The 87,094-nt window shown below is 38.9% G+C and carries 56 protein-coding genes (1 of these 56 running past the window's edge); 26 read left to right on the forward strand and 30 right to left on the reverse strand.

The window, feature by feature from the left end; translation table 11 throughout:
* Together C3K47_RS15955 and C3K47_RS15960 are read left to right on the forward strand one after the other, a co-directional pair.
* On the forward strand, nucleotides 1-48 hold the end of the coding sequence (locus C3K47_RS15955; protein WP_103790161.1) for a TonB-dependent receptor. 2,343 nt of this gene lie to the left of the window's left edge; only the last 48 of its 2,391 coding nucleotides appear in the window; the start codon falls outside the window, past its left edge; it ends in the stop codon at nucleotides 46-48.
* A 9-nt stretch (nucleotides 49-57) separates the two neighbouring features.
* Nucleotides 58-1,215 carry a PepSY-associated TM helix domain-containing protein gene (locus C3K47_RS15960; protein ID WP_103790162.1) on the forward strand — a complete coding sequence of 386 codons (1,158 nt, stop codon included), beginning with the start codon at nucleotides 58-60 and terminating at the stop codon, nucleotides 1,213-1,215.
* A gap of 80 nt (nucleotides 1,216-1,295) precedes the next feature.
* Here the strand turns inward: C3K47_RS15960 and lat are convergent, their stop codons facing one another.
* From lat to C3K47_RS15975, 3 genes are all read right to left on the reverse strand, one after another.
* Entirely contained in the window at nucleotides 1,296-2,627 is a 1,332-nt protein-coding gene (lat, locus tag C3K47_RS15965; RefSeq protein WP_103790163.1) for an L-lysine 6-transaminase, read from the reverse strand.
* Between the two features lie 236 nt (nucleotides 2,628-2,863).
* Nucleotides 2,864-3,760 (reverse strand): 1-aminocyclopropane-1-carboxylate deaminase/D-cysteine desulfhydrase, encoded by an 897-nt coding sequence (locus C3K47_RS15970; RefSeq protein WP_103790164.1) that lies wholly within the window; start codon nucleotides 3,758-3,760, stop codon nucleotides 2,864-2,866.
* Between the two features lie 151 nt (nucleotides 3,761-3,911).
* On the reverse strand, nucleotides 3,912-4,994 hold the full coding sequence (locus C3K47_RS15975) for a DUF6588 family protein (protein WP_103790165.1): 1,083 nt from the start codon (nucleotides 4,992-4,994) through the stop codon (nucleotides 3,912-3,914).
* Nucleotides 4,995-5,181: 187 nt separating this feature from the next.
* Between C3K47_RS15975 and C3K47_RS15980 the strand changes: the two genes are divergently transcribed.
* The 3 genes from C3K47_RS15980 (at nucleotide 5,182) to C3K47_RS15990 (ending at nucleotide 7,910) form a co-directional block, all read left to right on the forward strand.
* A complete protein-coding gene (locus C3K47_RS15980) occupies nucleotides 5,182-5,790 on the forward strand; it encodes a hypothetical protein (protein ID WP_103790166.1) in 609 nt (202 codons plus the stop codon).
* Nucleotides 5,791-5,871: 81 nt separating this feature from the next.
* The gene (locus C3K47_RS15985; protein WP_103790167.1) at nucleotides 5,872-6,924 is read left to right on the forward strand and encodes an RluA family pseudouridine synthase; all 1,053 of its coding nucleotides are present in this window, start codon (nucleotides 5,872-5,874) and stop codon (nucleotides 6,922-6,924) included.
* Nucleotides 6,925-7,073: 149 nt separating this feature from the next.
* Nucleotides 7,074-7,910: an aminotransferase class IV gene (locus C3K47_RS15990; protein WP_103790168.1), complete on the forward strand. Its 837-nt coding sequence runs from the start codon at nucleotides 7,074-7,076 to the stop codon at nucleotides 7,908-7,910.
* A 6-nt stretch (nucleotides 7,911-7,916) separates the two neighbouring features.
* Here the strand turns inward: C3K47_RS15990 and C3K47_RS15995 are convergent, their stop codons facing one another.
* Nucleotides 7,917-8,471, reverse strand: a complete 555-nt coding sequence (locus C3K47_RS15995; protein ID WP_133159401.1) for a hypothetical protein — start codon at nucleotides 8,469-8,471, stop codon at nucleotides 7,917-7,919.
* An 85-nt stretch (nucleotides 8,472-8,556) separates the two neighbouring features.
* Between C3K47_RS15995 and C3K47_RS16000 the strand changes: the two genes are divergently transcribed.
* Nucleotides 8,557-10,131, forward strand: a complete 1,575-nt coding sequence (locus C3K47_RS16000; protein ID WP_103790170.1) for a glycosyltransferase family 39 protein — start codon at nucleotides 8,557-8,559, stop codon at nucleotides 10,129-10,131.
* Between the two features lie 147 nt (nucleotides 10,132-10,278).
* Here the strand turns inward: C3K47_RS16000 and fmt are convergent, their stop codons facing one another.
* The 3 genes from fmt to C3K47_RS16015 form a co-directional block, all read right to left on the reverse strand.
* Nucleotides 10,279-11,211 (reverse strand): methionyl-tRNA formyltransferase, encoded by a 933-nt coding sequence (gene fmt, locus C3K47_RS16005; protein WP_103790171.1) that lies wholly within the window; start codon nucleotides 11,209-11,211, stop codon nucleotides 10,279-10,281.
* A 137-nt stretch (nucleotides 11,212-11,348) separates the two neighbouring features.
* A complete protein-coding gene (gloA2, locus tag C3K47_RS16010) occupies nucleotides 11,349-11,738 on the reverse strand; it encodes an SMU1112c/YaeR family gloxylase I-like metalloprotein (protein ID WP_103790172.1) in 390 nt (129 codons plus the stop codon).
* Nucleotides 11,738-12,940 carry an exo-beta-N-acetylmuramidase NamZ family protein gene (locus C3K47_RS16015; RefSeq protein WP_103790173.1) on the reverse strand — a complete coding sequence of 401 codons (1,203 nt, stop codon included), beginning with the start codon at nucleotides 12,938-12,940 and terminating at the stop codon, nucleotides 11,738-11,740. The genes gloA2 and C3K47_RS16015 overlap by 1 nt, the downstream gene beginning before the upstream one ends.
* Nucleotides 12,941-13,052: 112 nt before the next feature.
* Between C3K47_RS16015 and C3K47_RS16020 the strand changes: the two genes are divergently transcribed.
* Both C3K47_RS16020 and C3K47_RS16025 read left to right on the forward strand, forming a co-directional pair.
* Nucleotides 13,053-14,270, forward strand: a complete 1,218-nt coding sequence (locus tag C3K47_RS16020) for an ABC transporter permease (protein WP_103790174.1) — start codon at nucleotides 13,053-13,055, stop codon at nucleotides 14,268-14,270.
* Between the two features lie 90 nt (nucleotides 14,271-14,360).
* Nucleotides 14,361-15,509: a hypothetical protein gene (locus C3K47_RS16025; protein WP_103790175.1), complete on the forward strand. Its 1,149-nt coding sequence runs from the start codon at nucleotides 14,361-14,363 to the stop codon at nucleotides 15,507-15,509.
* Nucleotides 15,510-15,548: 39 nt separating this feature from the next.
* Here C3K47_RS16025 and C3K47_RS16030 read toward each other — a convergent pair whose 3' ends face one another.
* The 9 genes from C3K47_RS16030 to C3K47_RS19600 all read right to left on the reverse strand — a co-directional run bounded on the left by C3K47_RS16030 (nucleotide 15,549) and on the right by C3K47_RS19600 (nucleotide 23,991).
* Nucleotides 15,549-17,618 (reverse strand): S9 family peptidase, encoded by a 2,070-nt coding sequence (locus tag C3K47_RS16030; protein WP_103790176.1) that lies wholly within the window; start codon nucleotides 17,616-17,618, stop codon nucleotides 15,549-15,551.
* Between the two features lie 137 nt (nucleotides 17,619-17,755).
* Complete coding sequence (locus C3K47_RS16035) at nucleotides 17,756-18,268, reverse strand: hypothetical protein (RefSeq protein WP_103790177.1); 513 nt, start codon at nucleotides 18,266-18,268, stop codon at nucleotides 17,756-17,758.
* A 103-nt stretch (nucleotides 18,269-18,371) separates the two neighbouring features.
* Nucleotides 18,372-19,091, reverse strand: coding sequence for a dioxygenase family protein (locus C3K47_RS16040; protein ID WP_103790178.1), 720 nt, complete (start codon nucleotides 19,089-19,091; stop codon nucleotides 18,372-18,374).
* A gap of 103 nt (nucleotides 19,092-19,194) precedes the next feature.
* A complete protein-coding gene (locus tag C3K47_RS16045) occupies nucleotides 19,195-19,887 on the reverse strand; it encodes a LytR/AlgR family response regulator transcription factor (RefSeq protein ID WP_103790179.1) in 693 nt (230 codons plus the stop codon).
* The gene (locus tag C3K47_RS16050) at nucleotides 19,884-20,879 is read right to left on the reverse strand and encodes a sensor histidine kinase (RefSeq protein WP_133159402.1); all 996 of its coding nucleotides are present in this window, start codon (nucleotides 20,877-20,879) and stop codon (nucleotides 19,884-19,886) included. The genes C3K47_RS16045 and C3K47_RS16050 overlap by 4 nt, the downstream gene beginning before the upstream one ends.
* 194 nt (nucleotides 20,880-21,073) lie before the next feature.
* Complete coding sequence (locus C3K47_RS16055) at nucleotides 21,074-21,661, reverse strand: DUF4202 domain-containing protein (protein ID WP_103790181.1); 588 nt, start codon at nucleotides 21,659-21,661, stop codon at nucleotides 21,074-21,076.
* A 77-nt stretch (nucleotides 21,662-21,738) separates the two neighbouring features.
* Nucleotides 21,739-22,578 (reverse strand): OmpA family protein, encoded by an 840-nt coding sequence (locus C3K47_RS16060; protein ID WP_103790182.1) that lies wholly within the window; start codon nucleotides 22,576-22,578, stop codon nucleotides 21,739-21,741.
* A 102-nt stretch (nucleotides 22,579-22,680) separates the two neighbouring features.
* On the reverse strand, nucleotides 22,681-23,478 hold the full coding sequence (gene mazG, locus C3K47_RS16065; protein ID WP_103790183.1) for a nucleoside triphosphate pyrophosphohydrolase: 798 nt from the start codon (nucleotides 23,476-23,478) through the stop codon (nucleotides 22,681-22,683).
* 351 nt (nucleotides 23,479-23,829) lie between these two features.
* Complete coding sequence (locus tag C3K47_RS19600; RefSeq protein ID WP_165784718.1) at nucleotides 23,830-23,991, reverse strand: hypothetical protein; 162 nt, start codon at nucleotides 23,989-23,991, stop codon at nucleotides 23,830-23,832.
* Nucleotides 23,992-24,208: 217 nt separating this feature from the next.
* Here C3K47_RS19600 and C3K47_RS16070 point away from each other — a divergent pair, with 217 nt between their 5' ends.
* Nucleotides 24,209-24,820 (forward strand): N-acetyltransferase, encoded by a 612-nt coding sequence (locus C3K47_RS16070; protein WP_103790184.1) that lies wholly within the window; start codon nucleotides 24,209-24,211, stop codon nucleotides 24,818-24,820.
* Between the two features lie 32 nt (nucleotides 24,821-24,852).
* Here C3K47_RS16070 and C3K47_RS16075 read toward each other — a convergent pair whose 3' ends face one another.
* The gene (locus tag C3K47_RS16075; RefSeq protein ID WP_103790185.1) at nucleotides 24,853-25,212 is read right to left on the reverse strand and encodes a four helix bundle protein; all 360 of its coding nucleotides are present in this window, start codon (nucleotides 25,210-25,212) and stop codon (nucleotides 24,853-24,855) included.
* Nucleotides 25,213-25,278: 66 nt separating this feature from the next.
* Nucleotides 25,279-25,965: a tRNA (5-methylaminomethyl-2-thiouridine)(34)-methyltransferase MnmD gene (gene mnmD, locus C3K47_RS16080; protein ID WP_103790186.1), complete on the reverse strand. Its 687-nt coding sequence runs from the start codon at nucleotides 25,963-25,965 to the stop codon at nucleotides 25,279-25,281.
* A 179-nt stretch (nucleotides 25,966-26,144) separates the two neighbouring features.
* Here mnmD and C3K47_RS16085 point away from each other — a divergent pair, with 179 nt between their 5' ends.
* Nucleotides 26,145-26,492, forward strand: coding sequence for a TfoX/Sxy family protein (locus C3K47_RS16085; protein ID WP_103790187.1), 348 nt, complete (start codon nucleotides 26,145-26,147; stop codon nucleotides 26,490-26,492).
* A gap of 130 nt (nucleotides 26,493-26,622) precedes the next feature.
* On the forward strand, nucleotides 26,623-29,244 hold the full coding sequence (locus tag C3K47_RS16090; protein ID WP_103790188.1) for a valine--tRNA ligase: 2,622 nt from the start codon (nucleotides 26,623-26,625) through the stop codon (nucleotides 29,242-29,244).
* Nucleotides 29,245-29,376: 132 nt separating this feature from the next.
* Here C3K47_RS16090 and C3K47_RS16095 read toward each other — a convergent pair whose 3' ends face one another.
* Nucleotides 29,377-29,892, reverse strand: a complete 516-nt coding sequence (locus C3K47_RS16095) for a hypothetical protein (protein ID WP_133159403.1) — start codon at nucleotides 29,890-29,892, stop codon at nucleotides 29,377-29,379.
* A 375-nt stretch (nucleotides 29,893-30,267) separates the two neighbouring features.
* Between C3K47_RS16095 and C3K47_RS16100 the strand changes: the two genes are divergently transcribed.
* Nucleotides 30,268-30,753, forward strand: a complete 486-nt coding sequence (locus C3K47_RS16100) for a copper resistance protein NlpE (RefSeq protein WP_103790190.1) — start codon at nucleotides 30,268-30,270, stop codon at nucleotides 30,751-30,753.
* Between the two features lie 89 nt (nucleotides 30,754-30,842).
* Here C3K47_RS16100 and C3K47_RS16105 read toward each other — a convergent pair whose 3' ends face one another.
* The gene (locus C3K47_RS16105) at nucleotides 30,843-31,265 is read right to left on the reverse strand and encodes a hypothetical protein (protein ID WP_103790191.1); all 423 of its coding nucleotides are present in this window, start codon (nucleotides 31,263-31,265) and stop codon (nucleotides 30,843-30,845) included.
* 268 nt (nucleotides 31,266-31,533) lie between these two features.
* On the opposite strand from C3K47_RS16105, the gene C3K47_RS16110 reads away from it, so the two are divergent.
* Together C3K47_RS16110 and holA are read left to right on the forward strand one after the other, a co-directional pair.
* Complete coding sequence (locus C3K47_RS16110; protein WP_103790192.1) at nucleotides 31,534-31,995, forward strand: type I restriction enzyme HsdR N-terminal domain-containing protein; 462 nt, start codon at nucleotides 31,534-31,536, stop codon at nucleotides 31,993-31,995.
* Between the two features lie 96 nt (nucleotides 31,996-32,091).
* Nucleotides 32,092-33,117 carry a DNA polymerase III subunit delta gene (gene holA, locus C3K47_RS16115; RefSeq protein WP_103790193.1) on the forward strand — a complete coding sequence of 342 codons (1,026 nt, stop codon included), beginning with the start codon at nucleotides 32,092-32,094 and terminating at the stop codon, nucleotides 33,115-33,117.
* A 143-nt stretch (nucleotides 33,118-33,260) separates the two neighbouring features.
* Here the strand turns inward: holA and C3K47_RS16120 are convergent, their stop codons facing one another.
* Nucleotides 33,261-34,448 (reverse strand): hypothetical protein, encoded by a 1,188-nt coding sequence (locus C3K47_RS16120; protein ID WP_103790194.1) that lies wholly within the window; start codon nucleotides 34,446-34,448, stop codon nucleotides 33,261-33,263.
* Nucleotides 34,432-35,418: a DUF2157 domain-containing protein gene (locus tag C3K47_RS16125; protein ID WP_103790195.1), complete on the reverse strand. Its 987-nt coding sequence runs from the start codon at nucleotides 35,416-35,418 to the stop codon at nucleotides 34,432-34,434. The genes C3K47_RS16120 and C3K47_RS16125 overlap by 17 nt, the downstream gene beginning before the upstream one ends.
* A 133-nt stretch (nucleotides 35,419-35,551) precedes the next feature.
* On the opposite strand from C3K47_RS16125, the gene C3K47_RS16130 reads away from it, so the two are divergent.
* Nucleotides 35,552-36,127, forward strand: a complete 576-nt coding sequence (locus tag C3K47_RS16130) for an HD domain-containing protein (RefSeq protein WP_103790196.1) — start codon at nucleotides 35,552-35,554, stop codon at nucleotides 36,125-36,127.
* Here the strand turns inward: C3K47_RS16130 and C3K47_RS16135 are convergent.
* Nucleotides 36,096-38,048, reverse strand: a complete 1,953-nt coding sequence (locus tag C3K47_RS16135) for an adenylate/guanylate cyclase domain-containing protein (protein WP_165784719.1) — start codon at nucleotides 38,046-38,048, stop codon at nucleotides 36,096-36,098. The genes C3K47_RS16130 and C3K47_RS16135 overlap by 32 nt on opposite strands.
* A gap of 33 nt (nucleotides 38,049-38,081) precedes the next feature.
* The gene (locus C3K47_RS16140; RefSeq protein WP_103790198.1) at nucleotides 38,082-45,047 is read right to left on the reverse strand and encodes an MBG domain-containing protein; all 6,966 of its coding nucleotides are present in this window, start codon (nucleotides 45,045-45,047) and stop codon (nucleotides 38,082-38,084) included.
* A gap of 504 nt (nucleotides 45,048-45,551) precedes the next feature.
* On the opposite strand from C3K47_RS16140, the gene C3K47_RS16145 reads away from it, so the two are divergent.
* Nucleotides 45,552-48,293 carry an Npt1/Npt2 family nucleotide transporter gene (locus C3K47_RS16145; protein WP_103790199.1) on the forward strand — a complete coding sequence of 914 codons (2,742 nt, stop codon included), beginning with the start codon at nucleotides 45,552-45,554 and terminating at the stop codon, nucleotides 48,291-48,293.
* A 5-nt stretch (nucleotides 48,294-48,298) separates the two neighbouring features.
* Nucleotides 48,299-48,742, forward strand: a complete 444-nt coding sequence (locus C3K47_RS16150; RefSeq protein ID WP_103790200.1) for a cyclic nucleotide-binding domain-containing protein — start codon at nucleotides 48,299-48,301, stop codon at nucleotides 48,740-48,742.
* Here the strand turns inward: C3K47_RS16150 and C3K47_RS16155 are convergent.
* The 5 genes from C3K47_RS16155 to C3K47_RS16175 form a co-directional block, all read right to left on the reverse strand.
* Nucleotides 48,739-49,725: an NAD(P)H-quinone oxidoreductase gene (locus tag C3K47_RS16155; RefSeq protein WP_103790201.1), complete on the reverse strand. Its 987-nt coding sequence runs from the start codon at nucleotides 49,723-49,725 to the stop codon at nucleotides 48,739-48,741. The two genes, C3K47_RS16150 and C3K47_RS16155, sit on opposite strands and share 4 nt — an antisense overlap.
* Before the next feature lie 3 nt (nucleotides 49,726-49,728).
* Entirely contained in the window at nucleotides 49,729-50,481 is a 753-nt protein-coding gene (locus C3K47_RS16160) for a hypothetical protein (RefSeq protein WP_103790202.1), read from the reverse strand.
* 7 nt (nucleotides 50,482-50,488) lie between these two features.
* Nucleotides 50,489-51,676 (reverse strand): PQQ-binding-like beta-propeller repeat protein, encoded by a 1,188-nt coding sequence (locus C3K47_RS16165; protein ID WP_103790203.1) that lies wholly within the window; start codon nucleotides 51,674-51,676, stop codon nucleotides 50,489-50,491.
* 129 nt (nucleotides 51,677-51,805) lie between these two features.
* Nucleotides 51,806-52,417 (reverse strand): alpha-ketoglutarate-dependent dioxygenase AlkB family protein, encoded by a 612-nt coding sequence (locus C3K47_RS16170; protein WP_103790204.1) that lies wholly within the window; start codon nucleotides 52,415-52,417, stop codon nucleotides 51,806-51,808.
* Nucleotides 52,418-52,441: 24 nt separating this feature from the next.
* On the reverse strand, nucleotides 52,442-53,305 hold the full coding sequence (locus C3K47_RS16175) for a bifunctional helix-turn-helix domain-containing protein/methylated-DNA--[protein]-cysteine S-methyltransferase (protein WP_103790205.1): 864 nt from the start codon (nucleotides 53,303-53,305) through the stop codon (nucleotides 52,442-52,444).
* A gap of 184 nt (nucleotides 53,306-53,489) precedes the next feature.
* Here C3K47_RS16175 and C3K47_RS16180 point away from each other — a divergent pair, with 184 nt between their 5' ends.
* A complete protein-coding gene (locus C3K47_RS16180) occupies nucleotides 53,490-53,897 on the forward strand; it encodes an EVE domain-containing protein (protein WP_103790206.1) in 408 nt (135 codons plus the stop codon).
* Between the two features lie 200 nt (nucleotides 53,898-54,097).
* Here the strand turns inward: C3K47_RS16180 and C3K47_RS16185 are convergent, their stop codons facing one another.
* Entirely contained in the window at nucleotides 54,098-54,616 is a 519-nt protein-coding gene (locus C3K47_RS16185) for an acyl-CoA thioesterase (protein ID WP_103790207.1), read from the reverse strand.
* Nucleotides 54,617-55,078: 462 nt separating this feature from the next.
* Between C3K47_RS16185 and C3K47_RS16190 the strand changes: the two genes are divergently transcribed.
* The 8 genes from C3K47_RS16190 to C3K47_RS16225 form a co-directional block, all read left to right on the forward strand.
* Nucleotides 55,079-56,638 (forward strand): T9SS type B sorting domain-containing protein, encoded by a 1,560-nt coding sequence (locus C3K47_RS16190; RefSeq protein ID WP_103790208.1) that lies wholly within the window; start codon nucleotides 55,079-55,081, stop codon nucleotides 56,636-56,638.
* Between the two features lie 499 nt (nucleotides 56,639-57,137).
* Nucleotides 57,138-58,112 (forward strand): PorP/SprF family type IX secretion system membrane protein, encoded by a 975-nt coding sequence (locus C3K47_RS16195; RefSeq protein ID WP_103790209.1) that lies wholly within the window; start codon nucleotides 57,138-57,140, stop codon nucleotides 58,110-58,112.
* Between the two features lie 39 nt (nucleotides 58,113-58,151).
* On the forward strand, nucleotides 58,152-60,140 hold the full coding sequence (locus tag C3K47_RS16200) for an OmpA family protein (protein ID WP_103790210.1): 1,989 nt from the start codon (nucleotides 58,152-58,154) through the stop codon (nucleotides 60,138-60,140).
* A gap of 204 nt (nucleotides 60,141-60,344) precedes the next feature.
* Nucleotides 60,345-63,209: a Calx-beta domain-containing protein gene (locus C3K47_RS16205; RefSeq protein WP_103790211.1), complete on the forward strand. Its 2,865-nt coding sequence runs from the start codon at nucleotides 60,345-60,347 to the stop codon at nucleotides 63,207-63,209.
* A gap of 23 nt (nucleotides 63,210-63,232) precedes the next feature.
* Nucleotides 63,233-66,751: a Calx-beta domain-containing protein gene (locus C3K47_RS16210; RefSeq protein WP_103790212.1), complete on the forward strand. Its 3,519-nt coding sequence runs from the start codon at nucleotides 63,233-63,235 to the stop codon at nucleotides 66,749-66,751.
* A 23-nt stretch (nucleotides 66,752-66,774) separates the two neighbouring features.
* Entirely contained in the window at nucleotides 66,775-70,689 is a 3,915-nt protein-coding gene (locus C3K47_RS16215) for a Calx-beta domain-containing protein (protein ID WP_103790213.1), read from the forward strand.
* A gap of 316 nt (nucleotides 70,690-71,005) precedes the next feature.
* The gene (locus tag C3K47_RS16220) at nucleotides 71,006-78,298 is read left to right on the forward strand and encodes a Calx-beta domain-containing protein (protein ID WP_103790214.1); all 7,293 of its coding nucleotides are present in this window, start codon (nucleotides 71,006-71,008) and stop codon (nucleotides 78,296-78,298) included.
* 378 nt (nucleotides 78,299-78,676) lie between these two features.
* On the forward strand, nucleotides 78,677-87,094 hold an 8,418-nt coding region (locus tag C3K47_RS16225), incomplete at its 3' end, for a Calx-beta domain-containing protein (protein WP_103790215.1).

Below are 87,094 nucleotides of genomic sequence, written 5' to 3' on the forward strand. Positions count from 1 at the left end.
TCAGAACCAGGCACAAACTTTCGTTTAGGTGTAGCTTACAAATTTTAACAGCCACTAATGACATTTAAAAAACTGATTGGAAAACTTCACTTATGGCTCGGTTTAACATCCGGGCTGTTAGTGTTATTTCTTGGTGTCACTGGATGTATTTTAGCTTTTCAGCGTGAAATTGAAAATACTGTTCAATCTTACCGTTATGTTGCAGCTGAAAACAAACCCATGCTGCCTCCATCTGCCATTCAAGTAATTGCAGAGAAGGCATTGCCGGGAAAGCATCCTCACAGTGTAACTTACCAAAGCAAAGCTGATGCGGTTCAGGTGGCGTTTTATAATGCTGATCCCGAGTATTATTATATCGCTTATATCAATCCTTATTCAGGTGAAGTGTTGAAGGTAAAGGATATGAATAGCGATTTTTTCAGGATCGTTATTATGGGGCATTATTATCTGTGGTTGCCACCGGCAATAGGTCAACCGATAGTAGCTTCTGCAACATTGGTTTTCCTGATCATGATGATCAGCGGATTGATTTTGTGGTGGCCCAAAAGCAAAGCAGCAAGCAAGCAACGATTCTCTATAAAATGGAATGCGAAATGGCGGAGGGTTAATTATGACCTTCATAATGTTTTGGGTTTTTATATGACCTGGGTTACTATTTTTATTGCCATAACCGGATTAGTTTGGGGATTCCAATGGTTTGCTAAAGGGCTTTACTGGACAACCTCCGGAGGTAAGAGCATGGTTGATTTTTATGAGCCATTATCAACCAAAGAAAAACAAGCGCTATTCGAAGGTCCTGCCGTTGATAAATTATGGAATAAAATGAATACAGAACATCCAAATGCAGCAGTGATGGATGTGCATTTTCCAAGTAGTGATTCTACGGCTATAGAGGTGGCGATAAATCCCGAAAGAGATACCTATTGGAAGGCTGATTATCGTTATTTCGATCAATATACCTTGCAAGAGGTTTCTGTTAAACATCTTTATGGTCGTTTTCAGGAAACTTCGGTGGCTGATAAGATTGCCAGAATGAATTACGATGTGCACGTGGGGGCCATTTTGGGATTGGCCGGTAAGATTATGGCATTTTGTGGCTCCTTGATAGCGGCAAGCTTGCCGGTTACAGGTTTCATGATTTGGCGTGGCAGAAGAAAGAAAGAATCAATGGTGAACAGAAAGGAAGGACGCTTTTCGAGTGAGGTTGAGTTCTAGGAAAAGAGTTTAAATTAAGTGATATCTTCAATAAAAATCCCGTCGAGGTTAAACACAAGACGGGATTTTGTATTTTGCTGTTAAAGGTCCTTAAGAATGGTTCTTACGGTTTCCATTCCCTCGTCAATATGTTTATGTTCCATCATTAAGGCCGGGCGGAAGCGTATTGTTTTTTCGCCGCATCCTAAGAACATTGTATTATATTCCATTCCTTTTTTAATGAACTTATCCCGCATTTCTTTAGTAGGGAAATCGAAAGCGTTCATCAAACCACGCCCCCTAACATTGCTAACTTTATCAGAATGCTCAGCGATGTTAAATAAATTTTCATGTAGATAATTACCCACCACTACTGAGTTTTCGAGCAGATGATCTTCTTCAATAATTTGTAAAACCTTGGTTGAACGAACCATGTCGGCTAAACTGCCACCCCAGGTAGAGTTAATGCGCGATGGGACCTTGAATACATTCGTTTCAATTTCATCCACTTTGCCTCCGGCTAAAATACCGCAAACCTGCATTTTCTTACCAAAAGCTAAAACATCGGGTCGCGCATCTTCTCCGAAATGTTCGTGGGCCCAAAACTTTCCGGTTAAACCAACTCCTGTTTGAACTTCATCATAAATTAATAAAGCGTCGTTCTCATTGCATAGTTCCCTCAGCTGTACTAAAAATTCGGTACGGAAATGATTATCACCACCTTCGGATTGGATTGGCTCTATAATTATGGCGCAAATGTCATCAGGATTATCAATAAATGCCTGTTTAATTTGATTAACCGCCAGCGTTTCTTTTTCAATTACCAGGTCATGTTTATCGTCACTGAAAGGGAAACTCAATTTAGGGTTAACAATACGCGGCCAGTTAAATTGAGCAAACCATTTGGTTTTATCGGGCAAAGTATTGGTTAAACTTAAGGTATAGCCCGAGCGCCCGTGGAACGATTGTTCAAAATGAATTACTTTAAAACCCTTTTCAACACGGTGTCCTTTTATAAAGTTTTTCTGAACTTTCCAGTCCATGGCGGTTTTTATAGCGTTTTCAACTGCTAAAGTGCCACCTGAAATGAAGAAAGCATGAGGCAGGTAAGAAGGAATTCCTACTCTTCCAAACGTTTCCACGAATTCGGCATATTGCTGTGTATAAACATCGGAGTTAGAAGGATTGATGAGAGCGGTCATCAGGAGATTCTTTTTAAACTCTTCGTCGTTCACCATCTTAGGATGATTGTATCCTAAAGGTACAGAGGCGAAACAGGTAAAGAAATCAAGAAAGGTGCGGTTATACCGCGAATCGTAGATGTAACATCCCTGGCTTTTCTCCAGATCAAAAATCATATCGAACCCATCGGCCAAGATGTGCTTGCCTAAGGTTTCATGAACGTCGGTAGGGGCGATCTTTAAGTTATACATAAGTAATTGGATGATTGGTATTTAACCAAATCTAAAAAACAAAAAGAAAACCCCCAAATATTGTTTTTTTAAAGGTTTTTGAACCGAAATAAAAATCGGTTTAAAATGTTTAAAGTATGTTTTTGAACCAAAATGAATTGTAGTCCAACAAAAAATTGTGGGTAGAATGGAAAGAAAGAGTCATGAATCAGGAGAAAAGAATCATGATTGTAAGCAATTTGACTTGCTGCCGAAGGTTACAACTGTTCGGTGGCGGACTGTTCATTGAGTCCCAGTAAGCCTGTTAAACCACCGGTATGTATGGTTAAAATATTAGATCCGGGTTTGAAATAATCTTTTTTTATCAGATCGAATAATGCGTACATCATTTTACCGGTATAAACATGATCGAGCAGTAAACCGGTTTTATTAAACTTAAAGAGCCAGTTCAGATAATCCATATTTGTTTTGGCATAACCACCCTGATGATAATCGAGATGCAATTTGTAATGATGCTCTGTACCGATTAAGTTTTGAATATCGGTATGTAAAAATCCGGCACCCTTTAAAACGGCTATTCCTTCAATCTGAGTAGATAAATTTCGATGGCTGGCACCCATAGCAATTCCTGCCAGTGTTGTTCCGGTTCCACAGGCCAAAAAAAGATGATCATAATGGTCGGTCAGTTCGTCCAATAATTCGGCACATCCCGGCAATGCAAGGTTTCCGGCTCCGCCTTCATCAATAAAATACGCATCTGAATCAGTACCAAAATACTGATCATATAACAACTCCTTATCTCGGTAAGCATCCCTGGAAACAAAAATGAAATTCATACCAAACTGGCTGCAGAGAAAAAGCTGATGATTAAGCTTTCGGGGTTCGTCACCGCGTACAATTCCGGAGGTTTTAAATCCGAACATTGCTCCTGCACAAGCCAATGCTAACAAATGGTTAGAGTAGGGGCCGCCAAAGCTTATTAAATGCCTTTTGTTAGTCGTATGGGCATCTGCTATTACATATTTCAGTTTACGCCATTTATTGCCCGAAATAAAAGGATGGATGAGGTCGTCGCGTTTAATGAATACCTTAAGCTGTTTCTTTTTAAACAATTCATTTTGGATCTCTTCAACCGGACTATAAATGGGCAGCATGAATATAAAGTTGGAAGTACGAAGGTAGAAGTCCAAAGTTAGAAGTGCGAATTTAGATTTGGGATTTTAGAATAAAAAAGAAGTACAATTGAGTAAACTCCCAATTGTACTTCCTAAATCTAAACTCTAAAATTTAAATTCTAACTTATCTTTATTTCCAGTCTAGGTTTAAACCGAAACCTGCATTGGCAGTTGGGTATTTAGCCAAGGTTCCACTGGCATGAACAGTAAACACCGCAAACTTTAAACGGAATCCGCCTGTTAAATTGGCTCCATTACTGTCGTTATTGCTAAAACCTATTGGGTTAACCAAAATTTCGTAGGTTGGTGTTCCTGCAGCGTTCACAGCTGTGGTAACCGGGTATTTGCCATACATTCCTACTTCTGATTTTGTACTTTGATAACCAACAGCTCCGAATACGGTTAATACAGAGATCTTTTTAGAGATGATCGCATTTGCCATAAAGCCTTTACTGGTAAATTCAATGCGTTGGTCAGCTGATGAGGCATCAAAGCTTTGTGATTTTGGCAATGCTCCTGCATCAGGGTTAAGTTCTAACTCTTTTTTGTATTTCAAGTTGGTAAATCCAGCCATTACGCTTAAGTCGAACGGAAGCATTTTAATAACCGGTATCCATTGCTTAATGTCATGTTTAAGTCCGAAACCTATTAAATTCACCGTACCGGCATTACCCATGTTAACAGTTGGTATAAATCGTACAGCTACCTCGGTTCCCTTTATTAAACCTACTGATACCTGAGCCATTGGGGCTGGGGCAAAGCTAATACCTGCTCCTTGTGGTAAATTGAATTGTGATAAAACTACATCGTTTCCTGAAACAGGGTGCTTACCCATTAGAGAAACCATTGGGCCTTCATTGCTTTTGCCCATTGCGGTTGGCGAAGTACTGTTCTCTGGACTAAATTTAATATTGGGAGATAAGCCGAGTTCATTAAGATTGAACGAACGACCGCTTGAAGGAACGAAACTAACACTTGGTGTAATGGTGATGTCAAACCTTCCTAAACCATGAGTTTTGGCAGTTTGAAACCAACCGCTATTTAAGCCGGTTCCAAAGCCTTTTAAGAAAGGATTCAGATATGCTTGCGCAAGTTTCCCAGCATCATCCTTAGCCTTAATAATATTTACCACATCATCTTGGGCAAAGGCATTTAAACCGAAGAAAAGGATAGTTAGGATTGCGGAAAAATGTTTTGTAAAGGTTTTATACATACTACTTTTTGTTTTGGTTTGCTATTTATTGGTCCTCAAAACTAAACTTTTAGGCTTTGGTTTAAAGAAGAATTAATTAACAATTGGGTAAAATATTTTCTTGAATAAGTATAATAATTATTAAAAGTTATCTTTGGATCTAATTTTTTAACCATTATAACTTTAAATTAAATTTCTGTTTATTAACATGAAAAAAATTACATTAATCATCTGCACAATTTGCTGTGCAGTGTTAGCTGCTAGTGCTCAAAAAATTAAATTACAATCTGGGGACATTAAAACATTAAAGGGAACAACCGAATTTAATGTTAAATACATTTATGAAAATATTACCGTTGGTAAGCTTACGGAGCAGGCTTATATTGAGAAGAAAGTATCGGAATATAACAAAGATCAGCAGGGAAGAGGTGATTCATGGAAGAAATCATGGATCGCAGATCGTCCGGCAAGATATGAGCCTAAGTTTGAAGAGCTGATGAATAAAAGACTTAGCGCGCAGGGTATCCGTTTATCAGAAAATTCAAATTCAAAATATACACTGGTCTTTAAAACAATTTTCATTGAACCTGGATTTAATGTGGGTGTTTGGCGTGAAAATGCTTCTATTAATGCGATAATTGATATTGTAGAAACAGCTAATCCATCTAACATTATTGCAACCATTACACTTGATAAGGCACCAGGAAAAGTGTTTGGTGGTTACGATTATGATACAGGTCTTCGCATTCAAGAGGCCTATGCTAAAGCAGGAAAAGAATTAGCCGAATTTTTAATTGATGAAGGACTTAAAAAATAGTTCTTCTTTTTAATGATAAATGAGGGCCCGTGTTTAATCTGCACGGGCTTTCTTTTTTCTATTTTAATTTATCTTTGCCCCATGTTGGAAAACGAAGAGTACAACGAGGAAGAATTTAATGAGCCGGAGGGTGCCGGCGATCTTTATGAGCATTTCAGGATAGTGGTTGACAAAGGTCAGTCACTGTTGCGTATTGATAAGTTTTTGATGTTTCGAATGGAAAATGCATCACGAAACCGTATTCAAAATGCAATAGATGTGGGAAATGTACTGGTGAATGATAAAGTGATCAAAGCCAGTTATAAGGTTAAACCACTGGATGTGATCTCCATCGTGATGCCTCACCCACCACGAGATACTGAAGTTTATCCGGAAGATCTACCAATTGAAATTGTTTACGAAGATGGTGACCTTTTGGTGGTGAATAAGGCTGCCGGCATGGTGGTTCACCCCGGTTATGGAAATTACAATGGAACATTGGTAAATGCCTTAGTATTTCATTTTCAACAGCTGCCAACTTTACCAGGAAATGATGGGCGTCCGGGACTGGTTCACCGTATCGATAAGGATACTTCTGGCTTACTATTAATCTCAAAAAACGAACGTTCCATGACTTATTTGGCTCGCCAGTTTTTTGATCATTCCATTACCCGTAAATATTTAGCCCTTGTTTGGGGAGATTTGGCAGAAGATGGTACGGTTACCGGTTATATTGGTCGCAGTGTTAAGGATCGTCGTGTACAAGATGTTTTTGATTCAGAAGAGAAAGGGAAATGGAGTGTTACTCATTACCGGGTTTTGGAACGATTGAATTATGTAACATTGATCGAATGTGAACTCGAAACAGGAAGAACACACCAGATACGTGCTCATATGAAAAGCATCGGTCATCCCTTATTTAACGATGAAACCTATGGTGGCGATAAAATATTAAAAGGAACCGTGTTTGGTAAATACAAGCAGTTTGTAGAGAATTGTTTTGAGCTGCTGCCACGTCAGGCTTTACATGCCAAAACCTTGGGTTTTATTCATCCTACCACTAAAGAATACATTCATTTTGAAACGGAGCTGCCCGATGACTTTAAAGCCGCTTTAGATAAATGGAAGAAATACTCAGCACAACGAGAAGAATAGTTTTATAGTCCATGGTCAGTAGTCCATAGTCTATAGAGAAAATGTGTAGTTGCTATTAACCATGGACTATGGTCTGTTTTTATAATATAAATAAGATGAAAGATGCGACTCGGTAAATCCGAAATCGTCACTCAAAAATCTACAATTCAATGGCTCAATTCATAAATTTTAATGGGGATATTTTACCCGCTCAGCAACCACTATTTACCACTAGTAACAGAGCTTTCAGGTATGGCGATGGCCTTTTTGAAAGTGTTAGGATGATCAAAGGAGAACTTAAGTTCTTACCTTTTCATGCAGAACGTTTGCAGCAGGGGATGAAGCTTTTAATGTTCTCGAATTATAAAACATTTACCGCAGATTTTTTAAACGAACAGGTGCATCAGCTGGCCAAAAGCAACAAGATATTTGATAACGCACGTATTCGTATAGCCATTTTCAGAGAAGGTGAAGGTCTTTACACACCCGAAACTAATAAAGGTTCATTTGTAATTGAAATGCAAAAGATGGATGAATCGGCTTATGAAACCAATAAAAAAGGGGTGATCATTGATTTATTCAATGGTGTACGCAAAAATTACAATCAACTTTCGGGAATAAAAACCAGTAACTGCCTGCCTTATGTTTTGGCTGCTATTCAAAAGCAACAAACCGGTGTTGATGATGTGATTTTGTTAAACGATGAGGGCTATCTGGTTGAAGGGATAAGCTCTAATTTGTTTTTGGTAAAGAATGGGGAGTTTTACACTCCGGCTTTAACAGAAGGCTGTGTTGCCGGTGTAATGCGCAGGGTAATGCTTGAAATGGCACTTCAAACCGGTTTAAAAATGCATGAGGTGAAAATTAAGCCCCAGGCTTTACGGGATGCAGATGAAATATTCTTAACCAATGCAACACAAGGTATTCGTTGGGTGGTTGGCTACCAGGAAAAACGCTTTTTTAACAGCTACTCTAAAATGCTTACCGATATGCTAAACCGGTTTTAGAACTTTTTAGTCCTGCCACATTACTTTTCGTTTTTTTTTACTTAAGCTATTGAAGGCAAGATAGGTGATACTGATTATTAAGGCAGTAAGCGCTAACGCAAACTTTGCAAGTATTAAGTAATGAACCACTTCATATGCTTTTTCGTTGATAGGAAAACCGGTGATCCATTTTTCAAGGTAAATATTTTCAATTACATCAATTATCCATGCCGCTGCCGGAAATACGATAAGCAGTAAAAAAACGCTTCTCAAAAATAATCCGGCTTTTACCGAGGCGGCATAGCACACAAGCATAATATATCCATAACAAAACGGCATAAAAAAATAATCAATTCGCAGGCTCTTAACTACACTATCTAGGGCCAGTGGTGTCATGCAATCTTTTAATTTGATGAAATCGGATGGACTTTCAGCGGTTTCAACCTGCATTATTGAAAAAATATTAAAGGGAGAGTTTACAGAGCACCGGTCATGCAGTTTGAAATTTTGGGATAATTGATGCATAAGAAAAAATGTTGTAAAAAAACCTATAAGAGAGAGTAGTAAAAGGTATTTTTTCATGATGCCAATGTTTCTTTAAGTTACCCATTTATTGGTTCTAACTAAAAGAAAAGTAATATCTTTCGGAAACTATCAACCTTAAGCAATGACTGAGAACAAACAATTGTGGGTTCGTCAAAACGCCATTATCATCTTCTTCTTCCTGGTGAAATTTGTACAGCTTTTTTTTACTTCTTCTAATTATGAGCTTCATCGGGATGAATACCTGTACATCGCTGAAGGTGATCATCTCGCCTGGGGGTATCTGGAAGTTCCTCCATTGGTCCCTTTTTTAGCATTTATTACAAAGAGCGTATTTGGCGGATCTGTTACAGCTATAAGATTGTTTCCGGCATTATTTGGGGCCAGTATGGTGGCCTTTGGCGGTTTAATAGCTCGCGAAATGGGTGGCAGGAAATATGCAGAAATTTTGGGTTGCTGTGCCATATTGTTTTCATCGGCATTTGTGCGGACAAGTATTTTGTTTCAGCCGGTAATTGCTGAGCTTTTCTTCTGGACGCTTTACTCTTATTTAATGGTCCGTTATTTAAATGAGCGGTCCACTAAAGTTTTAATTTTTTTGGGGATTGCTTTTGGTTTGGGAATGATGACAAAATACTCATCAGCGTTCTTCATTGTTTCCCTTTTATTGAGCCTTGCCATAACAACAGAGCGTAAAGTGTTTGTTAATAAGTGGTTTTGGTGGGCGGTAGCAATTGCTGTTATCATCTTTCTTCCGAACCTAATTTGGCAGTACAGCTATCATTTTCCGGTGGTGCATCATATGAAAGAGTTACGCGACACACAGCTGGTTAATGTTAACTGGGGAGATTTTTTAAAAGATCAGCTGATAATGAACCTTACAGTACTACCTGTCTGGATCATTGGTTTAGTTAGCTTATTGTTCTCTAAAGCACTGGCTAAATACCGAGTAATTGGCCTAACGGCCTTTTTTGTAGTTTTAATTCTGATGGTTTCGAGTGGTAAAAGCTATTATACATTAGGCGTTTATCCGGTGTTATTGGCTGCCGGTGCCGTGCAGCTCGAACGTTGGTTAGATGGAAGGGTGGCTTATTGGTTCAGGCCAGCGTTTGTCGTTGTTCCGGCTTTGCTGCTTTATTTAATTCTCCCAATTTGTGTTCCTTATTTGCCTACCAACAAAATGATTGATTTCGGAAAGAAAATGGTTGCCAAAGGTATTGATGGTCCTTGGCGTTGGGAAGATGGAAAAATTCATGATCTGCCTCAGGATTATGCTGATATGTTTGGATGGAAAGAGATCGCCGTTAAAGTGGCTCAAACCTATCATTCACTTTCGCCAGATGAGCAAAAGGAAACGATAATATTTTGTGACAATTATGGATTTGCCGGTGCGGTGCACTATTACAATCAACAGTTAAAATTGAATTTACCTGAACCGCAAAGCTTAAATGCAAGTTTTATACTTTGGACACCCGCTGAACTTAAATTTAAAACCATGATTTATGTTGATTGGGTACAAAATAACCAGGCGGGAGCTTTCAAACTATTTCACTCGGTTAAACAAACCGGGGCAATGACCAATATCCACTCTCGCGAAAGAGGAACAGGAGTGTATCTGTTACAAAAACCGGTGGATAATATTGATGAGCTGATTAAAGGTGCTGTTAAGGAAGAAAAGGCATTCTTTGCTGAAAATTAAATTTAACCACCGTGTTCAGAGTTTCACAATCTGCCTTCAGCTCCGTGAAACTCCCTGTCCTCTGTGGTTCTCATTCCTGTAAAAGTAGATTGGGAAGTGTGAGATGACTGGCTCATTCAATCATTCTTTCATTCCCTCCTTCAATCATTAAATTTTATAGCCTCTCAAAAATTCCTCAACGTTCATTCTTTTTTTACCCTGCAACTGGAGCTCTAAAACATTGATATAACCATCTGTTGTGGTAAACTTAAGGTGTTTTTTTCCATCCGAAATCACTGCACCCGGAGTTTTATCATGATGTTCCAATTGCTTTTCAACCTTGAAAAGTTTTAGTCCTAATCCGTTTAATTCAGAGAATGCGGTAGGGTATGGACTTAAGCCTCTTATAAGGTTAAATATCTTTTCTGTGGGCTGATCCCAGTCAATTTTACAATCGTCTTTAAATATTTTAGGGGCATGGTTTAAGTCCGAAATTTGTAAACCCAGTTCAGCAATTACCTCGTCCTGTGTTTTTGCTACCGCTTCATTGTTTTCAACGGCTTTCACGGTTTTTAAAACCAGCTCAGCGCCAATATGCATTAAACGGTCGTGAACCGAACCTGCATTATCCTCGTCGGAGATAGGCGTCTTTGCATTGAAAATGATATTGCCTGTATCGATCTGATGCTGTAAAAAGAAGGTAGTTACGCCAGTTTCTTTCTCACCATTAATAACCGCCCAATTTATTGGAGCGGCACCACGGTATTGAGGCAATAATGATCCGTGTAAATTGAACGTTCCTTTTGACGGCATGCTCCAAACCAATTCTGGTAACATACGGAATGCCACCACAATAAATAGATCAGCATTTAATGCTTTTAGTTCATCTATAAATTCAGGACTGCGAAGTTTTTCGGGTTGTAAAACTTTTAGCCCTTTTTCAATTGCGTATTTTTTTACCGCCGATTCTGATAATTGTTGTCCACGGCCGGCAGGTTTGTCGGGCACGGTAACAACCGCAGCTATATCATAATTATTTCTGACTAAAATATCTAAAGAGGCCACCGCAAACTCAGGTGTACCCATAAAAACGATCTTCATACTTTGCTAAATGAACTGCAAAGGTAAAGTTTCATAGCAGACTTATTATATGCAGCCACCAAAGGTTGGGTTTTTACAATCAAAAACGGAGCTTAAAGTTTAAGCTCCGTTTTTATTTCTGATTTCTTCGGAATAGATCATCTTTCGTAAAACTCCAACGGCAAACCATCCGGATCGGCAAAAAAAGCAAACTGCTTTCCGGTCAATGTGTCCACTCTGATTTCCTGAACTTCAATTCCTTTTTGCTCCAATTCAGCTTTTGCCGCTTTTACATCATCCACCTCAAAGGCCAGATGACGCAAACCACAAGCCTCCGGAAAAGAGGGGCGAGGCGGTGGATCGGGGAAAGAGAATATCTCAATAACATAATTTTCACCCAAAGCGAGGTCCAGTTTATACGATTGCCGCTCTTCTCTGAACGTTTCTCTCACAATTTTTAAACCTAATATGGCGGTATAAAAATGTTTACTGCGTTCATAATCCGAACAGAGAATGGCAATATGATGAACAGAATTTAGTTTCAGCATTATTTGTAGATCAAATATTTTTTACGCATTTGCTTGTATTTTGATAAGGCAGGCTCCCAGCTTTTGCGAATTTCTGTCTCGGTTTTGCCGGCAATAATTTGATTGCGCAATTGGTCGGTTCCGGCTAACTTATCAAAAAATAAGGTTTTTAAGAAAAAATTACTTTTATCAGGGTAGGCCTGATACATATCCAATAACCATTTAAGGTTTAAGCGTTTTGTTTTGGCAAACACCGTACAATCGAAATTGCGAAGATCAACACCATTACACACCTTATTTTCATGTGGCGGATTTTTGCTCATGCCTTGTATGCTTTTTGGAGTGAATGAAAAAGGTTGGTTACTAAGCTCGGGCGCGCCAAATGCCTGAAAAGGAAACATCGTTCCCCGGGCAAGGCTAATTTCAGTGCCTTCAAAAAAGCAAATGCTTGGGTAAAGGTAGATCGCCTGATTGTTTGGAAGGTTAGGTGAAGGCTTTACAGGCAGTTTATACGGTTTTTCGTGATCCCAATTTTCCATCGAAATCACTTTTAATTTACATTGAATACCTTCTTTAAGCCATTTTTCCCCATTAATCATTTTGGCATATTCTCCAACGGTCATTCCATGCACAACCGGAACCGGGTGCATGCCCACAAATGATTTGAATTTTGGATCCAACACCGGGCCATCAACATAAAAACCATTTGGGTTTGGCCGGTCAAGCACCATCAATTCCACACCGTTTTCAGCACAGGCTTCCATCACATAATGCAAGGTTGAAATGTAGGTGTAAAAACGAGCTCCTACATCCTGAATGTCAAAAATAACCAGGTCAACACCTTGCAGATCTTCCGGATAGGGTTTATAATGCTTGCCATAAAGCGATACAATGCTTAATCCGGTCTTTTTGTCAACGGTATTGTCTACTTTTTCACCTGCATCAGCGTCGCCTCTAATGCCATGCTCAGGAGCAAAGACAACCTTTATTTTGGTGCCCAATCGTTGCAAACTGTCAACCAGGTGAGTGGTACCAATTGTGGAGGTTTGGTTTACAACCAGTGCAATGGTTTTATTCTTCAGATAGGGAACATAACTGGTTGTTCTTTCCGCTCCGGTTATAATTTTTCCCTGTTTCTTTGATAAAGGAATAATGAACTGAGCATAACTGGTTATAGAGCAGGCAAAAAGGATAAAAAAAAGAAAGAAAAAAACTCTTTTCATAAAAGGTAACTCTGACAGATTGATTTGTTTGGTTTAAAATTGTTTACACAGGTCATTCTATTTTTCGAAAATTCCTACACCTTTGTAAACAGTCTAAAAATGCATAAAAATATTGAACACTGAACTGTTTATCGCAAAACGAATTTCATCATCTTCACAACGTACTTTTTCAAGAGTAATTGTGCAGGTAGCTATAACAGGTATAGCATTGGGTTTAGCCGTAATGATTGCCTCATTTGCAATTGTAACAGGATTTAAAGCCGAAATTCGCGATAAGATCATCGGCTTTGCAGGTGCCATTCAGTTGGTTAAGTATGATTTAAGTACATCGCTCGAAAACAATGCGATCAAATTAAATGATAATGCTCGCCAGGCCATTCGTTACACCCCCGAAATTACCCATGTCCAGTCGTTTGCCACCAAAACAGGCATTATTTCGGCCAACAGTGAAATTGAAGGCGTAGTATTAAAGGGTATTGGAACCGATTTTAACTGGAAGTTTTATGCCGATAAAATGGTAGATGGCTCAGTTTTAAAATTGAATAACGATAGTATCACCAACGAGGTTATGTTATCGAAGTTTACAGCCGATCGACTTAAAATAAAAACAGGCGACAATATATTGATGTATTTTGTTCAGGAGCCATTGCGTCGGAGGAAATTTAAGGTTGTGGGAATTTTTGACCTGGGTATTGAGGAACTTGATAAAATGTACGTACTCGGGGATATTAAAGTAGTGCAGCGCTTAAATAATTGGGACAATGGCCAGGTAGGAGGGTATGAGCTTGCCGTAAATGATTATCGTAAGATCGACACTGTATCAAAATACATTTTTGAAAATGCCGGAGAGGACCTGGCTGCTTATTCGGCGCAGGAACGGTTTCCCGCTATATTCGATTGGCTGGCTTTGTTGGATGTAAACGCCATTGTTATTTTGGCATTAATGCTTTTGGTTGCCGGGATAAATATGATCTCAACCTTGCTGATACTTATTTTGGAACGAACCAATATGATCGGTTTGCTGAAAGCACTTGGTTACACCAGCTGGAACATTCGTAAAATATTCCTTTACAAAGCATCTTACTTGATAGTAAGAGGCATGATAATCGGTAATATTATCGGCGTTGGTTTCTGTCTAATACAACAACATTTCCGCATTATTTCGCTCGATCAGCAATCGTACTACATGAAATTTGTGCCGGTTGAAATAAACTGGATAACCGTTCTTTTACTGAATGTGGGGACGCTGGTAGTTTGTGTGCTTATGCTATTGATCCCTTCATTGCTGGTTACCCGTATTACCCCTGTTAAAGCGCTGCGATTTAAATAATTTTCGGGTAGTTGATATTCAAAAAGTTGCACATTTTGTGGAACCTTTACTACAGTTCTGTCGTAAGAAGAAGTTAAGCTTTGGACGATTATGCGTAGGACTGTATTTCTTGTTTTTCTTCTGGTTTTTTCATTTAAAGCTTTCGGTCAGCAAAATGTAGTTATCTCCGGAAAGTTTGAGAACATTAAGCCTGGTGCCTTTTTGATTCTTAACCGAGTAGGTTATTTGGGGCTGGAAGGAATAGTTGATAGTATTTGCATACATGACGATGGATCATTTTTAGATACCGTACGCAATGTAAAAGAAGGTCGTATGACCCTGCTTAGCATTAGTAATGAAACCGGTTGGCAAAACAATCAAATTAAAGGCTTTCTTTTTCCCTACTATAGTTTGTACATGACAGGCGATGTGCAAAAAGGTCTTGTCAACACCCTTAAGTATTATGATTGCGGATCGATTGTTAATAATTTTATCATCGATCGCGAACGTAAGTTTCCCTTTGATGATAAAGATTTTACCATTATAAAGCCTTTGGAAAATCGTCAGCGGGATTATGCTTCGCTAAATAAGAATATCAATAAGTACAGTCAGAATTTTACCCAGGCCATTCTTTTATTTGAAGCTGAATATACCGATACCGTTACAGCCTATTTCGAGAGGAAACGAAAATTTGCTCAGGACACTTTTAGAGGTGGTTTAGATCTGGACGGTGATTTTTCAGTTCGATATTTCGAAGCATTGGATGCTGTGAACAACCAATATTTGGAGGCCTTGTCGCTCCTAAAATATCCTTCACAAAATGTACTCATAACACATCAGCTGGGTTTGCCCTGGTCGGATGTGAATGTTCATTTTTATCGCCAGTTCGAGCCTATTTCTTCAAATCAGTTTGATGTTTATTTGATTGTGGACAACTACCGACGATTTTTCAGGGAATATGTTAATTTGTTGGCCGGCGATTTTGATGAGATATTAAATACTAATCCTCAATTATCAAGCTATACAAAACTTTTTGGTATTGCTCAAAAGCAGTATAATAGGGTTCTCAGGGATCATGTATTGGCAACGATCATTGTTGAAAAGATCGATGATTATCTTAAAACCGGTGAAAATCCCGCAGAACTGGATGACTTGATGGTTAAGTTTAAAGAGCTCAATCCTAATAATAGAATATTAACCCAGGTAGAAGCCTATTATCAAACTACCAAAGAGAAAAAAGTTAGTGCGATAAATAAATAATAAAATAGGCTCCGATACTCGGAGCCTATTTTATTAGGGTTAATTCAAATAGGTTTTCAACCAATCTTGCAGTTGCTGGTAAAAGAACTTACTATTTTCGCCTTTTAATATCCAATGGTTCTCTTCCGGAAATACGATCAGTTTCGAAGGTACTTTCATACGTTGCAATACCGACCAGTTTTCTAAAGAATTATTCAAGGGAACGCGGAAATCTTGCTCTCCTACAGTAACCAGAATAGGTGTTTTAAAGTTTGAGGCATAACGAATTGGGTTTTGGCTTTTCCAGGTTTCATTTTGCGACCATGGAGGGCCACCGGCTCCAATTTCACGATGGTAAATGGCATCACTAGTTCCCCATTGCGATTCAGAATTCACCAATCCTGCATGGCTGATCAAGCATTTGTAATGCGAAGTAGTTGCCTCCAGCCAATTAGCCAAATGGCCGCCATAACTGGCTCCGCCTGCAGCCTGCCTGCTTCCGTCAATAAAAGGATAATTTCTAACAGCAAAAGCCGCCGCTTCGTTGACCTCTTCGCCCGGGCCTTTAAACGGATCGCCGTCAATCTCTTGTCCAAACTTTTCGCCAAAACCGGTGGAGCCGGTGTAATTAGTCAGCAAAAGCACATACCCGGGTTGTGCAAGCAAATGATAGTTCCAACGGTAACCAAAGTTATCCATCCATGCGCTTGCGGGGCCACCATGTATAACTACAAACAAAGGATATTTCTTACTGGCATCAAATCCGGCTGGTAACACCATCAGGCTATGGATCTTTTTACCACGACTGCTGGTGATCCATAAGCTTTTAATTTCAGGCATATCCAAGGAAGCTGCTTTAGCTGTATTGAAAAAGCTTAGTTGCTGATGTTGAGTTCCTTTTAAAGGCACTTTAATAATTTCTGCAGGCATGGATGCATTTTCATATGAAGCTACCACCACGGTTTCTTTTCCTTGTGATGAAATGCTTAAACCGTTATAACAACCTCTTGCATTATCAATTAATAAGTTTGCTTTTCCGCCGTTAGATGAAACCGTGAATAATTTCTGTTGCCCCTGGTCTTCGGCATTCAGGTAAACGGTTTTGCCATCGGCAGAAATATCGAACGAACTAACCGGACGGTCCAGTTCTGAAGTGATTAATTTAAAGCCTTGCATCGTAGGCCAATCGTAGCGCGCAATTCGCGGTAAATTGTAAACCTTGCCACTGGTAGTAATGGAATTGGTATAAATGCAATACAGGTATTTTCCATCAGGACTGAACTTTGGATTGTCAACATCATCTTTTGATGTGGTCAATTGATTAGGTTCACCGCCAGAAAGATTAACCTTATAAAAGTTCGAATAAACATCTTCATAAGCAGCGCCGTTTCGATTAGTTGTAGCAGCGAAAACAATTGAGTTGCCATCAGGAGTCCATTCTGCTGAACCACCGAAATTGAATCCAACGTTTTTAATGAACTGCGTACCGGCTAACAAATCTTTCGCTTTTGCATCCGGATCTGTTGATTGGATAAATAAATGGGTTTGTTTTTCATCCACCCATTGGTCCCAGTTTCTTACGGGGAACGACGTATATACACGAGCTTTATATTTTAACTTTTTCTTGTCTTCTGCAATTTTCTTGTTTGCTGAATCGGTTAAGGATTCGGCATAAACTTTACTGGTAAACAGCAATTGTTTGCCATCAGGGCTCCATTTTGGTGCTGATGCGCCGGATGATAAATTTGTAAAACGAAGTGCTTCTCCGCCTTCTTTTAAATTGATGATATAGATTTGCGCAAGCTCGTCGGCATCACGTTTGGCTGTGAAAGCAATCTTGCTTCCGTCGGGGCTCCAAACATAGCCTGATTCGCCTCCTTTGCTGGAGGTGAGTTTTCGTGGTTTTAAGCCACCATCAGAAGGAACGATCCATAAATCGGATGATTGGTCTTTTTCATCATAAGCGGCATCGGTAACATTAAACACCACCCATTTCCCATCGGGGCTAACTTCGGGCATTCCCACCCGTTTCATCAGCCATAGGTCTTCGTGGGTTATTGCTTTTTTAGTTTGAGCATAGCCAAAACTCGCCGAAACCAGTAATGCGATAACTAGTAATCTTTTCTTCATAAACAATAAAATAGGACCGCAAAATAGCTAAGAGATCTTTTCCTTTAAACTACTTCTTGTAACATATTTAATGTTTAAGAAAATGGAGATTTAAGTCACTTGGAAATGAGGAAAGCTAAAATGAGTAGTTGAGAATGCTAAATAGCAGGTTCATAACTCACAACCGATAGGCCGGGCTGCATTTTGATTACAATTGTATCAGTTGATGTACCTGCTGTTGAAGCTGTGTTTGTTGACAATACTAAATATTCTCCAAATGAGGTTAATAAAGTAAAAGTAGCTGTCAGGTAAGTGATCGATACTTTGTGTTTTTGCCTGTTCTCAAAATGAGAGTCAATAATTTCGAATTTATAGTTTGCGAAAGGAATATTGGCTTGGTCCAGATTATCTGTAAGCCCCGGGATAACATTAGTCAATTCTTTGACATATAACCCTATTGAAAAGGCCGTTTTATAAGGAACATTTTGAGCTGCTTTAGGCACAGCGGTGGTTAGTTCGGCCCAATTGTTAAATAATTTCTGCGGATTATAAACCTGAACCTGCATTAAAAGTTCAGCGTAGGTATCATTAAAAACAGCTTGTTCAAAAGGTGTTACCGAGCCGGAATGGATAACTTGTTTATAAGCCAGTTTGATGAAGGCTTTGCTCATCGTTTGAGAGTTAAAAAAGCGTTAGCCAGGAACGAAATATTTTGGAGAACCGAACCCGGCGTAACGCCATCTACATGTAATTTATTATTGGAAAGCAAATCTCTTATGCCGAAATATAAATGGTATGCTCAAGGTCATAACCTCCTGTTTCGGCATTGGCTACAACTTTGGCTAGCTCATTATCTAGTGAGTCACCGATAATGCCGTCATTGGCATTTTTTGTCGTGTTTTGCCCATGGGCCGAGTACAGTTCAGATTTATATACCACTGTGTTGATATCTTCCGGAAAGGCAATCTGACTGGTTAATTTCAACGAATTGTTTACATAGATCTGCACGTGAATATGGGTGGGTCTTCCTTGATACCAACCTGGATAAACAGTTAAAAACTTTGCTTGTCCGGCCTCGTCGGTATATTGCAAGCCCCGGCAGAAAACCGCATTGCTATTATCCTGTGTGCCTAAATAACTGGTGTTGGTATATCCTGAGTAGTAACCATCTTTATCGCAATGCCAAATATCTACGCGGGCATTGTTTACCACCTCGCAGTTTGTTTTCACGTTTCTAACCGTAATGGTCATGTTTAACGGAACTCCTTGCTTGCCATCGGTAATATCTAATCGCTGAATGGCTGAACCTCTGCTTTTATAAAGTGGGTAGGGGCCGTCCGTTTCCGTGTCGGTAACGGAGCAATTTCCGTTAGGAGAACTTTCTGAATCTAAATCTGATGAATTTCCATTTTTGCATGCTCCTAAAATGGGCGCAATTGCCGAAATGCCGATAATACCGCTAATGCTGTTCTTCAAGAAGTCTTTTCTTTCCATGAGAGTAACGATTTTCTGATGATCAAATATGATCTTAAAATCGAAGGGCCTGAAAAAAATGAGGTGAATGTAAAGTTTGTTGAGGTAGAGCGAAAATAGAAGACTATTGGTTCAGTAATTTGCTCAGATTTTCTTCATAGCTACTACCAACAGGAATTTCAGCATCCTTAATATGGATGGTTTTATTCCTGATGCTTTCTATTTTATCTTTTGAAACCACAAAAGAACGATGAACACGCGCGAAACCTGTGGCCGGTAATTTTTCTAATAGGCTCTTAAAGGTCATGCGGGCAACCAATGGCTTACCGGATACTTGGTGAATTTTGAGGTAATCGTCTAATCCTTCAATATAAAGAATATCATTGATGGCTATTTTTATCAGGCTATAATCGGCTCTGATAAACAGAAACTGGTTGGCATTGGCCGACCGTTGGTGCTGATAGTTGTAAAAATCATGGGCCTTATTTACAGCCAGTTCAAATCGCTCAAAAGTAAAGGGTTTCAACAGGTAATCAACTGCGCTTAAATTAAAGCCTTCAACGGCATATTCACTATAGGCGGTTGTAAAAATGGCCATTGTGTTTTGCTGCACCGATTTATAAAAATCGATGCCGTTTAATGATGGCATATTTATATCGAGGAACACCAGGTCTACAGGGAACTTTTTGATGTATTTTAAAGCTTCTGTGGGTTTATTGAAAGTTTTCTGCAAGTCAATAAAATCTACCTTATCGCAAAAGAATTCAATCACTTTTAAAGCCGGCAATTCATCATCAATGGCAATGGCGCTGATCATACAAGATTCAATGTTAATGAAACGGAAAAACTGTTTGGCGTATCAGTGATTACCAAATTATGCTTTGCCGGATACAATAAATGTAAGCGATTTTTAGTGTTCTCAATTCCTAATCCACCCGATTCTTCGGCTCTGTCAACAGTGACTTTATTGTTGAAGACCAAAAACTGTAGCTGATCATTTTCAATCGAAATATCAATTTTAATCAACGAACTTTCTTCAGCGTTTATTCCATGTTTAAAAGCATTTTCAATAAACGCGATCAGAATTAACGGAGCAATTTGCCAGCCTGTAATATCACCTGTTACGTTGAAAGTTATTGTCACCGAATCATCGAAACGAAGTCGTTGCAGATCAATAAAATCTTTTATATAGTTAATTTCCTTTTCCAAGGAAACAAATTGATGATCGGCTTCACTGATCACATAACGCATCATTCCAGAAAGTTTGACCACGGCGGTAGGGGTGAGGTCCGATTTGATGATGGCCAGGGAATAAATGCTGTTTAAGGTATTGAATAAAAAATGAGGGTTTATTTGAGCCTTTAAATACGACAATTCGGCATTGAGCCGTAGCTGTTCCGTTTGTCGCAAACGGTTATTGATTCGGATGGCCAGCGATAAAAATAAAGCCGATAAGAACAAGAATAAATTTTGGCTCAGCTGAAACGAAAAATGACTGGGTCGTGGACCTTGCATAGGGCCGGGATCGTTTTTAAAATCAAAATCAGGTTCAGGTTTCCCAGACCTTGGTTCCCGAAACTCAGCTGGCGCTGGTGGTTTATGATCAACCTCCGGCCGTTTATGTATCAAAGAGTCGGGTAGGAGAACAACGATCAGAAAACAAAAGATGATGCTACTAAAATAGGTTATATACTGTTTTTTGAAGTAGTAATTGGGAATCAGGTAAAGGAAATTGAGATAGAAGAAAGTAAGGACAAACAGCTTCCCCAATAAATATTTTTGTCCCTCAGGATTCTGAAAAATAGCCATAGGCTCTTTCCTTTCCGGAGAAAGAATCAATAGGGAAACAATAAAAATAATGCAGCAAATTAGGTGTATTAAAATTTGCCCCGATCTACTTTTCAACGATAATAGTTTTAATCCGTAAATATCCGAGGTTTTACGAGCTGTGGAAATAAAAGAGGTGATCAACCCAATTTTGTCGGTCGAAACTTTGTTCCCAATTAATTGGCTGCTTTCATGATCAGCTCTCTGACTTTAGTAGTCATAGGAATTTGTAAAGTGGCTTGTACTGCTTTAGGTGTCATTTTACGGATAGTTTTCTGCAAAATATCCACAATTTTTTCGTCCTCATGTTCTGCGGCAAAATGATCAAGGTAATAATGCACAAAAACCAAGCAGATGACATCTTCAAGAAGCTGTGTATCCGGGTTTTGGGCAAGCTGTTTTTTCTGAAGCAGGAATTTTACCTTTTCAATTGTTTGAATATCAAATCCGCATTCAGTTAAGATCTTTTCTGCAATGCTTGCATGATGCGAATACAGCTGAGTGCGCCACATCAGATAACCCTTACGGTCCATCGGAAAACTACTCCTTGGGCTTTCCCAACGGCCAATATGCTGACTGCGGGCTGCTAGTTGAACATAATCGGGAGCATTAGGTTCATATTTATTCAATTGCTCCGTCATTCTAACGGCATAAAGAACTTCTTTGGGGTATTCTTTTCCTTCAAAAGTTTCTTTATTCGGATCGTTTGCGTTGTAAGCGTCAAAAGCAGCAAAAGCCTGGATGAGTTTTTCAGATAAGGACATGGTTATGATAGAATCAGTATTTCTGCAATTTGCAAAAAAATCGCTTACTAAATACGCTTATCATTCCATTAGACTAACTAAAGCTTCACAATTTCCACTCTTCGGTTTTTGGCTTTGCCTTCATCGGTGGTATTATCGTCAATTGGTTTTGTTTGGCCCCAACCTTTAGCGGTTAATCGGGTTTTGTCGATGTTTTTGGCGGTCAGCGCATTTAATACAGATGTGGCCCTGTTTTCTGATAAGGTTTGGTTGGAGGCTGCATTACCAACATTATCTGTGTGGCCTTCAATGCTTACTTTTAACGCAGGGTTATTGCTCAGCATGGCAGCGATCTCATCAATTATTTTTTGAGACTCGGGTTTGATGGTCGATTTTCCGGTTTCAAAATTTATATACAAAGCAATATGCCCATCATTGTTCAATGCTGTGAGAATATCGTCTGCAGTAACCTCCTGTTTCATTTGCTCAAGTTGTACAATGGTCAGGATATAAAAATCGGTATTGTCATTCCCCCCGCCTTCTACCTTGATCCAGGCTGTTACTTGTCCGTTCTTAACGATCTTGTATGTAGCGATGCCTTGAATGCCGTTTTGCAGCACGGTAACACCTCCAATGCTTTTTGAAGCATTCTCGTAATTTTTTAAGATCTGTAAGGCGCTGGGTTTTTGTTGATTGGATTCTGGATTGAAGTCGTAACGGATCAATGTCATCGTTCCTTCTTTAACTTCCGGATCGCTAAAATCAGGTTTAATGTAAAATTCTGCGGCATCAAAGTTTGATTTACATTCCGAAATGAAATAATTAGGCATTCTTTTTGGAAACAAAGGGCTGTCTTTACAGCCTTCAGCATCTTGCTGCGCAAATGCGGCGGTCACACCAAAGAGAATGAAGAGTAGGGAGAAGATAATCCGTTTCATTGTAGTGTTTTGTATATCTACTAAATATATAAAAATGATTGATTAAGTGTTAATACTTTGCATATTAACTACTTATATCATTTTGATATAATGAATATAGCTTTACAACTTCTTCGCTTCATTCCAATAAACATCCATTTCGGCTAGGGTCATGTCTTTCAGATTTTGCCCATTTTCCTTTGCCTTACTTTCGAGGTACTGGAAGCGTTTGATGAATTTCTTATTGGTTTTTTCCAAGGCGTCTTCGGCATTGATATCTAAAAAACGTGCATAGTTAATTAATGAAAACAGTAGGTCTCCAAATTCAGCTTCTGCTTTTTCTTTATCAATAGGTTTATCTTCGTTGAACTCTGCCCTGAACTCTGCCATTTCTTCTTCTACCTTTTCCCAAACCTGGTGTTTTTCTTCCCAGTCGAAACCAACTCCGCGTGCCTTTTCCTGAATGCGCGATGCTTTTACCAAAGCCGGCAATGAAACAGGCACTCCTTCTAAAACCGATTTGTTGCCTTCTTTTAATTTCAATTGCTCCCAGTTGCGTTTTACTTCCTCCTCGTCCTTTACGGTAACATCGCCATAAATATGGGGGTGACGAGAAATGATCTTGTCGCAAATGCCATTTAAAACGTCGGTAATAGTAAAGTCATTGGTTTCAGAAGCGATCTTTGCATAAAAAACCAGGTGAAGCATGATATCGCCCAGCTCTTTCTTAACCTCTTCCATATCCTTATCTAAAATGGCGTCGGCCAATTCATAAACCTCTTCGATGGTTAAATGACGCAAACTTTCATGCGTTTGTTTCATATCCCATGGGCAACCTGCGCGAAGGTCATCCATAATGGTTAATAATCGCTGAAAAGCTTCCTGAGGGTTATAGGTGGTGATTTTACGATCGTCGAGCATGGAATAAAGTTAAAAGTTAGAAGGACAAAGGTAGAAGTTAGAAGAAGAATTTTAGAATTGGGATTTTGGATTTTAGAAGAAAGAAGGTAGAAAACTGTGAAACTCCGTGTTACTCTGTGGTTAATTAAAGTACAAAGTAAGAAGTACAAAATACAAGTTTAGAATGGGTGATTTTAGATTTTAGAAGAAGGCTGGGAGAATAACTGTGACACTCCGTGTAACTCTGTGGTTAAATAAAGTACAAAGTAAGAAGTACAATTTTAGAATGAAGATTTTGGATTTTAGAAATAGTAGTTCTGTAGTGAGTTTTTTTATACTTCTACAATCGTAAGTCTAAAATCTAACTTCAATCTATTCTTCCGGATCAACTAAATGATAACTGCCGTTTTCACGAGGAATATCTCTAACATCATCAAAGCAAAAATATTGACCCTGAAAATAGAACATCGGTAATTGAAGTAACAATTGATGAAAAAAACGGCTGTTTTCAATTTCAAATTGTGGCTTTTCCATGTGAGTTTTTGCGATTTGATTTAATAATACAAATATAAATAGTTTGAAATTTTTTCAAAATAATATTTCATATTTTTTTAAAAATGCAAATTATTGTTTTTTATTATAACATAATTGCAAACTATTGGAATGTTTTAACTCTTAGGTGTATAAGTCTAATTTTACAATTTGTTTAAAAAAATTTTAGCTAACCAGTAATTATAACCCTCTTAAAATTATGCTTTCATTTTATGAACTAACTGATACGGAAGGCCTTGATTTTGAAAAGGCAATGGAGATTTATACAGAAGCCTTTCCGGCGCATGAGCGTCCTTCAATTGCTATTATCAAAAACCGGATAAGATCAGGAGCAGAGCAGTTGATAATTGGTAAGCAGGGCGATGATGTAGGCCTAATGGCCTTGCTATGGAAACTTCAGGGTACACGTTTTATTTTGCTTGATTTTTTGGCAACTGCTGCTACCTACCGAGGCACAGGTATTGGCGGCAAGTTCATGGAATTTATTAAGGATTGGATAATACACCAAAATGAAAACTTGCTGTTTGAAGTAGAACATCCTGATTTCGGCGAAAACACGGAGCAGCGAATAAAGCGAATAAGGTTTTATGACAAGTACGGAGCCTATACTATCAAGGAGGTGATTTATTACTTACCGGATATGGAAGGAGGAGAGCCTAAAGAAATGCTTATCATGACCATTCCTGCCATTGATTTAGACCGTAATGAGTTAAAGCAGGTAGTAAAAGCCATCTACGAACAACTATACGGACTTAATGAGGAGGATGAACCGTTTAAAAGGTTTTTAAGGAATTTAGATCTTAGATTTTAGAGTTACGAACTGGTCGGTATTTAGAAGATGTTTCAATCATTTAGATTCCGTTTTGCTGAGTTTATAGAAGAAACAAAGATTGCCGTAAGTTCATTGGCTTCTTTCTTTAGTTCAGCCAGCTGAATTGGTTTTAAAATATTGGCTTCCTCCAATAATTCTAGCCAAAAAAGACATTCATCACTTTCTTCTTCAACAGTTTTGAGCTTATTAATGAAATCTTTGGATGATTTTGCTCTACAAGCAGATCGATAATTTGCTCCAACTGAGGTTCCTGATCTTAATAGTTGATTTCCTAAAACATTTGCAACCTGAGTATTGGGCAAGTGGTTTACCAAATTAATAATTCTTAGTCCAAAATGCTTGGTTCTGTTTTTCAATTCAATGGTGTTCATAGATTGTTAGGTAGAACACTAAAGTAAAAATTCCCAAGCGATAATCTAAAATCGTAAATCTAAATTCTACAATTTCTTGGCTCTCAGCATTTCCCGTTTTCCGGCTGCTCCTTTAGGTTTTTCGATGGTAAAGCCCAATGCTTTTAAGATCCTTTTAAGATTGCCGGTGATGCTGTAGGTGACAAATAATCCGCCAGGTTTTAAGAACGAGCAAACATGTTCAATGGTTTCTTTTGACCACATTTCGGGTTGAATAAGAGGGGCAAAAGCATCGTAATAAATAATATCGAAAATTGGCTCAAGGTGGGCTTCCATAACAGGTTTTTGCTCCATTTGAAGACGAGTCAATTCGCTGAGCTCAATGGGTTGTCCTTCAATTAAATCAGGGTACCTTGTCGAGTATCGTTGCCATATTGCTTTGTTCGAGATAAATGGCTCAAAATCTATCTCATTGATCACATCGGGTTTCACCGGAAAGGCCTCTATGCCAACATAGTTCAGTTTTAATTTTTCTTTCTCGCAATAATCCGCAGTAACCAAAAAGTTAAGACCTGTTCCAAAACCAACCTCCAGAATGGTTATTTCTTCAAAATTGCTGATCGTTCTGAAATACATCAGTCCGGTTTCCAAAAAAACATGTTTAGCCTCTTGCAGTGCACCGTTTACCGAATGGTAAGTTTGCATCAGGTCCTGCTGTAAAAGGGTAAAACTTCCGTCGGCGGTTTTTAATAACTGAACGTTGCTGAATTGCATGGGAACTAATTGAATTATCCTGCGAAATTAAGGCAAAAAAAGTTGACTGTCTATTGAACAATGTTTTTAGCTTATGGACAATGCAAAGTTTTCAGTACGAAAGATTTGAAAAAGGATGATATGAATGGTTTACCCGAGCATAAATCTTTAATTTTAAACGAATAGTCAATAAATGAACCATGGCTTACAATGAACTTTTGGCTAACCGGGTACGGGAAGCGCTGATTGATTTCCCTGACGTTGAAGAAAAGAAAATGTTCAAAGGCATCACTTTTATGGTGGACGGTAAAATGTGCGTCAGCGTTTCGGGCGATGAGTTAATGTGTCGTGTTGACCCTATGCTTACAGATGAGATTTTAGAGCGAAACGGCTGCCGGGCCATGATCCATAGCGGTAAAATAATGAAAGGATTTGTGTATGTAGATCAATCGGTGTTGAAGAACACTGCTGAGTTTGACTATTTTATCAACCTTTGCAAAGCATATAATAAAGTTGCAAAAGCTGCTAAGTCAAAGAAAAAAGCCTGAATTCGAACACTTTTTCTTCGCTAAATCTTTGTAAGCGTATCAATCATCTGTAGCTAATTTCCTATTTTTGCAGACTTTTGATTACACCCATTATCAGTGTAATCGTAAATTAAATCGGTTTAATCCTATTATGTCAATATCAAAAACATACAATCCACGCGAAACGGAAGATAAGTGGTACAGCTACTGGTTAGAGAAGAAGTTTTTTAAATCTGTTCCAGATGAGCGTGAGCCTTATACCATTGTAATCCCTCCACCAAACGTTACCGGAGTGTTGCACATGGGCCACATGCTGAACAATACCATTCAGGATGTTTTAGTGCGCAGAGCTCGTATGCAAAATAAAAATGCCTGCTGGGTTCCGGGTACCGACCATGCTTCTATTGCAACGGAGGCAAAAGTGGTTGCTATGTTAAAAGAACAAGGCATTAATAAAAAAGATCTTTCGCGCGAGGAGTTTTTGACATATGCCTGGGAATGGAAAGAAAAATACGGGGGAATTATTCTCGATCAGTTGAAGAAACTGGGTGCTTCATGTGATTGGGACCGTACCAGTTTCACCATGGATGCTCCGTTATCGGAAGCAGTTATTGATACGTTCATTCATTTATATAAAAAAGGATGGATATACCGTGGCGTGCGTATGGTCAATTGGGATCCGCAAGGTAAAACCGCGGTATCTGATGAAGAAGTGATCCGCAAAGAAGTAAATCAGAAATTATACTATATCAAATACAAAGTTTCGGGTGAAGATGGTTATGTTATGATCGCCACTACTCGTCCGGAAACCATTATGGCCGATACGGCTGTTTGTATCAATCCTAACGATGAGCGCTTTACCCATTTACATGGTAAAAAAGTGTTTGTACCGTTGATCAACCGTGAGATTCCAATCATTTTAGATGAATACGTTGATATGGAGTTTGGTACAGGCTGCTTGAAAGTAACGCCAGCACACGATTTGAACGATTATGAGCTGGGGGTAAAACACAAACTTCCTGTTATCGATATTTTAAATGACGACGGAACCCTAAATGAAAAAGCCGAGATTTTAGTAGGAGAGGACCGTTTCATTGCACGTAAGAAAATTTCCAAACAGCTCGAAGAAGCTGGTCAGTTAGAGAAAGTGGAAGATTACAAAAGTCAGGTTGGTTTTTCGGAACGAACTGATGCGGTAATTGAGCCAAAGCTTTCATTACAGTGGTTCTGTAAAATGAGTGAACTTTCACAGCCTGCTTTAGAAGTGGTGTTAATCGGAGAAGTTCAACTGATCCCTGATAAGTTCATCAACACCTACCGTCACTGGATGGAGAATGTGAAAGACTGGTGTATTTCTCGCCAGTTATGGTGGGGGCAGCGTATTCCGGCTTGGTATAATGAGAATGGGGAATTTGTAGTTGCTAAAACACTTGATGTAGCGGTTGAGGAATTCAAAAAAGCAAACCAATCAGCTAGTGGTATTGCTCAGGATGAAGATGTGGTGGATACCTGGTTCTCATCTTGGTTATGGCCAATTTCAGTATTTGACCCTACTGTTTTCGGTAACCCAGAAAGTGCCGGCAATGCTGATCTTCAATATTATTATCCAACTAATGATCTGGTAACGGCTCCTGAAATCCTTTTCTTCTGGGTTGCACGTATGATCATGGCGGGGAAAGAGTTTAAAGGAGAAGTGCCTTTTAAAAATGTGTATCTAACAGGTATTGTACGTGATAAACTGGGACGTAAAATGTCTAAGTCGTTGGGTAACTCACCCGATCCTTTAGACCTGATCGAAAAATACGGAGCTGATGGCGTACGTGTTGGTATGTTATTATCATCACCAGCAGGTAACGACCTTATGTTCGACGAAGCTTATTGTGAACAAGGAAGAAACTTCGCCAATAAAGTTTGGAATGCCTTCCGTTTGGTAAAAGGCTGGGAAGTTAAAGAAGGTGGCGATGATAACAATGAAATTGCCATTGCCTGGTTCGAAAATAAATTTAACGCGTCACTTGCCGAGATCGAAGAGCATTTCAACGCTTTCCGCTTGTCGGATGCGTTGATGAGTACCTATAAATTGGTATGGGATGATTTCTGTGCCTGGTATTTGGAGATGATCAAACCGGTTTATGGCCAGCCAATTGACCGTGAAACGTATAATGCTACTATCGAGATCTTCGAGCGAATTTTAAAGCTTGTGCATCCGTTTATGCCATTCTTATCAGAAGAATTATGGCATGAGATCGCTGAGCGTTCGGAGATGGATTGCATTATAGTTTCTCATTATCCAAAATCAGTTCCTGCGGATGCCAAGGCATTAAAAGCAATGGATGCTGTTTTGAATGTGATCTCACAGGTTCGAAATATCCGCAACTCAAAACAAATCAGTCCGAAAGAGGCATTGCCTTTGGCGGTTAAAATTAATAGTGATGTTCATTATCAGTCGTATGTTGGCTTAATTGCTAAGCTAGCAAACACGTCATCAATTGATTTTGTGACGGAGAAGGTAGCTGGAGCGGGTTTCTTAATTGGTACCGATGAGTTTTTTGTTGATCTGGGTTCAAACATCGACGTAGAGGCAGAACGCGAGCGTATTGCCAAAGAATTGGATTATCTGAAAGGGTTCCTGAAATCTGTTGATGCTAAATTAAGCAACGAACGCTTTGTTCAAAATGCAAAACCAGAGATCATTCAGAATGAACGCAATAAAAAAGCCGATGCGGAATCGAAAATAAAGGCTTTGGAAGAAAGTCTGGCCACATTAGCCTAATATTCAGATATTATTAAATATTGAAACAGGCCATCTCTTTTGATGGCCTGTTTCAGTTTAAAAGAAAGAAATCATTAATTGTGGATTTCTGTTCCTGATCCTTAGTCTTCGTTTAGGTAGTCGACTGCAGATCTATAGTGAAGCTCTCACCTCATCCGGCATTGTTTTTCTCAGGGTTCTAACCTCATTCATATCGCCATCAGCCATTCGTAACACCACATATCCTTTATCGTTTTCTAAATTTACCATCCAAACATTCGCACCACCTTGTTTAATATTTATGGCTCTGTTAACAGCATATGCTTTGTATTTGCTTTTTACCTGCGATAAAAGATCAGAAGGAAGGTTTTTCTCAAATCCATAAAGGACATGATAAATGATCTGACCTTTTTTAGTGTACAAAATATGATTGCGAATATCATCCATCATAAAATTAACCAGGTAACGATTGTTGCTTTCAAACCATCTAACACTAGTGGCTCCTTTAAATGCAGTATTAAAAGAGGTAAACACCTTTTGATTGGTAATGGTGCTCTTAGCACTTTCGGTAATAGTAATTTCAGGTAGCTGAACCTGAGCCAAAGCAGTTCCTGCCATAAAAAGTGTTATTACAAATCCGGCAGTTAGAGAGATAAATTCCTTTTTCATGATTTAGTAGTTTTAGTGTTGTAGACAAGTGCTTTATAAATTATTTAAGCGCTTGTGTTTGTTCAGTTTTATTTTTAAAAGAGATAGTTTGATAAGGATGAATTTATACAAAGCCTTGTTTTTCAGATGTTTATTTATGTATCAAAGAGATGGAGTTTAATGTATCAAAGTGGTGTTATTGTATTATCGGGGATACATAAACTCATTGAAGTTTTTACATGATTTTTGCAGATATCTTTAGGAAAGGCTGCTTTTAGTAGATTGTTTGGTAGTGTTAGGCTATTGATATTTAAACAGCTATTTTATTTGGTCATACGTAACTCTTTTATTTACATCTTTATTGTTACCCAAAACGCATCTTATAAAATCAAAGCTATGAACAAGTATTTTTTTATTATTCCAATCGTGGTATTATTGGTTGGATGTCAGTCGAACCAAAAAGAAAAAGCTGCAGAAAAAGCTGCAGACAGTATAGCGGCAAGCACAGATTCACTCGATTTTGATTCAACAGATGCAGCAGATGCTAAGCCGGTAAAACGACTGGCAGCTGCATATCATGGTACTTTGCCCTGTGCCGATTGTGGAGGAATTACCACGGAATTATCATTATATGAAGATAATACGTATGAACTTTCAGAAGTTTACCAAGGGAAGGGCGATGGAAAACCTTTTTTATCTAGGGGAAATTATACTACTGATAAAGGATTTGAAAATGATGATAAAGCGGTTCTTTATGTTTTGGATTACGATAGGCAAGGACACGAACGTTACTTTTTGAAAAGCAATAGTGAGCTTATCATGCTCGACAGGACAGGAAAACGGATCAAATCAGTACATAATTATACATTAGTAAAGAAGTGATCATGAAACAGTTAGTTTGAAATAAAAAGAATAAGGCTGTCGGAGATTCCGGCAGCCTTATAAAACAATTAACCAAATAAGTATTTACACTAATTTTTCTTTGCAGGAGCAGCTTGATTGGCTTTGTAGCGCATATCAGGGGTTCCATCTTTTTTAACAGGACCAGTTGTTTTCGCAGCTTCCTGATTGGCTTTATAGCGCATGTCAGGAGTGCCGTCTTTCTTTACAGGTGCTGCAGCAGTAGTTGTTTTTGTTGTCTCGGTGGCTTTTACTTTACTAACGTTTTTTGTGTCAGCAGAGGCATGCTTAGCAGAAGCTTTCGCAGCTTTAGCATCAGTTGATGCCTGTTTAGTAGTTGCATTGGCTGTTGCTTTAGCATCTGTTGAAACATGCTTAGCAGTAGTACTTGCAGCCTTAGCATCCTTTTTGGCCGTCGCAACAGGGGCTGTTTGGGCAAAGCTCAACGATGTACCTACAAATAAAGCGGCGGTAAATAATAATAGCTTTTTCATAATTTTTATCTTTTGTAAAGCCTAATATGGAAATAGAAAGTGAAGTATTGATGAAGTTTTTTAGTTAATAATTATGAATGAATTTTTTCAAAAGAATAAGTCTGATGCCTAATTAATTGGTTGGCAAAGTTTCTATAAGTGTCAATCATGTTACCTGTTAGGTGTGTTCAATGGAAGGAGGCAAGGAGTTACTTTTTGTTGCTCATAGATTCAATTTTTTCATTAATTATTTCAATTAACAATCAAGTATGAGTTTTACCTTTGCCCCATGCAACAATTGCCACCATTAAACCTTCCGCCGTATCCTTTTCAGCTAAAAGAAGAAGGAGGGAGGCTTTTTATCTTTGATGAGATCCGCAAGAAGAATTTAGTGTTAACGCCTGAAGAATGGGTCCGTCAGCATTTTATTCAATACCTGATCAATCAAAAGAATTACCCTAAAGGCTTGATCAATATAGAAGGTGGTTTAAAAGTGAATGAGCTGAGCAAACGGTCAGATATTTTGCTTTTTAATACCAATGCCGAAAAATATCTGTTGGTGGAATGTAAGGCCAGTTCGGTTAAATTAACCCAAAAGGCATTTGACCAATTAGCCCGATATAATACAACCCATAAAGCCAGGATCATAATTTTAACGAATGGTTTAGAACACTATTGCTGCGAAATTGACCATGAACTGAAGAACTACAAGTTTTTAGCAGAAGTACCAGATTATAGCAGTCAGCAGTAGCCAGTTCCTAGTCGGCAGTCTCCAATAGCCAGTCTGGATTGTAGAATGAATACTGCTGACTGAGTACTGTTAACTGAAATTTCCTATTTTTACCCCATGACCGCCGCCGAAATACTAAAAGAATTAAAAGCCAAAAAATATCGCCCTATTTATTTTCTGCATGGAGAAGAAGAGTTCTATATCGACTTGATTAGTAATTATATTGAGGATAAAGTGCTTTCAGACGCCGAGAAAGGCTTTAATCAAACAGTGTTGTATGGCAAGGAAACCGATATGACCACTGTTTTGAATAATGCGAAACGTTATCCAATGATGTCCGATTATCAGGTGGTTTTGATTAAAGAGGCTCAGAATATTAAGTTCGGTAAAGATAAGGGGGATAAGGATCAGGATCCATTTGCTGCTTATGTTGATAACCCATTGCGTTCAACAATTCTAGTTTTCTGCTATAAACACGGTAAAATAGATGGTCGTTTAAAATTGTTTAAGAACATTGAAAAGCACGGTGTTTTATTTGAATCGAAGAAATTATATGATAACCAGGTGCCAGCCTGGATTGCCGATCATGTTCAGGAGCACGGATTTAAAATAAGTCCGCAGGCAACAGCGCTATTGGCAGAATACCTGGGAAATGATCTGTTAAAGATCTCCAATGAGTTAGAGAAGCTGATGATCAATATTCAGAAAGGTGCTGAAATTGGTGTGAAGGAGATCGAAACCAATATCGGCATCAGTAAAGAATACAATGTTTTTGAGCTGCAGAATGCGTTAGGTAAACGTGATGTATTAAAGGCAAACCAAATCATCAATTATTTTGCTGCTAATAAAAAAGATAACCCAGCTGTTGTGGTTTTGGCTACCCTTGCTGGTTATTTCAGCAAACTGTTTGTGTACCATTGTTTAAAAGATAAATCTAAACCTGCAGTGGCTTCTGCTTTAGGCGTTAACCCTTATTTTGTTGGCGATTATGAGCTAGCTGCAAGGAATTACCCTCAAGGAAAAACCATGCAGATCATTAGCTTTTTAAGGGAGTATGATTTGAAAAGCAAAGGCGTTGGCAGCACCGGTAACACCGATGAAGGCGACCTGATGAAAGAGTTGGTTTGGAAGATATTGCATTAAAAGTTAGAAGTACAATTCCAATAAAGTTAGATTTATGAATTTAGAAGTACGAAAGAGTAAACAATTTACCAACTAGCCTGAACTACTATTTCTAAAATCTAAAATCCTCAATCTGAAAATGTATTTTTTCCTTTGTACTTTAGTTAAAACTTATCTCCTGCGCCTCCGCCACCAAAATCACCGCCCCCAAAACCTGGTTGTGTATCAGGTTGAATAGGCTGCGTCTTAAAGGTCTCGGCAATAACCAGTGATTCAATATTGAGTTTATCCATTAAATGTGCATCATCTAAATCATCATAGGTAAAGCCATATTTAGGTGTTTTTAAGTATTTTATGATGGCATAGGAACCTAAAAGCAATGCAGCGCCCGAAAGTGTAAGTACTGATTCAAGAGGCATTACTGTGTAAAAACTTCGGATGGTAAACGCAGTGGCTGCCACCAATAAAAGTCCAATCCTCAATAAAACCGTATTTTTCTTTTGTAACCCTCTTACTATGTAGGCGAATGGTATTGCAATGGTCCAGGTCCAGAACAACCATCCAAAAGGTATATGCAGTCCTTTGGGTTCAGCAGATTCATAACCCGAATCAGCAGCAAATAAGCTTACAACAAAGAAGTTTCCGGCTGCGTAAAACACCACCAACGCAATAGTTTCAACCACTAACAAGCAGTTGGTATAATGAATGAATTTCTCATCTTTCAAGAATTTTGCAGCTAAAAGATATAAGGCCGCCGCAATTATCATAAAGAAAAAAGAAGCTGTTGCTAAACCCCAAGGGAGCTTTAGCCAGCTATGGAAGAAAAAGCTTAAAAGCGCAATAACAGTAGCTCCAGCCATCAAGAAATCAGCAAAACGGATGGTTAGTACTGTCCCAATTAGGAAAGCCAAGAGGTAAATGACGATAAACAGTAGGGTGTCGAAATTATAGCCTAGTAGTTTTTCAAGAAAGATAAATAAGCCGCCAAGGATAAAGCCTCCTGAAAGCCATAAAAGAGCATCATCAACACCTGAGCGGTAATGATGCTTTTGTTTTACCATTTTTTCGAGAACAACATAATTTGCTACCCCAAAGAATATCATAAAAAAGGAAATAGAACTTTCCCCAAATCCGGTCATCAAACCAAATAAACCTGCCGAAAAAAATGAAATTACTACGGTTAAAATGAACAAACCAATACGAATGAAGAAATTAGGCGAATAAAATCCAACCGGATGATGGGTTTTAATGGCTTTAAGCTCCTCGGCGCTAATGGCTTCTGCTTTATACAAATGATTGATATCCTGATGCAGATATAAATTATTGAGCCAGGTTTTATTGTAGATGATCATGTTTCTTTAGTTTTTTGTTAAGATTTATAAGGAATAAAATAACTCCAATGCCCGAAGCGATGAAGTACATCAATCCAAGATAAATAGCACCTGCATCACCCAAAGATGCCAATACGCGAATAATAACACTGCTAGCAGCAACATACCCATAAAGAGTAATGATCAAGAGGAAATAAAAGGAATGCTCACGTATTGCTTCTTTATAATAAAACAATGCTATAACTGCAAGAGCAACAATCCACAGTAAAGTTGAGCTTCCGAATGAATAATAACCTGCCAGCAAGGCAATGAAAGTAAGATTGAGCCCAAAGTTTTGATACGTAAATTTAAAGTGCTTTTTAATGTTATAACGTTCGGAAAGGAAAGCGGCAAAAAGTAAAATAATACCCAACAACAATCCTGAGTAAATGATCTGATCGCTGTTAAAATCATTATTCGAAAGAATTTGAGCAGGGGTAACGGCAATTCCCATCCAAAGTCCTAGGTTGGTAATAGCAAGGCTTAAAATACCCAAATGATCAAAATAATAAGCGACAAAGAATAAAACCAGCATTGGGATAAAGGTGGCCATTCCGTAACGAGTACCAAACACATCATATTGAAACTGCAGATAACCCACAAACGTTAAAAACGAAAGGCAGCCCAGCAATAAAACATAATCGAAGAAAGAGTTGGGCGACTCAACTTTGTTTAAAGAGAATGGCAACTTCTTTTTTAAATAATAGCTAAAGCATCCAACGCAGATGGCGGCAATTAAAGCAAGTATAGCCTGATGGCCTATGGTGTCAATATTCTTATAGATGAGCACTCCCAAGCCCGTACTTAAAAGCATAACGCCTAAATAGAGCAGGGTTTTTAGTTCCCAATGAACCGAAAATAATTGATTGGTCTTTTTTAATTTGATCCTGGATAAAGATTCAGCACTGAGCAAGCCCTCAGCGTATAAATCATCATATATTTTACTGTTCATGGATAGCGTTAGGTGAAGTTTTTAATAAATAAATGTGATTAAAATCTTTATGAAAACCAACAAAGTAATAAGGTTAAAACAGCGTGTTTATCCAAAAAAATCAATAAATTGTATGTAATCTTCTCAACTAACTATGTATGATCAGATTTTTGAGCAAATGAAAGCTCAGGTTTGTAAAAAACTCGACAACCTTGATAAACATCTTACTTACCACTGCAAGGAACATACATTTGACGTACTGGAACAGAGTATTCGTATTGCCAAAGCAGAAGGTGTTACCAATGCACATCAGTTACATTTATTGAAAGTTGCAGCCTTATATCATGATTCTGGCTTTCTTGAAACCTATGCCGATCATGAGACACATAGCTGCATGATTTTTTTAAGTGAGGCCAACCGATATGGTTTCAGTGATGAAGACAAAGAACAGATTATACAGTTGATCATGGCAACAAAAATTCCTCAGGCTCCTGATAATCTCATGGAAAGAATAATTTGCGATGCCGATCTCGACTATTTAGGTCGTGATGACTTTTATAAAATAGGAGATACCTTAAGGCAGGAATTTCTTCATTATTCAATCGTTAAGTCCGATGATGAATGGGAAGCCCTGCAATTGAAATTCCTTTTAAACCATCATTATCATACCCAAGCATCACAACAACTTCGCGAACCTGTTAAACAGCGTCATCTGCATCAATTACAGTAATATCAGGTTTTGACAAATTGTTAACAGCAATGCTATTCGGCCTTACAAAATACATATCTATCTCTCCTGCATTTTTCGCATAAATTTTACCGCGGTACTCACATTCATATTTGTGCTTTACCAGGTTGTAATGCGCCGCCGATATATTTATTTGTCCAGGCATACCATTACTCTCCATACGACTGGCAATATTTACCGTACTGCCCCAAATGTCATAAGCATATTTTTTTCTGCCTACCACCCCGGCAACCAAAGGGCCTGAGTGAATTCCAATACGCAATTCCCATGGCTGCTCACCACTTTCTATTTTCTTTTGATTTACGCCTTTCATAAAGTCAAGAATTTCAAAAGCCGCATTTACAATATTCAGGGCATGTGTACTATCTTCTGTCGGAATTCCTCCGGCACACATATACGAATCACCAATGGTCTTAATTTTTTCCAGGTTGTTTCGTTCCATTATATTGTCAAAAACGGTAAAGCATTCGCTCAGCTGTGCTACAACTTCCTGGGGTGAAAGTGTTTCAGCTATGGCAGTGAAGCTTTTGAAATCGGTAAACAGCACCGAAACGTTTTCATAAAATCGTGGAGTAGCCTGACCCTTTTGCTGCAGTTCTTTAGCCACTTCAGTTGGCAGAATGTTCGATAATAATCGTTCGATTTCGGCATTTTGCTGATCAAGCAGTTTATTGACCCTTACTTTATTTCGATAATCTCTATAAAGCAACAAGCCGAGAATGCTTAACAATCCTAAAAAAGCGATCAGTGAGTTTTTGGCTAGTTTTTGTCGTTGTAAATCGAGTTGTTGCAAGGCTTTGTCTTTGGTCAACAGGTTAATCTCACCTTGCTTTTTCTGTAAGTCGAAATCAAATTGAAGTTGTCCTAACTTTTTATCCGTTTCGGCATTATAGATCGAATCCTTAACGTTTGAAAAAAGTGATTGATATTCAAATGCCTTTTGATAGTCGCCGGTTTTGGCGTAAACGCGCGAAAGAACTTCGTAAAGTTCTTCCATCTGATGTCGGGCCTGTATGGCTATAGCATCTGTTTTAGCTTTGTTGAAATAAAAGAGAGCGGTTTTATAATCACCTTTGTCTGCATAAACATTTCCCACACCCAGCAAAGATTGTATGGTGGCCAGTTTATTTTCCAGATTTTGAGCTAATGTTAAGGCATTCTGATGGTTTTCAAGTGCGAGATCATATTTCTTTTCGCGTTTATAAAGCCTTCCCATTGCATTGTATGCATTTAAACTGCCTTCAGAATTTCCATAAGCCTTTAATGCCCTGTTATAATACAGCAGTGCTTTTGCATCGTCATTTTTATCAAAGTAAATCGAACCTATGTTTACGCAAATAGCACCCAACTCGTCTGTTCGCTTTAGTTCTTCACATAAAGGAAGCGCTCGATGGTAGTAATCCAACGCTTTATCATATGTGGCCACCTTGTTATAATACACTGCCCCCACATTGTTTAAAGCCGAAAGAATACGGAGTTTATCACCTGAAAGTTCGGAGTATTTCAACGACTGGAGGTAATTGTCGAGCGCCTCTGCATCATCTCCCTGATCATAATAAATAACACCGATATTGTTGTATAAATTGGCAATGCCCACATTGTCTTTATGCTCTTTAAAAATGCTCAGCGATTGATGATAATTGCCCAGGGCTTCTACATATTTCCCCTGAAAATAATAGGCAATTCCGATGTTTTTTAAGGCATAGGCTTTTCCTTTTGCAAAATTCGATTTCTCTGCCAGTTCAACAGCTTTTTGGGCAAGCTTAATGGCCTTTTCAGGTTCATCGGCTAGTCGTTCTTTACTTTGTTTTAAATAGTCATTAACCAATAGGGTATCGGCTGCGTTTGTCGGTTTTTTTTCATCCGATTGACAAAGGCCATAATTCGGTAGCAGTAGTAACAATATGAAAATTCTCCAGGCTATTTGCATCAGGCTTTACTCCTTAATAATTCTTCCAAATTTATAACCGTTTTGGCCGCTCACCCGTAAATAATACAGGCCTTCGCGTAAACCGGTCATGTCTATTTCAAATGAATCGTCGTTTTGTTTAGTGATCCTTACCTGGTAAAACTGACCATATATATCGTATAGCAGGCAGGTTTTCGTGTTCAGCTTATCATTCTCCCATTTAAAGGTTACCAATGTTTTAGCCGGATTAGGGTAAACAGAAAGACTTGCTTTCAGATCTACATCATTACTATAACCAAAGCTTCCATTATTATTCTGATTGGAGGCTGATGATGCCGCTTTATGACAACGGGTAGAAGTTGAACTTGCTGTACCGGCAATGGCAGTTTTCTTATTGCTTTCAATGGTGTTTATTTCCCAGCGTAAGCTTAGACCATCAAAGGGAATATCGAAAGTGGTTGTACCTGATTGAAAATACTGAGGTAACAAACTATCGTCATATTTACCTGCAGAGGTAATATGGTTGTCATCACCTTTTTCAATGTAAACCGAAGACGAGTTCGGGTTCTCGCATTTGAAATGGGCAATATATTTATAGCCCGATACACTCGAGTTCTCTTCTACGCAATCGAGATAGATTCGTAATTTTTTGGTGTACCTACAGTCGGGATTAACATGCAAGGTGCCGTTGGTATACGTGATTGTATAGTTTGAAGCATTTGGGAACCTGCACGCAGAGGGAACGATGTCATAATCGCCAACTTTTCCTTTGTAATGCGGACTTACATTAAATGTTAATGTTGGAGTTTCTCCTGCTTTTAAAGTGATAAACCGGGCAGTAAATTGAGGTAGAGTGTCACCTTGATTAATCACTTTATCATCAGCGATAATATTCAGAGGGGCCTTTCTTATGCGCAACTCTGCATTACAATTACTAAAGTCGAAGTCGTAATTGGATGAGGAAAGTGTTCCAATGGATACTGAAATAGGATAAACTCCAACGTTACTAAACTGTGTAGCCGAGGTTGAAAATGCAGGTGTTCCGGTAATACCGCTTGTTTCAAAAGTTTGTCCGTTTAAAAATCCTTTAAACCCGACTGTAAACGGAGGATTAGGATCACCAAACTCTTTGCTGGCGTTGTTAGCTTTTACGACCAATAGCGCTTTTGAGATAGTTAATTCCCCATTGCTATCGGTAAAATCAAACTCATAATTCTCAGAAGACAATGTTCCTGCCGAAACTAAAATCGGATATAAGCCAGCGTTGCTAAACTGCGTAGCAGATGTTGAAAATGCAGGTGTTCCTGTGATTCCACTGGTTTCAAAAGTTTGTCCGTTTAAAAGACCATTAAATGTTGCAGAAAAGGTTGGATTTGGTTGGCCATATACTTTGCTGGCATCATTTGCTTTTACCGCCAATGGAGCTTTTGTGATAGTTAATTCTCCATCGCTATCGGTAAAGTTAAACTTATAATTCTCAGAAGACAGTGTTCCTGCTGAAACTGAAATAGGATAAATTCCAGCATTGCTAAACTGTGTTGCCGGAGTTGAAAACGCCGGTGATCCTGTGATTCCGCTGGTTTCAAAAGTTTGTCCGTTTAAAAGACCATTAAATGCTGCAGAAAAGATAGGATTTGGCTCGCCATATACTTTGCTGGCATCATTTGCTTTTACAGCCAATTGAGCTTTTGTGATGGTTAATTCCCCATCGCTATCGGTAAAGTTAAACTCATAATTTTCAGAAGACAGTGTTCCTGCTGAAACTGAAATAGGATAAATTCCAGCATTGCTAAACTGTGTTGCCGGAGTTGAAAATGCCGGTGATCCTGTGATTCCGCTGGTTTCAAAAGTTTGTCCGTTTAAAAGACCATTAAATGCTGCAGAAAAGATAGGATTTGGCTCGCCGTACACTTTGCTGGCATCATTTGCTTTTACAGCCAATTGAGCTTTTGTGATGGTTAATTCCCCATCGCTATCGGTAAAGTTAAACTCATAATTTTCAGAAGACAGTGTTCCGACTGAAACTAAAATTGGATATAGACCAACATTGCTAAATTGTGTTGCTGATGTTGAAAATGCAGGTGATCCTGTGATTCCACTGGTTTCAAAAGTTTGACCGTTTAAAAGGCCATTAAATGCTGCAGAAAAGATAGGATTTGGCTGACCATATACTTTGCTGGCATCATTTGCTTTTACCACCAGCGTAGCTTTGCCAACAGTAAGTTCGCCATTTATATAGGCAATGTTATAATTGGAGAGTACCGTATTCTCCCCTCCAATGGCCGCACTTGGTATTATAGGATATTGTCCTGCAGAAGCAATAGCACTTGTTCCAGCACTGCTTAAGGTTACCGTTTTTATCGAATCATCAAACATTAATACGCCATCGCTTATTGAAAAGGCCGTAGAATCTAATGAAAGTGCCTGACCATATAATTTACTGGTGTCGCGAGCTGTAATGCTTAAAGCTGCCGGTAAAATGGTAAGATTTCCTAAGCCATATGAAATATCAAAGTTGTCATTTCGCAAAGCGCCCGGAATAATATAGTTCAATCCGTTATTTAAGCCCGTGATCATATTCAGTGCTTTTAATTCACTATTTAATCCCAGACCAATTTCTTGTTCATCAATAATTATAGCTGTTTTGTTCTCACTGTTTACTATTGGTATTGCTCGTCCGTTTACAATGGTAACAGCTCTTCCATTCACTATACTAACAGCTCTTCCATTCACTTCCGAAATTTCCAAACCATTTACAATTGAAATAGCCCGCCCATTGACTATGGTTACTGCTTGTTTATTAGTATAAGATTCAATATCAACCAAACCTTTTGGACTTACACCGGTAATGGAATTAAGCATTGAGGTTTGTGCCGAATTAATATTGAAATCCAAAACTGATTCTTGGGTAATGTCAATGATATTGCTGGTTTGATTCACAACAGCGCCATTTATAACTTTTTGATTAGTAACCTGACGAGCTCCTTCAAGCGTTTTTTCGGTGGCCAAAAAACTAATGTTGTTAAGTTGGGTGTCGGTCAAATTGTTAACAATAGAAACCGCTCTGCCATTTACAATGCTAATAGCTTGTTTATTCACAATTGGAAACGATTCTCCATTTACAATCGTAATAGCCCTTCCATTTTCAATGCTAACTTCTTGTCCGTTTACAATTGGAATGGCCCTTCCGTTTACAATTGAAACGGCTCTGCCGTTTACAAGTCCGATGTAATCATTCGCCAGCTGGTTGTTATGGTAATTAAAAACGGTATCGAGTAATGCCGAAGGATCATCCAAAACAACTGAAGGGTCGAACTGATAATTGAAATGTATATCTCCAACCTTTTCACCATAGGTTAGGGTAGTATCTCTCGGGGTTATCACCAATGGCATTTTTGCAATTGAAATAAAGCCGTTGTTAAAAGTATAGTTATACAGTTCTGTAAAACCAGCATCAACAGAGTTTTCGGGATCGAAAATATGAGTCGGTCTGATGATGTAATTGTTTACATTGCTATAACTGGTGGCAGGTGTCAGATAAGTAATACTGTCTAAACCGATATCTGCTAAAGTCAGTTCGGTACTGTCTAAGGCTACTCCATTCACTTTAATTGTTGAAGTAAACTCAGGAAGGCGTTCACCATATTTTATCGTTTTATTATCGGCAGTTATTTCAATGGTTTTCTTTGCAATTTCGAAGAAGGTAATTGAATTTGAAACCCCTCCGTCTAAACCGCTGGGAGCTTTTGATGGGGTGAATGCCCTGATAGAAGGGTTTCCTGTAAAGCTGGGAATACTGGCTGTTGCAGTGCTGTCGTTTACTACCGTTGTAGAAAGGGTATCTTCCCTGAAAAGCACCTTAGTATCCGGACTGATGAACTTGGCCCTTAAGGTTAAGGTAAAGTCTTCGGCACCCGGGGTTACATTTTCAGGTACAATTAATCTGATCAAAGAAGGCTTGGCTGCCGCAAACGATTGGATAGCTGCATCGGCACGTATAAAGCCATTTCCACTTATATAATCAAATCCAGGAGTGTTCATATCAACAGCAGTGCTTGTTAAGAGCGACCGTAAATCGGTATTGCTGTAGTTTTGATTATAGTATCGCTTTCTGGCCTGTTTGATCAAGGCTGCAACGGCGGCGGCATGTGGCGCAGCGGCAGAGGTCCCAAAGAAATTGAATAACCCATCGCCTTCATAATCTAATGAACCAAGGTTTACAGAAGTATTTATTCCATCAGGTGCCGTAAAGTCAGGCTTGTTCCTAGGGATCCCATTAATATTAACAGGGCCTCCAACGGACGAGAAGCTTTCAATTTCAGGAGGGTTTACACCTGCCAATGGAGTGCGGTTATATCGAACCGCTCCGATTGTAAAGGCTCCGGTCGCATTTGCCTGTCCAATTATCGTTGAAGTTCCAGTGTTGTATTCATTTATGGTAGCATCGCCTCTGAAAATTATATATTTCAAATCTACATTTCCTGAACCTGCAGCTCTTGTAATTAAAATATTGGTGGAGGTAGCCTGAGTTACCGTAAATGGCAATATTTCAATAGGATCTCCTCCTAAATTGTTGCGGTTAAAACCAAACAAAGCCGATCCTGCATCGTCGGTCAGATAAATATCCAGGTCATTTACTGTTCCTGTGGCCGTTTGTCCTAGCGAATAAATAGGGTCCTGCCATTGCAGAACAATCGTATAGGTTCCGGGTTGCAGCGATATGTTCTGAAGAACATCACCTCCTCCAAAGTTATGTGCAGTGCCAACAATTCCTGCTGGAGGAGTTGTTGGGTTAAATGTACTTTGATAGGACTTATTAGCAAAGTTTCCTGCGGAAGTGAAATAAGCCACCCCTTGAGCGCTAACCTCATTTACTGCCTGAGCAACCACTCCATCCTGAAAAAAAGGCTCGGTTATAAAGGTTACATCATCCACCATCACATCGCAGTTGGCTTGCTGCAATTGACGGATGCCTTGTGCTAAATCTCCGGGGCTTACAAAACCGGTTCTGAACGCTAGTTTAGCTTTCGGAGCTATATCGTGAATAATTTGCAGCATGGCCCTGCCTTCATCAGCTCTTCGGCCAAAAGGGTATTCGGCAAAAACTTCTACCGGTTCGGTATAATCAGGGTTGGTCAGGCCAGGTAAATCACCATTGGACACATCCACTGCAGCCGGATTTCCGGGTAAGGTATTATAACTGTCTGATAAAACGCCAACTTTAATACTGTCCCCATCCAGATCGTATCCGTTTCTTAAAAAATCACTTCCCTGTGCCCTGTCGCCTTGAGTTTGGGCAATACCAGCACCTGAAATAGCCGGAAATAAAGGCCGGCAATAGTTTATTAGGTCATCCCTCTCATTTAACTTTTCGAGATTTTTAATGGGTAGTTTACCCGAAATGATGAATTGTGAGTTACCATTGTTAATAATGTTTGTAAGCCCGAATTCAGCGGATGTTAACAAAGCCAGGGTTTCTTGGAATCGGCCTTCATTTACTATAACTTCCACCCAAACGCTGTCGCTGTTAAGGATAAATATATTTTGCTGCGGATCACTGATGCTGTCTCCTTTTTCTGCTAAAGCTGCCAATTCAGCGCCTATAAGCTCATTTTCCTTGCCGTTTTCAGGAGGTGGATAATAAGGCAAAATACATGGAGTGTAGTTTACCGTAACCGTGTCGCTTGCGGTGCAACCACCTTTGGGACTTGTAACAGTTAATACATATTTGCCTTTTTTATTTACAACCGGAGATTTAGTATCTGCTCCCGAAAGTATATTTCCACCCTCAATGGCAGTCCATAAAAACTTTACATCAGGGGTTGAACACGAACCGCTAAGGGTTACTTGGGTTTGAGGACAAGTGAAGGTAACATCATTGCCGGCATTAACCACAGGTTTGCTGCACTCGCTGAATGGGGCATATATTATTTTAACACCACACTGAATATTGATTTTTGTACCACTCCAAAGAGCACCTGTAATGGTTGAATTTCCGCTGCTGCTACCAATATTAATGCCCGAAAATGGAGCCCATACGGTTCCAAACCATTCAGAACAACGGCCGGCTGAAGAATAATTGTTCATCGTAAAGGCATAATCACCCAATTTGCAACTGCTGCCTTTACCGTGTGTTTCGGTATATATCTTTGAGGCGTTGCACCCGTTTATAAAATCAACCTGTGTAATGTTCAAGTCAATATCATCGTGCACATAAATTTTAATGGTACCATTAGGGTCGTTTTTTAAATCGAAAATGAATTTATTAGGTAGAGCTCCTGAGTTTTTAATCGAACTGAAAACATAAACGCCGGCCCCTCGAAAAGTAATAGTTTGTCCGCCGCCAAGTTCCATAACCCCATAACAGCCAGGTTTTATGGTTTGACTCGAAGTGATCTTTTCAGTACCGGCATTGGGGAAATAAGTGATTGCAGGAAGTTGAGGGGGAAGTGGTTTTGAAGGAGTGCCAAATAGCTTTCCACCAGCGGGCGGTGGCCCGGTATATGTGCTACCTTTGGGCAGGGTAACCTTACCTAAAACGTTGCCGCCGCCAATATTAACCGATCCATTTACATCAATATTCGTTTTTAAATATTGATCAGAAGCCGTTTTCAAAATAATACCTGAAGCGCCTGAAGAATTTGTGGCCGTAATGGTGCCATAAACAATGTTCCCTTTTGCCAGGTAAATTGTTCCGCCAGAATAAAGGTTGCATGTAAACTTAACTCCACCCAGGGTTTTAATAAGATTTGTACTGCCCACTGAACCTCCGTAAACCCCCGATCCATTGTCTAAAATAACCGAAGGTTTCTCGGCATATGACTTTATCTGAGGATTTCCTCCGAATAATACAAAGTCGTTAATACTTAAGTTTTGACCATTGGAAAATGCAGGAATTAGTAAAATGATGAACAGGAAGGGGGTGGAAAGCAATAAATGCACGCAAAAACGGGCTGGCTCCAAACAGGACTTTTTGCCGGTAGATATTCTCATGTGACAACGGTTTTATAGATACCCATAGGGGGTGTGTTTAAAAAAAACAATGGAAACTTAAGCCAGTAAAAGCAAAAGGGACGTGAAGTGCTATTTATTCCAAGGCAAGCTGGCTAATTTTAAACTATCGATTAATGACGGAAGGATGGATCGCGGAAAGGCTCTTTTTACAATAAATTTAATTTAGGCATTTTTTTTATTTTTTAGATGGCGGAACATGTTTTTCTTCAAATCAATAATTCTACTATATTTTATAAAATGTTAAGAAAATGGTGAGTAGATTCTGTGTTTTAATTGTAAAATATCTTCTATTGTAGCTCTTTATTCGGACTAAATCATTTAAATAATAGATAAATAAACTTTTTTAGCTTAAAATAAAAAGGATTTAAGTTACAGTTTGAGGTGTTTGATAGTTTTTTTCTGAAAAATCAGTCGCAATTAAAATTTGGTTGGAGTGCTTTTCAATGATAATTTTTATCAGCCCTGTTTTGTATATTTAATTATATGAAAAACAAGGTATTAAGCGCCCTCAATATTAAGGTTTCTGAATCGGCATATGTTTTTGATTTGCTTAGAGTGCAAATATTCATCGGGATAGCCGTCTCATACGTTAATATAATTGCCTACACATTATTTCTTAAAACACTTTCCATTCATTTACTGCCTTATGCCTATTTAACCATGGCGGTTTTATTGCTGCTGTTAAATATTGTTTATGAAAAACTTGAGCATCGATTGTCGCCATTGAATTTGTTGAAATACATTGTGGTATTTTCAATTGTGATTTTGGTAAGTCTTTGGCTGGGTTTGTCCTTAGGTTTTAAAAATAGCTTTGTTTTTGCTTTAATGGTATGGTCCGTATTGTTTTATATGCTGAACGGTTATACTTATTGGGGATTGGTTTCACAGTTATTCAACATTAGGGAAAGTAAGAGGGTGTTTTCAATTATTGGTGCTGGTGATATTCCGGCAAAGCTTATCGGATACCTTTCGGCTCCTTTACTTATTCCATTGTTTGGCCTTACACATTTGCTTTGGTTTTCGGTTATTGCCATGCTGGCAGGTCTTTGGTTTTTTAATAAAGCGGTAAAGGAAAGAAACTGGGATGCCATTAATGAGCAATCGCATGAGAGCCTCCCGCATGTCCACCATAAGCACGAAACTTCGGTTCAAAAGAAGGGATTGATGAGCGTTATTTTTAAGAATGAACTGATTTTCAGCATCTCCATTTTAACAATTCTTAGCTATAACGTATTCAATATTATCGACTTCACATTTCTTTCGCAGGTGAAAATGAAATATGAGGATGTGGCCACGCTTGCAGCTTTTGTGGCAACATTTTTTGCTGTAGGTCGCTTTATTGCTTTGGCGCTAAAACTTTTGATCACCAGTCGGGTAATAGAGCGCTGGGGTATAATCAAGGGGTTGTTCGCTACCCCGTTAATATTGTTGACCTTCAGTATGATATTTTTTGCATTGAACCAGCAATCGCAATATATGTTGTATGTTTTTGGGGCAATGGTGCTGCTTACGGAAGTACTACGTTCAACCATGCAGGAACCGGTTTTCTTTATTCTATTTCAACCCCTGAAAGAAAAACTTCGCTTGCATGGTCATCTTATTTCCAAAGGCTATATGTTGCCACCTTCATTAATGATCGTTGGCCTTTCGCTGATTTTTTTGGACAAGATAGGGGTGGATGTAACCATTTTGCTTACCATTAAAATTGTTTTGTTGAACCTGGTAGTATGGGCCGTTGTAATTCTGTATGTAAAAAAAGCTTATCTAAATACCTTACATCAATCAATAAAGAAAGGGTTTTTCAGTAGCGAAGATGTTTACCTGAATGATAAAAAATCAATAGATATTTTACTCGACAAGATTTACAATGGCTCTAAGTCGGAAGTTATTTATGCGCTTAAATTATTGGGTAATGCCAATCACCCCGAAATTAATAACCTTTTGCACCAGCAATTACTGGGTAATGACCCGGATATAAAATTATATGTTTTGTCAGAGTTGAAAAGGAGCAATGCTGTCGACATTAGTTTGTTAAAGCGATTGATCACCCAAGAGCCTGATTTGGAAATAAAGCAGAAATTAACTTCTATAATTTGCAGGCATGACCCGGAATACCTGCACGAAATGGCTAAAAATATCAGTCATCTGGAGTATCCGATCCGTAAAGTTGTGATCATAAATTTGTTGAACCAGGAAGAGTTTAATCACTTGATCATTGCCGGTAATGAATTGAATAACCTAATACAATCGGAAGTTCCGGAAGAGAGGGAGTTAGCAGTAAAAATTATCAGTGAGTTAAAGAACGTGCGCTTTACTGCCGCCATAGAGCAATTGATAGATGACGAGGATGCCACGGTAAAACGCTCGGCCATAGTGGCGGCTTGCAAACTGAAGATGCAAAAAACACTGCCGGAAATTTTGAATATGCTTAACCGTCCCTCCGAAAAATACATTGCCTTGCAGGGATTATTACAGTACGGAGATGAGCTTTTCGTTGATGTTGATCCGGAAATCACCGATGATTATTCAACTGAATTGATTCGCCTGGCCGGAAAAATGAAAGGAAGCCATTCCACGGGCTATTTGATTGCCTCAATCCAGTCCTCTACCGAAGATATTTATAAAATCGTTTATTCGCTGTGGAAAAAAGAATACAAGCCGCTTACAGGAAAAGAAACTAGTTTAATGAACCATTTGCTTGAGACTTGCTTTCAGAATGCCAGGAATAAGCTGGAGTATTTTTATTCAATTCAATCTTTAAAAAATCATTTTTTAGTTCGAAATTCATTGCACAGCGAAATTCAGAGTGACTTGGAAACAGCTCTTCGGATTTGCTGTTTACTATATGAAAAGGGCGAGATAAATCGAATTTTAGAATTGATTGAAGTGGGTGATAATTCGAAACTTTATAATGCAATAGAAATTTTGGAAATAGTTTTGCCGCAACGAATCACGAAAGAGTTAAACGTGTTGTTCGACCATGTGATCGATCCAAATGATACCCGAAAAGCTTATAAAGCTCAGGATATTGATGCCATGTTCGATAAGATAGTGTTTACTCAAGCTGATGAGTTTAATCCATGGACAAAATCGGTTTGCATTTACAGTTCATGGCAAAATAAAGATTATGGTTTTATTCAAAAACTTGCTGTAAGCCCTGTGGTATCCCGACAGTCTTATGTGATGAAGGAGACCACTGCATATGTTTTAAACGCTCTAACTTAATTTTCATGCTGATCATTGAAAAAGTACTACTTCTAAAGAATTCTGAAATTTTTAAAAATAGCCGAGAAACCGACCTGGTAGAAATTGCTTCCATCTGTAAAGAATGTTCTTTTGATAAAAACGTTTTGATCTTCAGTAAAGGCGACAAAGGAAATTGTATGTATTTTATTTACTCCGGAAAAGTATTGATACATGATGAGAGACATGAGATCGTTACACTGGCAGAAAATGAAATATTCGGAGAACTTTCTCTGCTCGATACCGAGTCGCGCTCGGCAAGTGTAACTACTTTAACCGACTGTGTTTTGCTAAAAATTGAACAAGAAGACTTTTATGATGTTATTGCCACGAACACCGATATTTTAAAGGGCATTATGCGTACACTTTGTAAACGCTTAAGGGAACAAGACCGAGTTACGGTTGAAATGAAAAAAGTAATGGGTAGTTAGCTTTCTGTAATTAAAACAATTTTCCCCATGTGAGTACTGCTTTCCATCAGCGCATGAGCCTCAGCAGCATTTTCCAAAGTAAATGTTTTGTAGATTACCGGTTTAATAGCTCCGTTTTCGAGCAGAGGCCAGATATGTTTTTTAAGATTGTGGGCAATTTCGGATTTAAACGCATTAGGGCGGGGACGAAGTGTACTTCCGGTGATCAATAATCGTTTTTGCATCACTTTCAGGAAATCTACCTCTGTCTTAAAACCTTTCATGGCGTTGATAAATACCAGTCGGCCATCATCGGCAAGTGTATTGATGTTTTTGCCTATGTATTCGCCGCCAACCATATCCAAGATCACATTCACACCTTTCCCTTCGGTTAACTCTAGTACGGCTTTTTCAAAGTCTTCGGTTTTATAATTAATGCATTTGTCGGCTCCGAGATCTTCACTGTAATTGCATTTTTCTGTACTTCCGGCTGTTGCGTAAACAGTGTTTCCCATAGCCTTCGCCATTTGTATGGCTGCAGTCCCAATTCCGCTACTACCACCATGCACCAATAAGCTTTCCGTTTTTTTTAATCCTCCACGGTCAAAAACATTGCTCCAAACAGTAAAAAACGTTTCGGGTATGGAGGCTGCTTCGGCCATTGATAAGCCCTGTGGAATTGGCAGGCAAAGTTCAGCAGGTACGGCACAATACTCAGCGTAAGCGCCGCCTGCAACCAGGGCGCAAATGTTATCACCTGTTTTAAGGTTGTTAACATTTGCACCTAATTGCATTATGGTTCCGGCCAGTTCCAGACCGGGTATGTCGGGAGGTGCTCCGGCAGGAGCAGGGTATCTTCCTGAACGTTGGGCCACATCGGGCCGGTTTATTCCGGCAGCCATTACCTTTACCAATACCTCATCAGCTTTAATTGATGGTGTTGGACGTTCCTGAATTTGTAAAACGTCAGGCCCTCCGGGTTGGGTAATGACCACAGCTCTCATAGATCAGGGTTTTATCAGTTTTATGGCTTCTTCGTTCCAAATCGTTTCATTGCCTGATTCGTCAACCAGGGTAAATGTAGCTTCACAATCATCCATCTCACCAAATACAAACTCACCATAACATTCATTATGGCCAATACGGATCTGGTGGTTGATAGGTAAAAGATAAAATACAGTTGATTTGCCGGTTTTACTGTTTGTCAACGTTGTTTTATACAAATACTCCGATGATTCCTCAATGTCGGCACTTAACCTTACCAAAGACGATTGTCCTTTAGCCAATTGAATGGTGGTGCGTTCAAGAACCTGTGGTTTTGCTTGCCATACAGGGGCAATGGTATCCGGTATTGAACGTACTATCCACTTCGGCAGAATTACCTTTTTATCTAGTTTTAATTTTTTGATCGTATTCGGGTCCTTGATCTTAGGATTAATATCAATTTTAAGCTCGTAGGTTTTTCCGGGGCTGAGGTTGCGCTCCAGTGTAAATAACGACTGCTTCATCGCTAAATCGCCTGTAAAGGTTTCCTTTGCATTCAGTTTCACCACCTCGTTTCCCGATTTTAGGTAAATAACATACGAGTGATTGAGTTCATTAAGTACTCCAATTTTGTTGCCTGTAGCGGTAATTAAAACAATGCTGTTGGTATTAATAGAATGTTGTTTAGGCCAAAATGATAATTCATTCTTGGTACAATCGGCAAAAACGTTTAATGACGAAATAAAAAGGATAGTCAGTAACAGGCACTTTCTCATATTAAAATTAAATTCTTACGGCGTAAAAATAGCCATCTGCGCTTCCAAAGTAAACAATATTTTGTTCAACTATTAGAGATCCCATTATACTGCCTAAGTCCATTATTTGTTTTTCTCCTTTTAGGGTGATAGACATATCATTTCCGTAGTATTGGTAGGTGGGTTGAAAATGGCCCTTTTCGTCGTAAACCACGCTCCAGTTTTGTTTGCTGGCCTCAGTTTGAAACTCCCAAAATGTTTTACCACTTAATTTATCCACAGCATATAGCTTACCATTGAAACAGCCGAAAAGTACCAGGTTTTCATAAAAAGCTGCTTGACCATAAATGCGTTCATTCAAAGACATCTTCCATTTAACATCACTTGAATAGGCGTCCAGGCAATAGAAAGAATGGGTATCGGAAGTCCCAAAGTAAGTTAGTTTATTCGATTGAGCAGGAGTGGCAATAACCCAACTTCCGCGTTCTTTCATGTTCCACATGCCTGTACCTGTTTCGGGGTTTATGGCATAAAGGTTATAATCCCTCGAACCGAAATAGACCATATCGTTTGCAATGGATGCTCCATTTTGAATCTCTCCTTTAGGAAAATAAGCGTCGCCAATGGTTTTAAATTTCCATTTTAGGGTACCTGTTTTAGCATCCAATGCATAAAAACTACCGTCAAAGCTTCCAATGTAAACCTTTTGATTGTTGATCAATGGATCGGCATGAACCACACCCTCCGTTTTGTATGACCAAACTTTGGCGCCGGTTTGTTGATCAAGGGCATACACCTGATGATCTCCCGAACCAACAATTACCAGGTTATCAATTGTTTTAGGTGAAGAAAGATAATAATCCCACAAATCGACCTGAGTTTCACCCGCTGTGCTAAACTTCCAAACTAATTCTCCTGAATTTGCATTTACAGCGTAAATATTGCCATCGCTACTGTTAACGAACACTTTACCATTTTCAAACTTCGGTGTCGACCGTATTTGTCCCTGTGTTTTAAACTTCCATTGTTCTTTGCCCGTAGATTTATCTATGGAATATAGAAAGCCATCCTGACTGCCAAATAAGATCCTGTTTTCGGAAATTGTGGCTGCACCAACAATTTTATCTTTGGTTTTAAACTTCCAAACCTGGGTTTGAGCTGCACAGGTTAGCTGAAAGCTAATTAGTAATAAAATAAAGAAAAGCTGTTTTTTCATTGTATAAGTATAGTTAGTCTATAACGAAGGTATAATTTTGAAGTTAAGGGTTTCATAAATTAACTGTTACAGATAGTTGGATAGCTCTATAATTTAGCTGTTACAGATGGAGAAAGGGTAGAAGATTATTTACTGGTCGACAATGGTGCGGAAAGTAAGATTGATACGCGGCGTTATAATTTTCTTACTCTTAGGTAAACTGTGCAGCCAATTTGTTTGGGTGCTTCCTTTCATTAGTAGTAAACTACCGGGTTCGAGGTTTAGGGAAATGGTTGCTTTGGTTTGTTTATGCTTAAACGAAAACTTGCGTTCGGCACCTAAACTTACGGAAGCAATAATGGTGTTTCTGCCCAGTGATTTTTCATCGTCGCTGTGCCAGGTCATTCCTTCTTCTCCGTTATGATATAAATTCAAAAGGCAGGAATTGAATTTTGTAAAGGATAACCGTTCGATAAGGAGTTTAAGTTCAAGGAGTTCTTTAGTCCAGGGTAAGGCCTTCTTTGTAGTGTTTGAATAGGTATATTCATACTCTTTGTCGCCATACCAGGCTGCTTTACGTTTGGTGATAATATGTTTTCCGTAAATGATGGCCTCGTCATGCTTCCACTCTATTGTTGTTAACAAATCGAGAAAATATTGATGCGCTTTATTTGGGGGTAAAATGGGGCCAAAGTAATTTACTATGCCATCATAAGGTAGGAGGTTATCTTCAGCAGTTCTTTTATTTCCAAATAAATCCATTACCGAATTCAGTTTAAATCAACTTTACCCATTTTTCGATGCAGTTTCCAGTTCCACCTGTGCAGCTTCCCAACCAATTATGGCTGTCTTTCGCAAGCTGCCCCAATGATATTGGCCAAAGGTTCCAGTTGATTGAATTACACGGTGGCATGGAATTAAAAATGCAACAGGGTTGTCTCCAACTGCACTACCAACTGCTCTTGAAGCTTTCGGATTATCGATTTTACCAGCAATGTCGCCATAGGTTGAAACGTTTCCCACAGGAATTTTTAACAATGTTTCCCAAACTTTAAGTTGAAATGGAGTTCCTTTTAAATGAAGCTTTATTTGTTCCAGCTCTGTCCAATCTCGTTTAAAAATAAGCAATGCGTTTTGCTGAAATCGATCTGTTAACTGATTATATCCAGCATTCGGGAAGCTTTTTTTCAATTCATCAAATGCAGATTGCTGTTCATCGGCAAAGGCGATGTAACAAATGCCTTTTGTTGTGGAAGCAATGATAACGGTGCCAAAAGGGGTTTCGGCGAAACTGTAATTCAGAACAAGATTTTCGCCACCGTTTTTATATTCTCCGGGCGTCATACCCTCAATATTAATAAACAGATCGTGTAAACGTCCCGTACCCGACAAACCTGTGTCGACTGCAGTTTCAAAAAGGCTCGACTGTGTTTCCTTCAATATCTTTTTAGCGTGCTCAACGCTTATGTATTGTAAAAACTTCTTCGGACTGGTACCGGCCCATTCCGTAAATATGCGTTGAAAGTGAAATGGACTTATATTTACTTCCTCAGCAACTTCATAAAGCAATGGTTGCGATCTGAAGTTCTGCTGCAGGTATTCAATTGCTTCGGCTACCCTTTTGAAATTGATTTCATCTTGTTCTTTCATCACTTTAATTGTTTGCTGATAACAAATGTAGAAATGAAATTAACCTTTCACCACCCGAAACTTGCTAAGTTTAGTACTATTTAATGAATCATTCCAAGATGAAATTTTAATCCGCAAATAGTCTTTTTATATCTTTGGCATCGTCTATAAATTAAAGAATCAGGTATCTAAAAATTTAATATAAATGAATCATTGGTTAGTAAAATCAGAACCGCATAAATACAGTTGGCAGAAATTTAACGAAGATGGCCGTACCTTTTGGGATGGAGTGCGTAATTACCAGGCGCGTAACAACCTGAGAGAGATGAAAGAAGGTGATCTGGTGATGTTTTATCACAGCAACGAAGGGAAAGAAATTGTTGGCATAGCAAAGGTTGTAAAGGAGTCCTATCAAGATCCAACAACCGATGATACCAATTGGGTGGTTGTTGATCTGTCACCTGTACAAACATTAAAAAACACCGTTACATTAGCAACCATTAAAGCGGATGAGCGATTAAAGGATATTTCATTGGTTCGTCAGGGCCGACTTTCGGTTATGCCGTTGAAACAAGAAGAGTTTGATCGGATTTTAGAATTGGCAGAAAACTAAGTAAAGTACGAAGTTAGAAGTAAAATAAAGTACGAAGTTAGAAGTACAATTTTAGAAGTACAATTTTAGAAGTACGATGTAAAAAGTACCAAGTACGAATTGGGATTTTAGATGTTAGTAAAGCCTACAATCTAAAATCCCACCTCTAAAATCGTAAGTCTTATACTTTGTCCTTCGTACTTTGTCCTTTGTATTTTATTTTATTCTTCAGGAAAGAAAAGTGCTTTAAGCTCTGTGGCTTCGTCAGGGTTCATTTTTCCACCCAGGATCAAACGTAACTGACGACGACGCAGTGCTCCATCGTAATATTTTACCTCATTTTCGGTTTCGGCAATTACTTCTGGTACCTGAATCGTTTTACCGGTTTGATCAACGGCTACAAAAGTGTAATAGGCCTCGTTGCTTTTAAATTTAGTGCCGTTCGGAATATTCTCGGCCCAAACTTCCAGACGTACTTCCATTGATGAGGTAAAAGCGCGCGTTACCTGTGCTTTAATGGTCACCACATCACCCAAACCAATAGGATGGCGGAATGAAACATTATCAACAGAAGCCGTTACCACCACATGATTTGAATGCTTTTGAGCTGCAATGGCAGCTGCAATATCCATCATATGTAATAATCGTCCTCCCATTAAATTGTTTAAAGGATTGGTGTCGTTGGGTAACACCAGTTCATTCATAATTGTAAGCGATTCTTTAGCAGTTTTTGCTTTCATCAGTAATTTGTTATGATGTATTCTATCTCAAAATACATCTCATCATCATTAAGGGTTAAATTCTGTCGCCAAAGATACTCACCAACTGCCTATACTTATAATCTTATAGTTCGATTCCCAATTTTGTACTGAAATGAATACAATTTTTACCAAAAGGATCTCTCGTTCTGTGCAAAATGGGATTGGCGCTTTTTATGAGTTGCACGCTGATAATAGTTGTTTGCCACGTTTATAATGTATTAATTAATAGTTCAATACATATACTTATTGTTAAAAAAATGCATGGCATAAGGTTTGACATTTCTTCATTAAATAAAAAAATGCTTTCTGTCTAAATAAAAGTCTCGTGACTAAGGTTTAAACAATGTATAAACTGAGGTCGTTAAGTACAAAACAAGAATGTGATATAAAAAGCTTTAGTATGTAATCAATAAGAACGCCCCCTATCTAAATTTTCGCTCTATGTGTATCTTCTCTCGCTCTTTTTTAAGGAGCAATGCTTATAAGCATCAACGATGGTTGGTGCTATTCTTCATAAGTTTTACCTGTTCCGTTTTTTGGTGCTCATTTGCCGAGGCAAAAAATAGCAGCAATCGGGCCATTGAAACTTACGTCTCTTTTGTTAACCTTCCAGATAGTGCTGATTTGGCAATTCAAAAAACAATCAATACCAAATCGGTGGCAGTGGGAAAAACGCTTACCTATTCTATCAGAATTAATAATAAAGGACCTGCTGACGCGGAAAATGTTGTGGTTACCGATACATTACCTAATGAACTGGTTTATGCAAGTTCGAAAGTTAATATAGGTACAGTTGAAGTAAACGGTCAAACGGTTAAATGGATGGTAGGAACTTTGCCCAAAAAAACTATTCAGGGAATGCAGTTAACTGTTAAGGTGGTAAAAGCGGGAACCTTTAAAAATAAAGCGAAAATTACCTCAACAACAAAAACCATTTGTCAATGCAATGATAAGTCAACGTCAACCGAAGTGGTGGCAAAAGATACTGCCGATGTAAGCATTGTTAAAACGGTTAATAAAAAAATGGTAACTGAAGGTGATACGCTCAGTTATTTTATCACGGTAAAAAATGATGGTCCTTCGCCTGCTAATAATATACGGGTAAAGGACATTTTGCCCAATAACTTTTCATTCGAATTTTCATCAAATAATAAAGTAACCTTTGATACAGGCACGCATCAATTAGCCTGGGAGATTGATCAGTTGCAAGTAGGGGAGAGCGCTTCGGTAGCAATAAAAGTTAAAGCCTTAAAAGAAGGAACAGCCACCAATACTGCCGTAATTACTTCTGATGCTTTTGATCCTGCTTTATGCAATAATGTATCAACCGCCGAAGATGTGGTGATTAATGCTAAACCCAAAATTAAGAAGGCGGATGTAAGCATTACCAAATCGGCCGACAAACAATTTGTGCCTATTGATACGGAGTTTCATTATGCTTTTCTGATTGAAAACAAAGGACCTGACACAGCCAGGTTTGTGGTGCTGAAAGATACATTAAACGAGAAAACACAATATGTAAGCTATAAAGTTGATCAGGGATTGTTTATTTACGATGCTTTCACCAATTCATTCACACTGAGCGTTGATGAGCTTGCCCCTGGCCGGCAGTTGGTTTTATCGGTTAAAGTAAAAGGTATTAATACCGGATCGGTAATTAACAAAGCTACTGTGGAGTCGGAAACAGAAGATCCAGTTTTGGTGAATAATAACAGCGTTTATATCAATAAAATTGTTGGTTTAAAGGTTCCCAATGTATTCACTCCTAATGGCGACAATCAAAATGATACTTTCCAGATCAGAGGTCTTGATTTGTGGTCATACAATGAGTTGAGAGTGATGAACCGCTGGGGCAATAGTGTGTATGAGACAACTAATTATGCCAATGATTGGGATGGTGACCATTTGGCGCCTGGTACATATTATTATGTGCTAACGGTGAAAAATGAAATGGTTGATCCGCAATGTATTACTGGTTGGGTCGCAATTCTAAGAAAGTAGACGGTTATTTACTTTAAATGATCCTTTTATGCTTTTTAAAACCAAATGATTGTGGTTAAAATAATACAGTAGAAGAAGAGTATTTAATACACTGAGGTCTGTTTAGATAAGGAATAATTAAATACTGGTTATGTGTAGTTTATGTATTTAATTAAAAAGAAATAAAATTGTTTATTAGAAATATGCTTGAAATTAATGAAAGTTGTTTTTGGTAAATGGTTTAAAATCAGTTGGATGTATTTTAAAGCCAGCGATAAATCTCTATTTTAGTTGGAGTTGATAAATATTAATATTAGTAACCAATATAATCTTATAATTAAAGAAACTTTTGTTTCGGATTTTAAAAATAATATTTGGTACTAAGCTTGTTGATCTTAACCATTTAACGAATAACAAACAGTTTACAGGGAGTTAGGGGGAATGTGCGTTTTCTTGTGAGTTTTAATAACTGAGTAATTGCTGGGATACTTGCTCATAAATTTTCATTAGTCGGATTGCTATGATTCTAAAAAGGTTATTGCTGTTGTTTTTTTTATTCCTTGCGATGAATGCGCATGCCCAGCAGGATGCACAATTTTCGCAATACATGTTCAACGGTATTTATATAAACCCAGCTTATGCTGGATATAAAGAGCAGTTAAACATGCATTCTTTCTACCGCAGTCAATGGACCGGAGGATTGGAGGGACATCCCGAGACTTTTAGCTTCGCACTTGATGCCATTGCTAACAATGGAAATGTAGGCCTTGCTTTTACTTTGTTAAAGGATAAATTAGGTGCTGAAAGTACTTTGGCAGCCTATGCCAACTATGCTTACCGATTAAAAGTAGGAGATGTTTCGCGTCTGGCCTTTGGTTTAGGAATAGGTATCGCTCAATATGGCCTTGATGGAACTATGTTAGAGTCGTATTCTCCCAATGATCCCAGCGTTCCTAATATGATGCAATCGGTAATTGTACCCGATATCAGGGCCGGTATCTATTATTCGTCCGACAGGTTTTACGCAGGGGCTTCGGCCGATAATTTAATCGGTAAGTACTTAAATTACACTAAAGATCCCTCGATATTAATTCCTACCAAAATGCCCCACTTTTATTTAACGGCAGGTGGTTTAATTCCGGTCTCAAAACAAGTCTTGTTAAAGCCTTCCTTCATGCTTAAAAATGAATCACACGGACCGGCCAATTTGGATATAAACACTTTTGTATTATTTAATGAGCGGTTATGGTTAGGAATGTCTTACAGAACAGGTATTGGGGTTTGGAACAAGCAAAATTTACAAGATAATCTTTCAACGACCGACGCATTGGTTGGTTTAGCTGAAATATATGTAACAGACAGATTGAGAATTGGTTATGCCTACGATTTTTCGTTTACAAAGTTTAAGGATTATAACTATGGTACCCATGAAATTTCTATGGGATATTCGTTCATACCAAAGAAAATTCGAATGCTAAATCCAAGGTATTTTTAATCAGAAAGAGCAGGCAAGTGCACTATAAATAGATGAATCATGATAAGACGTTTTACATACCTTATAATCAGCTTTTTGCTACTTGGTTGCCAATATGTGTTTGCACAGGCTACATTGCGTGAAGCTCAACGTCAGGCCGAATTACTGAATTTCAATGATGCCATCAATTTATATGAAAAGGCATTTGACAAGCGGGAAACTTTAATGGCGGCACGAGGGCTTGCCGATAGTTACCGCCAGCTGCATAATTACCCATTTGCCGAAAGCTGGTACGCTAAAGTGGTTCAAATGGAAGGCCATGAGCCCATGGATCTTTTCTATTATGCCGAAGCTTTACAAAACAATTCTAAATATCATGAAAGCAAGCAATGGTACCTGAAATATAAAGAAGAAGCTGGTGAGGAGGTTCTATCCAACCTAGAACAATTGATCAGTGCCTGCGATTCAGCAGGCTACCGCATGCAGCATCCGGTAAATTTTGTTTTCAAATTAGATACTTCCCTCAATACACTGCAAAGTGATTGGGGGGCTTTCCCCTATAAAAATGGTATTGTTTTTACTTCCGACAGGATTATAAATCAAAAGGCAAGCAAAAAACCGATTCTTTTTTTTGATGCCAACAATACCTTAAAAAAAGATGTGTCGGGCTGGACTGGTTTACCTTATCTCAAGTTATTTTATTCAGAAAGAAAAGGAGAAAAATGGGATGAGCCACAGGTGTTTTCAAATACCCTCAACGGTAGTTTCCATAACGGCCCGGCAAGCTTTTCAAAAGATGGGAAAGAGGTATATTTTACGCGTACCAGGGAAATAAAAAATAGCAAGGCTTATACACATGACAAACGAAAGCAAAAGGATTATACGATAAGGCTTGAAGTGTACAGCTCTAAATTGGATGAACAGACCAGTAACTGGTCCGAACCTCAGCCTTTTGCCTATAATGCCCCTTTGGATTATTCGGTAAGTGATGCCTGTTTAAGTGCTGATAGCAAATACCTCTATTTTGCATCGGATATGCCGGGCGGAGAAGGTATGTCGGACCTGTACTACTGCAAACGCCAAAGTGATGGATCATGGGGAAAACCAGTTAATTTGAAAGGATTGAATACGGCAGGAACCGAACGCTTTCCAAGTTTCGATAATGAGAATAATCTGTATTTCGCAAGCACAGGGTTTGGAGGTATGGGAGGCCTCGACATTTACCGTGCTGGTTATTTAGATGAAAATAAATGGGCAAAAGCCCAAAATATAGGCTATCCGGTTAACACTCCACAAGATGATTTTAATATAGTGTTTGCAGCTGATGGTAAAAGTGGCTATTTATCAAGCAACAGAGACGGAGGGAAAGGGATGGATGATATTTACCAGTTCACAAAAAAAGAACTAATGTTTAAACTGGAAGGAACTGTGGTGAATAAGAAAACGGGTGTTCCTTTAAACAATGCTATTGTAACACTTTACAATAAAAAAACGAATACAAATATAAAGGCTCCAACTGATGCTAAAGGTGCTTTTGCATTTAATCTGGAAGAAAACAGTGAATATACTGTTACCGCCGAAAAAACCAATTTTATTACCTCTCGCAAGGACAGTTTGAGTACAATAGGGTACACCGAATCAAAAACCTTGCACGCCAAACTATCATTAGGTATTGATTCGATTGAGTTGTATAAAGGAATCAGGTTGGATAATATTTACTACGACTTTAATAAATGGAACATCCGTGCCGATGCTGGCCCTGAACTGGATAAGTTAGTTCAGGTGATGACTGATAATCCAACAATGATCATTGAATTGAGTTCGCATACTGATTCGCGGGGAGCTGATAGCTATAACCTGCAATTGAGTCAGAAAAGAGCGGAAGCTGCGGTGAACTATATTATTTCAAAAGGAATTGATACTAAACGTATAACAGCCAAAGGCTATGGCGAAACCAAACCTGTAAACAATTGCGGTAATGGAACCAACTGTTCTGAAACAGAGTTTCAGCTAAACCGCAGAACAGAGTTTGCAATCTTAAGGTATTAGATTCAATACAAATAATAGCGTTTATAAGTCCCTGGATATTAATTAATCCGGGGATTTTTTGTATATAATATATTTGAGATTCATCCTTGAAACAGCAAATGTTTTCCGTTAACTTAATAGTAAGTCATTGTATTGATCGTTAACGGTTTTTCCATCTGCTTGGCGTTGCTTTCCCTAAACATTTCAAATTACTTATATACTATTATGAAAACATTTACATGCCTAATTAAACCCGTTTTAATTTTTATTCTACTATTTACATCAATAGAAACCTATGCAAATAGTAAAAACGTCCAATCATCACTTCAGGTTGATCCCATTTGTGTAAGCATTGAAGGGGCAACGGTTATTGAGCCTGATGAAGGAAGCAGTACGGTAACACTTAATCTCACGTTGAACCGGATCTCTAACCAAGCCGTTAAGGTGCATTATTCCACCACTTCAAGAGCAATTGATCCTTATTTTCCAGAAAATTATAATGCAACTGCTAAGTGGGACCTTGATTTTACCGGAGTTGGTGGATATGTAACTTTTTATCCTGGTGAGTTAAGCAAACAAATAAGTGTGGTAGTAAAAGGAGATAAAATAGATGAAGACGACGAATTTTTCTATGTCCATTTAACCCATTCAAGTAACGCGGTATTATGTAACAGTGAAGTAGCGGTTTTAATTATTGATAATGATAATCCTCCTGTTTTAGCTGTGAACGATATGGCTGTTAAAGAGCAGGATGAAGGTCAGGTCCAAATGAAGTATTATGTTAATTTATCCAGCCATAGCGGGAAGGAAATAAGTTTTGAATATTTCACCGAACAAGGTACAGCCAGGGCCGGTTCGGATTATATAGCAAAATCAGGCAAATTGATTATTCCTCCGGGACAAACCAGGGCCGAATTTGTAATACCTGTACTGGGAGATACCGAAATTGAACCAACGGAAAAATTTAAGGTAAAGATTTTTAATGCTCAAAACGCCGTTCTATCAAAAAACGAACTGAATGCCACCATTTGGAATGACGATGGCACTTTACCGGCAATTAATATTACGGGCTCTGCAGAAGTGCAGGAGGATGCGGATAGTGTTGTTTTTTATATCACCTTAAGCAAACCCAGCACAGATACTGTAAAAGCAGATATTAAAACCAATTCAAATTCGGGTTATGGATTTGCGACACCTGATCTTGATTTTAATACGTTAGATCAACGCCTTGTTTTTTTACCCGGTGAAACCAGTAAAGCCGTTGCAGTTTATATTCTTGAAGATACTTTAAGTGAGCCTAACGAGGTATTCAATGTCTCTTTAACAAATTTCATTAATTCCGGACATGGACATTCAGTAAGAGAATGTAAAATACTTGATAGTGAGTCTATAACGCTTATTCAGTCGCCGTTGATTGTGCAAAAAGCCGAAGATAATGGCAATGTCTTCATTAAGTTAAATTTATCAAGACCAGCGCCAGATACTGTAAGAGTTCAGTATGCTACGCAGGATAGTACCGCAATAGCAGGACAAGATTATATTTCTGAATCCGGAATAGTAACCTTTTTACCCGGTCAAACGGAACAATCCATTTCTGTAGCAGCTATCTTAAACACAGGTGCAGAAAGTACCGAATACTTTTTTGTCAATTACACAGCAGCAACAGGGGCGGTTTTAGCTAACAACAGAACTACTGTTGCTGTATATGACTTTTACGATAAACCATCTCTCTATACCGAAGTTGGAAAATTAAACGTAATAGAGGGAACAGGTGGTATTACAAATGTTGATGTTAAAATTTTGCTAAGCCATCCAACACATTTGCCTGTTCCTGTTTACCTATATGTGGGTGGAAGGCCTGGGATATATGGTCCTGATGCTGTGAATGGATCTGATTACGAACAAATTAAAGACACCATAACAATTCCTGCTGGAGATACCTCCATACTCTACACCGTTAAAGTTATAGCCGATAATTTATATGAACCCGAAGAGGTGATTCAGTTAAATGTTGACCCGATAGGTGATGTAGCATTGCCTTCGGGAGGTATTGATTCTGATTTATATCTCTACATTGAAAACGATGACAATCCTCCGTTAATTTATATTGATGATGTTTCAATACCCGAAGGGAATGCGCCAACATATGTAAATTTTAAGGCAAGGCTCGATAAACGAATAGCGACCATTGTAAGAGCTAATATAACGCCAGTTGTTAACGGAATAGAGCAGAGCCCGTTTGAAATATCAGCTGAAAACTTCACATCAGGGAATAGTATTGATTCACTAATAGAGTTTTCTTACCTGGTCAATGGAGATTTAATTATAGAACCGGATGAAACAATTGTGTTCAAACTTTCAAATCCCTATGAAAGCACTATAGGAGACAGTACCGGAATTATCACTTTATTAAATGACGATGGCAGTTCGTTAAAGGTAACAGTTAATGTACCCGACAGTATTGTTGCTAATGAAGGCGAGGACTTTTATTTAACTTTTTTTCTTACAAATCCGCTAGATGCAAGCTTTAATTATTCTACCGAAAATGGAACTGCTATAAATGGTTTAGATTATCAAGCTGATAATTCTACTGCTAATTTCTTCTCGAATACTCTTCCTGATTTTTCTTATAGTTATGGCTTTGGTACTTATACAGATGATCTAATTGAAGGAACTGAATATTACTATATCAACCTCTCAACCCCTTCTAATCCAAATTTAATTTTAACAAATAATCGGGTAAAAATAGTGTTGATGGACAAAACTGAACCTTCGGCTAGATCAGGCTCATCCTCTATATCCTCCGTAGATGAAAAGAATAGCAGATCCAAGATCACCAATGTGTTCACCCCCAATGGCGATGGAATTAATGACCTGTTTGTAATTCCTAATCTCGAAACTTCCGTAAATGAATTGCAGGTCTTTAACAAACAAGGAATGCAGGTTTATAAACGATCAAATTATCAAAATGATTGGGATGGTCAGGGCTGCGCCGATGGCACCTATTTTTACTCCTTAAAACTCCAAAAGGCTTCAGGAGAATATGAAGTTAAAAAAGGTTATATCACTCTTATAAGAAGTCTAAAGTAAGCTAAACTTTAACTCTTTATACTATGAATGCGCTCTATTTAAAAGTACTCGTTGGTCTCTTTTTTATGCTAACGGGTACTATTTTTAATTGTTCAGCACAGCTTTCCTGTTTAACGGTAAACGATATTGCTGTAACTGAACCCGACAATGGAGGTGGCTCCGCCAGCTTTAAAATAAGCCTGAGTACCCCCAGCACACAGGAAGTAACGGTGTATTACTCCACTTCAAATGGTACGGCCAGTTCGAGGAACGATTATACAGCTGCTTCGGGCTATTTGACCTTTCAACCAGGTGAAACCACTAAATTCCTTTTCTTATCCATTGCTGGAGATCTGCATGATGAGTATGACGAAACATTTTATCTTAACCTCAGCAATGCAACAAATGCCACTATTTGCGACAATAAAGGTACTGCTACTATTTTGGATAATGATGCTCCTCCAACAATGACTATTAGTAACATGGCAGTTCGGGAACAAGATTCTGGAACGGTGAAGGTGAAATTTTTGATTCAGTTAAGCAATTGGAGCTATAAGGACATTACTTTTGATTATGCCACCATCAACGGTACAGCTACAGCAGGCTCCGATTACCAGGCATCCAGCGGAACATTTACCATACCTGCAGCCCATATCAGATCCGAAATCGTAGTAACCTCTTATGGCGATACCACGAAAGAAAGTAATGAAACTTTCACCGTCAATTATTCAAACCCAGTGAATGTTCAATTGACGAACACTTCTTCTTCAGCTACCATTTCAAATGATGATTTGCAGTACCCGGTAATCTCAATCAAACCATATCAGCAAAATGTATCTGAGTCGACAGACAGCGTTGTTTTTGATCTCAAACTAACCCGCAAAGGTTCAATTCCTTTAAGTGTGAAAGTATCTACGCCTTATTCAAGTTTGTCTTCTGAAGTTGAAGCCAAGCCCAATATTGATTTTTTTCCACTGGATACAACCATTACTTTTTTACCCGGAGAACTTGTAAAGCCAGTAAAACTGGCCATTATAGATAATGCCGTGGATAATATTGATAAACGGATTTTGGTGTGGCTTTCTAGTCCTCAAAATGTGATACTTGATGGATATCAAACTTCTGAAGTTTGGATTAAAGATGATGAAGAAGCAGTTACTATTAGTGTACCTGACAGTATTATTGTTTCAGAGGGCGGGGCAGCTGTGTTAAATTTTACTCTTTCAAGTCCGGTAAATGTAACTTTTGATTATTCTACTGAAGATGGAACCGCTGTGAATGGTTTGGATTATTCTGCTAAGCAAGGGCCCCTTACATTTTATTGGTATTCACCAACCACTTATCCTCTTTATTTTTTTACAACCAACGATGAAGTTTTTGACGGGAAGGAATATTTCTATATCAATCTCTCAACTCCCTCTGATCCCAATGTAATTTTAACTAATAATCGAATAAAAGTAATTGTTAATGAAGCCACGCGGCCTACGGCCTCTTTTACAGAGCCAAGTGTAATTGAAGGTGGAGCAGGGGACACTACCGATTTAATTATTCAGGTAAAGCTGAATTTTCCTTCACCCAATAAGTCTAAGTTTATCTATCGAGTTTTTGGTGATATAGAAGATCATTATGATTTTACTGCAGGACCTATTGCGAGACCAGGGGTCGAGTATATATCAAAGATTGATAGTGTGGTTTTTATGCCTGGAGATACGGTGAAAAATATTATTGTTAAGGTGCTGGGTGATGATATGAAAGATGGGAGTGATATTGAGAACGTTTTAATAAAATACATTAGTGTAGAAAATGTTATTGTACCCGGTTATTATCCCGTAAACTCTCCTTTCATAGCCTTAGGGAAAATTATAGATGATGACGATCTGCCCACCATCAGTATAGACAGCATTAGTGTTGTGGAAGGAAATAGTGGCACTACCAATGCTGTTTTTACCCTTAATTTAAATCATCCCAATGAAGATCAGGTATATGTTGATGCACGATTAATTGATGTTTCAGCCAGTAAAGCATCCGATTATAATGACTTGAATGTTTCATATGTTTCTTTTGAAAAAGAAGCAACCAGTAGCCAATTAATAGTTCAAATTAAAGGAGACATCCTCGCTGAACTCAATGAAACTTTTAAAATTGTTCTTTCCAATCCGCAGAATGGAATTTTATCAACCGATTCTATAGGATTAGGTACCATTATAAATGATGATGCTGTTTCATTGCCAATTATCGGTGTTGAAACAGAATCAGTAAATGAATCGACTGGAATATTGAATTTTAAGGTAAAGTTAAATGAACCAGCCCAACAGTCTATCAGTGTTAATTATACTACAGCCGATTCAACAGCATTGGCAACACACGATTATACTGCTGCATCCGGAGTATTAAATTTTGCAATTGGTGATAGTGTGAAAACAATATCCATAACACTTATTGATGATGATCAATGGGAGGTTGATAATGTTTTTAATTTGAAACTGAGTAACCCAATAAATGCAGCTTTTGGAACTCGTCAAGCAATGGGAACAATTTTAAACGATGATGAACCACGATATAATTCTACTGTTATAATCTCTGATGGGTTTCTTTATTCTAATGGTACTTACAATTTTATAGTCAAGCTAGTGTTTCCTAACAACCACACAGTTACAGTTGATTATTCAACTGCTGATGGAACAGCGGCTGCTGGTAGCGATTATTCACCTGCTTCCGGAACATTAACTTTTTTGCCTGGTCAAACAGAGAAAACCATATCAATCACTCCGGTAGCTCCTACAAGCGGCGAAGGCGATGAATATTTTTATGTGAATTTAAGCAATCCTGTATATGGAGTTTTTGTTGATAGTGTTGGAATAGCAGCTATAAGAAATAATAGTTTCCTCAAACCTTACCTAAGTTTTAATAATTTATGGTATATGGTCAATGAAGGAGATGAGAGCGATACTACTGATATGGTTATGACACTTTCATTATCTGATCCTTCTTCATTACCGGTAATTATGGAATATACTACTGTCTTTAATAGAGACGATTTTCGAGCTTTCTTTGATGACGATTATATTCCATCTATAAATGAACGGATAACTTTTGCGCCCGGAGAGACCTCAAAAAATATAATTATTAAAGTTATTGGAGATAATTCCGAAGAAATAGATGAGGAATTTAAATTGTATCCAACATTAGTAATAAACGCTACATTGAGTTTCGATTATGTAAATGGTCAAATCTTAAACGATGACGGCAGCTCATTAAGGGCATCCTCCCTTTATTCCGTGGAAAACTCAAAATCTTCAGCTAAAATCACCAACGTGTTCACCCCCAACGGTGATGGTATCAATGACCTGTTTGTAATTCCTAATCTCGAAACCTCCGTAAATGAATTGCTGGTCTTTAACAAACAAGGAATGCAGGTTTATAAACGATCGAATTATCAAAATGATTGGGATGGACAAGGCTGTACCGATGGCACCTATTTCTATTCCTTAAAATTGCAAAAGGCTTCAGGCGAATATGAAGTTAAAAAAGGTTATATCACTCTTATAAGAAGTCGAAGGTAAGCTAAATTTTAACTCTTTATACTATGAACGCGTTATCTGCAAAAGTGCTAATTGGCATCTTTTTTATGCTAACGGGCACTGTTTTTAACTGTTCAGCACAGCTTTCCTGTTTAACAGTAAACGATATTGCTGTAACTGAACCCGACAATGGAGGTGGCTACGCCAGTTTTAAAATAAGCCTGAGTTCCCCAAGTACGCAAGAAGTAAAGGTGTATTACTCTACCTCAAATGGTACGGCAAGTTCGAGGAATGATTATACTGCCAATTCGGGTTATTTGACCTTTCAGCCTGGCGAAACCGTTAAATTCCTTTTCATAGCGATTAACGGAGATCTATATGATGAGTATGACGAGACCTTTTATCTTAACCTAAGCAATGCAACAAATGCCACAATTTGCGACAATAAGGGTACTGCCACCATATTAGATAGTGATGCCCCGCCCACCATGACCATCAGTAATATGGCTGTTCGGGAACAAGATTCTGGAACGGTGAAGGTGAAATTTTTGATTCAGTTAAGCAACTGGAGCTATAAGGATATTACTTTTGATTATGCCACCATCAACGGTACTGCTACAGCGGGCTCCGATTACCAGGCGGCTAGCGGAACTTTTACCATACCTGCTGCCCATATTCGGGCCGAAATAGTGGTCACCTCCTACGGCGACACCACCAAAGAAGAAAATGAAACCTTCATCGTTAACTATTCAAATCCGGTAAATGTTCAACTGACCAATACTTCTTCTTCAGCCACCATTTGGAATGACGATCTGGAGTTTCCGGTAGTTTTGATTTCTCCTTATCATCAAACTGTTTTGGAGTCGGTTGATAGCGTTGCTATGAATTTAAGATTAACCAGAAAGGGAAATATCCCATTAATTGTTAGGTTAATGTCTTTTTATGGAAATCAACCCTGGATAGTGGATGAAGCAATTCCGGATGTTGATTACGTTGCTCTTGATTCTCTTGTAACTTTTCTTCCGGGAGAACTTTCGAAACAGATCAAGTTTAAGATCATTGACAACGCGATCGATAATCATGATAAGTTTATTCATATTGTGATGCTTGAGCCTCAAAATGGAATATTAGATGGACTTATTGATGCTGGTATTGATATTATAGATGATGAGAATAACGTAATGATCAATGTTCCGGATAGTATCGTAGTGTCCGAAGACTGGAACAGTTTTATTCTACAGCTATCAAGTTCGACCCCTATTTCAACTAATTTAAGTTACAGTACCGAAGACGGCAGTGCAGTTGCAGGATCAGACTATGATCAAAAGAGTGGAAATTTGACCTTCAATAATTTTGATAAGTTCTTCTTTGATCTAAATGTGATCAAAACGGATGACTTTGAACAAACCGAATACTTCTATGTTAATTTTTCTACACCAACCGATCCAAATATTTCATTATCACGGAATCGAACCAAGATCATTATAAAAGATACTACAAAGCCTACCGCTATTTTTAGCGCGCCCAGTGTAATTGAAGGTAACAAAGGTGATACTACTGATGTCAACTTTCAGGTGAAATTGAATTTCCCATCGCCTAAAAAAGTAAAAATTGAGTATGCTATGGATAGTTATGTGACCGAAAATGTTGGAGGAGGTATCATAGCTGATTCTAACATCGATTTTATTCTTAAGAGTGACAGCGTGGTTTTTATGCCCGGCGACACAGCTAAAGTAATAACAGTTCGAGTTATTGGAGATGATACGGATGAAAATAATGAACAGATCTTTGTTTTAGCCAGAAACGAAGAAAATGTAATACTAAATAGAAATACTGGAGACCCTTACTGGGGAGATGTCGCAAGAGGAAATATTATTGATGATGATGATACCCCATCAATAAGTATAAGTGATACGACCATAATTGAAGGGGATGATGGAGTGAAAATGGCTTATTTTAGAATTTCATTGAGTAACCCGAGTCAGTGGGGGGTGTTTTTTAAAGCCAGGCTTGAGGATCTATCAACTGCAAAAAGCAAAGATTATAGAGATACCTTAAATTATGATAATAGAGGGTATATGTATGTTGGTCTTAGCATTCCCCCTTACAGATTATTACCTATCCCTATAATTGGTGATACACTACCAGAGATCAATGAACGATTTAAAATTCTTATTTCTGAGATTCAAAATGCTATTGTTACCGACAGTATTGCGATCTGTACAATAATAGACAATGATACGGCTCCAAATGAGGTAATTGGATTAGAAACGCAATCGGCAAAAGAATCTGCCGGTATTTTAAATGTTACTGTTTTATTAAATGAACCTGCCTCACAGCCAATTAGTGTTGATTATTCCACTTCAGATGGCTATATAAGCGGTCAGGCCAATTACGTGCCTGTTTCAGGGACGCTAAACTTTGCTATAGGTGATAGTGTTAAATATGTACCGGTTACCCTTTTAAATGACACTATAATTGAAGGCGATGAATTCTTTAATTTTAATTTAAGTAATGCTTTAAATGCACAAATAAGTACCCCTCAAACGAGAGTATGGGTTTTAGAGGATGCAGACGATATACTATTTTTTGATTCAGGAATTCAATTTGCCCGGGATCCTTACTATGCTAGTGACACATTAATGGTCTTCAAGGTCAACTTATTACAACCTAATAATCATACTGTAAAAGTTGATTATACAACCGTTCCCGGAACCGCTACTGAAGGGAGTGATTATAGTTCTACTTCAGGAGTATTAACCTTTTTACCAGGTGAAACAATTAAGGAAATAGCTGTCAAATATGATCCAGCATCGGCGGATGAGGGAGATGAATATTTTTACCTGAAGTTAAGCAACCCAATATTTGGTCATTTTGTAAGAGACTACTTTCTTGATGAAGACAGCATTAAAAGAGTCTTTATTTATGATCACCTCACTCAAGGCCGTCGAAGTGTATCGATGCGAAGAGATAATTATATCTGGATACATGAAGGCAACAGTGGAGATACAACATTGATTTCCGTTCCATTATATCTTAATGGCGGTCCTTCTATTCTACCAGTAACCGTTGAATTTAAAATCATCTATAATAATGACTATCCTGGAGCATTTAACAATGATCTTGTTTTTGATGATGGTCCTAGGGTAACTTTTGCTCCGGGCGAAACGCAAAAGGATATGGTTTTTAAAGTAGTTGGAGATAATGATTTTGAATTTGATGAGTACTTTACTGCTTACCCCGTAAACGGGATCAATGGTAGTCCACCGGAAGGGGATATAAATGGTTATATTTTAAATGATGATCCTCCATTAGAAGTAACTATTGGTAACGATGTTACAATAACAGAAGGAGATGATGGTATTAAGAAACTTGTTTTTGAAGTATATACTAAGAATTTGCCAAACTGGGGGATAGGAAATCCTATTCCAGCTGCCGTTGGTTTTGAAGTAATTGATGTGACCACCTCTAAGCAGGTTGATTATTTTATTTATGGTGGAGGTGTATTTGGTGAGCTTTCCGATACTACTTTCATAATAATAGATGTGCGGGGAGATACTATTAATGAAGGTGACGAATCATTTATTGTTAGACTGCTGCCTTCATATTACTTTATTGCAGGAGAACGGTTTGAAGCTATTGGTACCATCCTCAACGACGATGGTCCAGTTTTTTTAACCTCTTCAGCAGTGTCCACAGAAAACCTAAAAACTCAACCTAAAATAGCCAATGTTTTTACCCCAAATGGCGATGGCATCAACGATTTGTTTGTTATTGATGGAGTGACAAATGCCCAAAATGAACTTATTGTTTTTAATAAAGAGGGTACTCAGTTCTTTAAACGCAGCAATTATCAAAACGATTGGGATGGTCAGGGCTGCGCGGATGGTACTTATTATTATATCCTCAAACTAAAAGACCAGGATGGAGGGTTTACAACTAAGAAGGGATATATAACTTTAATAAGAGGGTTCAGATAGTTAAAAAAATCAAACCTTACGATTGTTTTTAAACGGGGGCTTCATGAAAATGAACTCCCGTTTTTGTTTTTATTGAATAAATTTAATTGTATACAAAAAGTGATTATTTACTATCAAATTGTTGTAAATGAGTAGTTTATGAGTTAATTTTAATCTTGCAATTACTGTGTAGGTACCAAATTCATTTCTTCCGTTTCGTCATTTCTATATCATCCGTCTTTTTTATTTCTAGACACATTCATTAAAACACTCTTCATAGTTCTCTTATCGACGGTTCTCTTATTGAAACAAATCGTTAAATGCTAACCGCAGATTTATGAAAGATTCTACCAATGTTTTAAAAAATGATCAATTCAAGGGATTGGCTCATTCTTTTACGAAAACTTTTGAAAGCATTATTGGAGCAATAAAAAACAGTTCTTTTTCTTTAGCGATAAAATTGTTTTCATTGTCCTTATTGCTGTTTCTTTTAAGTTCGGCTGATGATTACGATGGAGCTCAAACCGTTAAACCGCAAAAAGGTTTAATAATTATGAGCGCACAAGCCGCTCCTCCCTGCGTTAGTGTATTATCCGCTTCCTGTAAGGAAGCCAATAGTGGTTACTCTACTATGGACTTTAAGGTAAACCTTGATGGTCCGTGTAAAGAGGAAATAACGGTTGAATACTATACAGGCAATGGAACGGCCCTTGTGAAAGAAGATTATAACGCCACTTCTGGTACAATAACTTTTGCCCCTGGTGAAGTTTCAAAAATAGTGAAGGTGCTTTTTAAAGGTGATTATTACGATGAGGAGAATGAGCAGTTTTTCATTTATCTGAAGAATGCTAAAAATGCAACCATTTGTGAAAGCAAAGCGGCTGGAACAATCATAGATGACGATCCTTTCCCTACATTACGCGGAGCTGATATGTCGGTTGGCGAAAAAAATGACGGTATTGTAAACCTTAAGTTTTACTTCAATTTTAAAACCTGCAGCCATAAAGAAACCCGTGTGGATTATTATACCTATGATGGCACCGCAACTGCAGGAGAAGATTATCAGGAAACTAAAGGCACATTAATCATTCCTGCTGAACAAACAAAATTTGAAATAGTAGTTCCAGTTTACGGCGATACTAAGGTTGAACCTAATGAAACCTTTTTCATCAAATTATTGAATCCTGATGGTTTGATCTTAAATGATGATGTTTTTCAGGCAACGATTTTAAATGATGATAAGGAATCAGCTATCCCCGCATTATCGATCAGTAATTCAACAGTTAGTGAGGCTGATGGAACGGCTTCATTTACAGTTAGTTTGAGTTCAGCAGCAGCACAGGCTGTAACCGTTGATTATGCAACTGCTGATGTAACGGCCACTGCGGGATCAGATTATACCGCTGCTTCGGGTTCCTTAACCTTTGCACCTGGTGAAACCTCTAAAATCATAGATGTAGCTATTACAGATGATACAGAGGATGAATCGGATGAAACCTTTAATGTTAATTTATCCAATGTATCGGCTACTGCCACAATAAGTGACGGCCAAGGTGTTGGAACGATCCAGGATAATGATGAACCTCCAGTAACTCCTGAACTAACAATTAGTAGTTCAACGGTTGGCGAAAGTGAAGGCACAGCAGTCTTTAATGTTAATTTGAACGTTGCTTCCAGTGAAACCATAACCGTTGATTATGCTACGGCAGATGGCAGTGCCAATTCAGGAAGTGACTTTTCTGCCACCGGAAGCGGAACACTAACTTTTGCTCCTGGGGAAATATCAAAAACCATTATTATTGATATTCTTAATGATACTGAAGAGGAAGGTGATGAGCAGTATTATGTAAATCTGTTCAATGTAACAAATGCTACAATAATAAATGGTCAAGGATTGGGAACCATTGTTGATGATGACCAGCCAGTTATTTTGCCGGGTGTGCAAATCTCAGGTGGTGTTTTCAATGAAGCTGTAGGCTCTGCCGAAATAACCATCTATTTATCACAGGCAGGTACTGAATCTATATCGGTGGATTTTAATACAGCCGATGGTACTGCAACAGCCCCCAACGACTATACCGCTAATTCAGGAACAGTAACTTTTGCCCCAGGCGAAACCTCGAAAGTAATTAACGTATCGATTGCAAATGATCAGATCGATGAAGAAGATGAAACTTTCCGGGTTGTTTTATCGAATGTAGTTAATGCTGATCTTTTAGATGCTGACGCTACTTTTTCAATCTTAGATGACGACGGTCTTCCAACAGTAAGCGTATTGAACGCTCAGGCAAATGAAGGTGACGGCACAATAACAGTTACAATTCAGCTTAATGGCGAAAGTTCACAAGATGTAAGTGTTGATTACGCCACTGCCAATTCTTCGGCAGTTGCTGGTCAGGATTATACCGCTACCTCAGGAACGGTTACTTTTCCTGCGGGATCAAGTAATTCAACACAAACATTTACTGTTGCAATTACCGACGATAATGAAGATGAAACCAACGAATCATTTTTGGTGAATTTAAGTAATGCAGTTAATGCAGATATTGCTAATGCACAGGGCGAAGAGACCATAATTGATAATGATGAAACGCCTCCTGCAATTTCAATCAGCAATGTAACTGTAAACGAAGGAAATTCAGGTACGGTGGATGCAGTGTTTACGGTGTCTCTTGATAAAGCTGCAACAGGGTCAGTTACGGTTGATTGGGCAACTCAGGATAATACAGCCGCTTCACCTGCTGACTATGTCTCGGGAAGTGGAACACTAACCTTTGCTGTCGGTGAAACGTCAAAAACCCTTACGGTAACCGTAAACGGAGATGAAACGGTTGAAAACGACGAATCGTTCCTGGTTAATTTAACCAATGCTACCGGCGGGGCCACCATAGCCGATGCACAAGGAGTGGGAGGTATCACCAATGATGATGAGACTCCTCCGGCGTTTACAATTGATGATATAACAGTTGCTGAAGGAAATTCAGGTACTGTTAATGCTGTGTTTACTGTTTCACTGAGCAAGGTAGCCGAAGGAACCACCACCGTTGATTGGTCAACACAGGATAACGGTGCAACTTCGCCATCAGATTATGCTTCGGGTACAGGAACGCTCAGTTTTGCTGCTGGTGAAACATCAAAGACAATAACCATAGTTATAAATGGTGATGAAACCGTGGAAGGAAATGAAGCTTATCTGATTAATTTAAGTAATGCAACCGGTGGGGCAACCATTGGTGATCCACAAGGATTTGGTGTGATTACTAATGATGATGAAACCTTGCCAGCATTAACTATCAACAATGTATCAGTAACTGAAGGTAATTCAGGTACAGTGAATGCCGAATTTACTGTTACGTTGGATAAAGTTGCAGGCGATATCATAACTGTTGACTGGTCTACACAAGATAATGGTGCAATTTCACCATCTGATTATGTTTCAGCAACCGGCTCACTTAGCTTTGCCGCCGGTGAAACTTCAAAAACGGTAACCGTTACCATAAATGGAGATGTAACGGTAGAAGGCGATGAAGGCTTTTTGGTGAACCTTAGCAATGTTAGCAGTGGTGCCACTATTGCCGATGCTCAGGGAATAGGAACAATTGAAAACGATGATGAAGCTCCTCCATCATTTGACATTGACGATGTTTCAGTAGCTGAAGGTAATTCAGGAACATCAACAACTATTTTAACAGTTACCTTAAATAAAGCGGCAACTGGAACTGTCACCGTTGATTGGTCAACTCAGGATAATGGTGCTTTATCACCTTCAGATTATGTTTCGGGCAATGGAACGCTCACATTTGCTGCAGGTGAAACCTCAAAAACGATCACCTTAACTATTAATGGAGACGTTATTGTTGAAGGCAATGAAGGCTTTTTGGTGAATTTAACCAACGCAACCGGTGGAGCTGCCATAGGTGATTCTCAAGGTTCGGTAACTATAAGTAATGATGATGAAACCCTGCCTGCCTTAACAATTGGTAATGTTGAGCTGACCGAAGGAAATTCAGGAACCAGCAATGCTGTGTTAACGGTTACCATGGATAAGGCGGCTGCCGGTGCTATTACCGTCGACTGGTCTACACAAGACAATGCAGCCGTATCACCTACCGATTTTGCTTCCGGTAATGGAACACTCACATTTGCCGCAGGCGAAACTTCTAAAACTATTACCGTTGTAGTAAATGGTGATTTGACCAATGAACCCGATGAAATATTGTACGTTAACCTTGCCAATATTAGCAGCGGTGCCACCATTTCTGACGGCACGGGCTATGTAAATATTTTAAATGACGATGAGCCACTACCGGTTTTAAGTTCTCAGGATATTCAGGTAAATGAAGGGAATTCAGGTACCGTTGATGCGGTGTTTACTGTTACGCTCGATAAAGCAGGTACAACCCAAATTACGGTCGACTACCAAACAGTTGAAAATTCGGCGACAGATCCTGAAGATTTCACGGCTGTTACAGGTACATTAACATTTGCCCCTGGTGAAACTTCTAAGACCGTTACCGTAAAAGTAATTGGTGATGTAGATGAAGAAGGAACCCATGGATTTTATCTTCAGTTATTAAACCCTTCAAGCAATGCGACAGTAGGAACTGCCTTTGTTTATTGCACAATCACAGACGATGATTTGAATATACCTGCTGTTCGTATTTATGATACCTATGTGTATGAAGGAAATTCAGGTTCTAATGATGTTACTTTTTATGTTTATCTGAATAAAACCTCAACAGAAACTATTACAGTTGATTTTGCAACCGAAGATGTAACAGCTGTTGCTGGTGAAGATTACGTGGCAGCATCTGGAACTTTAACCTTTAATCCGGGTGAAACCTACAAAACCTTTACAGTAGCTGTTAACGGTGATGTTGATTTTGAGGCCAATGAGCAGTTCAAAATAAATTTAACCAACATTACAAATGCAACCACTGAAGATGGCGTCGGTAATTTTATAATTTATAATGATGATAATGCAGTTATCGCTTATGTACCCGACTCCTATTTTAACCCTGAAGGGGATTCGGGAACTACTACCAAAACCTTCTATGTTTACCTTTCAAATTATGCATCAAAAGTAGTAACTCTTGATTATGAATTGCTTGACGGTTCAGCAAAAGATGGAGAAGATTATGTGGTACAAACAGGAACACTGACCTTCAATCTTAACGAGTATTATAAAGGAATTGACATTGTTTGTAATGGAGATAATGATTATGAAGGTAACGAGTTCTTTATACTTAAAATAAGCAATATTCAAAATTCATTAATAACCGACTCGGAAGGTATCATTACAATATACGATGACGATGCTCCTACTGAATTGTATGTTTCGGATACTTATGTAAACCCGGAAGGAAATGAAGGAGAGACACAAACAGCTACATTTACGGTGTTCCTAACTAATTATTCCGACCAAGTTGTCACAGTTGATTACGCTACCGGCAATGGAACGGCAGTTTCAGGTACTGATTACGAGTCAACTAGCGGAACATTAACCATTAATCCGGGTGAATATTATAAACAAGTGACCGTTAATGTAAACGGAGATAATGCACTTGAATCAAATGAAATATTCCAACTCCAGATCAGCAATCCAACAAATGCTACCATGCGAGATGCATTCGGTATAACTACCATTTATGACGATGATAATCCTCCTTATTTTTATGTTACCAGCACAAGTGCAACTGAAGGTAATGATGAAACATTTTATATTTATAGATCGGTTTTAACAGGAACAGCAACAGTTAATTATGCCACCATCAATCAGAGCGCAGTTGCTCCTGGTGATTATACTGCTGCAAATGGCACCATGACCTTTAATGCGGGTGAATATTTCAAGCCGGTGACTGTTACAACTATTAGCGATGGTGAAGATGAGCCATATGAATATTTTACCATGCGATTATCAATGCCTTCTACGGGTTATGTAATCCTCGATCAGGACGGCTATGGAGAAATACAGGGTCAATCAGGTATTAACTATAATTATTTAGCTACAAGTGGTGCATCAGTTACTGAAGGTGATAGTGGAACACAAACGTTGTCTGTTTATATTTCATTAAATCGTGCCGGCAACAATAATCCGGTTACAGTAAATTATGCATTGCAAAATATTACAGCCACGGGAGGTAGTGATTACGTGGCATCATCAGGTACTTTAACCTTTGCGACAGACGAATATTTTAAACAAATTGATATTACGATAAACGGAGACAATACTTTTGAACCAGATGAAACATTTAGGGTCCTGATAAGTTCGCCTACTAATGCGTTCATTTTTGAGCCTTCGGCAAATGTTACCATTACCAATGATGACACTCCTGCATTATTATGGGTTGGTGATAATTCGGTTACAGAAACTGATGCCGCAACGGGTAATACTATAACCATAGGTGTATCACTTTCGCCGGCTAATTCTGATCAAACAGTTACCGTTAATTACACCACACAAAATGCGGGTGCAACTTCGGGAAATGATTATACAGCCACTTCTGGTACTTTAACTTTTGATCCAGGAGAAACGTATAAGACTATTGATATAAATATTATTGGAGATAATGCGTTTGAACCGATAGAATATTTCAGGCTATTGCTAAGTTCTCCTGCAAATGCAATAATTGGCGACGGTGATGGATATGTTCAAATTAATGATGATGATCAAACGCCATATATTTACACTACTGATCCAGCTATAACAGAGGGTGATTCCGGTGATCCTATACTTTATTTCTATGTATACCTTAGTAATTTTACCGATAAAGTAGTTACGGTTGATTATACAACACAGGATGTTACTACAACCACAGATGACTATACGCCAGTTAATGGAACTTTAACATTTGATGGAATTAATGGGCAATATGTGGAAGTGCATGTAAACCCTGACTTGGTGTTTGAACCAAATGAGTATGTAAACCTTATACTGAGCAATCCAGTAAATGCAGTGCTAGCGGATACAGAGGGTACAGGTTTAATCAATGATGATGACAATACCCCAATCGTATCCATTTATGATACCTATGTTTATGAAGGTAATGATGGTGAAACGGATATGTATTTCGGGGTTTGGTTGAATCAATACAGTGATCAAACCATAACAGTTGATTTTGCCACAACCAACGGAACAGCAGCTTCACCTGGTGATTTTACTGCACAGACCGGAACCCTAACTTTTGCTCCTTTTGAAACCTATAAGGCAGTAAATATTAAAATTATTGGCGATGTAGTTGATGAATCAGATGAAGCCTTTAAAGTAACCATCAGCAATCCAACCAATGTGTTAATTGGTGATAATGAAGCCACCGGAACCATTTACGATGATGATGCCGGAAGTGGTTTTGCACCAACATCAGGCCGTATATCCAATGTATTTACCCCTAATGGTGATGGTGTTAACGATCGTTTTAAAATAGAAGGTGTTGAAAATGCTGATAATGACCTTACAGTTGTTAACCGCTATGGTTCGCAGGTGTTTAAATCGGTTAACTACAAGAACGATTGGGATGGACAGGGCTGTTCTGACGGTACTTACTTTTATCTGCTGAGAACTAAAGACAAAGACGGTAAGGTAGTGGTGAAAAAAGGATATATAACTTTAGTTAGAAACCTGAATAGGTAGGTTGATTTTGATTAACTGACGGTTAATCCGTAGTTATTGAATTAAATTAATAATAAGGTCAATAAAGCTTAAACTTAAATAAGCTTTATTGACCTTAAATTTTTTAAATTATACATAGAAAGCCAATCTATGTATACTATAGTAAACGTTTGATAGATCGCTAAGTGTGGGTTTATTCACATAATTCTGGCAATTAATCTGATGCGGAGGATTTCTTTTCAGTTGTTAAGGTTTTTTCAATGAAATAATAGCTGTGGTGGTGTTAGATAAAAGTATAGGAATTGTTTTTGTAACAAAAATGCAAAATAATTGCTGCTAACCTTTGCTTTTCAATAAGGCAGTATTTATTTCCTTATATCTACCACTGGGTATTGTTTTATGGTCAAAAAGTTTACGCTCTCAACTTTTGCTGTAAAGGCTGATTACCGTTGGCGATTATTTAATTGCCTTAGCTTTTATGTGCTTTTTCTTTTGTTTCTCTTCAGTTCTGTTTTAGCAACGGCCCAAACAGTTAGTATTAGTAATGCAACCGCCGTTAACGAAGGCAATACAGGAACTCCAAATACACTCTCTTTTACTGTAAGTTTAGATGTAGTTAGTCCGGTTGATATTGTGGTAGGGTATGATTTTACGGGTAGTTCAGCAACTCCGAGTACCGATTTTGTTAATTCTACCACAACAGTTACTATTCCTGCCAACAGTTTAACAGCCACCATTTCAGTTCCTGTAAAAGGTGATTTGATCGACGAACCCAATGAATTGGTACAAGTTAACCTTACAGGTATTTTAAGCGGATCGGCAACTATTGCAGGATCTCCTTCTAATTCTGCAACAGGCCAAATTACCGATGATGATGCCACTCCGGTTATTTCCATATCAAATCCGGCTAATTTTATCGAAGCCAACAGCACTTTAAACTTTCCGGTAACGTTAAGCAATCCAAGCTCGGTCGATCTTACACTTTCGTTTTCATACAGCGGAACTGCCTTTGGCGGTGCGGCTGCTGATCCGGGAGTTGATTATAACAATACGATCACTTCTATTGTAATTCCTGCGGGAAGTACGTCGGCAACCATTCCTATAATCACTTTTAACGATCGCCGTGACGAGGATAATGAAACCATTATTATTACGCTGAATTCGGTTACCTCGGGAGCAAGCATTGCTGCTGGCGCTGCAAGAATAGGAACCGCACAAATTATTGATAATGACGGGGGGCCTAAGGTAGGTTTTGAATACCTCAGCTCATCTTATATCGAAGGTGTTGGAACCGCCGTAACCATTCGGGTTAAATTAACAGGTAATACCACTGAACGCTTGGTTACTGTTCCATATACTATTAGCGGAACAGCCCTGCAATCACCTGCTGCAAATTTCGATTATCAAATTACCGCTAATGCTTCCCCTTTGGTATTTAACGGCAATAATCCATTTGCCGGAACTAACGGTCAACGTACTAAAGATATCACGCTGATCATTACCAATGATAATTTGGTGGAGCTGAATGAAACCGTTGTTTTTACACTCGGAACGCCACTTAACTCATCCGCAGTTTTAGGAAACAATAAGGTGCATACGCTTACCATTTTAAATGATGATGCACAAATAAGTATTCAGGAATTATCATCTACCATTGCCGAAGGCACAGGGGGTGGAACCACTAATTTTACTTTTGTTGTAAAACGCGATGGTGATACACCAATTGATCAGCCAATTGATTTTACATATACGGTTTCACCCAATGGAGCTAGTCCGGCTGATGCGGCTGATTTTTCATCGGGTTTTCCAATAAATGTATCGGCAACTATTCCTGCCAATCAAAGTTCGGTGGTGATCTCAATTCCGGTTAATAAAGATCCGGACATAGAACCTTCCGAAGGTTTTTCAGTTCAGATTACACCGCAGACAGGTGTTGTAACAGGAACTAATACCGCATTAGGGGTTATTCAAAATGATGATAATGCGGTTTCCCTGGAGTTTGCTGCCACCTCAATAAATGAAGGAACCAATACTACATTGTTTGCACGAATTCCTGATGTGCTGCCTTTGCCTGTAACGGTTACTGTAGCTGTAGGAAACATCGCAGGATCAGCAGTAAGGGGAACGGATTATACGGTTACGGCAGGTACCCTTACGTTTACTATTCCAGCCGGTTCAACGGTAAGTAACAGCTATACGATTGCAGCTTTAAACGATAATATTTTTGAAGGAACACTTCCCGAAACATTGATTGCTTCCATTACTTCGGTTACCAATGCCACGGCGGGAGCAGGAGCAATTCTCGCAATTAATGATATCCAGACAGCTCCTACAGTTAGCATTTCGGCAAATAATCTTGTTATAAATGAAATAGGTGCACCCACACAATCAATAGTAACTGTTACCCTAAGCACACGAACTTACGAACCTGTGACGGTTGATCTCGCAGTAGGTATTACTGGAACCGCTTTAATAGGTGATGACTATACGGTAACAGGACAAACTGTAACTATTCCGGCAGGTTCCTTGTCAGCTACAGTTACCATAACGGCTATTAACGATGGTTTTTACGAAGGCTTACCCAATGAAACTGCTGATGTAAATATTTTGGCTGTAAAAGGGGGAGCGGCAACGGAAAGTTCTTCAAACAATAATCTGACTGTTCAGATTGTTGATAGCACTCCATTACCGGTAATTCGCATTGCCAGTGCACCGTCAATTGTTGAGGGAGCCTCAGGCGAGATCAGGTATTTGCAATACACCTACACCCTTGAAAATAATAGGCCAAGTGCTACAGATATCCAGTTAAACTATTCTTTTTCGGGTACTGCCAGCGGAGGAAATAACAGTTCCTTTGATTATGATAATACTACCACACAGGTTTTAATTGAAGCCGGACAAACTACAGGTACTATTTTAGTACCTGTTTATGGAGATAATATCAGTGAGATCCCTTCTCCCGAAACGGTAATCATAACACTTCAAAATGGTAGTGGTTACAATGTAAGCGCTAGTCCCAATAATACCGCCACAGGTAATATTATTGAGGATGATCAGATTCCGACAGTAAGTTTAGTTACTGACTTTTCATTTGTACGTGAACCGGGGGCACATTCTCAGCCCACCACAGCGAGGATCAGAGCCAGGTTATCTAATTCTGACGTTGTATCGGCATCTGATATCACGGTACAGGTTAATCTTAGTGGTACAGCAGCTAATGGTGCTGATTATACTACGGTAATCACCCCAATCACATTAACTATTCCAGCCGGATTAACTGAAAGCGACACCTTTATTAATATTGGAGCAATAACCGATAATCTTTATGAATCATTTGATGAAACCGTTATTGCCGATATTTCATCCGTTAGCAACAATGCTCAAATAGGAGTTGGGACACAGGTAAATATCATTGATAACGATCCGGCGCCGTTACTCACCATTAACGATGTTTCAACTACAGAGGGCAATGCCGGCATGAAATTGTTGAGTTTTACGGTTACCAAAACCGGAAACACCGCTTTAAATGCCACCGTTAATTATTTTACAGTAATTGGTACTGCCACCACAACCGATGCCGATTTTGTTGGCATTGCGGTCAATACTATTACCTTGCTTCCTAATCAGACTTCTGCAACCGTTAATATCAGTATTAATGGTGATACAAAATATGAGAACGACGAAACGTTTTCAGTTTCCCTTCAATCTCCTCAGTTTGCAAATTTAGGCACCAAAAGTACAGGGGTCGGAACGATTATTAATGATGATATTTTACCGGTAATAACTATACAGGGTGTAATTGTTAATGAAAATGCCGGAACCGTTTCGCTTACATTAACCAAAACCGGCACTACTGATTTTGGTTCTACGGTAAATTATTCAACTGCCAATGGATTGGCAGTAGCACCGGGAGATTTTACTAATGCTTCTGGTTCAGTTACGTTTTTGGCAAATGAAACCACAAAAACCATTTCCATCCCAATTATTAATGATGTTTTAGTTGAAACTCCCGAAACATTTACTGTAAATCTTAGCGGGGTATCAGGTGCAACTTTAGGAAATACGGCCGGTACCGTAACTATTGTTGACGATGATGCCACCCAGTTTTATGTAGAAAGCAAAACGGTTAATGAGGGCGCAGGAACAGTTACCTATAAAGTTTTTAAAACCAGCAATACTGTTGCAAGTGTAAATTATACGGTAGCAAGCGGAACAGCAGTTTTAGGAACAGATTTTAACGTATCACCTGCAACAGGAACGCTGAATTTTGCGACTAATGAAGCATCAAAAGATATCACTGTAGCTATTATTAATGATAATATTACCGAGCCATCTGAGAATTTTACCATTACGCTCAGTAATCCTTCGGCAGGAGCAACAATTATTGCCGGTTTGGATGTTGGAACCGAAATAATAACAGATAACGATCCAACACCGGTTGCGAGTTTTGTGCCTAATGCATTACTGGTGAATGAAGGGAACTGTGCTAATACAACGGCCACATTTACTGTTCAGCTGAATAATCCAAGTGCGCAAACAGTTACGGTCAATTATTCAACAGCAAGCGGAACAGCAACAGCCGGCACTGATTTTACCCCAGCTTCCGGTACACTGACCTTCAACCCGGGAGAAACCAGTAAAACTTTTACGGTAACCATTTTGCCCACCGATTTGACCGATGAACCCAACGAAGATTTTACGGTTACATTAAGTAATCCGGTAAATGCAACGCTTGGAGTATTAACGGCCACGGCCACCATTCAGGATATTCCGAATTTAACCTTAAATGTTTCTGGAACCGATTTAACCTGTAACGGCAATAATTCGGGTTCTATCACGGCAATAGCAGGAGGTGGAACGCCTTCTTATGAATATTCTATAGGAGGAGCTTTTCAAACATCAGGTGTGTTTACGGGTGTTGCTGCTGGAACCTATACCGTAACGGCCCGCGATGCGGCAAATTGTACCATCGCTCAAAGCAACGTGGTGATCAGCCAGCCTACAGCACTTTCGGTAACTGTGCAAAGTTCGGCCAATGTTACCTGTAATGGTGGGACAAATGGTTCAATATTACTTTCAGTAACCGGTGGAAACGGAAATTATACCTACCAATGGAGCAACGCTTCAGGTATATTCAGTACCAATAAAGATCAGTTGGCTTTAGCAGCGGGCACTTATCAGGTCATCGTTACTGATGGTTTGGGTTGTAATACTACCTTAAGCAATATTCAAATTACTCAGCCAACTGCCTTAGGAATTTCTCTGGCTCAAACCGGAGCCACCTGTAATGGTTCTAGTAATGGTTCGGTAACGGTAACTGCTTCAGGAGGAACATCTCCTTATTCTTATTCCATTGATGGAGGAACTGCACAGACAAGCGCAACTTTTAGTAACCAGGCTCCGGGCGGTCATACAGTAACAGTATTTGATGCAAATTCATGCCAGGTTACAGATATCATTACGGTTACCCAGCCAGCAGCATTTTCAGTAACGCAGTTCATCCTTACTGATCCTACCTGTTTTGGAGCTTCTAACGGCAGCATTCAGGTTGTTGGTGCAACAGGAGGAACGGGAGCAATACGCTACAGCGTTGACGGTGGAGCTTTTCAGGCTTCATCAACCTTAACCGGCTTAACCACGGGAACACATACGGTTTTATTAAGAGATGCGAATAATTGTACCAGCCAGCCTTTCGTTGAAACCCTTACTCAACCTGCCGCTATTTCGGCGGTAACTACACCTTCGGATGCAATTTGCGCCGGACAAGCAACAGGTTCTATTACAGTAAACAATGCTTCGGGCGGATCAGGAACTTATCAATACAGTAGCAATGGCGGAACGACTTTCCAGGTTTCAAATGTGTTCAGCAATCTTGCAGCAGGTAATTATAATATTGTTGTAAGAGATGCAAACGGATGCTTAAGTCCTGTTTATACCACAACGGTAGGAGAGCCTGCTGCATTTACAGCAACCATTACAGCCGGAGGCAATACTGCTTTATGTCAGGGAGATGCCGTAACCTTAACAGCATCTTCAGGTGGTTCTTATGCCTGGTCAACTGGCGAATCCAGCCAATCTATTGTTGTCAATTCTGCAAATACATATTCGGTTTTAGTTACTGATGGTTCCGGTTGTACGGCCACAGCTTCAATCGCTGTTACGGTCAATCAGCTTCCGCAGGTAACATTCGCTAAAGTTGATCCTTCCTGCGGCAATTCTAACGGATCCATTAATGTCACTGTAACAGGAGGCCTTTCTCCTTATTCTTATTTATGGTCGAGCTCAGAGAATACTTCGAATATTTCCGGTAAGATTTCCGGGGTTTACACGCTCGAAGTTACCGATGCCAATGGTTGTAAAGTTACTACTTCAATTCCTTTGACCGACCAAAATGGTCCCACCGTTACAGTTGATAATAAGGTTGATGTTACCTGTAATGGCGGAAATAATGGATCGGTAAATGTTACCGCAAGTGGTATTGGTACTTTGAGCTATGAATGGACCTCTTCTAATGGTTTTACATCTTCATCCGAAGACATTAGTAATTTATTAGCCGGAAATTATAGCTTAACTGTAACCGATGCAAATGGTTGTATAGCCAATTCAAGTGTGGTAATTAATGAACCGGTTGCTCCGATTGCTACTATTAGTGCCGGAGGAAGTACTAATTTTTGTCAGGGCGGAAGTGTAACGCTAACGGCCTCAGCAGGCACATCTTATTTATGGTCAACAGGTGCAACAACTGCAGCTATAACAGTAAACAATTCTGGTAATTACTCAGTTACCGTAACAGATGCAAATGGATGTAACGCAACGTCTGCCCCTGTTGTTGTAACGGTAAATCCGCTACCACCAACAACTATCACAGCAGGAGGTCCAACCACGTTTTGCCAGGGTGGAAGTGTTACGCTTTCTGCTCCGGCTGGGTATTCTTATCTATGGTCAAACGGAGCGACAACCCAAAGCATCAACGTTACCACTGCAAATAATTATACGGTAACCGTAACAGATGCAAACGGATGTTTTTCTACTTCTGCAGCAACAACAGTCACAGTTAATACGCCACCTACCGTTACAATTACTCCGGGAGGTCCTTTAATTTTTTGTCAGGGTGGAAGCGTAACACTAACTGCAACAGCTGGAAGTGCTTATTTATGGTCGAACGGAGCTGTATCTCAAAGTATTAGTGTTAATGCCTCAGGTAGTTATTCGGTTACGGTAACCGATGCAAACGGCTGTACGGGAACATCCGGTATTACTTCGGTAGTGGTTAACGTTCCTACAACCCCTGTCATTAATCCAAATGGTCCAACTACTTTTTGTCAAGGAGGAAGCGTACTATTAACTGCTTCGGCAGGAAGCTCATATAGCTGGTCTAACGGCGCTAACACTCAAAGTATAACAGCAACCACCTCAGGGAACTATTCGGTAACAGTAACCGATGCAAATGGTTGTTCGGCAACTTCACTACCAACTGCGGTGCTGGTAAATTCATTGCCAACAGCCACTATAACAGCTGGCGGTCCTACTACTTTCTGTATTGGAGGAAGTGTGACCTTAACAGCTCCCGTAGGTTACACTTATTTATGGTCAACAGGAGCTACCACCCAAAGTATTAGTGCTACCGCTTCAGGTAATTATACCGTAACTATTTTTGATGTCAATAGCTGCTTTGATAACTCTACTCCAACAACAGTAACAGTTAACCCACTTCCGGCTGCTCCGGGAGTAAATATTATTCAACCTACTTGTACTGTTGGTACTGGTTCGATTACTGTTACTAGTCCAACAGGGGTAGGTTTTGAGTATTCAATAGACGGAACGACCTATCAGAGTTCAACTTCATTTACCGGATTAACACCCGGTCCATATAGTTTAACCACTAGAAACGCCCAAGGATGTGAGTCGGCAATAACCTCGGTTACGATTAACTCGCAACTGCCAACACCAGCAGCACCAACAGCCAGCACTATTCAGCCAACCTGTACAGTTGCCTCTGGTTCCATTACTGTAACAAGTCCAACAGGAGCAGGCCTCGAGTATTCAATTGATGGCACGAATTACCAGGCAGGACTAACCTTTAACGGACTTACTTCTACTACCTACACTCTAACTGTAAGAAACGCACAAGGCTGTGTGTCGACTGCAACTTCGGTTGTTATCAATGCGCAACCTGCTACTCCTGCAGCACCAACAGCTACTACTGTTCAGCCAACTTGTTTAGTGGCGAACGGTTCAATTACCGTGACTGCCCCACTTGGAGCAGGTTTGGAATATTCGATTGATGGAACAAACTATCAGGCAGGGGTAACCTTTAACGGACTTACTTCTACTACCTACAATCTAACTGTACGCAATGCCCAAGGTTGTGTGTCGTTGGCAACTTCAGTTACCATTGATGCTCAACCGTCAACACCTGCCGCACCTACGGCCAGTACTGTTCAACCAACTTGTTTGGTAGCGACCGGTTCAATTACCGTGACTGCCCCACTTGGAGCAGGTTTGGAATACTCAATTGATGGCACGAATTATCAGGCAGGACTAACCTTTAATGGACTTACTTCTACTACCTACAATCTAACTGTACGCAATGCCCAAGGTTGTGTGTCGTTGGCAACGGCTGTTACTATCGATATTCAACCGTCAACACCGGTAGCGCCAACAGCTACTACTGTTCAGCCAACTTGTTTGGTGGCGACCGGTTCAATTACCGTGACTGCCCCAACCGGAGCAGGTTTGGAGTATTCAATTGATGGAACGAATTACCAGGCTGGACTAACCTTTAACGGACTTACTTCTGCTACCTACACTCTAACT

Source organism: Solitalea longa, from assembly GCF_002920915.1.
Taxonomy (GTDB): domain Bacteria; phylum Bacteroidota; class Bacteroidia; order Sphingobacteriales; family Sphingobacteriaceae; genus Solitalea; species Solitalea longa.

Coding starts and splice junctions, on each gene's coding strand:
- C3K47_RS15960 (WP_103790162.1), top strand. CDS start 58: ATGACATTTAAAAAACTGATTGGAAAACTTCACTTATGGCTCGGTTTA.
- lat (WP_103790163.1), bottom strand. CDS start 2,627: ATGTATAACTTAAAGATCGCCCCTACCGACGTTCATGAAACCTTAGGC.
- C3K47_RS15970 (WP_103790164.1), bottom strand. CDS start 3,760: ATGCTGCCCATTTATAGTCCGGTTGAAGAGATCCAAAATGAATTGTTT.
- C3K47_RS15975 (WP_103790165.1), bottom strand. CDS start 4,994: ATGTATAAAACCTTTACAAAACATTTTTCCGCAATCCTAACTATCCTT.
- C3K47_RS15980 (WP_103790166.1), top strand. CDS start 5,182: ATGAAAAAAATTACATTAATCATCTGCACAATTTGCTGTGCAGTGTTA.
- C3K47_RS15985 (WP_103790167.1), top strand. CDS start 5,872: ATGTTGGAAAACGAAGAGTACAACGAGGAAGAATTTAATGAGCCGGAG.
- C3K47_RS15990 (WP_103790168.1), top strand. CDS start 7,074: ATGGCTCAATTCATAAATTTTAATGGGGATATTTTACCCGCTCAGCAA.
- C3K47_RS15995 (WP_133159401.1), bottom strand. CDS start 8,471: ATGAAAAAATACCTTTTACTACTCTCTCTTATAGGTTTTTTTACAACA.
- C3K47_RS16000 (WP_103790170.1), top strand. CDS start 8,557: ATGACTGAGAACAAACAATTGTGGGTTCGTCAAAACGCCATTATCATC.
- fmt (WP_103790171.1), bottom strand. CDS start 11,211: ATGAAGATCGTTTTTATGGGTACACCTGAGTTTGCGGTGGCCTCTTTA.
- gloA2 (WP_103790172.1), bottom strand. CDS start 11,738: ATGCTGAAACTAAATTCTGTTCATCATATTGCCATTCTCTGTTCGGAT.
- C3K47_RS16015 (WP_103790173.1), bottom strand. CDS start 12,940: ATGAAAAGAGTTTTTTTCTTTCTTTTTTTTATCCTTTTTGCCTGCTCT.
- C3K47_RS16025 (WP_103790175.1), top strand. CDS start 14,361: ATGCGTAGGACTGTATTTCTTGTTTTTCTTCTGGTTTTTTCATTTAAA.
- C3K47_RS16030 (WP_103790176.1), bottom strand. CDS start 17,618: ATGAAGAAAAGATTACTAGTTATCGCATTACTGGTTTCGGCGAGTTTT.
- C3K47_RS16035 (WP_103790177.1), bottom strand. CDS start 18,268: ATGAGCAAAGCCTTCATCAAACTGGCTTATAAACAAGTTATCCATTCC.
- C3K47_RS16040 (WP_103790178.1), bottom strand. CDS start 19,091: ATGGAAAGAAAAGACTTCTTGAAGAACAGCATTAGCGGTATTATCGGC.
- C3K47_RS16045 (WP_103790179.1), bottom strand. CDS start 19,887: ATGATCAGCGCCATTGCCATTGATGATGAATTGCCGGCTTTAAAAGTG.
- C3K47_RS16050 (WP_133159402.1), bottom strand. CDS start 20,879: ATGGCTATTTTTCAGAATCCTGAGGGACAAAAATATTTATTGGGGAAG.
- C3K47_RS16055 (WP_103790181.1), bottom strand. CDS start 21,661: ATGTCCTTATCTGAAAAACTCATCCAGGCTTTTGCTGCTTTTGACGCT.
- C3K47_RS16060 (WP_103790182.1), bottom strand. CDS start 22,578: ATGAAACGGATTATCTTCTCCCTACTCTTCATTCTCTTTGGTGTGACC.
- mazG (WP_103790183.1), bottom strand. CDS start 23,478: ATGCTCGACGATCGTAAAATCACCACCTATAACCCTCAGGAAGCTTTT.
- C3K47_RS19600 (WP_165784718.1), bottom strand. CDS start 23,991: ATGGAAAAGCCACAATTTGAAATTGAAAACAGCCGTTTTTTTCATCAA.
- C3K47_RS16070 (WP_103790184.1), top strand. CDS start 24,209: ATGCTTTCATTTTATGAACTAACTGATACGGAAGGCCTTGATTTTGAA.
- C3K47_RS16075 (WP_103790185.1), bottom strand. CDS start 25,212: ATGAACACCATTGAATTGAAAAACAGAACCAAGCATTTTGGACTAAGA.
- mnmD (WP_103790186.1), bottom strand. CDS start 25,965: ATGCAATTCAGCAACGTTCAGTTATTAAAAACCGCCGACGGAAGTTTT.
- C3K47_RS16085 (WP_103790187.1), top strand. CDS start 26,145: ATGGCTTACAATGAACTTTTGGCTAACCGGGTACGGGAAGCGCTGATT.
- C3K47_RS16090 (WP_103790188.1), top strand. CDS start 26,623: ATGTCAATATCAAAAACATACAATCCACGCGAAACGGAAGATAAGTGG.
- C3K47_RS16095 (WP_133159403.1), bottom strand. CDS start 29,892: ATGAAAAAGGAATTTATCTCTCTAACTGCCGGATTTGTAATAACACTT.
- C3K47_RS16100 (WP_103790190.1), top strand. CDS start 30,268: ATGAACAAGTATTTTTTTATTATTCCAATCGTGGTATTATTGGTTGGA.
- C3K47_RS16105 (WP_103790191.1), bottom strand. CDS start 31,265: ATGAAAAAGCTATTATTATTTACCGCCGCTTTATTTGTAGGTACATCG.
- C3K47_RS16110 (WP_103790192.1), top strand. CDS start 31,534: ATGCAACAATTGCCACCATTAAACCTTCCGCCGTATCCTTTTCAGCTA.
- holA (WP_103790193.1), top strand. CDS start 32,092: ATGACCGCCGCCGAAATACTAAAAGAATTAAAAGCCAAAAAATATCGC.
- C3K47_RS16120 (WP_103790194.1), bottom strand. CDS start 34,448: ATGATCATCTACAATAAAACCTGGCTCAATAATTTATATCTGCATCAG.
- C3K47_RS16125 (WP_103790195.1), bottom strand. CDS start 35,418: ATGAACAGTAAAATATATGATGATTTATACGCTGAGGGCTTGCTCAGT.
- C3K47_RS16130 (WP_103790196.1), top strand. CDS start 35,552: ATGTATGATCAGATTTTTGAGCAAATGAAAGCTCAGGTTTGTAAAAAA.
- C3K47_RS16140 (WP_103790198.1), bottom strand. CDS start 45,047: ATGAGAATATCTACCGGCAAAAAGTCCTGTTTGGAGCCAGCCCGTTTT.
- C3K47_RS16145 (WP_103790199.1), top strand. CDS start 45,552: ATGAAAAACAAGGTATTAAGCGCCCTCAATATTAAGGTTTCTGAATCG.
- C3K47_RS16150 (WP_103790200.1), top strand. CDS start 48,299: ATGCTGATCATTGAAAAAGTACTACTTCTAAAGAATTCTGAAATTTTT.
- C3K47_RS16155 (WP_103790201.1), bottom strand. CDS start 49,725: ATGAGAGCTGTGGTCATTACCCAACCCGGAGGGCCTGACGTTTTACAA.
- C3K47_RS16160 (WP_103790202.1), bottom strand. CDS start 50,481: ATGAGAAAGTGCCTGTTACTGACTATCCTTTTTATTTCGTCATTAAAC.
- C3K47_RS16165 (WP_103790203.1), bottom strand. CDS start 51,676: ATGAAAAAACAGCTTTTCTTTATTTTATTACTAATTAGCTTTCAGCTA.
- C3K47_RS16170 (WP_103790204.1), bottom strand. CDS start 52,417: ATGGATTTATTTGGAAATAAAAGAACTGCTGAAGATAACCTCCTACCT.
- C3K47_RS16175 (WP_103790205.1), bottom strand. CDS start 53,305: ATGAAAGAACAAGATGAAATCAATTTCAAAAGGGTAGCCGAAGCAATT.
- C3K47_RS16180 (WP_103790206.1), top strand. CDS start 53,490: ATGAATCATTGGTTAGTAAAATCAGAACCGCATAAATACAGTTGGCAG.
- C3K47_RS16185 (WP_103790207.1), bottom strand. CDS start 54,616: ATGAAAGCAAAAACTGCTAAAGAATCGCTTACAATTATGAATGAACTG.
- C3K47_RS16190 (WP_103790208.1), top strand. CDS start 55,079: ATGTGTATCTTCTCTCGCTCTTTTTTAAGGAGCAATGCTTATAAGCAT.
- C3K47_RS16195 (WP_103790209.1), top strand. CDS start 57,138: ATGATTCTAAAAAGGTTATTGCTGTTGTTTTTTTTATTCCTTGCGATG.
- C3K47_RS16200 (WP_103790210.1), top strand. CDS start 58,152: ATGATAAGACGTTTTACATACCTTATAATCAGCTTTTTGCTACTTGGT.
- C3K47_RS16205 (WP_103790211.1), top strand. CDS start 60,345: ATGAAAACATTTACATGCCTAATTAAACCCGTTTTAATTTTTATTCTA.
- C3K47_RS16210 (WP_103790212.1), top strand. CDS start 63,233: ATGAATGCGCTCTATTTAAAAGTACTCGTTGGTCTCTTTTTTATGCTA.
- C3K47_RS16215 (WP_103790213.1), top strand. CDS start 66,775: ATGAACGCGTTATCTGCAAAAGTGCTAATTGGCATCTTTTTTATGCTA.
- C3K47_RS16220 (WP_103790214.1), top strand. CDS start 71,006: ATGAAAGATTCTACCAATGTTTTAAAAAATGATCAATTCAAGGGATTG.